Here is a 115,343-nt window from a genome sequence, read left to right on the forward strand (position 1 = left end):
AGATCGTCTTCGAGGTCTGTGACGCAGGCCCTGGCATTCCGGCCGCGTTGCGCGGCTCGTTGGGCGCGATGCCGGTCGAGAGTACTCAAGGCGGGCACGGCGTGGGTCTCTATCTGGCTTTTTCGGCGGCGGCGCGTCTGAAAGGATCGATCGAGCTGACCGATGTCAGCACGATCAAGCCGCGTGGTACGCGTGCGGTCCTGAAACTGCCGCTCGCCGCGCGCAAATTTTTTGGCTCGGGCCGTCAAGGCGCCGCACCATCCAACACGGAGAAACAAGTATGAGCGAAATGAATTTTCTGGTGATCGACGACGACGAGGTGTTCTCCGGCATCCTCGCGCGTGGTCTCACCCGGCGCGGCTACACGGTGAGCGAAGCGCACAACGCGGATGAGGCAATCAAGCTGGCGAATCAGCAGAAGTTCAGCCAGATCACGGTGGATCTGCATCTCGGCAATGACTCCGGCCTCACGCTCGTCGCGCCATTGCGCGATCTGCAGCCCGACGCGCGCATGCTGGTGCTGACCGGTTACGCGAGTATCGCCACGGCGGTGCAGGCGGTGAAAGACGGCGCGGATAACTACCTGGCCAAGCCTGCCAATGTGGAGACGATCTTGTCGGCACTGCAAAGTGAAGCAAGCGCGTTGCAAGCGGAAGAGGCGATCGAGCATCCCACGCCGTTGTCGGTGGCGCGTCTGGAGTGGGAGCATATTCAACGCGTGCTGGCCGAACACGGCGGCAATATCTCGGCTACCGCGCGTGCGTTGAATATGCATCGGCGAACGCTGCAACGCAAACTGGCAAAGCGGCCGGTCAAGCAGTAGAAACGGCAGACTCCGCACCGCTTTTGCCGTAAGCAAATGAAAACGGGCTGCCTTATCAAAGGCAACCCGTTTTTTTATGCGCTCACATGTGATCTGATCTGTCTCAAGCGGCGAACATCACAGCTTGGGGCAGTCTCAGCATCGACATCACAGCACGTAACGCGACAGATCTTCGTCTTCCGCCACTTCGTTCAGCGCGCGATCGACATAAGCCGCGTCGATCTGCACCGTGCGGCCCGAGTGGTTGCCGGCCGCGAACGAGACTTCCTCGAGCAGTTTTTCGATCACCGTGTACAGGCGGCGCGCGCCGATGTTCTCGGTTTTCTCGTTCACCGAGTACGCGATTTCGGCCAGGCGGCGAATGCCGTCGTCGGCGAATTCGAGGTGCACATCTTCGGTGGCGAGCAGTGCCTGGTATTGCTTGACGAGGCTCGCGTCCGTGGACACCAGAATCGACTCGAAGTCGTTGACCGACAGCGAATCCAGTTCGACGCGAATCGGGAAGCGGCCTTGCAGTTCCGGAATCAGATCGCTTGGCTTGGCGAGGTGAAATGCACCGCTGGCAATGAACAGAATGTGATCGGTTTTCACCATGCCGTACTTGGTGTTGATCGTGGTGCCTTCGACCAGCGGCAACAGATCGCGCTGCACACCTTGACGCGAGACTTCACCGCCGCCGGCTTCGTTGCGCGACGCGATCTTGTCGATTTCGTCGAGGAACACAATGCCGTTCTGCTCGACGTTCTGCACCGCTTTGGCTTTCACCTCTTCGTCGTTCAGCATCTTGGCGGCTTCTTCGTCGGTGAGCGCCTTCAGCGCTTCCTTCACCTTCATCTTGCGACGCGTTTTCTTGCCGCCGCCGATGTTCGCGAACATCGAACGGATCTGCTCGGTCATGTCTTCCATGCCCGGCGGCCCCATGATGTCCATGCCGACTTGCGGCTGTTCCACGTCGAGTTCGACTTCCTTGTCGTCGAGCAGGCCCTCGCGCAGACGCTTGCGGAATGTCTGACGCGTGGTGCTGCCTTCGTCCACGGTATCAGCGGCGCTCGAGCTTGCGCCGAAGCCGACCGGGCGCGCGCTCGGCAGCAGAATGTCGAGGATGCGGTCTTCGGCCTGATCTTCGGCCTTGGTCCGCACTTTGCGCATTTCGGTTTCGCGGGTCTGCTTGACCGAGATTTCGATCAGGTCGCGCACGATGCTGTCCACATCGCGGCCTACGTAGCCGACCTCGGTGAACTTGGTCGCTTCGATCTTGATGAACGGCGCGTCGGCCAGTTTCGCCAGACGCCGCGCGATTTCGGTCTTGCCGACGCCGGTCGGTCCGATCATCAGAATGTTCTTCGGCGTGATTTCCTGGCGCAGCGGTTCTTCAACCTGCTGACGGCGCCAGCGATTGCGCAGCGCCACGGCCACCGCTTTTTTCGCGCGGCCTTGGCCAATGATATGTTTGTCGAGTTCCGAGACGATCTCGGCAGGGGTCATGGTGCTCATCGTGGGTCCTTACTCGATCGTCTCGATGACGCGGTTATGGTTCGTGTAGATGCACATGTCGCCGGCAATCTCCAGCGACTTTTCCACGATTTCGCGGGGCGACATCTCGGTGTTGTCGGCGAGCGCTTTCGCCGCGGCTTGCGCATAGGCGCCGCCCGAACCGATTGCGCAAATGCCACCTTCCGGATCGAGCACGTCGCCGTTGCCGGTAATGACGAGCGTGGTGGTGGCGTCCGCGGCGATCAGCATGGCTTCGAGACGGCGCAGCATGCGGTCGGTGCGCCAGTCTTTGGCGAGTTCGACGGCGGCGCGCGTGAGATTGCCCTGATGTTTTTCCAGCTTGGCTTCGAAACGGTCGAGTAGCGAGAAAGCGTCGGCCGTGCCGCCGGCGAAGCCGACCAGCACCTTGCCGTTATAGATGCGCCGGACTTTCTTCGCACCGCCTTTCATGACGATATTGCCCAGCGTCACCTGGCCGTCGCCGCCGAGCGCGACCTTGTCGCCGCGCCGCACGGAGACGATCGTCGTGCCGTGAAATTGCTCCATATGCGTTCCTCTTTGCAAAACGGGTAGGACGCGGCAGCGCGATGCGCCACCGCATGAATCCTGAAAGCGGACGACGCGCGACGCTAAAACCGATCCGGCGGGCGCGCGCTCGTGCAGCGCATGTCCGGTTTATTTTAGGGCGTGCGCGGTCATATCAAGAGCCGGCAAATGGCATAGGACAAAAAACACGCGATTCGGTGCGGGGAACGCGCCCGCGCGGCATCGGACGGCGCGGGGCTGGGATGACGAGAATCCTGGTCCCTAGCCGGCAAATGGCATAGGGCAAATACAGACGGTTCGGAAGCGAACGCGGCGGTTACGCCGACAAGAGGGGCGAGGCGAGGTTGGTAGCAGCCTGCACCACGGCAATGCCTCAAATAGGCGCCACGCAAAAGAAAAAAGGCGCACGGACCACCGTGCGCCTCTCGACGAAGCAGCGTTTTCGGGCGCGGAGCCGAAGCCGCGCCGCAAGCGTTCAGTCGCCGAACAGCTTCTGGCGCAGTTCGCGGCGTTCCTGCGCTTCGAGCGACAGGGTGGCCGTGGGCCGTGCGAGCAGACGCGGAATGCCGATCGGCTCACCGGTTTCTTCGCACCAGCCGTAGTCGCCCGAGTCGATACGCGCGATCGACTGCTGAACCTTCTTCAGCAGCTTGCGCTCGCGGTCGCGCGTGCGCAGTTCGAGCGCATGCTCTTCCTCGATCGTTGCGCGGTCGGCCGGATCCGGCACGATTACGGTCTCGCGCAGGTTCTCGGTCGTCTGGCCGGCATTGCGGAGAATATCCGCCTGCAGCTGTTCGAGCTTGTTCTTGAAGAAGGCGAGCTGATCCTCATTCATGTAATCCTTGTCGCTCATCTTCAGGATTTCGGCTTCGGTCAAGAGTCGTTTCGTCGTCATCTGGCTAACTTCTTCAATGTGAGGCAAAACTCTTACGTCGTGCCCGCACTTTCGTATTGCCCGCAAAGGCACCTCGAGGACGCGGAGCGCCAAGGCGGGCACGGACGGTGGACTGTCGTGACGCCGAAGCGCCTGGCGCCCACACGCCGGGCGTCGCAACGCCAATGCGGGGCCGAACTCCTCTGGAAACCGATTCTCAAATGCTCCTGAGGCATTGCTTGCCGGCAGCGCGTCTTTTCAGACCGTGCCGGCCGGCATTGTCGGCGTATTGTCCGGATTAGATTTTCCGGCGCCGTTTCAGGCCCGGCGCGGATACGCGCTGACCGGGCAATTCGTTCTCATTCTCCAGTGGGCACGTATTGTAACTGAATCACAATCTAGCACCGCAACTGGTGAAAATCCCCCTGCGGTACGCCGATATCCCGAAAATATAACGCGCGCACGGCTAAAAAGCGATGGTCGTGCACGCTTTAATACAGCAGGGTTTTCACGCGCTTTTCATACGCGTGTCTTTTCAACCCGCTTACGGCGGCCGCCGGTAATATTCAGCAGATGTTTATCTCGGGGCGCGTCGCCGAATCGCGCACTGAGGCGCAACAGCACGACGCTTCCAGCAAAACCGGTGCCTGCCGGAAAGACAGGCAGCCCCGGCGAGGCCGGGGCGTGCCGTGCTTAGACGAGGCAGGCGTCCAGACCGTCGGTGATCAGGTCTTGCGGCAGTTCGATGCCGATAAACACCATCTTGTTGGTCTTTTTCTCGATCGGCTGCCATTTCGCGGCCAGATCGCTGCCCATCATCTGATGCACGCCCTGGAACACGACTTTGCGGTCGACGCCCTTCATATACAGCACGCCCTTGTAGCGCAGCAGGCGTTCGCCGTAAATCTGCAAAATGCCGCCGAGGAAGTCTTCGAGCTTGTTCGGATCGAACGGACGGTCGTTGCGGTAGACGAACGACTTGATCTTGTCGTCGTGGTGCGCGTGGTGGTGATGACCATGATCGTGGCCTTCGTGATCGCACTGGCCGTGGTCGTGATCGCAGTTGGCGTGATCGTCATGCGTATGGCCGTGCTCGTCATGCGCGTGAGCGTGGCTGTGCGCATGCTCGTCTTCCACGAGAAAATCCGGATCGATTTCGAGCTTCGAATTCAGGTTGAAGCCGCGCAGGTCGAAGATTTCCTTGATGTCCGCTTCGCCGAAATTGACGACCTTGATCGCCGCCCGCGGGTTCATGTGCAGCAGGCGGTGGCGCAGATCGGCGAGGTGCTTCTCATCGACCAGGTCGGACTTGGTGATGAACAGGCGGTCGGCGAACCCGACCTGGCGCTGCACGACTTCGTGCTCGTCCAGCTGGTGGTTCGCGTGCTTCGCGTCGACCAGGGTGATGATCGCGTCCAGCAGGAATTCGCTGGCGATCTGGTCGTCCATGAAGAACGTCTGCGCGACGGGGCCCGGATTGGCCAGGCCCGTGGTTTCGATCACGACGCGGTCGAAGTCCAGCTTGCCGGACTGCTTCTGCGCCGCCAGATCGCCCAGCACGCGCGAGAGGTCGCCGCGGATCGTGCAGCAGATGCAGCCGTTGCTCATCTGGATGATCTGCTCGCCGGTGTCCTGCACGAGAATTTCGTTGTCGATGTTTTCTTCGCCGAACTCGTTCTCGATCACGGCGATCTTCATGCCGTGCTTTTCATTCAGGATGCGCTTGAGCAGGGTGGTTTTGCCGCTGCCGAGAAAGCCGGTCAGGATGGTGACTGGAATCATAGGGGTCGCCTGTATTGTCGTGAAACGGTGCGTAATCGAAGCCTGAAATGGGCGCGGCAGCCTCCTGGCGCGCTGCCCGGTCCAGCCGGTTATTGAAACATATTCGCCAGGCCGGCGCTGGCGCACGGGTTCGAGCCCGCTTTCGCCCGTGCCGGCGGCGCCGGGAAATAATCCCCAAATTATGGGCGATCAGGCGATTTGCAACAGCAGGCCCTTCAGATACTCGCCTTCCGGGAACGCCGTCAGCAACGGATGATCCACCCCGGCGCCAAGCCGCTTGAGAATCCGGGCGTCCACGCGCGCGTCGGCGGCCGCGCCGGAGACGATCTTCTGGAACAGTTCAGAGTCGATCGCGCCGGAGCACGAGTAGGTGAAGAGCAGGCCGCCTGGGCGCAGCAATTTCAGCCCGGTCAGGTTGATGTCCTTGTAAGCACGCGACGCGCGGTCCACATGTTCACGCGACGGCGCGAATTTCGGCGGATCGAGCACGACCAGGTCGAAGCGCTCGCCCTCGTCGTAGAGACGGCGCAGCGTTTTGAAGGCGTCGGCGTCGAGCCAGGTCGCGCGTTCGGCGTCGAACCCGTTGGCCGCCACGTTCTGCTGGGCGATCGCGAGCGCGTCGCCCGACGAATCGATCGACACGACACGCTTGGCGCCGCCTTTCAAGGCTGCCAGCGAGAAACCGCCGGTGTAGCAGAAGCAGTTCAGCACGTCGCGATCCTGCGCGAGTTGCTGCACGAGCAGGCGGTTGTCGCGCTGGTCGACGTAGAAGCCGGTCTTGTGGCCGTTGCGCACGTCGACGTGATAGCGCACGCCGTTTTCGCTCGCAATCAGTGCCTCCGACGGCGCTTCGCCCGCCAGCACGCCGGTGATCTGTTCGAGTCCTTCCTTCTGACGAATCGACACGTCCGAGCGTTCGTAGACATTCGGGCAGCCGGTCGCGCCGGTCAGCGCCGCGACGATCGCTTCCTTCCATGCCTCGACGCCCGCTGCCATGAACTGGCAGACCAGCTGGCTGTGCTGGCCTTCATCCTCGGCGACGTAGTGATCGACGATCAAGCCAGGTAGACCGTCCGCCTCGCCGAAGATCAGCCGCACCGCGCCGGTGTCGTGAACCATCGTTTGACGATGCGCGATCGCGCGCTGCACGCGGCGCTTGAAGAACGCGTGATCGATCGGCTCAGTTTCGTCGAAGCTCCACACGCGGGCGCGGATCTGCGAATGCGGGCTGTACGCCGCACGCGCGAGGAAACGGCCGTCGTGCGCGCGCACCAGCACGGTGGCGCCGGGTGCGGGATTGCCGTCGATCCGGTCGATCGCGTTGGCATAGACCCACGGATGGCGGCGCAGCAGCGATTTTTCTTTCGACGGTTTGAGCGTAACGGTATTCATCAGGTGTCAGAGAGAGCAATGGGCCGCGCGGCACAACGCACGCGGCGGGTAAAGCGAAGGCGGAGACTGTCTGCCGCGGGTCGCGGCGTCAGTCGCGTTTTTTAGCGCGTGGATGCGCCTGATCGTAGACGTGCGCGAGATGCTGGAAATCGAGCGCGGTGTAGACCTGCGTGGCGGTGATGCTGGCGTGGCCGAGCAGTTCCTGCACCGCGCGCAGATCGCCGCTCGACTGCAGCACGTGTGTGGCGAACGAATGCCGCAGCACGTGTGGATGCACGTTGGCGGGAATGCCGGCGACCAGCGCCGAGCGCTTCACGCGCTCACGCACCACGTTCGGCGACAGGCGATTGCCGCGCGCCGACAGAAAGAGCGGATGCGGATCGTGCTTCACCATCTGGTCGCGCACGGCGAGCCAGGCGTTCAAGGCCTCCAGCGCCTTGCTGCCGACCGGTACGACGCGGCGCCGGTTGCCTTTGCCGAGCACTTCGACTTCGGCCGAGTCGAGCTTGAGCCAGCCGGCCGAGCGGTAGCCGTCGGCATCGGCGAAACGGGCGTCGAGGCCGACCAGCTCGGCGAGGCGCAGCCCCGACGAGTAGAACAGTTCGAGCATGGCGTGATCGCGCAAACCTTCGGGCGATGCGGCGGGCGGACTTTCCATCAGCCGCGTGGCGTCGTCGACGGAAAGCGCTTTGGGCAGCGTTTTGGCCTGCTTCGGCGCGCGCACGGTCGCGACCGGATTGGCCGGCAAATCGACACGGCCGGCGAGCCAGCGGTAAAACGCACGCCATGCCGAGAGCCGGTGGCTGATCGAACGCGCCGTCAGGCCGCCCGCGTGCGCTCGCGAAACAGCGCCGCGAATGTCCACGGCGGTGAGGCTTTCGAGCGGCCGGCCTTTGGCCAACTGCTTGAGTTCTTCCAGTTCGTGGGTGTAGCCGCGCAGCGTATGTGCCGACAGCCGCCGCTCGTGTTCGAGATTCGACAGATAGGCGGCGATCGGGTCGGTGGCGGTCACGGTGGATTTTCTGGCGGCTTTGGCAGCGCTCAGCGCGGCAGCAGACGGCTCAGCGCGGCGCTTGCGAGCGCGCCGATCTGCGTGAGGAAGTCGGTTGCCATGCCGTCGTGGAAGCGGCGCGCGTCGGGCGAACCCATCACGAGGAGGCCGAAGGTCGGCGCTTCTTCGTTGCCTTCCGGGTCGCGCAGCGCGAGCAAGGCGATCGATTCGGTGGCGTGCGCCGACTCGGACGCCGCGTGCCCCGCGCTGTCGTCGCTGACAGCCGCGACGGACGGCGCCAGCCACTGCGCGGCTTCGAAGCCGGTGTTCGCGCCGCAATACGGCGTGGTCAGGCTATTGGCGAAGATGCGCACTTCCTCGCCGACATGGCGCGCGAAGTCGGCCTGCGCATAAGGCTCGGCAATATCCCACACGCGCAGCGCCGCCTGCGGCACGTCGAAAATATCGCGCAGACCGGTGGCAATCGTGCGCGGCAGCGCATAGGGATCGCGTTCGGCCATCACGCGGATGGTCCAGCGGTTGAATTTCGACGCGATGCTGTCGTTCTCATGGCCGTAGCGCAGGAGTTCGGCGAGGCGGCGTTCGAGGTGTTTGTTCTTGTCGCGCAGCATTTCCATCTGCCGTTCCTGCAGCGACACCGCGGCTTTGCCGTGCGGATTCGCGAGCCGGATCGTCGCGAGCATTTCCGCGTGTTCGGCGAAGAATTCAGGGTTGGCGAGCAGGTATTCGGCGACTTCGCGATCGTTCATGGTTTCGGCTAATGGACTACGGGGCGACGCCTTGAGGCGGCGCATCGGTCAATGAGTTTATGCGGCCTGTGAATCCGCCAGGGCGTCGGCCAGTTCGATTTCGCCTTCGAAGACGGTCGCGGCAGGTCCGGCCATCAGCAGCGGCTCGTCGGCTTGCGTGCTGTTCCATGTGATGGTCAGTTTGCCGCCGTGCGTGTGCACCAGCACCGGCGCGTCGAGCAACCCGCGCCGGATGCCGGCCGCGACCGCCGCGCATGCGCCCGTGCCGCACGCGAGCGTTTCGCCCGCGCCGCGCTCGTACACGCGCAGCTTGATCTCGCTGCGACCGACGATCTGCATGAAGCCTGCGTTCACCCGCTGCGGAAAACGCGCATGGCGCTCGATCACCGGGCCTTCGACCAGCACCGGGAACGCTTCGACGTCGTCGACCACCTGGACGGCGTGCGGATTGCCCATCGACACCACGGAAATCCAGCGCGTCGTGCCGTTCACGTCGAGCGGCCAAAGCGTATCCGCGCCTTCGCGGCGGCCTTCAAGGCCTTTGGTGGCGAACGGCACGCGCTCTGGGTCGAACACGGGCGTGCCCATGTCGACCAGCACTTCGCCGTTTTCCTGCATGGTCAGCGTGATGGTGCCCTTTTGCACCTGCACGCGCACGCTGCGTTGATCCGTGAGGCCGCTATCGCGCACGAACTTGACGAAGCAGCGCGCGCCGTTGCCGCAATGCTCGACTTCGCCGCCGTCGCAATTGAAGATGCGATATCTGAAATCGACGCCGTCGACGGTGGGCTTTTCGACCAGCAGCAACTGATCCGCGCCGACGCCGAAATGCCGGTCCGCGAGCGCGCGCACCTGCGCCGGTGTCAGGTTGACCGGCTGGGTGTAGCCGTCGAGCACGACGAAGTCGTTGCCCGCGCCGTGCATTTTGGTGAATTTCAGTTTCATCACGCTATTGTAAGTGACGCGCCCGCAGGTGAGCCGAACCCCGCGTCATTTCCACATTCGGGCGCTTTTTTGCGGACCGCGTGGGCGGCGGTTCAATACACGCTCGGATCGCCCGGCGGCCGGGTCTTGAAACGCTTGTGCACCCAGTAGTACTGCTCCGGCATCAACGGAATCTGTTCTTCGAGGAACGCGTTCATGCGGCGGGCGTCTGCGTCGTCGTCGCCGGTCGGGTAGTTCTCCCACGGCTTGAATACCTTGAGCCGGTAGCCCTTATAGTTCGGCAGCACCTCGCCGATGAACGGCACCACTTGCGCGTGGCCGACCTTGGCGAGACGCCCCACCGCGGTCAGCGTACAGGTCGGCACGCCGAAAAACGGTACGAAGGTCGAATTGCGCGCGCCGTAGTCCATGTCGGCGCCGAGCATGACCGGTTTGCGCTCGCGCAGCCAGCGCAGCACGATGCGCGCACTGTCGGCGCGGCTCGCCATGTCCGCGCCGAAACGCGCGCGTGCCGCTTTGGCGACCTCTTCCAGCTCCGGGTTCGACATTGGCTGATAGAGCGAGCCGCAGCGGCGCTTGAGCGAATAGTTCAGGAAGATCGAGCCCGCCTCGATGCCGACGAAGTGAAAGCCGAGAAACAGCGTGGGCGGGAGGTTCGGGTCCGTCAGATCGATCGCGCTGTCGAGCTGGATCAATTTTTCGAGTTTCTTCGCCGAGCCGAACCATTGCACGCTGCGCTCCAGGTAGCTCCGGATCGCGTGGCGGAAATGCTTCTGCGCGACGTCTTCGCGGCGTTCGTCGCTCCATTCGGGGAAGCACAGCTTCAGGTTGATATGGACGATGCGCTTGCGACGGCTCGGGATCTGATACAGCAACCAGCCCAGCCCGTCGCCGAGACGGGCGATCAGGCCATACGGCAACAGTGCAAACAGTTTCAGCAGCCCGATCGCGAGTTTGGCGCCATAGCGGCTCAGCATGCCGCCTCCTGAAAAGAGGCGCTGCACGGGACGGGCTTCAGGAAAGCGGAAGAATTGACGTAATACCGCACTCGTAGACACTCTGTGACAATCAAAGGAAGTCGCTATAATAAGGGCTTCGCCGAGTTAATAGACAACTTGCGGGGCGAAGCCGGTGGCTGCAAACCATGTGATTTGCGCCTGTCGGTAAGGTAATCCGCTAAAGCGTCGCCGCTTCAAGGCTCCCGAAGCTGGCTACGTGAAACTCAACCGTAACCACAAAACAGGAGTCTGCAACGTGGCAAACGACTATCTCTTCACTTCCGAATCCGTCTCCGAAGGCCATCCCGACAAGGTCGCGGATCAGATTTCGGACGCCATTCTCGACGCCATTCTGGCTCAGGACAAATACTCGCGTGTCGCCGCGGAAACGCTGTGCAACACGGGTCTCGTCGTGCTCGCCGGTGAAATCACCACCACGGCGAACGTCGATTACATTCAGGTTGCGCGCAACACGATCAAGCGTATCGGCTACGACAATACCGACTACGGTATCGACTATCGCGGCTGCGCGGTGCTCGTCGCTTACGACAAACAATCGCCGGACATCGCGCAAGGTGTGGACCGCGCGCACGACAATAACCTCGATCAAGGCGCCGGCGACCAGGGCCTGATGTTCGGTTACGCGTGCGAAGAAACGCCGGAACTGATGCCGCTGCCGATTCACCTGTCGCACCGTCTGGTGGAGCGTCAGGCAAATCTGCGCCGTGACGGCCGTCTGCCGTGGCTGCGTCCGGACGCGAAGTCGCAAGTCACCGTGCGTTATGTCGATGGCAAGCCGCATTCCATCGACACCGTGGTGCTGTCCACGCAGCATTCGCCGGACATCGATCTGGGCACGCTGCGCGAAGCGGTGATCGAAGAAGTCATCAAGCCGACGCTGCCGGCCGAACTGATCAAGGGCGACATCAAGTTCCTCGTGAACCCGACCGGCCGTTTCGTGATCGGCGGTCCGCAAGGCGATTGCGGTTTGACCGGCCGCAAGATCATCGTCGATACGTACGGCGGTGCTGCACCGCACGGCGGTGGCGCGTTCTCGGGCAAGGACCCGTCGAAGGTTGACCGTTCGGCGGCTTACGCCGGCCGTTACGTCGCGAAGAATATCGTGGCCGCGGGTCTCGCTTCGCGCTGCCTGATTCAGGTTTCGTACGCGATTGGCGTTGCTCAGCCGACTTCGGTGATGGTCAACACATTCGGCACGGGCCGCGTGTCGGATGCGACCATCACGCGTCTCGTGCAGGAGCATTTCGACCTGCGTCCGAAGGGCATCATCCAGATGCTCGACCTGCTGCGCCCGATCTACGAGAAGAGCGCGGCCTACGGTCACTTCGGCCGCGAAGAGCCGGAATTCACGTGGGAATCCACGGACAAGGCTCTGGCGCTCGCCGAAGCCGCCGGCACGGAGCCGGTTGCCGCGCTCGCCGAATAAGCGCGAGCCGTCCGTATCAGCAAAAAACCCCGCCGGCGCGAGCCTGCGGGGTTTTTTATTGCCTCTGCCAATCGATAAACCGCGTTGCCACGCGATCGGCCGAAGGCTTCACCGGCGACGAAGCCTTCGTGTCGTCAATGCGGCGCATGAGTCCCGCCGGTTCAGCAAAGCGTTCTGAATCGCCTCAACGGCTCGCAAACGCGAACGCGAACCAGGCGGTGCTGCCGTTCGTCGACATGCGCCGCGGACGGCGGCTCGTGTTCTGCGGCACGGCGACCGCTGCGCGCGGCGCGGCGAGGCGCAGCGGCGTCGGTTTGCGCAGCAGCGTACGCAGCGAGAAGCGGCGCGAGCTGCCTTGCAGGCGCAGCGCGGAGAAGAACGTATTGAACCAGGTGCGAATGCCGTCGACGGCTTTGGCATCGCGCCATTGTTCGCCCAGCGCGCGAGTGCGCGTGGCATGGTGACGCAGCGCGCGCACGACATGGCGACGCGCCGGACGTGCCGCCTTGAGTGCGGCGCGAGTAAGACGGGTGCTCAGGAGAGTATGCATGGCTTCACTGGTAGGCAACGTGTCGCGCGACGGAATGTGCGCCATGAGGAGCACCAAATGTGCCAATGGCGGCGTCGCAATGAACGGCGCGAAAGCCTGAAATTCGACGGAAAAGTGCACGGAATACAGCGGAGTCGGCCTTGGCGGCCTCGACGCGGCGCAATAGTGCGGGAATGACGATCAACATGCAGCGCAGGTTACACGCGATTCATGACGTCAGAAAGTCGGTTTTTACCCTGCGAATAGGGGTTTTTACGGAGCAAATCCCGATTTGCCGCGGCAGCGGTCGCGCCCTTTGAGGGCGATTATCGTGCGTGCTTGCCCATTCAATGTGCCGCGCCGTTGCGCACCCGCATGAAAGTAGTGCGTAAGACTGCCGCTTCCGGATAGTGAAACAGCACACTGCGCGATCGCGCCCGTTTTACAATCGAGCATCAGCTAGTCGACAGTAACGGAACACCATGTCATTCCATTCCAAGAAAGAGCAGATTCAAACGTTGCGGGAGCAGGGTTTTGTCGTGGTGCCCGGATTGGTGTCGCCCGAGCGCTGCGAAGAACTGAAACAGATCGCGCAGCGTCAGTTGGATGAAGCGGCTGCTCCGATCGAGTTCGAAGCGGATCTGCAGTATCCCGGCGCGCCCACGTCCAAGCAGGCACCTGGCGGCCATACGGTGCGGCGGCTGCTGGATGCGTACGGACGCCATCCTGGCTTTGCGCAGTGGGCGACTGCGCCGGAAATTCGCGGCTGGATGGAATTGTATTTCGGCGAGGAGCCGCGCCTGTCGCGCGCGCACCATAACTGCATGATGACCAAGCATCCTGCGTACGGCAGTTTGACCGGCTGGCATCGCGACGTGCGGTATTGGTCGTTCGAGCGAGACGATCTGGTTTCGGTGTGGCTCGCGGTCGGTTCGGAGACGGTGGATAACGGCGCGCTGTGGATGGTGCCGAAGTCGCACAGCGCCGCATTCACATCCGACCGGTTCGATCAGGCCAAATTCTTCCGCTCCGATCTGGAAGAGAATCAGGAATGGATTCGCACTGCGGTCTCACCTGAACTCAAAGCCGGCGACGTGGTGTTCTTCCACTGCAATACGCTTCATTCGGCCGGCAAGAACATCACCGATCAGGTGAAGTTCTCGCTGGTGTACACCTATCACGGTGCGAGCAATGTACCGTTGCCGGGAACCCGTTCGGCAGCGAAGCCCGAGGTAGCGTTCTAGTTTTTTGGGTTCCTGACGGCGCCTTGGGTTTTCGTTCGCGAAGCCCGAGCGCCGCGTGGCCGCACCGGCCGTTATCGCTTGCGGCCCGACAAAGCCATGCCGGTCAATCCGGCGATCGTGGCGATAACGCCGCCCACGATCAGCATGATCGCCTTGTTGCTCGGCGAACCGGTAAAGACGCGCGAGACGTCGCTGCTCACCGAATTGAACGCCTGCCCGCCGAAATACAGCAGCACGATACCGCCGACAATCAACGCGATGGAAATCGCCTTTGTCATCTACCTCTCCCATGAGCCTGAATCGGGCAAAGTGTAGGGGAGCCGCAAGCAATCGTCCATCCCGCATACTGGGCGTCTGCATGCTTCACTTCGATTCGCTACCATAGCAGTCTGGCCGCATCCCCACTTACAAAAACAGAGCGGCACGCCTCCCGCAGCATGCAATTGCCCATGCCCGCACTGGTCGGGCGCCTTCAACATCAAGGACACTAGCAATGGCTTACGAAGCAGCTTCAGAACGCTATTCGGACATGCAGTACCGCGTCTGCGGCAAGTCGGGTCTTAAACTGCCGGCGCTGTCGCTCGGTTTGTGGCACAACTTCGGCGACACTACGCCGATCTCCACGCAACGCGACATCCTGCGCACGGCTTTCGACCTGGGTATCACGCACTTTGACCTCGCCAACAACTACGGGCCGCCGTACGGTAGCGCCGAGACCAATTTCGGCCGCCTCTTCAAGGACGACTTCAAGCCGTATCGCGATGAACTGCTGATTTCGTCGAAGGCCGGTTGGGACATGTGGCCGGGTCCGTATGGGCAAGGCGGCGGTTCGCGCAAGTACGTGCTCGCGAGTCTCGATCAGAGCCTGCAACGCATGGGCCTCGATTACGTCGATATTTTCTACTCGCATCGTTTCGATGCCGATACGCCGCTCGAAGAAACCGCGGGTGCGTTGGCGAGCGCCGTGCAGCAGGGCAAGGCGCTGTACATCGGTATCTCGTCGTACTCGGCCAGCAAGACGCTTGAAATGACGAAGCTGCTCGCCGAATACAAGGTGCCGCTGCTGATTCATCAGCCCGCGTACAACATGCTCAACCGCTGGATCGAACACGAGCTGCTGGATACGCTGGAGAAGGTCGGCGCGGGCTCGATCGCGTTCACGCCGTTGGCTCAGGGTCTGCTCACCGGTAAATACCTGAACGGCGTGCCGGAAGACGCGCGCGTCAACAAGCCGGGCGGCGGCTCATTGAAGCAGGAGCATTTGAGCGCGCAGAACATCGAGCACGTGCGCAAGCTCAACGACATCGCGCAACGTCGCGGTCAGAGCCTCGCTCAGATGGCGCTCGCGTGGGCATTGCGCGATCCGCGCGTGACTTCCGTGCTGATCGGCGCGAGCCGCGCGGAGCAGGTGCGTGAGAACGTAGGCGCATTGAAGAACCTCGCGTTCTCGAAGGACGAGCTCGCTGAGATCGACCGCTACGCGACCGAAGGTGGCATCAACTTGTGGGAAAAGCCGTCCACGGATCAGGCGATCTGATCCCCGCGCCTTTGTCGTTCACGCCATAGAAACAGTCAAGCCGCCCACGGGCGGCTTTCTTCATCTAGACGAGCGCCGGCAAACCTTCGACCAGCACGACCGCGAACACCACGCCGAGCAGCGCGCCAAGCACGCGCAGCGCGTTGTGCCGGAATTCCGTCTTGCAGGGAAGCGCACCGACAAACAAAGCCCCGGCCAACGCCATCGGAATGACCAGGATGAAATCGCCGATCGTGAAGTAGGTCGTCATTCTCGTCTCCTTATAATTACCGGCGAAGACGGCGGCTCGATTTATGGAGTCATGCACCGCCCACGCTCGATTTGAGTATAGGAGACAGTCAGGTCGCCGTAGCGATGCTTTGCGGCGCTGCAGCGGCTATTCGCAAGCCGCTGAACCCTGTGCCGCTTAGGCCGCGACGATTGCCGCGTCGCAGCAAATACGCTGAAAAAAATGAAGTGTTTGCTTACGACGGCCTTACTTTTCGGCGTCTTTCAATGCGAGTCGGGTCACCAAGCGGTCATGCGCGAGCTTGTTCGTGTGCGCGCAAACGTGCCGCTGCAACGAGGCCGATGACGAGCAGAGCGCCGACCAATCCGACGACGCCGTTCCATCCGTAATTTGCCCACACGTGGCCGCCATACGAGCCGACCACGCTCGAACCGATGTAATACGCGAGCAGATACAGCGCGGCGGCCTGGCCTTTGGCCTCTTTGGCAAGACGTCCGACCCACCCGCTCGCCACCGAGTGTCCGGCGAAAAAGCCGAACGTCACACACGCGATGCCGGCCGCAATCGCCGTCAGCGGATGCAGCATGGTGAGCACGACACCGAGCGCCATCAACAGCAAGCTGCCGGTGAGCACGCGCGCGCGGCCGAAGGCGTCGGCCATGCGACCCGACCACGGCGAGGCGACCACGCCCGTCAGATACACGATGAAGATCGCGCCGATCTCCGTCTGATCCAGCCGGTAGGGCGGCGCCAGCAATCGGTAACCAAGGTAGTTGTAGAGCGTGACGAAACTGCCCATCAGCACGAAGCCGAGCAGGAACAGCAAAGGCAAGCCGGGTCGCCCGAATTGCTTGAAGAGAGCGGTTCGGTGATGCGTGAAGCCGAGTCCGCGCCGCGGCACGAAATGACGCGACGGCGGCAACAGCGCGCGAAACGCGAGCATCGACAGAAGGCCGAGTACGCCGATCGTGCCGATCGCGACGCGCCACGAAAACAGATCCGCGACGACGCCGGTAATCACACGCCCGGCCATCCCGCCGATCGCCGTGCCGCCGACGTAGAGCCCCATCGCGAGGCCGAGACCGTCGGGGTGCACTTCTTCCGCGAGATAGGCCATCGCGACGGCGGGCACACCGCCGAGCGCGAGACCTTCGAGCGTGCGCAGCACGAGCAATTGATGCCAATGCGGCGCGATCGACACGCCGATAGTCGCGAGCGCGGAGAGGGTGAGCGACAGCGTCATCAACTTGTGACGGCTCCAGCCTTCCGAAATGAAGCCGGCCGCGAACACGGCGACCGCGAGCGCAGCCGTGGTCAGCGAAAGCGACAGGCTGCTCTGTGCCGGCGTCACGTTGAACGCCGTCGAAAACGAAGGCAGCAGGGGCTGCACGCAATAAAGGAGCGAGAAGGTCGCATAGCCGGCGAACAGCAGCGCGATGCTGGCGCGCCAGTACGCGCGCGTGCCGCGTTCGAGGTAGGGGATGTCGGACAAAGCGGAAGCGGTTGAGGAAATGGACGAAGCGGAAGCCGCCGAAGCAGAGGTGTGGGGAGAGTCCGGAAGCGGAGTCACGAAACAATCTCCTCAGGCATGCAGCTGACACAAAAGAGTTAAGGATACGCTGAAAAATCCGTGCGCGTCGCGTCGCCGTGTTCGAGCAACTGCTCGCGCGCGAAGCTGATGACGAGAATCGAGTTGGCGGTCGTGATGCCGATACACGGTCTGCACCTGACCACGCACTTCGATGGTCGAGCTCTTCGGCAGATTGGCCTTGACGTCGTCGATGATCTTGCTCATGTCGTTGGACACGCCGCCGAGATCGCGGCCGTCGGCGGTGCCGAAAATATCGATGGTGGTCTGCGCGTTGTAGCGCGTGAGCGTCGCGTTGCCCGCTTCGCGCTTCATGGTGGCAAGCGAACCGAGACCATTGCTGCGTCCGTTCGCGGTCAGTGGAATGTTCGCGAGCGATTGCAGTGAATCGATCGTGTATTGCGGCGCTTCGATGATCACGTTATCGCTCCCGCCGTTGCGCGGATTGAGCCAGAACGTCGGCGTGCTTTGCTGGCTGCCGGACAACGTGATCAGCAGATTGCTCGCGACGTCGCGTTGCGAGAAGCCGGCTTGCTGTGCACGCGTGCGGTCTTGATGCCTGAAACCAGCAAGCCGATGCTGTCGATGATCGACTGCAACTCGCCGGCCGCTATCAACCGACGGATGCGCGTATCGACACGCGAGGAACACCAGAATGCGCACCGAGCGCAAGGCCGCCGAGCGTCGTGATGTTGATGGTTTCGCCGAGCATGGAGAGCGCGATGATCGACGTGATCATCGACAGCGGAATCGACACGGTGATGATCGGCGTGGCGCGCCAATTGCCGAGAAGCAGCAGAATCATCAGACCTGTCAGGCATGCTGCAATTAGCGCCTCGCGCAGCACGCCTTGCACCGAAGCGCGCACGAATACCTATCGACCATGATCGGCCGCTACCTGCCGCCATATGGAGCGGCGCGTGGCGGGCGTGACGTGTGCCGCCGTGGCCCGAGCCGGCTGGCTCGGCGGGCCGATCGAACAAATGGTCCAGTTGGTGCACGATTTTGATATCTCACCCCAGCAGGGTTTATGATGGTCTCGTTGCGACGCGTTACGCTCCGAATCATCGGTCGGTCGCGCCGTAATGGGAATAGGGCGAAACGACGGCTAAAGACCCTCGAGTTCGCGCTTTCCCCGGCCCCGCAAAACGGGAACAATGACTCGAACCTCTCACGCGTATCACGCGCAGCAGATTGGGTGCGTACGCAACGTTATCGGCGGAGCGACGCTTTTATCATCACCTTGACCGGCATGGAAACCATAAAGCCGGCTATGGGAGAAACGGGGAAACATCATGCAAATCGGTTCCATTGTCCGATCGGTGCATATCGCCGTGCCGCAAGGCGCGCGCGGGATCGTCATGCGCATTCTCGGCGACATGGCCATGGTGGCGTGGTATGCCGGCGAGCCCGGCGCTTCGCTGCAACTGAACACTGAACCCTTTTTCCTTGAAGACCTGATCGATACGGGCGAGTTGGTGCGACCGTCGAGCGCGCAGATGCATTGAAGGCAGTTTGAGTGCACGCCGTGTGCAAGTTGTAAGCCGCGGGTGGTTCCGCGTTGTGTGCTGTCGCTCTCGTCTTTGACGGCGGCGCGGCGCACAATGCGGGCATGAACGACGACATCCTCGATCCACAGGACAGCGCTAGCAGCGCTGTACCTTTCGCCCGGCTCAAGCCGGAAATCGTGCTCGACGCGCTCGACAGCGTGCTCAGCACGGTCGGTGTGCGCACCGACGGTCGCATGCTGCCGCTCAACAGCTACGAGAACCGCGTGTACCAGGTCGGCGTGGAAGACGGCCCGCCCGTGGTCGCGAAGTTCTACCGCCCCGAGCGCTGGAGCGACGCCGCCATTCTCGAAGAACATGCCTTTGTTGCCGATCTCGCCGCGCGCGAGATTCCGGCCGTGCCCGCGCGCGCTTTCGAGGGCCGCACACTGCATACCTTCGACGGTTTTCGCTTCTCCATCTTCGAGCGTCGCGGCGGCCGCGCGCCGGATCTCGACCGGCCCGACACGCTCGAATGGCTCGGGCGGTTCATCGGCCGCATTCATGCGGTCGGCCAGACGCAGAACTATATCGAGCGACCTACGCTCGATATCAACACGTTCGGTTACGAGCCGCGCGACTTCCTGCTCGCCCACCGTTTCGTGCCGGACGACGTGCGCACTGCGTGGGAAACCGTGGTGAATCTCGCGCTCGAAGGTGTCGAGCGTGCGTTCGAACGAGCGGGCGACATCCGCATGTTGCGAATGCATGGCGACTGCCATCCGAGCAATGTGCTGTGGACCGACGCGGGGCCGCATTTCGTCGACTTCGACGACAGTCGCATGGGACCGGCGGTGCAGGATTTGTGGCTGTTGCTGCCGGGTGAGCGCGCCGAAGCGTCGCGCGCGCTGGCGGATCTGCTCGCCGGCTATGAAGACTTCTGTGACTTCGAGCCGCGCGAACTCTATCTGGTCGAAGCGTTGCGCACGCTGCGGCTGATTCACTATCAGGCCTGGCTCGCGCGACGCTGGGACGACCCGGCATTCCCCGCGGCGTTTCCGTGGTTCAACACGCAGCGTTACTGGGAAGAGCGCATCCTCGAGTTGCGCGAGCAACTCGGCGCGATGCAGGAAGGGCCGCTCTGGCCCGTTTGAACGCAGCGCCGCTTCATGGCATGCGCTATCTGTCGCGGGCGCTCAGGGCGCCTGCGACGCAACGCTCGACGACTCCACCAGCGTCGATCTGACAATCACTTCCGCCCGCACGTCGCGCCCGATTGCTTCGATCGCGGGGCGCATCTGCGCGAAGTCGTCGGGCGTGCAGACGTCGCTATCGAAATGCGTGGCGCCGTCGCGCGTCATCGTGATGACGTTGCTGGACTGATCGAACGTGTACTGCGACTGGAAATCGACAAAGCGGCCCTCGGTGCGTTTCGCTTCCGGCATGTCGAGCACGCGAAAATTGGCGGGTAACTCGATGCGCGCGCGTTCATGCAACGCCAGGTTATGGCAAACGAACGGCTGCGTGCGCAGGCGCTCGCCGAGCCAGTAACGCGTATCCGCCGCGAAGCCGCCTGCGAGACTCGTCAGCGCCGGAATCGATGCCGCCGCGCCAGGCACCACGAGATTTTCCAGCGTGCCTTTCATCGTGATGATGAGCGGGCCGTCGGCGACGGTGAGGTCGTTCGTGGTGAGCGTGGCGGCGCCGCGCAGATTGGCGCCGCGCAATTCGGCCTGGATCGACTCCTCGCGTTGCGCGGGCGTCTGCGTGCGCAACATGGCGCGCGTCTGTTCGGTGGAAGCGCCGGCCGCTTCCAGCCGATAGGTGAAGCTCGCCGAGCCATCCGGTTCGACCTTGATCGACAGATCGGTGCTGCGCGTCATGGTCGCGGTGGCGGGCGTGCGCGAGAGCACGCCCTCGCCGACGAGCACGGTCGGCCGGTTCATATCGGACGACGGCAGGAAACCGAACTCGACATTCGACGCGGTCGAGTCCGCGTATTGCTGCAAATCCGGCAGCCACGTGATGACGTGATTGATGACGCCATAGCCCGGCACGCTTGGCAGCGTGTAGATCGTGCCGCTGCTGATCAAGGCCGGTTCGTTGCGCACGCCGGCCGCGTCGAGCAGCGCGCCGTAGAGCGCCACGTGATCCTTGCAATCGCCGTAGCGGTTCGCGAGCACCGCGCTCGCGCTGTGCGGCACCACCGCGCCGCGCCCGACGTTGATCGCCACGTAGCGCACATTGCGGCGTACCCAGTCATACAGCGTCTTGGCCTTGTCGCGCGGCGCGCGGTCGTGCGCGGTGAGCTGCTGCGCGAGACGCACGACGGCGGCGTCTCGCGCGCCCGCGTCCGTCGCCGATTCGCGGTAGGTTGCGGCGAACGCGGCATAGTCCGGGAAGGTCGAGACCATCAGCCGGTCGCCATACGACACGTAGGCAACCGAGCCGCGTTCCAGTCGGCTGAAATGGGCTCTGTCGTAGCGATATTCGTAGCGCGTGCGGCCGTCGCGCGTCACGGGTTGCACAACGGTGAAGCCGCGCGCGTCCGCGTAAAGCGGCTTGCCGGCCGGGAGATCGTAGATCAGGCGGAAGTTGAGAGTTGGCGCGAGATCGGGCGGTGTGAAGTCGCTGAATTCGCCGGGCACGATCGGCTGCTTCTGCGTCTTGCGATAGGTGAGATGCACGCGCGCGCCTGGCTCCACCGCGGGAAACACGATCACTTTTTCCTGGATGTCCTGAAACATCGGCGCGTCGAACGAGCGGGCTTCTTGCACGTCGCGGATCTGCTCAGGCTGCACGTCGTGACGTACGCCGTCGACGGTGGTCGTGTAGGCCTCGAGGATCTGTACGTCCGCCATGTTGCGGTTGAACCAGACATATTGCTGCGCCACCCGCGCGACGCCCGCTTCGGTATTCACGTGCAGCGTCATCGAATCGAGCTTCGAGTAGGAGCCGTCGGCGTTCACGGTGAAGGTCTGCGTCTCGCCTTCGTTGGTATAGGGATCGTCCAGCCTCGCCTGGACGCTCGCGCTCGCGCCGGGGATGCCGACGAGCCAGCCGACAGAGACAAGAAAGACAAGAGAAGAGAGGCGCATGGCAGGCAGGTATCCGAACGAGGCGTTGACGGGATCGCCAGTTAGAGTCGGTTTGCGCCGCGCCAATGTCAAGCGGATGTCGCGCGTCGGGATTGAGCAAATACCCTGTTTATGTAATGATATCCATTCTCAATTAAAAGGCGTCGCCAGCTTCCTGTCACATTTCTCCTCTGTGACTGCCAGCCAGCCTCTCGGCCGGAGCACCTGGCCCGCAAGCCGGGTCGTCCGGTCCTTCCTTTTCGACACCTCTTTGACCGCTGCCGGTGAGCGGGCGCTTTGTCGCCGCGTGCCCGCGACGGATCATCTTGCTGCGCCTGGAGCCTGGATTTGAACGCGCCTGAATCAATCGATATGCAACCCGCCGCTGGTCACGGCACGCAATACACCGCTCACACGCCGCAACGCGGCCATCATCTGATGGACGACGCCGAGCAGGCCGCGCGGCGCCAGCGTTCGCGCCGCGCGAATTTCATCAAGTGGCTGCGCAAGGTGCATGGCTGGGTCGGTCTGTGGGGCGCGGTGCTGGGTCTGCTGTTCGGCGCGACCGGGTTCCTCCTGAACCACCGAGGTGGCCCGTTGAAGGTGTCGTCGGGTGAGCCGCAGGTGGAAGAAATGCAGATTCCCGTGCCGCACGAACCGCTGCGTTCGCCGATGGAGATGGCGAAGTGGCTCAAAGCCGAACTGAAGATCGACGGCAAGCCGGGCAGAACCAGGCGCGAGCCGGCGCATCCGGTGGCGTGGGGCGATCGCAGCACGATCCAGCCGGAATTCTGGCAAGTCGGCATCATGGGACCGTCGCAGAGCGTGCAGGCCGAATACTGGGTGGGCAACGGCTTCGTCGCGGTGAAACGCACGCACAACTCGTTTCTCTCGACGATGAACAACCTGCACAAAGGCGTGGGGCTAAGCGTCGGCTGGGTGCTGCTGATCGACACGATCGCCGGCAGCATGATTCTGCTTTCGCTGACCGGTGTCCTGCTGTGGACCGAGTTGAACAAGCGCCGCGTGGTGGGCGTCGTGCTGGTGGGCGGGTCGGTGATCGCCGCAGTGGTGTGCGGCTTGATGTAAGCGGGTTGTTGCGCCGCGCGGCGTCGCGGTGCGCGGATAGGCGCAGCGGCGGCTGAAGGCAGCGCCGCGCGCAGACAGTATTCCCGTTAAACGCTACAGGCCGTTCCGCCGGAAGCCGCAATCTCACGCGCAGCCTTGGCGCCTTCGACCTGAAGCAAGGTGGGCAGAGAAACACCGTTCTTGGCCGCCGTCACTTCGGCAAGAATCGAAACCGCGATCTCAGGCGGCGTTCTGCTGCCGATATAAATCCCCACCGGTCCATGCAAGCGGGCCAACTCGGTATCGTTCAGATCGAACTCCTTGAGGCGTTCGCGCCGCGCCTGGTTGTTCCTGCGCGAACCCAACGCGCCGACGTAAAACGCCGGCGTCTTCAACGCTTCCATCAGCGCGAGATCGTCGAGCTTCGGGTCGTGCGTCAGCGCGATCACCGCGCAGCGCTCGTCGAGCTTCATCTCGATCACCGTATCGTCGGGCATGGTCCGCACGATCTTCGTGCCGGGGGTGTCCCACTCCTCGGTGTATTCCTCACGCGGGTCGCACACGGTGACCTGATAATCGAGCCCGACTGCGATATGGCACAGATAGCGCGACAACTGCCCCGCGCCGATCACCAGCATGCGGTAACGCGGGCCGTGAATCGTCAGCAGACGTTCGCCGTCGAAATGCACGCCGTCCGTTGCCTGCGCGTTTTCCAGCCGCACCGCGCCGCTCGCCATGGTCACTTCGCGGGCGACGAGGCGGCCGTTCTCCACGGCGCTGCACAGTTCGGCAATGCCGCTTTGCGCCGTTAACGGTTCGAGCACCAACTGGATCGTGCCGCCGCACGGCAGGCCGAAGCGGTGCGCCTCCTCCGCGGTGATGCCGTACTTGACCGCTTCGGGTAGCACCTGCTCGATACCGCGTTGCCGCACGCGGTCGATCAGATCGTCTTCGATGCAACCGCCCGACACCGAGCCCACCACGAGCCCATCGTCGCGCACTGCAAGCATCGCGCCCTCGGGACGCGGCGACGAGCCCCATGTCTTCACCACCGTGACCAGTAGCGCGCGATGTCCTTCTTCCAGCCAACGTGCGCTGGACTTCAGGACTTCGAGATCCACGCTGTCCATGATTTCTTCCTTTTCGTTGCGTCGCCGCCGGACTCGCCGTCCGCGGCTTCATTCGATGCTGTATTGTGCGGCGCCGTTTGATCGGCTGCATTTTCATCGCCGTCCGGGGGCGCCGTGCCTTCGCCGTCGGCGCCTAGCCGCGCGCCGAAGCGCTTGAAGAATTCACCCGCGATTTTACGCGCGGCGCCGTCGACGAGCCGCGAGCCGATCTGCGCGAGCTTGCCCCCGACCTGTGCGCTCGCCGTATAGGTGAGCTTCGTGACGGCCTCGCCGTCGGCTTGGAGCGAAACGTGCGCGTTGCCCTTGGCAAACCCCGCTGCGCCGCCCTGGCCTTCGAACACGATGCTGTACGAATTGGGCGCCTCGATGTCGGTGAGTTGCATGCGTCCCTTGAAACGCGCCTTGACCGGGCCGACCGCGGCGCTCAGCGCCACCAGGTAGGCGTTCTCACCGTCCGGATCGATGCTCTCGCAGCCGGGAATGCAGCCGCGCAGAATCTCCGTGTCGTTCAGCGCTTCCCATGCGCGTTGCTGCGAAACGGGAAGCGTATGGGTTTCGGTCAATTCCATGGTGTCGCTCCTGCGGCAGCCCTGACGCCGGCGCTGCGACGAGGCGCGCGCGTGAGTTGCGCGAGGTCGCGGCCGAACGCCGTCAGGCTGTCTAGATTATGAACCGGACGATGCGCGTCGACATACGGCAGGATTGCCTGTACGCCGCGCGCCTTCGGAGAAAAGCCGCTGAAACGCAGCAGCGGATTGAGCCACACGATACGGTGTGCGAAGCGGTGCAGGCGGGCCATCTCGGTGTCGAGCACATCGATCGCTTCGTGATCGAGGCCGTCGGTGACGAGCAGCACCGTGGCACGACCGGTCAGCACGCGCCGTGCCCAGCGGCGGTTGAATTCGGCGAGCGCCGCGCCGATCCGCGTGCCGCCTGACCAGTCGACCACCTGCTCGGTGAGCGTCGCGATCGCCACATCGAGGTCGCGCTCGCGCAGCGCGCGCGTGGCGTTGGTGAGGCGCGTGCCGAACAGAAACACCTGCAGCCGTTCGCGCGACTGCAGGAGCGCATGGCAGAAATACAGCACCGCGCGCGAATAGCTGCTCATGGAGCCGGAGATGTCGAGCAGCAACACGAGCGGCGGTTTGCGCTCGACCACCGCGCGATACTTCCACACCGTCCAGTCGCCGCCCGCGCGCACGGCGTGCCGGGCGCTCGCGCGCAAGTCCGCATGCGTGCCGTGCGAAGAGGCTTTCAGGCGGCGCGTCGGCTCGGTTGCGAGCGGCAGACGCTGGCCGCGGATCAGATGACGCAAAGTGCGCCATTCGTCGGCGGAAAGCGTGTCGAAATCGCGATGACGCAGGCGCTCTTCCGCGCTGAAGGTGACGTGCGCACGCAGTTCGTGTTGTTCGGTTTCCTGTGGCGCCTTGCTGTGCGGTGACGGCGGCGCGCGCACGGCCAGCGCGTCGGCGAGACGGTTGTTGCGTTTGGGCGGCGGCAGACCGTCCCGCACTTTCGGCAGTAGCAGCGCGCGCAGCTTGCCTTCCCAATCGGGATCGCGCCAGAACAGGTCGAACGCGGCGTTGAACAGATCGCGTTCGTCCGGCGCCGAGACCAGTGACGCGGCCAGCGCGGCGCGCACGTCGTCGCGGCGGCCCAGATCGATCCAGTGCAGCGCGGCGAGCGCGTCGACGGCTTGGGCGGGCGACATCGGCAAGCCCGCACCGCGTAGCAGCCGTACAAAATGGACCACGTTGCGCGCGAGCGTGGGTGTGTCGTCGAGCGGTGTGCTATGGCCCGAGGCGCCGCTGTTACCTGCGTCGAATGAGTTCGTCATGCTGGCTATCCAGGCGCGGCGAGACACTGCGCGATTTGCGCGGCATCGACGCGCGCCAGATCGTCCTGATACTTGAGCAGCACGCCGAGCGTGTTGTGCACGGATTGCGGATCGAGTTCGGTGACCGATAGCGCCTCCAACGCGCGGCACCAGTCGATCGTTTCGGCAATGCCGGGCGCCTTGAACAGATCCATGCCGCGCAGCTGATGAACGAAATCGACCGCACGCCGCTGCAATTCCGCCGAGGTCTGCGGCGCGCGAGCGGCGACGATCTCCAGTTCGCGATCGCGCTCCGGATAGCCGATCCATTGATACAGGCAACGGCGCTTCAACGCGTCGTGCACTTCGCGCGTGCGGTTCGAGGTCATCACGACGAGCGGCGGCTGCTCCGCGCGGATCGTGCCGTATTCGGGAATCGATACCTGGAAGTCCGAAAGCAATTCCAGCAGAAAGGCTTCGAACGGTTCGTCGGCGCGGTCGATCTCGTCGATCAGCAATACACGCCGTGCGCCGGGATGATTTTCATCGGGCATCAGCGCTTGCAGCAACGGGCGTTTCAGCAGGAATTCGCCGCGATACAGGGTGTCGTTGTCGGGACGCTCGCCGGCGGCTTCGGCAAGACGCAGCGCCATGATCTGCCGCGGATAGTCCCATTCGTAGAGTGCGCTCGCCGTGTCGAGACCTTCGTAACATTGCAGCCGCAACATCGAGGTGCCGAGCATGCCCGCCGCCGCCTTGGCGAGTTCGGTCTTTCCAACGCCCGGCTCGCCTTCGACGAACAACGGCCGTTCCATGCGCAGCGCGAGATACAGCGCGGTCGCCAGCTCACGGCTGGCGAAATAGCTCTGGGCGGCGAGTTGGGCGAGGGTGTCGTCGATTGAAGCGGGCTGCATGGAGTTCCTGAGTCTGCGCAAGGAAGGGTGGCTGGAGAAACGTGGCCGATGAAGCGAAGCCAACGAAACGAAGCCGCCGAAGCGAAGCCGATCAAGCGAAGTAACGAAGCGACGTGCCGCGCCGTCAGCGCACCTGAGCGAATGCGGCTGACGTGCCCGTGCGAGCGCAGGCACGTCAGCCGCGAGCAGCGAAGAACAGCTAAGCGTTCGCCTTCGTCACCGCGCGCGCGGCCAGCACCGGAATCAGATGCGCACGGTATTCGGCGCTCGCGTGCATGTCGGTGTTCAGGTCGGCGGCCGACACAGTCACCGCGCGTGCAGCCTCGGGCGTGAAGTTGGCCGACAGCGCGCTTTCCAGTTCAGGCACACGAAACACCGAAGACGCCGCGCCCGTCACCGCGACGCGCACACCGCTCGCAAACTTCGCGACGAATACGCCGACCAACGCGAAGTGCGAAGCGGGATTGCGGAATTTCTCGTACGCCGCGCGCTCCGGCACTGGAAACTCCACGGCGACGATCAGCTCGTCGGGCGCCAACGCTGTCTCATACATGCCGACGAAGAAATCGCTCGACGCAATGCGCCGCCGGTCCGTCACAATCGTCGCGTCCAACGCCATGGCAGCGGCCGGATAACAGGCGGCCGGGTCGTTGTTGGCGAGCGAGCCGCCTATCGTGCCGAGCGCGCGCACCTGGCGATCGCCGATATGCGCGGCGAGATCCGCGAGCGCCGGTGATACGCGCCGCAGTTCCGCGTGATCCGCGACGTCCGCATGACATACGGCGGCGCCGATCGTCACCGTCTTTCCGTCGACGGTGATCGACTTGAGCGCGGGAATGCGTGTCACGTCGATCAATTGTGACGGCTGCGCGAGACGCAGACGCATGGTGGGCAGCAGGCTTTGGCCGCCGGCCAGAAACTTCGCGTCGCTGTCGGCGGTGAGGAGGGCGGCGGCCGCTTTGGGATCCGTCGCGCGTTGATACTCGAATGAATACATGTCGAATGCTCCGCTCAGGATCTCAATGGGGTTGCTTGGCCGCGTGAATCGCGGACCACACGCGATGCGGCGTCGCCGGCATTTGCAGGTCGGTCACGCCGAGCGGCGCGAGCGCGTCCAGGATCGCGTTGATCACCGCCGGCGGTGAGCCGATCGCGCCCGCTTCGCCGCAGCCTTTCACGCCGAGCGGATTGTGCGTGCACGGTGTGCCCTTGGCGGTTTCGACGGTAAAGTTCGGCAGATCGGACGCATGCGGCATTGCGTAGTCCATGTATGAGCCGGACAGCAACTGGCCGCTCTCGTTGTCGTATACGCAGCGCTCCAGCATCGCCTGGCCGATGCCCTGAGCGAGCCCGCCATGCACCTGGCCTTCGACGATCATCGGATTGATCACGTTGCCGAAGTCGTCCACTGCGGTGAACTGCTGGATGCGGCACACGCCTGTCTCCGGATCGACTTCGATCTCGCAGATGTACGCGCCCGACGGATAGGTGAAGTTGGTCGGATCGTAGAACGCGCTTTCTTCAAGGCCTGGTTCGAGCACGTCGAGCGGATAGTTGTGCGGCACGTACGCGGCGAGCGAAATCTCGGCAAACGCCTTGGTGCGATCCGTGCCCGCGACGCGGAATACGCCGTCCTTGAACTCGATGTCTTCCGCCGCGGCTTCGAGCAGGTGTGCGGCGATCTTCTTCGCTTTGGTCTCGATCTTGTCGAGCGCCTTCATGATCGCCGAGCCGCCGACCGCGATCGAGCGCGAGCCGTATGTGCCCATGCCGAACGGAATGCGGCCGGTGTCGCCGTGGACGATCTCGACACTTTCCAGCGCAATGCCGAGCCGGTCGGCCACCACTTGCGCGAAGGTCGTTTCGTGTCCCTGGCCGTGGCTATGCGAACCCGTGAACACGGTGACCGAACCGGTGGGATGGACGCGAATCTGACCGACTTCGAACAGGCCGGCTCGCGCGCCCAATGCGCCCGCGATATTCGACGGTGCGAGACCGCAGGCTTCGATGTAGCACGAATAGCCGAGGCCACGCAGCTTGCCGTTCTTTTCGGATTCCTGTTTGCGCGCGGCGAAGCCTTTGACGTCAGCGAGTTCGAGCGAACGCGCGAGAATCGTCTCGTAGTCGCCGGTGTCGTAGGTGAGGCCGACGGGCGTCGCGTACGGAAACTCGCGGATGAAATTGCGGCGGCGAATCTCCGCCGGATCGAGCTTCATTTCACGCGCGGCGGTTTCGACGAGGCGCTCCACGACATATGTCGCTTCGGGGCGGCCCGCGCCGCGATAGGCATCCACGGGAACGGTGTTGGTAAACACCGCTTTCACTTCCGCGTAGATCGCGGGCGTGGCGTACTGACCCGCGAGCAGCGTCGCATACAGAATGGTCGGCACGCTCGACGCGAACGTGGACAGATACGCGCCCATGTTGGCGGTCGTATGGATGCGCATGCCGAGGAACCTGCCGTCCGCGTCCAGCGCCAGTTCGGCTTTGGTCACGTGATCGCGGCCGTGCGCGTCGGAGACGAACGCTTCCGAGCGCTCGGCCGTCCACTTGACCGGACGGCGGATTTTCTTCGACGCCCAGGTGAGCGCGACGTCTTCGGCATACAGGAAGATCTTCGATCCGAAGCCGCCGCCCACGTCCGGCGCGATCACACGCAATTTCGATTCCGGTAGCGAGAGCACGAATGCGGCCATCAGCAGGCGTTCCACGTGCGGATTCTGATTTGCGACGTAGAGCGTGTAGCTGTCGTCCTGCACCGAATAGCTCGCGTTGACCGCGCGCGGTTCGATTGCGTTCGGAATGAGCCGGTTGTTGACGATGTCGAGCGTGGTGACGTGCGCGGCTTTGGCGAAGGCGGCGTCGGTTGCGGCTTTGTCGCCGTGGCCCCAGTTGTAGCAGACGTTGTCCGGGACTTCGTCGTGAACCGCGGGCTGGCCGGCGTCCGCTGCATGCGCGGTGTCCACCACGGCGGGCAGCACGTCGTAGTCGACTTCGATCAATTCGGCGGCGTCTTTCGCGGCCTTGATCGAATCGGCGATCACGAGTGCGACCTGGTCGCCGACGTGACGCACTTTCGTATGCGCGATGATCGGATGTGGTGGCTCGTTCATCGGTTTGCCGTCGGTGCTGTGAATCAGCCAGCCGCACGGCAGCCCGCCGACGTTGTCGGCCGCCATGTCAGCGCCGGTGAAGATCGCGACCACGCCGGGCGACTGTTTGGCCGCGGCGGTATCGATGCTGTTGATCTTCGCGTGCGCGTAGGGCGAGCGCAGGAACACGGCGTAGGTTTGCTGGGGCAGGACGATGTCGTCGGTGTACTGGCCGTTGCCGGTCAGGAACCGATAGTCTTCCTTACGTTCGACGGAAGCGCCGATCAGATGGGTTTCGGGTGCGTTCATCGTCGGCTCCTCAGGCAGTGGCCGGTGCGTTGGCTTGCGCGTTGGCGTTCGCGGCGGCGTTGGCCGTGCCGGCGGACTTCATGCCCTCGGCGCCTTCGAGCACTGCCTTGACGATGTTGTGATACCCCGTACAGCGGCACAGATTGCCGTCGAGTTGGGCGCGCACGTCGTCGCCGGTGAGATTCGGCTGGCGCTGCACGAGCGAAACCGCGCTCATCACCATGCCGGGGGTGCAGAAGCCGCATTGCAGTCCGTGGCAATGTTTGAAGGCTGCCTGCATGGGATGCAGCGCGCCGTCTTTGGCGAGTCCTTCGATGGTGGTGATCTCTGCGCCTTCGGCTTGCACTGCGAGGATGTTGCAGGCTTTGATCGCGCGTCCGTTCAGATGGACAGTGCATGCGCCGCACTGGGCCGTATCACAGCCGACGTGCGTGCCGGTGAGCCGGAGTTGATCGCGAAGGAACTGGACTAGCAGGGTGCCAGGGTCGATTGAGGCGCTGATGGGCGCGCCATTCACCGTCAGACTGATGCTGATCGCCATGAAGTTGTCTCCTTATGGGGTGAGACCGGACCTTCCGTTTTGTTGTTCGCCTTCAGCTGCCTGTTCGTGGGTCCGATGAGGGTGCTGCGGTTTTTTTATGGGGCTGCCGAAAAGTAAAGCACAAATTGGGCTGGGGCGCTATGAGGGGTTTTTTGTTTGCTCGGCGGGTTGTGGCTTTGTTCTTTCGGGTTTTGGCCTTTCCTTGAATTCCTGGTGGTCTATTGGCGTTGCCCCTGTGCGGGGCGGCACTTACTTTCTTTGCATGCCGCAAAGAAAGTAAGCAAAGAAAGCGGCTTCACACCGCCAGCCCATAAGCGGGTCCCCTGGCTTGGAGGAGGTAGTGGTGCATCTGGAATCCGTGCTCTCGCACATTAGGTGTCAGTGACAAGGCCGTCATACTTCCCGCCTCGCGCTCCGCGCGCGACGGAACGGTTCGCTTCAGGAGGCTGCGTTTGTGCATTGCGGGAGCCGTCGGCTTCGCCTCGGCGAGACGCCTTAATGGGCCGTGGTCTTAGAGACGCTACTGACCCAAATAATGGCCAGCAGTTTGAGGAGTGCCACCGGCGCAAAAGACGCTGAACGTTTCGAGACGTGCCGCCGATGCAACGGACGCTCAACGTTTCGAGAAGTGCCACCGACGCAAAAAGACGCTCAGCGGCTTGGCAAGTGCCGCTGACGCCACAGCGGCAACCGCTGAGAAATGCCGCGGGCGCGCGCCCCGTCCGGCGGTTGCTGAAGTACCGCGACGGCGCGCGGAGCGCCGCCGGAAGGATGACTGCCTTGTCACCGGGGCGGAATGTGCGAGGGCACTGATTCCAGATGCACCACTACCTCCTCCAAGCCAGGGGACCCGCTTATGGGCTGGCGGTGTAAAGCCGCTTTCTTTGCTTACTTTCTTTGCGGCAAGCAAAGAAAGTGAGTGCCGCCCCGCACAGGGGCAACGCTAATAAACCACAAGCAAAACAAGGAAAGGCCAAAACCCGAAAGAACCCACCCACAACCCACCAAACAGGCAAGAACCCCAATCACTTGCTCAACTTCGAATGCCTCCGCGAATACCCAAAATAAATAACCAACCCGATGAGCAACCAAACAACAAAAGCCACCCAAGTAACAGCCTGAAGATTAACCATCAAAAACAGACAGGACGCAACAGCCAGCACCGGCACAACCGGCACCCCAGGACACCGAAACGCCCTCGGCAATTCAGGATGCGTTTTCCGCAAAACAAGAACCGCAATCGACACCATCGAAAACGCGGCCAACGTGCCGATATTGATCAGCTCAGCCAACACATTCAACGGCACCAGCGCCCCGATCAGCCCAAAGAAAATCCCGACGAGCCACGTAGTAAAAAACGGCGTAGCAAACCGCGGATGCACGCGCGAAAGCCGCGCAGGCAACAAACCATCGCGCGACATGGCGAAAATGACCCGAGTCTGGCCATAAGCCATCACGAGAATCACGGTCAACATACCCAGCACGGCGCCGAGATCGATAAACCCCGCGACCCACTTTTGACCCGCCACCTGCAACGCATACGACACCGGGTGCGAAATATTCGCAAACTGCGCCGACGGCACAATGCCGGTGACGACAGCCGCCACCGCCACGTACAACACCGCGCAAACGCCCAGCGACGCGATGATCCCGATCGGCAGATCGCGCTTCGGATCCTTCACCTCTTCCGCCGCGGACGACACCGAGTCGAATCCGATGAACGCGAAGAACATCACCGCCGCCGCGCCGAACACGCCGTTCCAGCCGTTCGGCATGAACGGATGCCAGTTGGCCGGCGTCACGTGAAATACGCCCACGCCGATCACCAGCAACACCACGACCACCTTGATCGCGACCATGACGTTGTTGATCCGCGCCGACTCGCGCACACCTACCGACAACAGCGCGGTGATCGCCATCATCACGAGGAACGCGGGCAGGTTGAAGAGCGTATCGTGGCCGGGCAATGCACCCGGCGCCGCCGTCAGCGCAACCGGCAACGAGACGCCGAAGCCCGACAGCAAAGATTGCAGATAACCCGACCAGCCCACCGATACCGCGGAGGTGGCGAGCCCGTATTCGAGCATCAAGTCCCAGCCGATGATCCACGCGGCCAGTTCGCCGAGCGTCGCATATGAGTAGGTGTAGATGGACCCCGCCACCGGAATCGTCGAGGCGAATTCGGCGTAGGCGAGCGCGGCGAAACCGCAGGCGATCGCCGCGATCAGGAACGAGATCATCAGTGCCGGGCCGGCCTGCACGGCGCCCGTGCCGGTCAGCACGAAAATGCCGGTGCCGATAATGGCGCCGACCCCGAGGAAGGTCAGATCGAGCGCGCCGAGCGCTTTCTTCAGGCCGGCGTTCTGAGCACTTGCGGCGATCATGTGCTCGACGCTCTTCTTGCGAAACAGGGACATTGGCGGGGGTCTCCAGTAGTGCACGCGTGTTGCGCGCCGAATGTCGGGAAACCCACGATTTTAACGGATACGTTCCGCGCCCCATTGCGGCACGGGCATTTTGCGTCATAGGCGCGGGGCTGAAAATTCCCGGCAGGCTAGGCTCGGGCGGCATGTTCGTCGGCTGCGCGGCCATTGGCCGCAAAGCTTTCGCTCGATGCTCTGCCAATCGGGAGGAATCGCTCTCTCGCAATCTCATCATGCGGGCGTGCGAGCTATTCAGCGCGCACTGAGCAATGCAGGCGGCAATAGGCCGTCAGCCCGCCATAGCGGGATTCAGATCGATGAGCCGGTTGCTCATCACGTAGAAGGTCAATTCGGCGTTATTGCGCAGCTTCATCTTCTCGAGCAGGCGGGTGCGGTACACGCTGACCGTTTTCACCGACAGTGAGAGCGCCACGGCGATATCCGTCAGGCGCTTGCCCGAGGCGAGCATGCATAGCGTCTGATATTCGCGGTCGGAGAGCTTTTCGTGCGGCAACTGTTCGCCGTCGAAGGACACGTAGTCGGCGAGCGCCTCGGCCATCGCCGGGCTCACGTATTTGCGGCCTGCCGCGACCTGCTGGATCGCGCCGATCATCTGCGCGGCGTCGACGGTTTTCGACAGGTAGCCGGCGGCGCCTGCTTTCAGGGCGCGCACGGCGTATTGGTCCTCGCGATACATCGAGAACATCAGCACGGCCACGCGCGGCGCTTTGCGCTTCATACGCTTGAGCACTTCGACGCCGTTCATGTCGGGCAGCGAAATGTCGAGCAGCACCACGTCGTAGCTGAATCGCGCGACGGCGTCGAGCGCTTCGGCGCCGCTTTGCGCTTCGGTCACGTCGCGCGCCACGCCGCGGTCGAGCAGCAGCTGACGGACGCCCTGGCGCACCACGGCGTGGTCGTCGACGAGCAGAATGCGCAAGCTCATGACGGCGTACTCACGATTGCAGCGCCTGCCGCCGGGCGCGCGGCGCATCCGCCAGCATGGCGTCCCAGGTGAAACGCGCCCGAACGAGGGTGCCGCGCGACGGCATACCGTTGCCGCTGTCGCCGCGCTCCGTAGCGGCACGGCGTGCGCTTACGCGCAGCGTGCCGTCGAAGGCCGCGCAACGCGCCTGCATGCTGCTCAGGCCGAAATGGCCGCGGCGGCTGCGGGCGTTATGCGTGATGCCGCTGCCGTCATCGACGACGATCAGCGTGAGGTGACGGCGGCTGGTTTCGATCCGCACGTCCGCGGATTCGGCGCGCGCGTGCTTGGCAATGTTGTTCAGTGCTTCCTGCGCGACGCGGAATACGGCCAGCGCGGCGTCGGCGGGCAGGCGGGTGAGGCGCACGTCGGCGGCGCAGACGAAGCTCGTGCGCAGTTGCGTGCGCGCGGCGAAATCGCCTGTCCAGTGAGCTAACGCGCCGACAATGCCCGCTTCGAGCGATGGTGCATGCAGTTCCGCGACAGCCTGGCGGCTGGCTTCACACACGGCGTCGAGCGAGCGGTTGGCCACGGCGAGCGCGGCGGAACATTGCGGCGGTGCATCGGCGGGCAGCCAGGTTTCGACGCCGGCAAGCGCAAAACGCGTCGCCGTCAGTTCGGCGCCTACGCCGTCGTGCAGCTCGCGCGCCACGTGGCGGCAAGCGGCTTCCTGTGCCTGCACGAGTTCGGCCGAGAGTTCTCTGACCCGGGCGCGCAACCGTGCGATTTCCTGTTCGACCGAGGTAGACGGCGTAGCGGACGCGTCGAACCCTTCACGTTCCGGTGACGCAGGAAGATGGGCGGCGAACGGGACGACAGTCGACGTATCCATGACCTTCGTTCTCAGAAAGCCGTGCGGACGGCGGAGCGGGTGCGCGTCGGCGGCGCGAAGACGAAAGAACGCATACGGGTCTCAGGCCTCCAGGTGCAAGACGTCGCGCTCAGGACGCAACGGGCGAATCGCTAACAGTATGACGTAACGAAATTTACATTCAGTAACATGGCGCTTAGGCCATGGCAGGCGCGTCAATTCGACTGATGATGCGCCGCGATGATATCTCATAAAAAGAAAAAAAGCAGTTGCAGCAAGGCTTAGCGGTCCGATTTCAAGTATGGGTTGATCATTCGCAACACTGCTTTTGTAGGAAGAATACTGACAACGAATGTTAGATCGTCGGCGCCGATTTGTAACGTGAAAATAAAAAAGGAGCCCGAAGGCTCCTTTTCGCTGATTTTGCGGGGCGAGCCGCAAAAATCGTAACGCAGTGGAAGGTAACTTAGCCGACGAAGGCCTTTTCAACCACGTAATGACCCGGCGCGTTGTTGCTGCCTTCCTGGAAGCCCAGGTCGTCCAGCAGCTTGCGCGTGTCGCGCAGCATGTGCGGGCTGCCGCACAGCATGATCCGGTCGTTTTCGAGCGAGAAACCCGGCACGCCGAGGTCGGCGAACAGCTTTTCGGTTTCGATCAGCTCGGTGATCCGGCCGCGGTTCTGGAACGCTTCACGCGTGACGGTCGGGTAGTACAGCAGCTTTTCCTGAACCAGCTCGCCCAGGTGCTCGTGCGCTGGCAGGTGGTCCGTGATGTATTCCTTGTACGCCAGTTCGTCGACGAAACGGCAGGTGTGGGTGAGCACCACGCGCTCGTAGCGGTCGTAAATGTCCGGATCCTTGATGATCGACATGAACGGCGCGAGGCCCGTGCCGGTGGACAGCAGCCACAGCGTCTTGCCCGGCAGCAGGTTGTCGGCCACCAGCGTGCCGACCGGCTTCTTGCCGATCAGAACCTCGTCACCGACCTTCAGATGCTGCAAACGGGACGTAAGCGGGCCGTCCTGCACCTTGATGCTCAGGAATTCGAGGTGCTCTTCGTAGTTCGCACTCGCAAGGCTGTAGGCGCGGATCAGCGGCTTGCCGTCGACTTCGAGGCCCACCATCGTGAACTGACCGTTTTCGAAACGGAACGACGGATCGCGCGTGCAGGTGAAGCTGAAAAGCGTATCGGTCCAGTGATGGACGCTCAGGACGGTTTGTGGATTCAGGTTGCTCATGGCTTCTTGGATAGTGCGAAAACAAAGGCGGCCAGTCGTTTTGAGCCGGCCGGCACGGCAAGGGCGATGCTGCGCTAACCCATATGGGAATCACGCGCAATCCGCTATTTTACCGCGCCCGCTGCCGGAAGGCTGCGGCGCGGCGGTTGAGCGTGGTCAAGCGGATGACCGGACCCGGAAGCGTCGGCGCCGGTTGTCGGTAAAACCGGGCGCCGCGAAGTACGTTGGCAGGGCTGCGGCCGCGCTTCGGCAAGGTACGGCGATGGGCGAAAAAACCGCGCATGGCGGCGCCATCGGCTGTCCGGCATGCGCCGGATAGGCGCGCCGCGCGGGCAACATTTTCAGGATGATACCGAAACCCGCCATGCGCTGCAGCATTGACCCTGCTGATAAAACTGGCAAGAGCGGGGCGAACGGTGCGCGGATGGCTGGCGGCGAGACGTACGGTGTGCGCGCGGCGGTGTTTTCATCCGATCCGCGCCGACCTTGTCAGGGTTGGTACACAAAGAGGGGTAAATCGTCGATAGATACGTCTGAATCCAAATTGGAATAAGGCTTTCTGCATGTGCCGATTTGATTACTTCGAAACGCTCAAAGTAGGCGCGAGCGGCAGCAAACCTGAAACGCCGCCCTTCGCTCCGTATCGATCAGCGCGACCGCGTGAATGCGCCGCTCACGCCGGCGCCGCGACCCGTTTTTTCCCGCGTTGCTTCAGCACACGAGCCTGCAACACGATCACGAGCAGGAGGAACACGCCCCGAATCACGGACTGCCAGTACGCGGACAAGCTGATGAATCCCAGCCCGTTTTCGAAGTTCAGCAGGTTGAACACCAGGCCGAGCAGCAATACGCCGGCAATCGTCATCGCAATCGAGCCTTCGCCGCCCGTGAGCAACGTGCCGCCGAGCACGACCGCCGAGATCGCGAACAGCTCCCAGCCGACGCCTTCGTTGGGTTGTCCCGCGCCGAATTGGGCGGCGAGGATCACGCCCGCCATGCCGGCGAGCAGGCCGCTCACCGCATAGGCCATCACCAGCGTGCGGTCGACGTTCAGGCCCATGAGCCGCGCGGCTTCCTCGCTGCCGCCGATCGCCAGCGAATGCCGCCCGAAGCGCGTGCTGCGCAGCGCGAGCCAGCCGGCCAGCGCGGCCACCACGGCGACGATGCCCGGAATCGGCAGCCCGAACAGATCGCCCTGACCGAAGTTGCCGAAGTTCGAGTCGGCGGAAATCGACACCGCATCGTTCTTGCCGAGCAGCAGAGCGACGCCGTGCGCACCGAGGCTCGTCGCGAGCGTGACGATGAACGGCAGGATTTTCAGGCGCGTGATGATCAGTCCGTTCAGCACGCCGACCGTGAGTCCCGCGGCGCAGCCCGCCAGCACGGCGACCCAGCCGCCGTACACGCTGGTCAGCGCGGCAACGACGCTTGCCAGCGCGGCCACCGTCCCCACCGACAGATCAATGCCGCCGGTGATGATCACGAACGCCATGCCCACCGAGATCAGCGCGAACATCGAGTTGTAGCGCCAGAACGACGTGATGTTGTACGCCGAGCCGAAATGCTCGTAGCGCACGAGGCCGAAGATCACGAGGGCGGCCAGCGCGAGCAGGATAGGAAGATTCTTTTTCATCGTATCGAGTCCGGGAATGTCTCTGCCGCGTTAGCGCGAGCGCCGCTGCACATAAACGGCGGCGACGATAATGCCGGCCTTGACCACCAGCGCCGCCGCGTCGGGAATGCCGTGCGCGAGCAGCGTATAGCGCAGCAACTGGATGATCAGCGCGCCGATCAGCGTGCCGCCGATATAGGCCTTGCCGCCAGTCAACGCCGTGCCGCCGACGGCCACCGCCGCGATCGCGTCGAGCTCGACGCCGAGTCCGACCACGTTGGCATCGGAGGACGAATTCACGGAGATCGAGATCAGCCCCGCCAGCCCCGCGAGCGCCGCGCACAGCGTGTAGGCGATCAGCTTCACGGTCGCGGTCGGCACGCCGCACAGATAAGCGGCCTTTTCGTTGCCGCCGGTAATCAGCAGATACTGGCCGAACAGCGTCTTGCGCACGACCCACACGAACACGGCGACCAGCGCCAGCATCAGCAGCACCTGGAACGGCACGCCCGCGACCTTGCCGAGCGCGATCCACTGAAAGGCGGGCGTGCTGAACGCCTGCAGGCTGCCGTCGGTGACGACCTGCGCGATGCCGCGTCCGGCGATGAACAGCACCAGCGTCGCGACAATCGGCTGGACGGATAACCGCGTCACGAGGAAGCCATTGAAGACGCCGCACAACGCGGCGGCCAGCACCGGCAGCACGAACGCGAGCGCAATGCCAGCGGGGCCGGCAATGTTCAGGAACAGCATTGGCGCGAGCGCGCCGGAGATCGCCATCGACGCGCCGACCGACAGATCGATGCCGCCAGTCGCCACCACCAGCGTCATGCCGATGCCGACGATCACGATCGTCACCACCTGCGTCATGTTGACGTTGAAGGTTTGCAGCGACCAGAAGTGCGGCGTGAAGAACAGGTTGAACAGCACCATCGCGAGCAGGACGATGACTTCGCGCTGTATGGCGAGGTGGCGCCATTTACGCACGGTGGTGGCCGGTGTGGCGCGCGGCGCGGCCGTCATCTGCTGGGCGGTTTCGCCGAGCCGCGGCTCGGTATGCAACGTTTCGGTGTGCAACTTAAGCGCCATGACGGTCGCCCTCCAACGCGTCTTCGATATGTGCGGCGTTTGCCGTTTGCGCGGCTTCGGCCAGTTGCGAATGGCCGTCGCTGCCGTAGGCAATGGCGTCCATGATCGCGGTCTCGCTCATGTCGGCGCCGTTCAGTTCGGCGACCGTGCGGCCGTCGCGAATCACCACCGCGCGATCGGCCACGGCGGTCAGCTCTTCGAGCTCGGAGGCGGACAGCAGCACGGCGAGACCCGCGTCGCGCAATTCGCGCACGATCTTCGCCACGTCCGCTTTGGCGCCCACGTCGATACCGCGCGTCGGTTCGTCGAGCAGCAACAGCGACGGCTCGGCGGCCAGCCAGCGCGCCAGTAGCACCTTCTGCTGATTGCCGCCGGACAGTTCGCGTATCGGCTGATCCGGCGAACGCAGCTTGATACCGAGCGACGCGATGAAGCGATCGACGATCGCCTGCTGTTTCTTCACGTCGACCACGCCGTTTTTCGCCAGCGTGCGCAGACAGACGAGCGTGAGGTTGTCGCGCACGGAGAGTTCGGGGACGATGCCTTCGGCCTTGCGGTCTTCGGTGAGATAGGCGAGGCCACGCGAGATTGCGTCCTGCGGAGATTTCAGCGCCACGCTTTCACCGCCGATCGCGAGCGACCCTTGCTCCAGCGGATCGGCGCCGAACATCAGCCGCATGGTTTCCGTGCGGCCCGAGCCGAGCAGTCCCGCGAGACCCACTGCCTCGCCGGCGTGAACTTCGAGCGAGACGTCGCTCACCTTCGGATGCGCGCTCAACTGCGTTGCCGCGATCATCTGCTTGCCGCGCCGCGCGAGGTTCGCTTCGCGTGCCGCGGTGTCGTCCTGCACGACGGCGGCGAGCGTGCGGCCGAGCATCGTCGTGACGAGTTGCAGTTTGTCCATCTCGGCCATCGTGCTTTGCGCGACAGTCTGGCCGTCGCGCATGACGGTGACGCGGTCGCACAGCGCGTACAGTTCGTCGAGCCGGTGCGACACGAAAATCACCGCGCGGCCGTCGTCACGCAGCTTGCGCACCACCGTGAACAGCAACTCCACTTCGCGTTCGTCGAGCGACGAGGTGGACTCATCCATGATGACCATCTTCGCGTCCGACGACACCGCGCGTGCGAGCGCCACCATCTGCTGGATCGCGGTCGAATAGCGGCCGACCGGTTTCTTCACATCGATCTGCAGGCCGAACGATTCGAGCAGCGCGGCGGCGCGTTGCTGCACCGCGCGCCAGTCGATCAGGCCGAAACGGCGCGGCTCTCGGCCGAGAAAAATGTTCTCCGCCACCGAGCGGAACGGCACCAGATTGATCTCCTGATAGATCGTGCTGATGCCGGCTTCGCGCGCCTCTTTGGGCGTGCGGAAATCGACCTCGCGGCCTTCGAAGCGCACGCTGCCCGAGCCGCGCCGATAGGCGCCTGTCAGGATCTTGATCATGGTCGATTTGCCCGCGCCGTTCTGGCCGATCAGCGCATGCACTTCGCCGGCGGCGACGCTCAGGTTGGCGCCGCGCAATGCGGGCACGCCGCCGAAGCTGATGCCGATGTCCTGCATCTCGAGCAGCGGCGAACGGGTAAGGGGGGAGTGTGGCGTCTCTTTGCCGGATTCCGTCACGGGTGTCCTCCTGATGCGGGTGCTGCCTTGATTTGCCGCGTGCGCGCCATGCCGTGCACGTGCGGGCCGGTGCGGCCCTTCGTTCGGGCTCTTATGCGGGTCGTGGCGTCGAACCACGGTACGACGCATAAAAGCGAAGCGACGGCTCGTGCTGCCACGAGCGCGTCGCTCCGAACCCTTCCCGTCGCCCGCCCCCCGAGGAGACAGATTCGGGGCGGTGACGTCCTGCGAGGCAGTCCCTCGGTCCCGACTTCTCGCAGAGCAACGGCTTCGGGGCGGGGGACTTCCATCGGGGCGCTGTCGGAGCGTGCGGACGCCCTGCTACGGCAGCGCTCAAACTTCAAAACTGCGCGTACGGCAAGGCTTCGATCTCAATAGCCGTACTGCATGTTCTGCTGCACGTTGCTCTTGTCGTAGAACTTGTCGGACACCTTGACCCACGTCGGGATCTTTTCGCCCTTCGCGTAACGCTGTGCGACGTCGCAGGCGAGCGGGCCGAAGAACGGGCTCGACTGCACGCTGGCGCCGAGTTCGCCGGCCGCGATCGCGTCCATGCCGCCCTTGGTGCCGTCGATCGTCACGATCTGGATATCCTTGCCCGGCTGCTTGCCGGCGGCCTTGATCGCGGCGATCGCGCCGAGCGCCATTTCGTCGTTGTGCGCGTAGACGGCGGTCACGTCCGGATGCGCCTGCAACAGCGTTTCCATGACCTGGCGACCCTTGTCGCGCGCGAAGTCGCCGCTTTGCGACGCGATGATCGTCATGCCCGGATTCTTCGCGATGATTTCGTCGAAGCCCTTCTTGCGATCGTTCGCGGCGGATGCGCCGGTGGTGCCCTCGAGTTCGATGATCTTCGCCTTGCCGCCCGTCGCCTTGACGAGCCAGTCAGCGGCGCGATGCCCCTGATCGACGAAGTCCGACCCGATGAACGTGATGTAGTCGCGGCCCGCCTTGGCGACGGATTGATCGACGTCGCGGTCGACCAGAATCACCGGGATGCCGGCCTTTTTGGCTTGCAGCACGACCGGTGCAAGCGGCTTTTCTTCGCGCGGCGGGAACACCAGCAGATCGACGTGCTGCGCGATCATGTTCTGGATGTCGGACACCTGCTTGGAGTTCGAACTATTGGCGTCGGTCATGACCAACTGCCAGCCGCACTTCGCAGCGACTTCCTTGAAGCTCTTGGTTTCCGCGAGACGCCACGGATTGTTGCTTTCGGTCTGCGCGAAGCCGACCTTCAGGGGAGTCTTGTTGGACAGCTTGGGCAACGCGTCGTCGGCGTGCGCGGTGGCGACGCCGAAACCGATTGCCAGAGCCAGCAGCGAACCCGCCAGCGGACGAATCTGCTGCTTGCGCGCGTGAGCGCGCGACTGCGTGTTGAGCGACGCCATGTCTTCCTCCAGTACCTGGTGAGGTAGGTGTATTTGCTTTTAGTGTTTCTCATGCCGGCCGGCGATGTTCGCCTGACTCGACGTGCCGATTATTTCACCCGGAATTATTATCGGTCAATCACTAATAATATTAATTATTGGCTTTTTTTCCTCGGTAATTACCCTGACCGAGCCGCGTTCGACGAGTGGACCGTCGAGCTTGACCATGCGATGCCGAACCGGAGCACCGGCTGCACGATTGTGTTCTTCCTGCAGCAGGGTTTCGACCGCCCAGCGCCCCAGTTCGTAGTTCGGCAGCACTACGGTCGAGAGCGGCGGATGCGTATGGCGGGCGATTTCCTGGTCGTCGTAGCCGAGCACGGAGACGTCTTCGGGCACGCGCAGGCCGAGTTGTTTCAAGGCTTCGATGGCGCCGATCGCGGTGAGGTCGTTGGCGCAGAAAATCGCGGTTGGCGGATTGGATTCGCGCATCAGCGAGAGCGTCAGTTCGAAGCCAAGGCCCGAACTCCAGTCGCCGTCGCGTACCAGTTCCGGCGCGAAGGGTAGGTCGGCGGTGGCGAGCGCGGTGCGGTAGCCTTTCAGGCGATCTTTCGACGCATCCTGCCAGGGTTCGCCGTTGATATAGCCGATCCGCCGATGTCCGGCCTGCAACAGGTAGTCGGTCGCCAGATGGCCGCCGGCGACTTCGGCGGGCACCACCGACGAAAACCCGCCTTCTCCCGTATAGCAATTCAGCAGCACGGTCGGCACCTGCGAGAGCGCCGCCGGCGGCGTCACCTTGCGCGTATAGACGGTCGCGTAGATCACGCCGAACACGTGCGGATTCGACAGCGTGGCGTCGAGCACCTGCTTCTCGATGTCGGCGTTGCCGTGCGTCGAATAGACCGCCAGCATCTTGCCGCTCGCGTAGGCCGCGTCGCGCGCGCCATCGACGTTGACGACCGGATGCGGACTGGTGGAAATCTCGTCGGCGAGATAGACGATCAGATTGCGTTCGTCGCTCGAAGCCGAGACCGGTTCGCGCAGCGACAGCCGGTAGCCGAGGTCGTGCGCGGCTTTCAGCACCTTGTTGCGGGTGGCCTCGGAGAACTTCGCGCCGGTCGCGTTGTTCAGCACGAGCGAGACAGTCGATTGCGACACGCCAGTGAGCTTGGCGATGTCGGTCATGGTCGGACGGCGTTGAGTCGATTTTTTCATTGTGCGGGCCGCACTACCGCGGCGCTAAAGCTGGGGCATGCCATGGGCATCGTGGTGCTGACGGTACCACTAATAATATGCACGCGGCAACGCGCGCTAACCCGTCATTTGGGAGACCACGATCGCCGCTTGCACAAGATGGATTGGTCCAATTTATTACTAATAATATTGACGGGTTTGCTTTGGCGTGCGATTCTCGGTCGCGCGGACCTGGACGGGTCCGCCGGCCGCGCGCTGTGCGCGGCTCGCAATTGGAGACACCGAGGGAGACACCGATGCGCGTTCATGCCGCCATCCGCCCGAGCTCCCGTCTTTTCTGACCATGCACGATGTTTCCTTGAATTCGATCCCGCCACGCGTGACTGGACTCATGTGGCTCGACGATCCCGCAGTCGTCGCCACGGTCGTCACGCTATCGGCTGGCGCATTGCGCGCCGTGATCGCCCCCGACGTGGGCGGCGCGCTGGCGGCGTTCTACGAAACGACGCCCGACGGCCCGCTGCACTGGTTGCGGCCTGCCGCGCCCGTAGCCTTCGCTGAACGCGATCCGCTGCGCATGGCGAGCTTTCCGCTCTTTCCCTACTGCAACCGGATTCGCAACGCGCGTTTCGAATTCGACGGCGGCACGATCGACCTCGCCGGCAACGACACGCGTTTCGCCCACGCGCTGCACGGCAATGCGTGGCGGCGCGCATGGCAAGTGGGCGCGCGGACGGAAAGTTCGGTGCAGCTGCACTTTGAACACGAACCGGATTCGCGCATACCCGGCGACTGGCCGTTCCGTTACCGCGCGCAGCAGCGTATCGAGTTGAGCGATGGTGCGCTGCGCATCACGTTGTCCGCGCAAAACCTCGCCGACCGGCCGATGCCGTTCGGCATGGGGCATCACCCGTACTATCCGCGCACCGCGCAAACCCGCGTTTACGCCAAAGTGGAGGCCATGTGGCACGCCGACGCCGAGGTGCTGCCGACGCATCTTGGTCCGCATCCGGCGGTGGACGCGTTGCGCGAAGGCATGTCCGCCGACGCCTTCGACCTCGACAACAACTTTGCGAACTGGTCACGCGAGGCGACCATTGCATGGCCCGACGAACGCCGTCGATTGACGATGATCGCCGACGCGCCGTTCGATCACATGGTGGTGTTCGCGCCGGCCGACGACACGCAACTGTGTGTGGAGCCGGTGACGAACACCACCGATTGCTTCAACACGGTCGGCATGCGTGAGCAGGTGGGCGGCTGCGTGTTGCAGCCGGGCGAGGAGATCGCCGCGACGCTGCAATGGACGCCGCACAAAGACTAGCGTGCGGCGCCGGCGCTCAATCGATCCGCAAGCGCGCCATATACGGCAGGTGATCGGAGAGCCACGCGGTTTCCTGCGTCGGCTGGATCCATTCGACCGGCTTCATGCCGCGCACGAACATCTTGTCGAGCGCAAGCGCGGGCGAGAAAGCGGGAAAGGTGCGGCCCGACTCGCCGAGCAGCGTGGCCACTTCCTGCAAACCATGTTCGCCGAAGAGCGGCACCGAATCGTTGCGCCAGTCGTTGAAGTCGCCGGCCAGCACGAGCGGACCTTCCGGTGCTTCTTTCGCGATCCAGTGAGCGATCCAGTTCATCTGACGCAAGCGGGCCGAGCGCGTCAGCGCAAGATGCGCGCACAACAGCGTGACCGAGTGACCGCCGAAGGTGGCGCGCGCCACCAGCAGTCCGCGCTTTTCGAAGCGATGCGCGGAGATGTCCCAGCGTCCGCCGAGATCGAGCGGGTGCGGCGACAGGATCGCATTGCCATGCCGCCACGACGGTTTGAAGACGTTCGGTCCGAGTGCGATTTCGAGTTCCAGCGCGCGCGCGATTTCAGTGGCCTGGCAATGCCAGACATCGCTCAACGGATCGGCGAGCGGTTCGCCGAAACTGCTCGCCAGCACCGGCGACGGCATGCGCCGCGCCATCGCTTCCTGTAAAAAATACGCGTCCGCGTGGGTGGATTGCACCCAGCGCTGCATGGCCTGCCAGGCCTGGAAGCCGAGCGGCGTGCGGCCTTTGTGCAGGTTCCAGCTCACCGCAATGAAATCCTTGGGCGCTACGCTCTCGCGGATCAATTCTTCGGGGTTTCGCATGCCGCGTTGTCCACGTGTTCTGTTTGGGGGCGTCGGTTAGTCGCGCGCTGCTTGCGTGTTGTCTTACGTGTGCTTTGCATCGGTTTGATCAGTTTGCCGTGCTGGTGCTGTCCGCGAGACTCGCACGCACGCGGTAGACCAGGTTCGGATCCTTGTCGACGATCGTCCAGCTGGCCCATTGCCCCGGCGTCACCTTCAGACCGGGATGGCTCGCGCTCACCTGGCGCGGTTGCGGCGGCAGCTTGCAGCCGGTGTCCGTTTGTCGCGCGGCGTTTTCCTCGAACGTTTCCTGTGCTTCGATCGACAACGTGACGCCGTTCGCATCTGCCTGCAGCGGCGAGACGGTCAACGTACGCGCCAGATCGATACTACCGCCGGGCTGATCTTTACAGCCGACGTTGTGTTGCACCATCTTGTGATGCGTGTCCGTGCGCGCCTGGCCGACGGTGGTGGTGCCGTCGAACGTGTCGATCTGCTGGCCGTCGCGCATGACCTGTAATTGCCATTGCACGACCTGCTGCGCCGGCCGTTGCTGTGCGCTCTGTGGCGTGCCCGGTTGCGGGCTTTGTTGTGCGCTTTTTTGTTGTGCGGGTTGTTGTGCATTAGCAAGCAACGAAGTGCCGAGCAACACAGCCACGATACTGGTTTTCCACATAGAAAAAGTCTCCGGTCACCGGATCCGGCGGCATGGTCAGAGGGCCATCTTACGCCTGATGGGCGCAACGCCTTTCTGACACTTCAAACGGGGCCGGGTTCAGCAACAATCCATTTCAGATAGGGTTGGGAATCGCCAAAAACAACCCGCTGTTAGCAGCAGAGCGGCACGACTGCTGGCTTGCACGTGAATATGTCCTCGCTACACTGGACTTGAAACGGCGCCATACAAGGCGCCGCAGCAGCAGGACCAGCCAGACGGGGTGAGCGATGACAACAGCAATGGTCAAACAGGAAATCGCCGTGGCGTCTTTCAGTCGGGTGTACGACCTCGATCAGGTCGAGACCGCGCTGAACGATCTCGGTGACGGCGCGAACGAGGCATTGCGCGCGACATACGAAAAGATGCTGAAAACCGGCAATCTGCGTTTTTGCGTGAAGCCGAACCGCATGCCGTCGATCGACGATCTGATCGACGCGCTGCCCAACTTTTCAGCACCACTCGACGACATCCGCAAACAGGTCGCCTTGTGTCTGGAGACCGAAGACCGCCTCGAACTGATGCCGATTCTGCTGCTCGGCGATCCCGGCATCGGCAAGACTCACTTCGCGAAGCAGTTGGCGCGCCTGCTCGGCACCGCGTATCAATATGTGGCGATGAGTTCGTTGACGGCGGGCTGGATTCTGTCGGGCGCGTCTTCGCAATGGAAGAACGCGAAGCCGGGTAAGGTGTTCGATGCGCTCGTGAACGGCAGCTACGCGAACCCCGTGATCGCCGTTGACGAAATCGACAAGGCGACCGGCGATTCGCAATACGATCCACTCGGCGCGTTGTATGCGCTGCTCGAGCACGATACGGCGCAGACCTTCATCGACGAATTCGCCGAGATTCCGATCAATGCCGGGCATGTGATCTGGATTGCGACGGCGAACGACGAGCGCTCGATTCCCGAGCCGATCCTGAACCGGATGAACGTGTATGAAATCCCTCCGCCGGATCATGACGGTGCGCGCCGCATCGCCCAGGCGATCTACGACGAGATCCGCTCGGCGCACAACTGGGGCCTGCGCTTTCCCGACGTGCTCGGCGACGCCGCGCTCGATGCGCTGATGCGCGCGTCGCCGCGTGAAATGCGCCGGGCGATTCTCAACGGCTTCGGCGCGGCGCGCATTGACGGGCGCGACCGGATCGAGGCGGGCGACATTCGCCTGGACTACGGAAATCGACGAAAACCGATTGGTTTTTGAGTGTTTTTGCCGATTTCTTGTGGAAACCCGCCTCTTCAGGGTTTTTTTCCAGTCAAAACGGAAGTCCGTACCAAAAATGGAGTGAATGCCGTGGCAATTATTGCTGCGAATGACCTGGCAACAAGCGAGCGTTGTCACCTTCGACGGCGTACACTGATTTAGTCCGGCCGTTACGTGTGGGATCTGCGCAAGACCGAGTGCCCGCAGTGGTTGCCGACTGCGGGCATTTCTGTCTGTGCGGCGTCGTACACTCTGGCGTAGCGGTTGCGAATGGACAGGAGCGTTCGACAGCGCGCGGTGTTGCGCACGCGTCCGCCGCATCCTGTCTTCATCTTGATCGGGCGAGCGAGGCAGCGCGCGGCGAAGTTGGCCGCGTCAAGGGACATGGACCAAATCGAATGTGTAGTGATCGGCGCAGGCGTGGTCGGTCTTGCGGTGGCGCGCGCGCTGGCGGCGCGCGGGCGCGAGGTGATCGTGCTGGAAGCGGCGGAGGCGATCGGCGTGGGCACCAGCTCGCGCAATAGCGAGGTGATTCACGCGGGCATCTACTACCCGCGCGGCTCGCTCAAAGCCGCGCTTTGCGTGCGCGGCCGCGAGATGCTTTACGACTACTGCGTCGAGCGCAAGGTGCCGCATTCGCGCTGCGGCAAATTACTGGTCGCCACTTCGCGCAATCAGATTCCTCAGCTCGAAAGCATCATGGCCAAAGGCCGTGATAACGGCGTGCTCGACCTGATGCGAATCACCGGCGACCAGGCGCAAGCGCTCGAACCCGCGCTCGAATGTGTCGAAGCGGTGTTCTCGCCGCAAACGGGTATCGTCGACAGTCATCAGTTCATGTTGGCCCTGCAAGGCGACGCCGAACGCGATGGCGCAGTGTGCGCATTTCACGCGCCGGTGCAGGCAATCGAAGCGAACAATGGCCGCTTCATCATCAAAGTAGGCGGCGACGCGCCGGCCACGATCAGCGCCGCCTGCGTGATCAACAGTGCCGGTTTGCAGGCGAATGCGCTGGCTCGCAAGATCCGTGGACTCGATGCGCGGCATGTGCCGCCGCTCTATCTCGCGCGCGGTAACTACTTCAGCATCTCCGGGCGCGCGCCATTCAGCCGCCTGATTTACCCGATGCCGAACGAGGCCGGTCTTGGCGTGCATCTGACCATCGATCTGGGCGGCCAGGCGCGGTTCGGTCCCGACGTCGAATGGGTGGATACGATCAATTACGACGTCGATCCGCGTCGCGCGGAATCGTTTTACGCGGCGATTCGCGCCTATTGGCCCGCGCTTCCGGACAACGCATTGCAGCCCGCGTATGCGGGGATTCGTCCGAAGCTTTCGGGCCCCGGCGAACCCGCTGCTGACTTCGTGATCCAGGGGCCGGCCGCGCACGGCGTGCGTGGGCTGGTCAATCTGTTCGGCATCGAGTCGCCGGGATTGACGGCCTCGCTCGCCATCGCGCAGCGGGTGTGCGAGTTGAGCGGACGCGGGTAATTCGCACGGGGTTCGCGCATGTCGCGCATCCCTGCGAGTTCGCTGCGGACTAACCGTGCGCACACAGCCGGGGTTCGCCGCTGCGAACTAACCGCAAGCTCACGGCGGGCGCTCGACTCGCGCGCGAGCCGTTCCTTTCGCGCGCGACATTCAGGCGCGCAGTCGTACCAATTCGGTTATCTCTATCATTTGAGTCGTCACGCGCGGCGGCTTCATTGATATCCTTGGGGACCGCTGTCATCAGAACGGCGATCAGTTCAATATAAATGGAGTGAGTCCCCATGAAATCTTCCCGTCGTACGTTTTTGATCACCAGCATTGGTGTGGCATCCACCTTGGCGCTGTCGCGGCAGGCTTTCGCCGATGCACCGAAAGTCTCCGAAAGCGATCCGACTGCGCAAGCACTCGGCTACAAGGCAGACGCGAGTAAAGTCGACAAAGCGAAATTCGCCAAGTACGCACCCGGCCAGGATTGCGGCAACTGCAGCTTCTACCAGGCCAAGGCGACCGACGAGTACGGCCCGTGCCCGATGTTCGCCGGCAAGCAGGTCGCGAGCAAAGGTTGGTGCAGCGCATATAACAAGAAGGCCTGATTGCCCGTCAGCCGCGCACACAAAAGGTGTCGCGCAAAACGCGCCGCAACATGGCGGCGCGCCACTACGGTCGAATCACACAGGCGTCTGCCGTCCTGCGCGGCAGACGCCTTTTTGCTGCTTGAAAACGGCTTGCACGCTCTTTACACTCCAATGCGACCTCAGCGGCTCGCGGCCCCTTTCTTGCTCGCACTGTCATGCCATTGCACTGAAACGACGCACTACGGGATACTTTTCGCAGGCTGGAGATTCGAATGACACCAGCGTCAAGGAGTCTTCATACGCGGGCCGTCGTCGCGGCTGTGATCGGCAATGCGCTCGAGTGGTACGACTTCACCGTGTTCGGTTTTCTGACGGTGGTGATCGCCCCATTGTTCTTCCCGGACGGCAACGATTACGCGTCGTTGCTGCTCACCACCGCGACGTTCGGCGTCGCGTTCGTCATGCGGCCAATCGGCGGCATCGTGCTTGGACTCTACGCGGATCGCGCGGGACGCAAAGCGGCGTTATCGCTCGTCATCGCGCTGATGACGCTCGGCATTCTGCTGCTCGCGATCGCGCCACCGTATTCGGCAATCGGCATCGGCGCACCATTGATGATCGTAGCCGGACGCATGTTGCAAGGCTTCTCCGCCGGCGGTGAATTCGGCAGTTCGACGGCGTTGCTGATCGAAGCGGCACCGTTCTCGAAGCGCGGCTTTTACGGCAGCTGGCAAATGGCAAGTCAGGCGGCGGCGCTGCTGCTTGGCGCGCTGGTAGGCGCTCTGATCACGCGCGGCCTGTCGCCCGAGGCGTTGAAATCCTGGGGCTGGCGCGTGCCGTTCATCCTGGGTTTGATCATCGGGCCGATCGGTTTTTATATCCGCCGAAACCTCGCCGATTCGGAAGCGTTTCTGCTCGCGCAAAAAACCGCGCGGCGCGCAACGCTCGGCGAAGTCTTCAGAAGCCACAGCCGCGACGTGCTCTGCGGACTCGGCTCCGTGATCGCACTCACGGTGACGATCTACGTGTTGATCAGCTATCTGCCCACCTTCGCGGTCAATCAACTGAAACTGCCCTACGCACAGTCTTTTTCCGCGGTGATCGTCGGCAATCTGCTGTTGACGGTGCTCTCGCCGCTGACCGGCGCGTGGTCGGACCGCATTGGGCGCAAGGGCCTGTCGCTGTGGTCGCTGGTGATCACGCTTGTGATCATTTATCCGCTGTTCGCATGGCTTGCGGCGGAGCCGAGCGTATCGAAACTGATTCTCGTGCAGGCGCTGCTGTCGATTACGCTGTCCGGCTACTACGGGCCGTTCGGCGCGCTGATCGCGGAGCTGTTTCCGGCGAACGTGCGCTCGACCGGCTTATCGCTCGCCTACAACATCGCGGTGATGGTGTTCGGCGGCTTTGGGCCGTTCATCGTGACGTGGCTTATCAACACCACCGGCTCGCCGCTCGCACCGATTTACTACGTGATGGGCGGACTGGCGCTCTCGATCGTCGCGCTCGCCTGCATTCCGGGCAAGCGTCACGCCGATCTCGACGCGCAGCGCAAACCGGCCTGACCTGCGGCCCGGATTGGGTCTGCATCGGCCCCTGCTGCCTAACCTCAACGACACTTCGCGCCGACAGCTTCTCCGCCGGCGGCGCGTCTTTGTTCAACTGCGTGCGGGCATCAAAGGCGGCCGCCTGTCGAACCAAGGCCGCGCGATTTCCAGTTGTGCGGCCAGGCGCAGCAGCGTAGCCTCGCCGCCCTCGCGCGCGGCGAATTGCACACCGACGGGCAGCCCGCGTGCATTCCAGTAAAGCGGTACGGACATCGCCGGCTGGCCACTCAGATTGAACAGTTCCGTGCAACCCGCCCAGGTGAATGCCTTGTTCGATGCTTCCGTTAGCACCTTCTTCATTAGCGCTTCGAGCGGCATGGCGGTGACGGCGCGCATTTGCATGCGTTCGGCAGCGGTGGGCTGCATCTCGCCGATTTTGATCGGCGACGAGGCCAGCGTGGCGCACAGAATCACGTCATAGCGATTCATCAGGTCGGCGAGCCGCTCGGTGATGCGCCGCTGTTCTTCGAGCGCGGCGGGCAGGCCGCGTTCGCCGAGTTTGCGGCCCACGTGCGCCATCGCCCACGTCGAAATTTCGAATTCGGTGCGGAGCGGTTTGCGGCCGCTGATCCGCTCGGCATTCAGCACGAGATCTTCCGCGGTCACGGACCAGAGCGTGAGGAATGCATGCCGAACCGCCGCGAAGTCGATGCCGAGCGACACCGGTTCGATGTTATGGCCGAGCGAACTGGCGAGTTGCGCGGCGTCTTCGAGTGAGGCGCGCGCGTCGGCGGAAAGGGTGGGCGCCAGCATCGGGTCCGTGACGTAGGCAATGTTCAGCGGCTTGCACGGCTCGCGGCTCGCGCTCAGGAACGTGCCCGGCGCACCGAGCGGTCTGTCGGCATTGCCCGCAATCAGATCGAGCAGCAACGCACTGTCGCGCACGCTGCGCGACACCGCATGATCGACGCCGAGGTCGCCGGCCGCCGCCGCCGCAGTTGCGCGCGGTACGCGTCCGCGAGAAGGTTTGAGGCCGAAAAGTCCGCAGCATGACGCCGGAATGCGGATCGAGCCACCGCCGTCCGAAGCATGCGCGAGCGGCACGATGCCGGCGGCAACCGCAGCCGCCGCGCCACCGCTGGAGCCGCCCGGCGTATGGTCGAGATTCCATGGGTTGCGGCACGCGCCGAACAGTTCGGGCTCCGTATAAGGCATCTGGCCGAGCTCGGACGTGCTGGTCTTGGCGAAGATATTGAGGCCGGCGGCTTTCGCGAGCGCGACCACGGGCGCGTCTTGCGCAGGAATGAAATGGCGATAGTGGCGGCTGCCCATCGCCATGCGCAGACCGGCGACCGGCGCGCCGAGATCCTTGATCAGATAGGGCACGCCGGCCAGCGCTAATTGCGCGCTGACGCTGTCCGCGCTGTTTGCGCCGTTCGCCCGGTTTGCATCGTCGCGGGACGCACGCTGACGCGCTGCATCGTAGTCCTTCAGGACAATCGCATTGATCGCGGGATTGACGGCTTCAGTGCGCGAGATCGCAACGTCGAGCAACTCGCGCGCGCTCGCCTCGCGCTTGCGTATCAGTTCGGCGAGGCCGGTGGCGTCATGGGCGAGATAGTCTGAATGCACGACGGATGAGCCCTCGCTATCGAATGTCGGGCCGGCGGCTGGTCCATGCTCGCGATACGCCATTTTGCAGGAGATCACGTCGCCCGGATTGATCGCTGGACATGGAAGAAGACGGCATGCCGATGACAAGCCGTCTTTGAGAGAGTAACTGAGTTACGCGCGTGAGTTACTGACGCAGATAAAAAGCACCGGCAAAAAGGCGCAATTGCCGCGCGCGGATGGGCCGCGCGACGAGCGGCACAAACGGGCGCGGCAACGGGAAGTGCGAGTTACAGACGCTCGCCGAGGAAGGTCAGCGTGCGGCCATGCGCCAGCGCGGCGGCGCGCTGGTTGTACGAGGCGCGGTCCGAGCAGTTGAAGCCGTGATCGGCATTCGGATAGATGTTGAATTCGGCGTCCGTGCGGCCGGCGAAGCGCTCCTGGATCTGACCGACAGCAGAGAGTGGGATATGCGCGTCGAGTTCGCCGTAGTGGAATTGCATCGGCACCTTGATCTTCGCCGCTTCTTCCAGCTGATTCTGGATGCCGCCGCCGTAGTAGGCGACCGCTGCGTCGAGCGTGCCTTGCGCCGCGGCCAGATACGCGAGCCGGCCGCCGAAGCAATAGCCGATCGCCGCGACCTTGCCGGTCACTTCCGGCATGGCGCGCAACGCGGCGGCCGCCGCGCCGATATCGGCCACGGCCTGATCGACATTAGTCTTTTGCATCAACTCGATGCCCTTCTCGCGATCAGCGCCTTCATACGTCAATTCCACGCGCGGTTGCACGCGCCAGAACACGTCCGGCGCGAGCGCGACGTAGCCGTCTTGCGCATACTGATCCGCTACCGAACGGATATGGCTGTTCACGCCGAAGATTTCCTGAATGATGATGACGGCCGGTCCCTTGCCGCCTTTGGGCAGCGCCAGGTAGCCGCCAAAACTGTCGTTACCGGCGGGAATGTCGATCCATCGGGAAGTGGTGCTCATGTTGCTCTCCATTGACTCGCGCGGCTGTGCGAGGTCGGTCTGAATAAATGCCAGAGGCCTGAATACCTGAAGCGGGGGCGGTCAGTTTGCCATCAAAAGAAACGCGCTGCAGAGCGGGCCTGTGCGGCGGAAATCTCGTAAGGCGATTGAAACGTTCTCGATAATTCATTTCTCCGGCGCGGATCGCCTCGGTACAGTCGAGCGTATCGGCTCGCCCGTGTGGCGAGCGCATCGCCGGAAAAGGAATCCATCATGAGTGAAGTCAATTTTGTGACGCCGTTTGCAGAACGTTTCGGGTTGCGCGTGCCCGTCGTGCAGGCGCCGATGGCGGGCGGTGCGACGACGCCGGCCATGGTCGCCGCGGTGTCGAACGCGGGCGGTCTCGGCTTTCTGGCGGGCGCGGCGCTCTCGCCCGAAAAGATCGCGAGCGAAGTCGCGGCGATCCGCGCGCTGACGGATCGTCCGTTCGGCGTGAATCTGTTCGTGCTCGATCCGGCCACGCCGGACGATGCAACTGTGCGTACCGCGCTCGAAGCGATCGACCCGCTGCGTAAAGAACTCGGTTTGCCGCCGGGTGCGCCGCTCGCACGCTACGCGCCGGACTTCCGTGCACAACTGGAGATGCTGATCGAATTGCGCGTGCCGCTGGCGAGTTTCACGTTCGGACTGCTCTCTGCCGCCGACGTCGCCCGGCTGCATGCCAACGGTCTATATGTAATAGGCACCGCGACGCATGTCGCCGAAGCGCTGGCCTGGCGCGACGTGGGCGCTGATGCGATTGCCGCGCAAGGCGCGGAAGCGGGCGCGCATCGCGGCACGTTTATCGGTGCATTCGAAGACGCGTTGGTCGGCACGATGGCGCTCGTGCCGCAACTCGTCGACGCAACCGACCTGCCGGTGCTCGCCGCCGGCGGCATTATGGATGGACGCGGCATCGTCGCCGCCCTCGCGCTCGGCGCACAAGCCGCGGTAATGGGCACCGCGTTTCTCACCTGTCATGAAAGTGCGATACCGCAGGCATGGAAAACCCGCGTGCGGTCCATGTCCGACACATCGACCTCGGTCACGCGCGCGATCACCGGCCGCAATGCGCGCGGCATACGCAATCCGTTGATGCAGCGTTTGAGCGAGACACCGCAGAAGATCGCGCCGTATCCCGTGCAAAATGCGTTGACGCAGGAACTGCGGCAAACCGCGAGCCGCGCGGAAAACGGCGACTATCTTTCTCTGTGGTCGGGCCAGGGTGCGCCCTTGGGGCGTGCGCGCCGCGAAGGTCTCGGCGCGGCCGAACTGATGAGTCAGCTAGAACGCGAATGGCGCGAAGCAACGGCGCGTATCGCCGCCCTCGAACGCTGATTCAGCATGATTCAGACGTAATCCAGGCGCGCCAGGCATCACCGTCGGCGCGCCTTCTTTTTAGGCAAAAAGCCTATTCGCATGATTAACGGTTTAACGCGCTAAAACCTTTAGGCCATGCTGTTAGACGAAAGCCTCACATAGCGGAAACCCGCATGAGCTGGTGCTTTCGAGTCAGTCTTTCCAGCCGGAATCGGCCCCTGTTGGATAAACGCTATTAGTGTTCATCCCACTTCCTCAAAAAAGTCCCACAAATTAATTTGATGGCCTACACTTGCGCGCAAGTACGGTTTGCCGCCTGCCACAAACAGTCCGGTGAGCGTGCTGGCCAAGTGCATGAACGATGCAACCGGCGTGGTCGTCCACGGGACTGAGCGACACGTGTTGGGGAAGCGGGGGCACAGGGCGATTACGTTGTTTTTGGGACCGAAACTGGAGACTTACATGAACATCAAGATTCAAAAGCTGTTGCCGATCAGCGCTGCCGCGATGCTGTTCGCTACGTTGGCAACTTCGGCTGCAGCCGACACGGTCGTCAAGATCGGTCACGTTGCACCGCTGACTGGCGGTATCGCTCACCTGGGTAAAGACAACGAAAACGGCGCGCGCCTGGCAGTTGAAGAAATCAACGCCAAGGGCCTGACGATCGGTGGCCAGAAGGTCACGCTGCAACTGGACGCACAGGACGACGCAGCCGACCCGCGCACGGCAACTCAAGTCGCGCAGAAGCTGGTCGACGACAAGGTCGTCGCAGTGGTTGGCCACTTGAACTCGGGCACGTCGATTCCGGCTTCGAAGATCTATAGCGATGCTGGCATCGTGCAGATCTCGCCGTCGGCAACGAACCCGGCCTACACGCAACAAGGTTTCAAGACGACGTACCGCGTCGTCGCGACCGATGCGCAACAAGGTCCGGCACTGGCTAACTACGCAGCCAAGGGTCTGAAAGTGAAGAGCGTCGCGATCGTCGACGACTCGACCGCTTACGGCCAGGGTCTGGCAAACGAATTCGAAAAGACCGCCAAGTCGCTGGGCCTGAACGTGATGTCGCATGACGCGACGAACGACAAGGCTGTCGACTTCCGCGCGATTCTGACGAAGATCAAGGGCGAAAACCCGGACGCGATCATGTACGGCGGTATGGACGCAACCGGCGGCCCGTTCGCCAAGCAAGCCAAGCAGCTCGGCCTGCGCGCGAAGGTGCTGGCAGGCGACGGCGTGTGTACCGACAAGCTGTCGGACCTGGCTGGCGACGCAACCGACAACATCGTCTGCTCGGAAGCCGGTATGGCGCTCGAGAAGATGGCCGGCGGCTCGGCGTTCCTCGCCAAGTATCAGAAGCGTTTCGGTCAGCCGATCCAGATCTACGCACCGTTCACGTATGACGCTGTGTACATCATCGTCGACGCTATGAAGCGTGCTAACTCGACCGATCCGGCGAAGATCCTGGCAGCAATGCCGAGCACGGACTACAAGGGTGTGATCGGTGAAACCACGTTCGACTCGAAGGGTGACCTTCAGCACGGCGTGATCTCGCTGTACAACTACAAGGCAGGCAAGAAGACGCTGCTCGACGTAGTGAAGATGTAAAAATCGCGTGAGCGAAGGCGGCGTTGGTCTGTCTTCGGTCGCATGATTAAAAAGGCACGCGCGCCGCGAGGTACGCGTGCCTTTTCTTTTGCCGATTTCTTTTGCCGATTCTTTTTGCCGATATTTTTTGTGTAGCTGCACTGTTCGGAGACCATGCCGTGACTACCGTGACCCGCTCTTTCGACGACGCATGGCGCCGCTGGATTGCCGAGAATCTGCTGCTCGACGCACCGCCGTCCGCGCTGCATGGCGTGCTTGTCGGCCACGGTTTCGACGCGGCCGATGCCACTCGAGAAATCGAAGCGGCACTTGCGAGTCCTTATTTTCATGGCGCGACGCGCTTGCGCAATCGTTTGCGCAAGCGCGAATGGATATTGTCGGTGTACAGCGAGCTGAATCGCATGCGCACGGCAAGCGGATTGATCGAGCGGCGCGAACGTTTATCGCGCGACGCGTTCTTTGAGCAGTACTACTCTCAGAACCGGCCGGTCATCATCACCGGTGCATTCGATTTCTGGCCCGCACGTTCGCGGTGGAATTGGGACTACTTCCGTGAGCGCTGCGGCGATTGCGAAGTGGAAGTGCAGTTCGGCCGCGAATCGGATGCGAATTACGAAATCAATCAGCCCATGCTCAAGCGCATGATGCGCTTTGCCGATTATGTGGATCTCGTCGAGCAGAGCGGGCCGACCAACGATTTCTATATGACCGCCAATAACACCTCGCACAATCGCGCGGCGCTTGCGGCGTTATGGTCCGATGTGCCGCCAATCGACGAGTATCTCGACGCCGCTTCGCCCGATACCGGCTTCTTCTGGATGGGACCGGCAGGAACCAGGACACCGTTTCACCATGATCTGACCAACAACTTCATGGCGCAGGTGATTGGCCGTAAGCGGATCAAACTCGTGCCGCTATCCGACACGCCGCATATGGCGAACCATCTGCATTGCTATTCGCAAGTGGACGGCGGCGCGGTCGACTACGACAATTTCCCGTCGATGCGGCAAGCGCAGTTGCTCGAATGCACGCTCGCGCCGGGCGAATTGCTGTTTCTGCCGATTGGCTGGTGGCATTACGTGGAAGGACTCGACGCGTCGGTGACGATGACGTTCACCAACTTTCTCCGGAGTAACGACTTCTCGCGTCACTACGATACGTATCACGAACTGTGACTTGTGGGTAATAGCGGGCCGCTGTCTGAAACGGCGCGGTCGGCGGGTGATGCGGGTGGCGAGAAGCGCGGATAAAAAACAGCGAGCCGGTTACCCGGCTCGCCGCCCCCCTTCGACGCTTGTTTTTTTGCGCCGTTATTTGCTGTCGTTATCTTTGTTCGTCACTTCCTGGTCGTCGTCAGCGCGCCGAGGCCGCCGAGCAAACCGCCGCCCGTCGTGCCGCCGGCGGACGTCGTCGCGCCGCTCAAGGCACCGGTGACCGTGGTCAACAAACCGGTGATCGGTGCAAGCGGGTTGGCCGTGCCGCTGCTACCCGACCCCGTGGCCGAGCCTAGCGCGCCGGTCAGCGACGACACGGCCGAGGTCACCGGCGCGAGCGGATTGCTGCCGCTGTTCGTCGCGCCACTCAATGCCCCGGTGACCGAACTCACGACGCCGGTGAGCGGCGCAAGCGGACTGCCCGAGCCCGTGCCGCTGAGGCTGCCGGTCAAGGTGCTGACGACATTGGTCAACGGCGCGAGCGGGCCGCCGGTGCCGCTGCCGCCTGTCAGGCCGCCGCTCAAGGTGCCGGGCAGCGCGGTGAGGATGCTGGTCAGCGGTGCGAGCGGCGAGCCCGTGCCGCCGCCGCTGCCCGGATTCAGAATGCCGGTGATGCCGCCGAGCGGATTGCCGCTGCCGGTGGCACCAGCTGTGAGCAGGCCGCCGGCGGACGTAACCGTATCGCCGAGCTTGGTCACGACGTTGCCGAGGTTCTGGCCGATCGGATTGCCGGTCGCGCTGCTGAGCTTGCCGCCGGCGCTGTCGAGTCCATGACCGATCGTCGAGAGCAGGCCGTTCAGCGGTGAACCGAGGCCGGTCGTGTCGCCGACGGTTTGGGTCGTTTGCGCGAGCGTGCTCGTGATCGGCGTGATCGCGGTGGAGACCGTTTGAGTGACTTGCTGGATCGGGCCGTTCGTCAGTTGCGAGCCGAGTTGGGTGCCAAGGCCAGTGACCGCGTTGCCGAGCGTCGAGACCGTACTGCCGAGCGGCGTGGTCAATGGGCTCAGCGGTGCAGTGGGGCCGCTGCCGAGGCTGGTCACGAGCTGGCCGGCGCTGTTGACGGCCTGGCCTGCGTTTTGGACCAGATTGCTACTGCTGGCGAGCGTCGTGCCGAGTGGATCGGTAGAGTTGCCAAGCTGGCCGAGGCCGCTCGCCACGCCGGTGCCGACGGCCGTCACGCCGTTGCCGAGATTCGACACGACGTTGCCGAGCGCCGTGGTGGTCGCCGGATTCGCGCCTGGAATCGGCGTGAGGCCGATCTGGCTGCCGACAGCGGAGACGGTCTGGCCGGCGGCGGTGACCACGTTGCCGGTGTTTTGCACGACTACGCCGATGGGGTTGGCGCTGGTCGGCGTCGGCGTTGGTGTGGGCGTTGGCGTTGGCGTGGGTGTAGGTGTCGGCGTTGGTGTGGGCGTCGGCGTAGGCGTAGGCGTAGGCGTAGGTGTAGGTGTAGGTGTAGGTGTAGGTGTAGGTGTAGGTGTAGGTGTAGGTGTAGGTGTAGGCGTCCCACCACCCGAGCCAGAACCGCCACCCGATCCGCTTCCCGCGCCACCCGCCACGCTCGGCCTGTTCAACGTGCTTCCGCATCCCGTCAGGATGATCATCGACGTGACGCACATGGCGATCGCCGTCAGCTTGAATTTGCGATTCATGGTCTGCTCCCCCGTAGTTTTGGACACTGCCTGGGGAGCTAACTGCAAGGCCTATGCCATTTTTGTTCGCACGATGGATTCGCCAAGTAAACGTATATGAATCAACGTGTTGGCGGCGCGCGCGCCACGACGGGAGTACGTTCGTTCAATCGACGTGTCCCGGAACACAGCCGTGTTCGAGCCACGCGTAACGTAACGTAAGGACGCACTCGCTTCGTATGGCGTCGTACGCGCAGACGCGGCAACGGCGTGCCTTCGCGTCAGATCTTCAAACGGCGCAGCACCTTCGGGCCCGCGACTGCGATCGCGGCGGAACAGATGGCGACCACTGAGAGGCCGATCGGCAAACTGCTCACCTGCGTCACTGCGCCGATGATCACCGGACCGAGCAGCAGCCCGAAGTACGCGAGTCCGGCAACATGCGCCAGTCCCTCCGCCGCATGAATGCCTTTTACGCTGGCAGCCGCAGCGAACAACACAGGCATCATGTTCGCCAGGCCGAGACCCATCAGCGTGAAACCGATCAGCGCCGCCACCGCATTCGGCAGCAACAGCGCGCCGACCATCCCGACGCAGGCGAGCGTCGCGCTCGCCATCACCAGTTGCGGAGCGCCGAAGCGGGCGCGCACCGCGTCGCCGGCAAATCGCGCGGCCGCCATGCCGCCCGAAAACGCCGCGTAGGCAGCGCTCGCAAGCGCCGGCGTGGCCAGCACCACATCGCGCATATAGACGGTGGCCCAGTCGTACATCGCGCCTTCGGCGATCAGCGCGACCAACGCCATCGCGCCGAGCGCCCACAATGCCGGCGAGCGCCAGCGGTTGGCGCGCGGCGTGGCGGAATCGGGATGGTCGGCGTGCGGCACGTGCGGCAGCACGGAAGGACAGGCGGCAATCAGAACGAATGCGCTGACCGCGGCGGCTAGCGCCAGATGTACCGCGGGCGCCATGCCGCGCGACAGCAACGCGCCGCCGACCGCCGCACCGGCCATCCCGCCGACGCTGAACATGCCGTGCAACGACGACATGATTGGCTTGCCGAGCGCTTTTTCGACGGCGCTGGCTTCGGCGTTCATCGCGACATCGAGTGTGGCCATGCCCGCGCCGAAGGTGGCCAGCACGACCAGCAGCAGCCAGTAGGTCGGCACGACCAGAATCAGCGCCGCGCACACGGCCATCACGAGGCCGCCGGTGAGGCAGGCGCGGCGCGTGCCGACGCGCGCAATCCAGGAAGCATTGGCCGCCATCGCGCCGATCGAGCCGCCGGCGACGGCCAGCAGCGCGAACGAGAGCATCGCCGCGTTCAGATGGAAACGGTCGCGCACCGTCGGCACATGTACCCCCCAGGACGCGTACATCATGCCGGCGATGAAGAACACCGCCATCGTGGCGATACGGGCGCGCTGCCGTGCGGTATCGGACAGGTCGCGGTGAGCGGCGGGGAGGGCGGTGACTTCGGGAGAGCGGTCTGACACGGAAATCTCGAGGAGGGAACGCGGAAGAAAGCGCGTTGAAAGCGAAATTCCGATTCTAACGAAGCGGGCTGTTTTATGCTGGAAGGCGGAATCCGCATAGTTGCGATGGTTCGGCAGGGCTCGGCTCGAGTTTGGTTCGTGCTCAACTCGGCCCGGCGCGCTCCATTCGGTTCCGTTTGGGGCGTCGCGGCCTCGGCGCGACAAGCGCCGGATGTGCCGGATGTACCGAATGCGCCGCTCCCCGGTTTTTTGTGATTCGCCACTGTCCTATCCAGGAACGCACACTTGAACATTCCCGCTCACGCTCCGCTGCATCTGCTGCACACGGCCGCCGTCGGCACGCTCGCCACGCACGCGCGCCAGCCGGAAGGCTTCCCTTATCCGTCAATGCTGCCGTTCGCACCGGACCCGCACCATCGGCCGACGATCCTGGTGAGCCGACTCGCCGAGCACACCCATAACCTGCACGCCGACCCGCGCGCCGGCTTTCTCGCCGTCGACGCACCTGACGGCGACGTACTGAGCGGCCAACGCGTCACGTTGCTGGGCACCTTCGAACCGGTCGACTCGACGCCTGAGGTCGTGCAGCGCTATCTGCGCTACCACCCGGAGGCAGAGCGCTACCTCGTGCTCGGTGATTTTACGTTTTGGACAATGCGGCTCGAAAGGTTGCGTTATATCGGCGGTTTCGGCGCAATGGGGTGGCTGGACGGTGCCGAGCTCGATCCATTGCCGCCACTTGCTTTCGATGAAGAGAACACGCTCATCGAACAATTGGCCAGTTACTCTGGACGCGCAAGTGGATTTCAACTGCTCGGCGTCGACCGATATGGCGCGGACCTGAAAATGAACGGCGTGCGTAGCCGTTTTGCTTTCGACGACGCGAAACTCAATACCGGGAACTTGCGCGCGGCGCTCGAAGATTGCATGCAGCGCCACGCTAATTAGGTTTTTAGCACCGTTTGCGGGAAAACGATCGTGTGTAATAACCGCACGGAACGCGTGCGGCAATATGTTACGACGTTTCATGTGAAACCTATCATCGCATGAAATGTTGTCGGAAAATGACGATCTTAATTTTCATTTTGTGACAGTTAAATTGATAATTACCGATGCCGCCTGCAGTTTTCAGCAAAATCCGAAATCAGCTATTTGAAAGGGAGTGAGGACATCCGGTGGCGGATGGAAATTTTTTGAAACGAATTCGGATTAATTCAACGCTCGCGCTTTTGTAGTCTTTCTATTTTGTGTTAATCTCGCTATCAAATTCCGAGGCATGATCACCTTCAAAGGGCAAGCTGGCTTAAGACTGGCAGTCATTTATCCAAACCACAAGGGAACCTATGTCTTCCTACAAGGAACTACTCGCTCAGCGCGAGAAGCTCGAAAAGCAGATCGAAGAAGCGAAGTCGCGCGAGTACGCGGAAGTGTTGAATGAGATCAAGCAGAAAATGGCCGACTACGGCATTTCTCTGACCGAACTCGGCGGCGGTCGTGCTGCCAAGGGTGCTAAAGCCGCTCGTCCGCGTGCAGGTGTCGCACCGAAGTATCGCGACCCGGATAGCGGCAGCACGTGGTCCGGCCGCGGTAAGCCGCCGCGCTGGATCGCAGGTCTGGATCGCGAGAAGTTTCTCATCGAGAAGTAAATACTTTGGGCAGCGGGTAATGCTTCTGCCCGGTTTTTGCCCGGCTTCTGCCCATCAGTTAATACGAATAGCTTCAATCAGATGCACCCATCGCGTCTGACTTGCAAGAGAGAACCGCGTACCGTCGAGGGCGCGGTTTTTTTATTGCCGCGACAAAATGCCTTGTGGCTGTCGCATGTACTTCGCGAAACTTGAACGCGAATGCTTTTCGTTTAGATAAGCGGCTGATTTAAAAGGAATTTTTTTGGCGTCTGCCACGCGTCTCCTGATGCGCCGGGTAGAATGCAGGGATTGAACTTCTTCCAGTCCGCTTCTCAGATGCCTGCCGCCGCCGCTGCCCAGTCCGCCGAAAAACATCGCATTGCGCGCAAAAGTACATTTGTCAGTATTGCGCTTAATGCGGTATTGATGACGCTGCAAATCGTCATCGGCGTGTTCGCCCACTCTCAGGCATTGGTCGCCGATGGTGTCCATTCCCTCGCAGATCTGGTTTCCGATTTTGTGGTGTTGATCGCCAATCGGCACAGTGGGGCAAAACCCGACGCGGATCACAATTACGGGCATAGTCGCTATGAAACCGTCGCGTCGTTATTTCTGGGCGCGCTTCTGATCGCGGTGGGCGTCGGTATGTTGTGGCGGGCCGGAACGCGCCTCGCCGATCTGCAAAATATCCCCGCGGTTCATATGAGCGCGCTCGCGGTCGCGGTGCTGGTTCTGATTTCCAAAGAGAGTCTGTTTCGCTACATGCTGCGCGAAGCGCAGCGTGCGCGTTCGGCCATGTTGATCGCCAATGCCTGGCATGCGCGTTCCGATGCGGCGTCGTCGCTGGTGGTCGCGATCGGTATTGTCGGCAGCCTCGCTGGCGTGCGCCTGCTCGACCCGATTGCCGCGGCGATCGTCGGCTTCATGGTGGCGCGCATGGGGTGGATGTTCGGCCGGGACGCGTTGCAGGACCTCTCCGACCGCGCGCTCGACGACGCCGCTACCGCGGACATGCGTACGTTGCTGCTCTCGACACCCGGCGTGCGCGACGTGCACGAACTGCGCACGCGCAAGATGGGCGACTTCGCGCTCGTCGACGCGCACATTCTGGTCGACCCGCTGATCTCCGTGTCAGAGGGACACTACATCGCCGAGTCGGCGCGTCTGCGCGTGTTGACGGACAGCCGCGTGCTCGACGCATTGATTCACGTCGATCCCGAAAACGATGCGGTCGCGCACCCGCCAGTCGATTTGCCTACCCGCGAGCGAGTCACCGCGGAAGTGAGCGCGGCGCTGGTGCCTCTCGGCATGAAGGCGGCGGCGGTGAACATCCACTATCTGAGCACGGGCCTCGATGTCGAAGTGGTGTTGTCAGATGTGCCGCGCACGCTGGGCAGCGAATCGCAACGACTGGGGCGGCTTGACCTGGCCGCGCTCAAGGCGCGCCTGGGCGCTCGCAAACTGGACGTATTGCAGGAACTGGGCGCCTGGCCGGCCGACACCGCGCCGACAATCCAGGCAAACATTGGCTTGGCCACTGATCGTGCGAAAGCGACGGAGCCGCACAGCGCCACCTGATTTTTGCGCCGCGCCACCATGCTGCTTCACGGGCGTGCGTCGAATGGTCAACGGCTCACAACGGCAATTGCGTATCGAATTTGATTTCGCGTAGCACGACGCTCGTGCGAACCTGCGCGACGGCCGGAATCTTGAAGATGCGTTCGTGCAGGAAGGTGTCGTACGCCTTGATGTCCGGTGCGACGATCTTGAGAATGTAATCGGACTCGCCGGTCGTGCTGTAGCACTCGGTGACTTCCGGGCAGGTCGCGATTTCGCGCTCGAACTGTTCGACTCCGCCTTCGGTGTGGCGCGTGAGGTGAATATGCGCGAGGGCGCAGACGTGCAGCCCGAGCTTTTCCCGATCCAGCAGGGCGGTGTAGCGCTGGATCACGCCCGATTGTTCCATGTCCTTGATGCGCCGCCAGCATGGCGTACTCGACAGGCCGACCTGGTCGGAAATCTCTTGCACCGAGCGGCGTGCGTCGAGCTGCAGCAGGCGCAGGATTTTTTGAGAGAACGTATCGAGTGTCAACTGCGCCTCCGTTTGCGTCGCCGTATCAACGCATGGTAGAGGGGGCAAAAACGAAACGCAATGTAAAACGGCCACGACGAGGGAGATTACCTAATTTGCCGGTTCCTCAGTAGTATTTTGTCCTGAGTCGTCCCCATCTTTGCCGGCCGCAAGCGTGATCGCCTGACTTGCGCGCAGATCCTTCAACATGTTGCAGAAAAGCGCGCCTTGTTCGATCGCGTCATCCAGCGCGACGTGCGTATGCGGATGATCGTCGAACCAGTGCTTCGGAAAGCGCGGCTTGATGTTCTTGCGGTAGGGCAGGCCGGTCATCGCGAAAGCCAGGGTCTTGATGTCGAGCGCCGACCAGGAAAACGGACAGCGGCCGACAAACCGCATCATGTACCAGAACATATAAGTGAAGTCGAAACCAGCCGGCATCGCGACGAACACCGGCTTGCCCGGCAACGCTTCAACCCATTCGACATACGCCGTCAACGCGGCCAGAGGCGTTTGCAAATCCTTGCGGCAGGCTTCCCATGCTTCGGGTTGCGTCTTCCACCATGCTTCCTGAACGGGATGCGGCTTGGCCCCCTCGAGCAGTTCGAGATTCGCCGAGAAGGTGGCGATCAGGCGCTTGTCTTCGGTGTAGGCGGCGGAGGCGAAACTGAGCATGGAATGCGGACCGGGAATCGGGCCGTCCGCTTCGACGTCGGTGCTCACATAGATTTCGCTGCTCATGCCTCGACTCCATCGGCGACATACGGATTGGTGCGGCGTTCGGCGCCGAACGTCGAAGTAGGCCCGTGGCCCGGAACGAAAGTGACGTCGTCGCCGAGCGGCCAGAGTTTTTCGCGGATCGAGCGCACCAGATCCGCGTGGTTGCCGCGCGGAAAATCCGTGCGCCCAATCGAGCCGGCGAACAGCACGTCGCCCACCAGCGCGAGCCGATGCGCGCGGCTGAAGAACACCACATGGCCGGGCGTGTGGCCCGGACAGTGATAGACCTCGAGGATTTCGTCGCCGAACTGCACGGTTTCGCCGTTCTGCAACCAGCGGTCCGGTTCGAACGCCTGGGCGGCGGGAAAGCCGAAGCGTGTGCTTTGATCCGGCAGCTTGTCGAGCCAGAAGCGTTCGTCCGGATGCGGGCCTTCGATCGGTACACCGTAGTGCGTGGCCAGCGTTTTTGCGCCCGCGCAGTGATCGATGTGGCCGTGCGTCAGGAACACTTTTTCGACCGTCACGTTCTGCCGCGCGACTTCGCCCTGGATGATGTCGAGGTCGCCGCCTGGGTCGACGACCGCCGCGCGTCCGGTTGCCTCACAAACGAGCAGCGAGCTGTTTTGCTGGAACGGCGTGACGGGGATCAAGGTGACTTTCATGGATGACGGCGCCGCTGGAAAAACGTTGATTGTACCGGCGTCTAGCCCGCGCTCACCGAGGGGCTGAAGCCCCGTCCCAGCGGGCTTTCCTCTGCTCATTTTTGCAGCAGACGTGAAAATTCATCAAGGTTTTCAATCCCTTGTCATCCCGAAATTTTGTTTTAGGTATAATGCACCCCATGCACAGGGAACTGTGCATGCCACAAGGCGATGCGTCCCCATCAAAAATGGGCACGCGGATCGCCACTCAAGTATGGGCTGTCGCACTTCCGGGCGGCCATCAGGTATCGATGCATTCGATGCACACGTCTTGCCCAGCCAGGCGCCGCGCGCCTGCTACGGACTTAACTGCCGTGACGCTGGGTGGGGCCTACGCCGCCGTTCCTGCGCGCTGAGTTACGCGCGCAAGAACGTGTTTGCCACGTTCGATGGCGGCATGTGGGGTCTGGTCAGGCTGCCGGGGACAGGTTGCGCCAGACGTGAAAATTAACCGTGCGGTAGCGGCTGACTGAGCCGCATCCGGGCTTTGACGTACTGCGCTCAACTGCGCGGCGCGTTGTCGTCCATTGCCGCCGGAGTCGCAGGCAACACGCTCAACTTTTGCGTGATGCGGCTCGACAATGTGATTGCACGTCTTATGAAAACTCGGTTAACCCGTGGTCTGGGGACTCTTTTTGCCTTTTTTGTGCTGGCGGGTTGCGCCACGCCTCCGGGCGCAGGCAACACGTCGGATAGCGGCGTGCCGCAGAGCACAAAATTGACGCAGGCGGGCTCCTTCGGACCGCAAGCTTTTGGTAGCGCGCCCGCTTCAGACGCGACTGCACAAGGCTCGTCGCTGGCCGATGCAAAGCCTCTTACGGATGAAGGTTCGGGCATTTCGGACTTTCATCAGACCGGCCGCGCTTCGTGGTACGGCCGTGGCTTCCATGGCCGCCGTACCGCGAATGGCGAGCGCTACGACATGCACGCGCTGACCGCGGCGCATCGTACGTTGCCGCTCGGCTCCTATGTGCGCGTGACCAATCCGGCCACGTCGCGCTCGGTCGTCGTGCGTATCAATGACCGCGGCCCGTATGCGCGTGGCCGCGTGATCGATCTGTCCATGGCCGCCGCGTCCGTGCTCGACATGCGCCACGCCGGTACGGCGCGCGTGCAGATCGAGGGACTGACGCAGCAGGAAGCGCGTGCTGCGCGTGATGAAATGCTGGCGTCGAACTCGGATTCGACCGCCCAGAAGTGATGTAGCGGCGGCGGGCGCGTCTCAGGCGCGCTCTTCGTATCGCCGTGCGGCATGACGGCCGCTCGCATCGTATCCGCAGAGAAGAGGAAGGGCCGCATCGCGCGGCCCTTTTCGTTTGTCCGTCAGCTTTGTTCTTCGTCCTTCTTCAGCGCCAGCGCGCGCGTGTACAGCGTGTTGCGCGACGCTCCGGTGATAGCCGCGGCCACTTTGGCGGCGCTGCTCACCGTCAATTCTTCCAGCAGAATCTCTAATAGCGCGTCGTGATCGTGTTCGCCGGCCGTTTCCGGTTGCGCGCCTTCCACCACCAGCACGAATTCGCCGCGTTGCCGGTTCGGATCGGCAGCAAGCCACGTTGGCCCTTCGGCCAGGGTGCCGCGGTGCAGCGCTTCGTGTAACTTAGTCAATTCCCGTGCGATGAGCAGCTTGCGCTCGCCGCCGAATGCGTCGGCCAGTGCCTGCACGGTTTCGACGATCCGGTGCGGCGCCTCGTAGAACACCATCGCGTGAGGGTGGTTCGCGAGCGGCTGCAGCGTGGCGGCGCGCGCTTTCGCTTTCGGCGGCAGGAAGCCGAGGAACGAGAATGTCGCAACCCAGTCGCCGGCCGCGCTCAACGCGGTCGCGAGGGCGCTGGCGCCGGGTAACGGAATGACGGGAAAGCCGGCTTCACGGACCGCGTCGACGAGCTTTGCGCCGGGGTCCGAGATGCCCGGTGTTCCCGCATCGGACACGTAGGCCACGCGCTCGCCCGCTTGCAGGTGCTCGATCAGGCGCAGTGCAGCGGCACGTTCGTTGTGCTGATGCACCGCGACGAGCGGCTTCGAGATGCCGTAACGCGCGAGCAGTTGGCCGGTGTTGCGGGTATCTTCAGCCGCAACGCGGTCCACCAGTCCGAGCACATGCAACGCGCGCAGCGTGACGTCGGCAATGTTGCCGATCGGCGTGGCCACCACATACAGCGCGGCAGTCGGGTACTGCTGCCCTTGCGCGAGTTCGGAGAGAGGAGTCATGAGGCAGAAGACGCAAACAGACGGAACGAGGCCGCCATTGTGCCACGCAGTGCCGCGCGAGCCGGGTGGCAGGGAGACGGCGCACCCGGCGGCGCCGCTCGGCGCATCCATCTCGGCGCACAACTTTTCGAGACTCGTCGGGTCCAAACTCGTCGGCGCGGCTTTCGAGGCGCGTGCGCAGGAGTTTTTGCAACGGCAGCGTTTGCGGTTCGTCGAGCGCAATGTGTCGTGCCGCGGCGGCGAGATCGATCTCGTGATGCGCGAGCGTGAAGGCGCGCTCGTGTTCGTCGAAGTGCGTGCTCGCGCGCAGCGCCGGTACGGCGGCGCGGCGGCGAGTATCGGCTGGCAGAAGAAGCAGCGCATCGTGCGCGCCGCGCAGCACTATCTGGCGACCCGCGCTTCGCAATGGCGCGTTCAGCCCGCTTGCCGGTTCGACGTGATCGCGTTCGAAGCCGGCCGGCTCGTGTGGTTGCGCGATGCGTTTCGTGCCGACGAAGTCTGACGCCGTGCGCGGAGAACGCGTGCGAGTGCGATAAACTTGCGCTCGCGTGCAGGCCACGGGACAACGCCGGCAACACACGAAGCGGCGCAATGCGCGATGGTTTTGCATTCATGCACTGCGTTGCCGGCCGGGTTTATCGGAGCGGCACGACTTCGCCATACGACTTCACAACACGGCCGCGCACTGCGGTCCACTAGCGGTAGAAAATAGAGACTCGATGTCAGTCGAACGTATTCAACAACACTTCCGCGACAGCGCGGCAGTCAAACTCGAAGCCCTCGAAACCCTGTCGATGCCGATCGCCGTCGCGATCGACACGATGTTCGCCGCACTTGCCAACGGCAATCGCATTCTTGCGTGCGGCAACGGCGGATCGGCGGCCGACGCGCAACACTTCGCCGCCGAACTGATCGGCCGCTTCGAGCGCGAGCGGCCAGGCTTGCCGGCGATCGCGCTGAGCACCGACACGTCGGTGCTGACCGCTATCGCCAACGACTATTCGTTTGAACAGATTTTTTCGAAGCAGGTCTGGGCGCTCGGTCAGCCGGGCGACGTACTGCTGGCGATCACCACGTCGGGCAATTCCGCCAACGTGCTCGCCGCGATCGAGGCCGCGCACGAGCGCGAAATGATCGTCGTCGCGCTGACCGGCAAGGGCGGCGGACGCATGCAGGAAGTGTTGAGCGACACCGATATCCACGTGTGTGTGCCGTCCGATCGCACCGCGCGTATTCAGGAAGTGCATTTGCTGACCATCCATTGTCTGTGCGACGGCATCGATGCCATGTTGCTGGGCGAAGACTGAGACCGATTCCGAAGGAGAGCTAGTTGATGAGCGTATTCCGCGTCAAGAAGACACTGGTGAGAACCGTGCTGGTGGTTGGGTTCGCGGCGGGGCTGTCCGCAACATTGCAGGGTTGCTTTCTGGCCGTCGCCGGCGCGGCGGGCGGCAGCGCGCTGGTGGCGACCGACCGGCGCACGCTCGGCGCGCAGACCGAAGATCGCGAGTTGCAGGTGAAGGCGCTCTCGCAGATCAGCCAGAACCTGCCCGACAACGCGCACGTCAACGTAGCGGTGTTCAACCGCCGCGTGCTGCTGACGGGCGAAGTTGCCGGGGACGTGTCGAAGCAGCGCGCGGAGACGATTGTGCGTGGCTTGAACAACGTCAGTACGATCGTCAACGAACTGACGATCATGCCGGCGAGTTCGTTCTCGTCGCGCACGAATGACACTTATCTCGAAACGCGTGTGAAGACCGCGCTGATCGCCGAGAAGAACATTTCGGCGAACAACTTCAAGGTGGTGGCCGAGCGTGGCTCGGTGTATCTGATGGGTCTCGTCACCATGGACGAAGGCAATCGTGGGGCGGACGTTGCGAGTCGCGTGCCGGGCGTCGTGCAGGTCGTGAAGGTGTTCCAGTACATTCAGCCGCAGGAAGCGGCGGCGGCAGCCGCGGCGGCGGGGACGGCGCCTGTGGCGGCTTCGCAACCGGACGCGAGTGCGCCGACCGTGGGCGCTATTCCTGATTCGTCGGTGAGTTCGCGGCCGTTGGAGCAGCAGGCGCCCGCGCCGGTCAGCAATTCAAGCTCGGTGCATCCGGGTAATCCGAAGGCGACGACGCCATGATGCGCGGTGTTGCGATTGCAGTGAGCGCGCTGATGCTTGGCGCGCTGGCGGGCGTTGCAGCACCGGCTGCTCAAGCGGCGGATGCGCCAAATGGGCAACGGGTTGCCAACTCCAATGCTTGCATGGGATGTCATGCGGTGGACCGCAAACTGGTCGGTCCGTCGTTCCAGCAGATCGCCGCAAAGTACAGGGGCGATGCGCAAGCGCCGGCGAAGTTGTCGCGCAAGGTGAAGGAGGGCGGCTCCGGCGTGTGGGGCATGATTCCGATGCCCGCGCATCAATCGATGAGCGACGCGGACATCCGCGCGGTGGTCGATTGGGTGCTCGCGGGGGCGCCATCCAGGTGATGTTTTGCTGCCTCGTGCGGCTTGGCAAAACGGAAAATGCCTGTGCTAGAATTATTTGCACGTTGGGGGGGGTAGCTCAGCTGGGAGAGCGTCGCGTTCGCAATGCGAAGGTCGGGAGTTCGATCCTCCTCCTCTCCACCAAGTTTTTCTTTAGAAACAACGCACTACGTCTTGCGATGTAGTGCGTTGTTTTGCATTCTGAAGCAGAGTTTTGCAGTCTGTGTGTGGGGAATTTGTGGCAACGGCTTGGGTACGCGTGGTGCCGGCGAAGGTGTAAAAAATTTGCTCGGAAAAGACCGTGAGCAAAATGTCTCGACCGACGAATCTTGCGTGCATCAGCAAACCACTGCGGCCATGTGCATGAATTGAACGTGGCCCGAACCGGCCACTATTCATGCAAGCTTTGCTCACAGTCGACCAGCTTTCCCACTTTTTGCGCAAGTCTGTAGCGAGTATTCGCAGCGACGCCACGCGCAATCCGACCGCACTTCCTCCCATTTGCCGAATCCCCGGCACCAAACGCCTGTTGTGGCGGATCGAGGATGTCGAGAGTTGGCTAGCTAGTCACGTCGCGGGCAGCACGGCGTCGCAGGACGAATCGATGGCCGGTCAACGGCCTCGCCGGGGGAGGCCCACCAAAGCGGAACAGCTTGCAAAGCAAAAGCGGCTTTCTGAGAGAGAGCACTCTGATATGCGGTCGCGAACGAGGGCTTGAAGTTGCGCGCTCGTGACTATGCCGCCCCGGAGGAGGAGCTAACGGGCCGCCGCGCACGGCGAGACTTTTTCATCGCCGATCGTCTCGGTTGCGCACTAAAGGCCGATATCGCCAGCATGGAGGTGCCGATTTATTCACTCTCCACGCGACCCGACTTGTCGATAGGTCAATGGGAAAGCCAAGACGGCACTCGTCGCGTTACGGTAACTCCAAGCGTACTTGGCCGCGCAACGCAACATGACAAGGACGTGCTCATCTACCTGACTTCCCAGCTCGTTGCTGGTGCCGAGCGTCGGCAGGCGGACGTCTACACTCGTAAGATTCGCTTCACTGCATACGATTTCCTCAAGGCGACGGGCAGAGGGACCAGCGGTGCCGAATATAAGGCCCTTGCAACGTCGTTGGATCGACTGCATGGAACATCCATAAAGACGAACATCGCAACAGGCGGTGTACGAATCGAAGATACCTTTAATCTTATCGAGCGATGGACGACTGTATCGAGGTGCGACCGACCCGAGACGATGTCAGCCATTGAGGTGGTACTGTCGGATTGGCTGTTCAACGCCATTCGCTCATTTGAGGTGCTCACGTTGCATAAGGCATATTTTTCGCTCAGAAAGCCGCTAGAGCGACGACTATACGAGCTAGCTCGCAAGCACTGCGGTCATCAGCCTACCGCGCAAATCGGACTCGACCTGTTGCGAAGAAAGGCCGGGAGCAAGGCGAGCCTGAAGGAATTTCGCCGGATGCTGAGAGAGATCGTGTTGGCCGATTCGTTACCAGAATACCGGTTGTTTCTCAATGTGCGGGATACCGTGACCATTTACACGAGGGACAATCGCAAGCTCGCACGAGCTCTCATAGGCAAAGGCACCGACGTGGGAGCTATCGTGTTATCACCCACCGAGTAAGGGATTGATTTGCAAGAGACGCGTGTTATCGCCCACCAAAAGCTGTGGATAGATACGTGTTTTCGCACACCAGCGGATCGTAGTTTCACCCACCGGCCGAATAGCAACCCTCAGGCCGGACGTCGTTCTTGTACTCGGTGTCGACGGTGTAACGCGCGCGCGCGATTTTTTAACTTTTATATTCTTTAACGACTCGGCGCGGACAGAGTTGTGGATTATTTGGCTCGATGGCGGCGGTCAATATTGTTTGAGATCCAGCTGCGGTTTAGGAGTGGGTTAAAAACTTCAGCTGCGTGACAGATGACCTATGGGACGCGTGACAGATGGCCATTGAGAGTTGACGGTCTGTCGTTGAGCGTTTAGGCGGTCCCGGTGCCGGTTTGCAGGAACCGTGTGGCCACTAGTGCGAGTGGCTTGGCATCGCGCGCGGGATATTGGTCAGTGTGCCGCGGCACCGCGTTTCCATACCTACTATGGCGCGATGTGGAGAAGCTCCATTCTCTGCTCGCTGGAGCAAAGCGCACTAGGATTCCTGACGTACGCTTCGATGTCTTCCGCGCCGATCGACACGCGATACGATGGCTCATGTCTCAGCCGATCAAGCTCTGTCGAGGTCAGCTCGTCGTTGATGGCATCGTACAAGCTGAATTCTGCGAACACGCCGAGCGAGTGCAGATGCCAGCGAATTTCGGGTGCGTCCAGGCACATACGTACGCATCGATAAGCCCCGATCCCATCAGTTTTCGCTAGCCGATTGACGGTTTGGTGTAGTCGATACATCGCGATGGATTCAGCCAGGTCGTGCAGTTCTAGCAGAGCCCCGGAGACCAATTGTCGGCCTAGTAACGATGCCTCGAAGTTATACAGGGACTCGTCGTAAGGTAAGGCGTTGCCGGTGAAGCACCACGGTTCTTCATCAGGATCCGGAAACGGCGACTCATACACGTTCGCGCCGCAGATCATCCAGAGATCCTCTGGTGGTGCCCACAATGCCCGCCAAAGCTGATCCGGACCATTCCAGAAGGCGTTGTAGGTGTCTGGAAATAGTCTCGCGAGGTGGCCTAGAGCGGTTCTGGAAAGAGGGAATTCCCCCTTAGCAAGCCGATACCACTTTTTCTGTCCCAGAGTCGCCTTTACCTGTCCGCTCTTCGCGTTCGCATTGGCAGCGGCTTTCGGCGCGTAAGTCCAAGACGTTGTTTCCGCGTCGAACCACCGACCGAACTGATTCGGATTTGCCGAGCCCGACCGCCGTATCACTTCGCACATAAAAGTGACCGTCATCAAGCAGCGCCTACGCAATTCCTCGGATTTTGTGGGCTGATCTACGGGGCGCATTTGCGAGACCTCGGAGGTGTAAAAAAATTTAAAAGTTCTGACCGCGAAGTTTACCTCGTTCTTGCCAATAATAATCAAGGTTGAACATGGTTACCCCTTTTAGGCCAAGCATGGAAACAACACTCCAATTTCTGCAGGCACGGTACGGGGCGGTGATGACGTTGGAACAACTGGCAGAAACGTTAAGCAGGAAACCCGAAGGACTCCGCATGGCTCTCCTTAATTCGAACGAGCCATGGTTCATATCCTTAAACGCCAGCAAACGGTATATCGGACGACGTATGTACTTTTCGACTGAATTCGTTGCCGAACTTTTATCAGGTCCTAGCGCCACGGGAGAAGCGAAGTGAGCATCCAAACATTATCGGAGCGAATCGCTGCAAGGATGCTGGCTAATCCAGATAGCCCTCCCCAGCATGCGAACCGTGCGCGATTTCTCGTCTTGCGGGGGCAGATTCAATCCGCGCTGGATGATGGCTGGTCAATGCTGGCGATATACAAAACGTTGCATTGTGACGAAGCGGTTCAATGCAGTTATCAAGCCTTCCGCCGCTACGTCAAGGAACTTGGTCGCAGGGAGCATACAGGTCACGATGATGGCGTTGTGCCTCGAACTGTTACGCACATGTCGCAGAGGAAGGGATGAGGCGGGCAAATAGCATAGAGCATGGCAACGATGTAATACCGCGAAGGAATCAGGATGTCGGCGTTCAATATCTGTTGCAACAGTGCGTAGACTTGCACCCGCCTTTCAATTATCGCTACGTTGTTCGTGGTGCGCGGAGGTTTCGATTCCGTCTTGATAGCCGACGAAATATTTATCGTTGTGCACCCGGGCAAGACAGGTGATGTAGGCCTACGCACAAGCGCGTAGGCCTACATCACATCACCGACTCGCACTTCGCGCTCGCCGAGGATATTGCTTCTGCGAAGCAGGTCGGCTACCGCCGAAAACCAACAACGGTGAACGCCAAAATGGACAAAGTGCCGCGTAGAGAACACCAACCGATTCGCGTCTGGTGTCTGCCGGAAGAAAAGGCGCAGATAGAGGCAAACGCACGCGATGCTGGGTTGAGCGTTTCACGCTATCTGCGCAATGTCGGTATGGGCTACAAGATTCAGGGGGTCATTGACGCCCAGCTCGTTTTGCAGCTCGCGAAGATCAACGGGGATCAGGGGCGCCTCGGCGGACTGTTGAAGCTATGGCTGACGAACAGCGAGAAGCTCAAAAACGAGGACCCCGACCATATGCGCCGCGTAATTCATGGCGTCCTTGACCGGATCAATACAATGCAGAGCGCGATGCTCGAGCTTGCGCGAAAGGCTTGACGAAAAAATTAGCCGCTAAAGTCTTTGAAAACGGAGCGGCGTCGGGCACGAAGGGGAAAGCGAAGCAGCTTCTCGAATAGTGTCTCGCGAGTTCAAGGGAAAAAAACGCGTAGCACATTCAAGACAAACGCCCGATGGGCGCGAGCAAGAATCACTGAATCCCCGTGCCATCAGGATGAAGACGGCATTTCTGCGATCAATTTGAGCGTCTCGCGTCGTTTGACCCAGTCGTCTTTGCCGTTTCGTGGTGGCGTGATTAAATTCTTCTCGGTTCTTCTCGGGAAGAACCCGGGCAAGATAGGTGATGCAGGCCTACGCGCAAGCGCGCAGTCCTGCATCACTTTCGCTCGTTCGCGCTTCGCGCTCAACTATGGGTCTCGCTCTGCGATGCCAGTCGGCCACCGCCGATAACAGTCAACAATGGACGTCCACGATGGAGGACGTGCTGCGTAGAAACCACCAACTGATTTGCAGGGGGCCTCTGCTGGAGGGGAAGTCGCGGTTGGGGCGGCCGTTGACCGTGTTTCGGCATCTGCGCAGCGTCGGTACGGGCTATAAGATCGATGCCATGCTGGAACTCGTGAGGGAGTGGAGATCAGGAATTTAGCCGCTAAACGCGAGTGAGCCAGGACGAAATTTAGCCGCTAAATTTTTTCAACCGCGCAAGGTGTTCAGCACCGAAGAGGATGCAATGGAGAAGCAGCTTTTTGAGGAGCTGGTGGCAAGTTTGGGGCAAGCGGTAGATGTCGGCCGCGCAAACAATCGCAAGCGGCAAACCCGTCGACGACTAGCCGAGCGTATCCGTGAAGAACGACAGGCGTTGCAGATGATCGGTCCTCGGGTCTTCATAAGGAAACGGCCGCGGTCGAAGCACGTTAGCGGTCGTGTCCCGCCAAAGCGGGTCGTCATACGAAGAAAAGTGCTGAAGACGTAGCGCCTCTGTGATGGACGCGCGAACCAGGTGGTGAACACCAGAGCCATTTGTCGTCCTCCATCTGAGGTTTGCTAGGGAGTGGATCTCGCAGGTAATGGGGCCCACACCCCCTATATCAGCATGAAATCCACGCGCATGTTGTCGTGCGGAAACACGACGGTGCCGTCGGCTTGCCGCTCGAGTACCCCGACGTTTAGCAGCGCCTGAACGTCCTGACCGATCGCCCACACGTCGCGGTCTGTTCGGCGCGCAAGCTCATGACGGGATTGCGGCCGGGCGCCAGTCATCAACTTCAGGATCGCCCAGCGTCTGGGTGTGAGTGTCTCAAGCAGCAAATCGATTGACGCGAACGTGACGCGTGCGCCTTGCGGCTCGCCTTTAATCGCGGCGACGACCCGTTCTGAAAAAGCATCTCGGCAATCAACGCTCAACGTAACGGTGCGCACGACGATCCTCCGTGAATGGTTGGATATTGGAGTCAGTGTAGCGGGCCGCCACCGGAAAAAGGCTGACGCAAGCTACATCGAGGTTTATGTGCAGCATGGGCGCCTGTGGTGCGCCTCCGCGCGATGCCGTGTCATCATGCTCGATGTGTGCCTCGACGGTACCGCAATGTATGCCAATCCACCGGGCCTCTGTTCCGGACGATCGCACGTTGTACCGGGTAGCCGAGCGATACTTCCATGTCGCAGGCGACCGGCTACGCCAAGGTCTAGTGTCACGCAGCCGCGACTGGCATCGTGACGAAGATCGTCATACACACGTTCCGCGCGATCGCGCATCACGAGGACGTCAGCCTTTACGAGACGGAGCGTATTCACGTGTAGCTATGATGGTGTACTGTGACGGGATCGATTGGTTCATGATGGCTTTCGCGAGATGCATCACTCTGACTTCAGATGGATAAAGCGTCGTTCGCAACACCTAGTCAGGGTGCGATTCTCCATCGCGAGCCGCGCACAAAAGACCCATGATGAATCCCGACCTGGCCGCCGAATTGGCTGATGAGGCACAGCTGAAGACCGCGATACGCGAGTTGCGCAGGCTCCGAAAACAAAGCGAGCCCCTAAACCGTGCATGGTCCGATACACGGGTCGCGAGACAGAGGTACGAACGGGAATACGCGTTCGCGGTCAAGCAACTACAGGAACGGGAGGACCGTATCATGGATGAGCTATGGCCCCATCTCGCCAAGATCGAGGCGCTAGAGAAGCAGGTGAGGAAACTGGACCGCAAAATACGAAAAAAGCAGTCCTGCTAAGGTTGGACTCGAGCTACATCAGTCTTTATGTCAATCAGGCGCTCTGGGAAGGGCTAAAGACCGCGTAAGCACGAACGATATCGGGTGACCTAGGGCCAACATGACTGGGCGCTTATCGAGATTGCGGAGCAGGTTTGCTGCGTTGTAAGGATTGAAATGGTGGATCGCGTTATACTGTCGCGCGAGAGAGACCGATGTCTACAGTTCGACTGCGGACAAATCAGCGATTGGCGTGACCTAAAAAATGAATACAAATCAAAACGAGGGCATAGCGCAAGTTCAGGCTGCCCGCCCGGCGGCCTCGCCCGTTGCGGATCAAGCTTCCGAACCCGCCCCTTCAAACGACGTCAAAGTCGTACTCCGGTACGGGACGGAGATTAGGGAGGTGGACGGCTGTCCGCCTCAAGGTGTACAGGGGCTCGACATCGTTGGATTTCGGTTTGCATTCGGCGATATCAAACATGCGCATAATTGGTTGCCGGTTGCGAAGATTCAGCCGGAGCGAACCCACGCTGGGCAACCTATCACGCAGTGCTGCACTGGATATTCGCTCTCCGTGTTCGAATCACTCGACGCGCTAACAAGGAAGGCGAAAAAGGTGCTCGCGACGTCGCCCAAATTCCTCAAGAACGTCGGCGACCACTTCATCGCACTGAAAATCTCGAGTGCGGACGGGGTGTGCACGTTGCCTAACACAACCGGGCACTTTGACTTTTTCGAGTTTCAGAGTTTCTCGGGGACCGAGGCCGTTGCTGAGCATGCGAGGCTTCCGCTGTGAGAAAGATCAACGCTCCCCGTGAGTCAATCTCTGTCATCGACAGTCATAGTTATATCTGCGACCTTCTTTACCTCGAAGGTCCGGTGCTATCGCTTTTCCGCGATGCGCAGCGAAACTGGCTCTATTTGTGGTGCGACACCGACGGTCAGCAGGTCCAGCGGTGGTTGCTGTTTCCTGTAGCACGTCCGCTTTTGGTCGCCTATCTGACAAAGGCGTCGGCACTTCGCACGCTTGTGCTGCAAGCTCCCCGGCGGTTTATTGTTGATACTACCTTTCAGGATGTATTTACCGATGAAGGTGTCTTTAAGGGACGCTCGCATCATCGGAGCATCAAAGATGTCACAAGCACGTTAGCGGAGATTGAAGAGTACCTGCCTACGGATGAGTCGGTGTTCGACGAGGAGTTGGCCCCCGACATTTCCTTGACAAAGGAACTCAATCCGACATCGTTTGAGGTGCCGATTGACGGCCAATGGTTCTTCGCTGACCTGGACAGGTTCTCTAAGATCTATTCGCAGTTGTATGCGTTCTTTTACTGCACTAAGCCACGATTTGTCACGAATCTGGGTGGACGAGTAAGCAGATATCTCACATCCCCATGGACGGGGGGGTATAGCAGAATCAATTTGTTTGAGGCGTTAAAAGGGCTGGTGCCGTCCCTTCATGACTTGGAGATCAAGCAGATCCGATATGCGTCACCTGGGGAAATAAAGATCGAAGCTCTGGAGTCGGTTGGCGAGAGTATTGCTCGCACCGTTCGATGCTACCTGCAAGCTGAAGAGACGTTGGTATCGGCCGAAAGGATGCTTAACCAGCTTCTGAATTCGCAAAAATTGAAAAAAGCAGACTTATCGACGAAGCGCGATGATCAACTGCCTCTCTCGCCGGACAATGTCGGATTCTTGTATGGCAAAACAGAGGAAATCGGCATTGCATTAGGCATCGAAGCAGAGTTGCGTTTGTTGAACGAGTATTCACCAAACATCGTGGTTTCGACGAAGGTCATACTTGCAATGCTGACTCGGATTCGACGTTTGGCCGATTTTGAAAGCGGCGGCTTGCTGGATCTCGATCGCGCTGACAAGCAGGCCGCACACTCCGTGCACGCTTAAGACACCTAGATCAGCGGTTTTATGGCAGCTTCCCCCGGGAGTTGTTCAGCGCACTTGGGCGCTGTTGAGCGTAGCGGGAGTTCTTCAGCGCGCCGATAATCCTGCAGCATTGCTAGCTTTCGCGTCCGCGAAAAGTTTCGGCGCAAGCGATGCCTGCTGGCTGGAACCTGGTTCTCCTTGATGTTAGGGGCTGTCGTTGACGGCGCTCACGTTCTGTCCAGTATCTTCCCGTGCCGGCCCTTTATTGTCACGCACACAGCTGGACGTGCCACCCTAAAGGCGATGTACGCTTATATTTGATAATGTCCTTTATCAAATATATGAAGAGACCCTATGGCCACTCGAAAACCTGCCGCGCCGCGTGCCCCTGCGCCCAAGCTGGACCTTACACCGGCCCAGATCGAGCGCGGTATCCAGCGGTTGGACGAGCGCATTAAGGAATTGCGGGCATTTGACCTTGCCACTGTCCCCAAAGGTGATTCGCCGGAGCTACAAGCGCTGTCTGCTGCTATCAAAGACACGCTAGTACGTTGCTTTGGCGAAGATACCTCGACGTTTAGGCGATTTGTGGAGGCTACGTCGTTGTCGTGGTCGCCGATGGTCATTTCGATGACGGGATATGGCCCATTAACCCCGCCACGAGAATATCAAGAAGGGGTGAAGGGAAAGATCGAACATTCGGTCGCGCTGCTGCAGGAAGGTCAGCGTGTCTTGCGCGAAGATCTGTCCGATGTGCAGCACGACGTAACGCCCGCATCGGATGCTCTCGTCGCAGAGAAGCCGGCTCTTACTCGACGTGTGTTCGTCGTTCACGGCCACGACGGGGAGGCACGCGAGACGGTTGCCCGTTTTCTGAAAGCGATGGACTTCGAGCCCATCATCCTGCACGAGCAGGCGAACCAGGGTGGCACGGTCATCGAGAAGTTCGAAGCCAACAGCGATGTGGGTTTCGCCGTGGTGCTTCTGACCCCGGACGATCTGGGGCGCAGCCTCAAGGAGGAAGAGCTGAAGCCGCGTGCTCGACAGAACGTGCTGCTTGAGCTTGGATATTTCATCGGCCGTCTCGGCCGCAACAAGGTGTGTGCCCTCAAGCGCGGTGATGTCGAGCTCCCCAGCGATTATGTCGGTGTCGTCTGGGAAAAGATGGACGGCGGCGGGGGCTGGAAACTGGCCTTGGCTCGCGAGCTCAAGGCCGCAGGCCTCGAGGTGGATCTGAACAAGGCGTTTTCGCTGTGAATCCGCTTGTCGCGCTCGATGCCATTTCCATGCCGGTGCTGGTCACTGCCGCCGGCGAGCGTGCTGGCGTGTGCTTCTTGGAGTTTTTCGCCTCGGCGATCCGCAACCCGCACACGCGGCGTGCGTACGCGCGCGCGGCCGGGGATTTTCTCGCGTGGTCTGCCGGCGTTGGCGTGACGTCGATTACCGCGGTGCAGCCATTACACGTGGCCGCCTGGATCGAGCGGCAGACGCAGACGCTGTCGGCGCCGACCGTCAAGCAGCAGCTCGCGGCGCTCCGGCATCTCTTTGACTGGCTCGTCATGGGCCAGATCGTCCCGCACAACCCGGCGGCTTCCGTGCGGGGCCCCAGCCACACCACGAAAAAGGGCAAAACTCCGGTGCTCGATGCGACCGAGGCGCGGCAGCTGCTGGACAGCATCGATGTGACGACGCCAATCGGCCTGCGCGACCGCGCGCTGATTGCGCTGATGGTATTTTCGTTCGCGCGCATTGGCGCGGCGCTAACAATGCGGGTCGACGATGTCTACTCGCAGCAGCGGCGGGTGTGGGTGCGCCTGCATGAAAAGGGCGGCAAGTTCCACGCGATGCCCTGTCATCACACGCTGGAGGCATACCTGAACGCCTACTTTGAGGGCACCGGCATTGCGAACGAGCCGAAAGGGCCGCTGTTCCGCACAATCGCACGCGGTACCGGGCAACTGAGCGCGACACCGCTGCCGCAGGCGAACGCATACGCAATGGTGCGCCGGCGGGCCGCCGCAGCAGGCATTGACACGGCGATCGGCAACCACACGTTCCGCGCAACGGGCATCACCACTTACCTGAAAAACGGCGGCACGCTCGAGAACGCGGCGGCGATGGCCAACCACGCGTCGACGCGCACTACGCAGCTCTATGACCGGCGTCGCGACGACATGAGCCTGGACGAGGTAGAGCGTATCCATGTCTAGCTATGACGGTGTTCTGCGACTCAATCAATCGGTTGATGATAGCTTCGACAGATATGCCAATCGCGTCTGGGCATCGGGCGGCGCCAGAGCGGCCCGGCATGGACGGGTCCAGCCGTACGTACATCCCCCGCCCTTGGCTGAGCTTATGTCGGCATACAGACGGATCGAAGACGGCGTCGACAGCGATACCGCTTTAGTGCCCCAGCGATCCCTTAGCTGTATCCAATTTCCGTTAGTTGCTCCTCTGCCGCTGCGCCGAGGTACCACCTTATGCAGGTAAAGAATGCCTGCCACTGTTGATCTGGGTCGGCCGGAAACATGGCACATGCAACCTGTCTGGATGCATCCTCCACTGTTTCTCCTACTTCGAGCAACGCAGCAATTTGGTCTCTCAATGCTCCAATTACTGCTTGTCGCATGCGAGTCAACCGAGGAGCATTAAGATTCAATCGTTTAATCGTCTCATCTGCCTTTCCTGCCACAGGGCCTGGGCACAAATCCGAATCAACATCCATCGAGCCGTCGCCTTCCAGATATTTGAATAGTCTGGGGAATGCTGGCACATCCGTCAACGGATTTAAAATATCGGCTGTCCAGTCATTATTGCCCTTTGGAACGTCGCAGCAAAGATCCGGTGCGGTGTATCTCGTGGGATCTGCAACCATTGTTTGAGATCCACCATGGCACGTTCCGAGCAGGTTCGTCCACTCAAGAGCCCAATTCGGCGGCGGCGTATGCGGCGATTTTGGATGAAAATGCTCAACCCGAAAATCTGAAACCTTGTCTGATGAAATTGATTTTAGCAAATCAATTTCACAATACGCACATATGCCTCTCTGGTCAGCGCGAATTTGTGCTGTCGTCTCATTATAGCGAGCAGATTTTTTTTTAAATTCGTCCCAATCTGCATCTGGGCGTTTTGTAAAAAATCTGTCAAGCAGATTTGGCGCATCGGTGGCTTTTCGTACGCGCTTCACTTCTTCCCTCGCCGGAATTTACGCATCTTTATATCGATGTCAATTCGCTTCAATTCTGGTTCCTTATTTGCCGCCCACTCGTCTAGTTCCGCGCGGAGTTTAAGCGCCTCGGGGCTGTCCCATTGGTCGCTTTCGACAAGACTGCGATATCGTCTGAACGACTCGATAATCGGAATCTGCGGACGCGCGTCGACCTCCTGAATATCTTCGAGGAGTTGCACACTTTGAGCACCAAGTGAAAAATTTGGTACTTGAACCTCTGTCACGCTCCCTGCCGGAATTAACTTCCGGATTGATCGAGCTTCTACAGTGGTGAGCACTTGGGGACTATGCGTCGTCACAATGAATTGCGTGTTTGGAAACACCTTCAAAAGATCGGGAACAATCTTTTGTTGCCAACGCGGATGTAGGTGCAGATCCACTTCATCAATCAACACTATGGCCTCCGCCTCCAATGGATTTTTCATTACGCTAGGCGGATTGGCTTCGACCATTCTGCAAGCCAAATCTGCAACCATTGCAAGGGTTGTCCGATATCCATCGCTAAGTTGGTTTAGGTCAAAAGTTATAGTCTTTTTTGAAGACTCTTTCTTGTCAACAACAAATCTCAGCGGGCGCACAGTCGTACGCGGATTCGTGAAATCTTCAAAGAAGTTTTCTATTGCGTGACGCACGGCATTAAGTTCTGGATCACGATATGCAAATGATTGCATTTCTCTCTGAGTCAGCACCTCTTCCGTTTCTTTTGCATGAAACCACTCGAAAACGCGCTTGAAATTTGCGTTCGCATTCAAAGCGCCGTCGAAACAATCGAATCGCGCAAATTGAGTTCGAAAATTTCTACGCCGAAGCGGGGTCTCAAACACTGCGCGGTCGGTGCCGTAGTACGCGATCAACGGCATCCGATAGTCCAATTCATCTAATTCGGCAGCCACAATTGCGTCGGCGAATCGGTCGATCTCTTTGAAGGCTCCCCGGCCCGGAACAGGTATCGGTGCATCCTTGTGAAAGAGGAAGCGAGTTTTGGCGGACCCATCTCTGAGTCGGCTGCGGGAGGCGTACAGTGTTGGGGTAATTCTGTCGTCGACCCCGCTGAGATACTTTGCCTCTGCTTCGATATTGAGTTCAAGCCAAGCGCGAAATCCAGGGGCGCTTCGGTTGTTGGATACGATCCGGAGATCCGCTTCGCTTAGCGCAATACCCTTTATCCCGGGCAATTTCGACAGGAAACGGCCGAACACCTGACTAATTGCGTCAAGCACGCTCGTCTTTCCTTCTCCGTTGTCACCCACAAGCACCGTCACATTCGGCTCAAAAGTAAGGTCGAGGCGCTGATGCGATCTGAAGTTCTGGAGGATAAGGCGATCTAATTTCATATCGTGAGGGCGTGCCAATAGGCCGTCAGGTCGTAGCGCGCATTCTACCGACTGTTCGCATCCCAGCTGGGTACAACTGCAAGCAGTCCCAATTCACTCGCGCGCCCCCTGCTACGTCTGCATCTAGTCGATCGGGCAGTTGCCCAAGTGCGCTGCAGAAAAGCGCATACGGCTCCATCATGAGTGCAGTCGATCAATGACCGCACTCACATGGATTTCTGTCACTACTACGCTGGCGTCAGAGATAATCACTCGCCAAGCTCCCCGCAAATAAGCTTCGCGCCGTTACATCGCCACCGTTCAGCGTTTCAATGGCCGCTCGAACGTCGTCGCGCGTCAAGTCAAGCCGACGTAATTTGCCGCTTACCTCGGCCACAGCTTCGATACGACGGTAGGCCGTCCCATGGGTTTGCGCATACTGCGCAAGCCCACGCAATTTCGGGATCGCATCGCTAAACTGCGTGCCATGCGGATCCACGAGATCCGCGACCACAGTTCCGTCGTCGAGCGCAGCAAAGAAGATGAAGTCCGGGCGGACCATCCGATATTGCCCGTCAGACAGGTAGGCCACTCCCAACGACGATTGACCCGGCTGCTGCGGGTTGCGATACCAGAAGCGGAAGTCCTTGCGGCGGGATTCGGTCTCAAGCACCGTTGTCTCCCAAGCGTTCAGTTCGGCCGGATACCCACCGCCCTTAACGCAGAGCAAATGGTTCTTCCACATCGGTAGCTCCGACAGTGTGTCGCCATCACGAGCCTTCGTCGGCTCAAACCGCGCTTCCGGCTTGATCAACTCCACGTCCTGCGGATCCGCGCTCATCTCGACGATCTGACGGTACGATTCCTTGCGGTCGTCATTCAACGCCTTAATCTGTGCTCCGTATTGCGTCATCCACATCTTCACTAGGCGATCAGCCGCGCTGTCAAAGTAAGTTTGGAGTTCGGTCACAAGGCCTAGGCCGGCCACGGTGACGCGCGCTTCAACGATAGCTTCTAGGAACTCCTCGGGATCTTGATTCGGATCGGCCACTTTGTAGGCGAGATGATCAACGTAGGTACGTGCGATGTCAGGCATAAGGATATGCGTCGCGCGTCGATAAACATCGGCGATGGCCGCAGCATCAGCATCTTCTTCCCACAACTGGTTGAAGCTCTTGGCTTTGTCTCGCAGATCCGCCCGGACGGTCCGCCCGTCCACCGTCTGCACCGTCTCGCGCCTGGCCTCGATTGTCTCCCGATTGTCTCCCTGAAACTTGTCGAGTGCTTCGTGCAATGCTGCATGGGCCAACTTGCCCGCGTTCGGCAGAATCCCGTCCGATGCCAACTCGTGCGCCAGCGCAGTAAGGCGCTTGGCTGGCTTCGCGCCACGTTGCGGACGGGTCTGCGACGGCAGGGCCTCGAATGCTTGCCACACCGATGGAGGCGCGTCGGGATTTGGCTTGACCTCAACGTAATCGATCAGGATACGACCCGGGGTCGCTGCCTGCGTATCGTCGCCGCTGATCAACGCATCGACTACGCTCATTGCTGTTTTTCGGTCGAACTTCGGCAGCAAACAGTCGACCGTGTTCAATCTTTCGTTACCGGGGATGCGGCGAGCAAGAGGCGAACGCACCATGCGACCAAGCAATTGCGTAATGTGTGTGCGATCACTGGCTGCGCGGAACGACACCATCACTTCGGCACGCGGGCAATCCCAACCTGTGCTGATCGCGTCTTTGGCGACGAGGACTCGTACCCAGTCTGATTCCTGAACTCGCTGCGGCTCGATGTGGGGTACGTCACGGTTGCCGAAGCGCAGCGTGGTGTGGTCCCCGAACACATGTGCCACGCTGCCGGGCGGTAATTCCGGATAGCGTGCATAGATGGTGTCCAGCGCGCGTCCGATCTCGTTCGGATCCGGCGTGTTCGGCACCTGCAATACCATCAGCGGGAGGACTGTGTGTGATTCGTCCTGCTGCTTTGCGTACTCGCTCCACGCTTGCGTGGAATCCTTCAGCTTGTCGGTCGCACGACGGACCAATACTGTATCGAACTCGCCAGCCTCTTCCGGAATGTCGAGCAATATCGTGTCTTTGATCAGGCCGGATTCCTGTACCTTCGTCGTGTCCACGGTCACGTTATCCAGCTTCACGCGTTTCGCGGCGCCTTCCATTGCCTTGTTGAATCGATCGACTGTAGCGGATATGCCTAGGACGACCGGAATGCCGGGCACGCCACCGGCGCCGTTGATCAAACGAAGGACGATGGTGCTTTTGGCATTCTGGCTGGCCGTAGTGGAATTGCCCATGCCACGGTGCGCTTCGTCGAGCACCAAGTACAGAGTCAGGTCCGGATCTTCGATGGTGTTCTGGATGGTGTCCCAGATCGTATAGGCCCGCAGATCCGGACGGGTTTCGGGCAGCAGGTCGCCCGCTTTTGCTTGGAGTTCTTCCTGATCGAAGCCGCGCACTAACAAACTGTTTTTGGCCAACTTCTGTGTATTGAGGAAGTAAATCTTCCCCGCTTCAAACTTGAACCGATTGAATGTGTTTTCAACGACAACCATGTCGGTGTGGTTGATACGGTCGCTGGCTTCCATCAGTCGGAAGCGGGTCTGCTCGTTCAGAGACGGGTCATCGCTGAACCAGATTACGACGGCACCGGCATCAGGCTCGAAGCCGAATTCCTCGTCCCCGTGGAACAGCGCCTCGAACGCCGCAGCGGCCATGACAGTCTTACCTGCGCCCGTGACGGCGGTGAGCGAGAAGGCGGTCTTGTCCCTCTCACCGCGCCAGTACCTACGTGCCTTGCCGAGATTGGCCAAGGCTTCGCGAACGGCATCGCGCTGGTATTCCTTGAGAGTGAACTTCATCCGTCAGTCTCCGTGGGTAAAGCTGAAGTTGGTCAAATAGGATTCGTAGAGGCGCACCGGTTCGACACCGTACGGCAGACGGCGTGCTATCGCTTGATAGCGCCGGTCGTCGTCAGTGACGATGTAAGCTATGGTGATGCTGCTGGCCAGCTTGACCGCCTTGATGAAGGGAGTCGCTGCGTCCACGTCGGTCAACACACCGTAGGCATCCACGACGGCCCAACCATCGCCGGGCAACTTGTCGATGCGTTGACCGCGGGCTCCGGCCCGCAACCAGAGCAGCGGGGCAATTCGGCCAAAGGCTAAGCCGTGGCTGACGGCGACGGGGGTTTCGTAGGTCAAAGTGAAGAACTCGGCGTTCTCCTCGAAGCCATCGGCCATCGGGAATTCGTCGATGAACTTGTAGTCGCCCTTGATGGCTTGGCCATCCGGAGTCTGTCCGGTAATTGCAGCTTTGACGCGTGGCTTCGTGATGAAGTCGCAGATGCCGTAGTGCTCCCATTCTGGATCGCCGGGGCGCAAGCTCCTTTCTCTCAATGCCTTCTGCTCGTCCGCTGCCACCTCGTTGTTCGTCACCGAGATGCACTGGCGGCGTCCATCGTCTTGGCGGTTCAGGCGCATAACAGCGTGGGCCGTCGTGCCTGATCCCGAGAAGAAATCAAGTACGATCGCGTCTTTTTTCGATGCGATTACCGCGCGCAGAGCATCTTCAACCGCATACAATGCTTTGGGGAAGGGAAACGAGCGTCCTGGCAGCAATGCCCGCAGAAGCGCGCTCCCATGCATGCCTGCATTGTGAGCTGCCCTATTCCAAACAGTTTTAACGATGGCGCCGCCGTTGCTACCGCCCTTTGCCACAACTTGGCCCCGCTCCCCGGTACGCTCAACTTGTACTGTGCCGGCTTCGATGGCGTTCGTTGTTCCTGACATTAGATACTTGATGGACCAAGTGCCACGCTTTTCGTCCGGTGCGGTCGCGTAGGCAAAGCCTTTGTCGACAAGCCTCATCAAGCCTGGACCATCCTTTCTCCAGATACCAAGCCGACCGTCGGTTCTAACGGGCCACGCTGCATCTAAACCCCTAATCATCCTTGGACGCGTAGTTTCGTCGGCCCCGTCAAATGGTGCCCCGACACCTTTTATCTCGCCGGACTGCGGATCAATCAAGACCGGATAGCAGAGATTAGGTCGGAGTTGGCGGTACCACGTATTGCCTCGGCGCAGCAGGGATTCCCACGTCAAGCTTTCGGAATTTGCGGATGTTTCGGTAAGAAGATTGTCCGCCACACGGCAAGGCGATGCAGCACCGAAAAACGCAAAGAACGCATACTCCTCAACCCGAGAGAGGAGGCCTCGGGACGTACCGCTCGGATTGATAACGATGGTGCACATTTGAATTGCGGCTTCCGGGAACACTTGCTCAAGAAGCAGACCCAGTCGATGCACTTCCTTCTCATCTATGGTGATGATGAGCACGGAATTGTCCGGGTTCAGCAGTTCCTTCGCGGTCAGTAAGCGCCGCTCGATCATTGCCAACCACTTGCTATGGCGATATAGATCGTCGCCTTCGACGTAATCGTTGTTGTACTTCCAGTCCTTCGCCCCCGTGTTGTACGGCGGGTCTATATAGATCGCGTCGATTTTGCCCCGGTGTGTGTAGGTCAACGCATTGAGGACGTGATAATTCTCACCGTTGATGACGCTATGGAACGGCTTGTCACCGCCGCGCTGGACCTTACCGGTACTGACAAGGCCAGGGTGTATCGTGTCGCTGAACTCGGCCACCACCATTAAATCATCCAGCGCAACCGTCTGTGTCTCGATACTGCCGAGACCCTGCAGAACCAAATCGGCTTGCTTCGTGGTCTTGTGGATGGCCTTTACCTGCCACAAACGGTGATCGTCGACCTTGACGGTACCGCGCGGCGGCAAAACTCGGACCTTGTCTCCCTTACGGACAGGACGCTGGGGCAACTCAACGGCTTCGGGGCGGTGGCGTTCGAAGTTCAGTCCAAAGGGCAAGCGCGAGGACAGAGCCTTGATCTCTCGATCAAGATCGGCACCTAATTTTTGATCTTTGGCTTTGGCTTGGGCAATCAGGTCGGTCAACCGAGACACGGACAACTCCTTGACGAAGTCCGCAATGATGCCAGAGGGGCAGACCCGCTGGGGAATTTGCTGTTCGCCCGGCATGTTTCATACGCACGACACGATATGCGGGACACCCCCGAAAAAGCGAGGGTTCATTTGCGCGCCGTCGGCCTGCATCCTCTCTATACCCCTGAACGACTAAGCAATCGCCACATGCAATCCTTGGGGAGGATGGCAACTCTAGTTGTAGGAGCGGGCATTTGGCTTAGATTCGGCGCGAAAACGTACCATAAGTAGTACGCGAAGATGTCCGTCCTATAATCGCCTCGCGCACGTCAAAGTCTGCTCGGGGAAGTCGTTGCGGGGCCCACGCATGATGCGCGCTTAACGCCGGGCAGACACACCGAAAGAGCGTGTCTTGCCGGTGCCATCCCGATTCGCTCGAGCGTCGCGGATAGCAGTTTAAACAGCACTATGCTGTTGACTCATTCAAGACGCTTCGCAAGGTCTTCCGCTCGGGGATGGTAGTAGCGCATGAGCATGCGTGGGTCCTTGTGCCCAGTAATCTTCGTCAGTTCGTGCATTGGGAAGATGGAAGCCAAGCGTGAAGTGGCTTCGTGCCGCAAGTCATGAAATCGGAGGTCAGTCAGGAACTTACTATCCGGTCGTTCCTTGGTCGTCTTGCACTCCTCGACGTACAGATTGCGGGCGCGCGTTACGGCTCGTTCGAACGCCCTGGTGATGGCGTCACCGCGTATCTCGAATATCCGCCCAAAGTCTGCGTTCTCGTCGTCATTCGCTTTCTTTTTGACGTGAGCAGCGGCATCTTTCAGGGATTGTAACAAGGCCACGGCACGCGACGACAGGGGCACGTCGCGCGTGCTGCCGTTCTTTGTGGCCGGCAGATGAGCCACGCGACGCTTGAGATCAATGTGCTCCCATCGCATTGCCACAATCTCGCCTCGACGCATTGCAGTTTCGACCGCCAGCCAGATGATAGGTGGCAGGAGCGCGGAGCCGCTAGCCGCCACAACGCGCTCAAGTTCACCATCTTGTGCGCCACGATCCGTCTCGGCATCCTCCGTGCCCGACGCGTCGTGGGCAGGATCGCCAGCGGTAATCCGGCGCGTCCGCGCATTGTTTGGCTGGGGCTTTCGCACAAGCTCTACAGGATTCGAAAGGCTTTCCAAACCCCACTCTTTACGGGCGATGCTGAATACATGAGATAGAACTGCCAAGCGGCGCAGCACAGTGGCTGGCTTGTAGTCTTGTAGCCACCGATCCCGTAACCGAGCCACGTCAGCGCTGCGGATCGCTGCGAGTGGCCGCTTGGATATGTCCTCCATTCTGCAAGCACGCAACACAGATTCTTCCTGCGCAGCCCCTTTCTTGGTTGGCACCACCTCGGTCTCGTACCGAGTCAATGCTTCATGGAGCGTTGTCGTCTCAGCCTCGCCACGACTGACCCACACGCCCCGTGACATTTCCGACTCGATCATGTTGGCCCACGCTTCGGCCTCAGCTTTGGTCTCGAAGGTCTTGCTCTGCGCCGGATAGCCGCGCCTGCGTATCTGTGCTTCCCATTGATAGGGGCCGCGCTTGCGAAAAGTTGCCATCAGTCGCGCTAGTCGGTTGTCAGTGTGGCAATATTGTGGCGAATAAACTCAAAAATGGCTACAAAGCTTGTAAAATATGGTGGTGATTTGACATTCGCAATGCGAAGGTCGGGAGTTCGATCCTCCTCCTCCCACCAAACAGCCATATCAAAGCCCTGCAAGTCCAAAGACTTGCAGGGCTTTTTCTTTTCCACTCAAAGGCCTAAACCCTGAGCGATGCAATCCGGGAGCAAAGTCGCATCCGCAGCGCCAAAGCTTCGTTACGAGCCATCAACCCGCATCCAGCGGCCTCGAACGTGTGCGGGCAGCTTTCTGCCGCAGAGTGGATGGATCGCGCCCGAGCAGGTTGCCATTCGTTTACTCGCTGGCCGGCGGTTCTCGCCTAACGGCGAGAACGTGCGAGGCGTGCGGCTTGCCTACGGCAATCTCGACGAAACCGAAATGGCCGCTGCACTCGCGCGGCTCGGCGGCGCTGTTCGATATTCGCGCTGATGCAAGGAAGCCGAGAGGAAGCGATTGATCTTCCAACGCTCCCCGCATGCGCGTCTGCGACGCAACACGCCTCCGCATGCTTGCGCCGCCCACCCTGGCACCGCGCTTAGTCAGAGAAAAACGCTCAAAACCGATCCCACCCGTCATCCGCCCCGACCGCCACGGCTGCCGTCGCCATTGCGGCAAGCGGCGCGGCAACCGGCGCGGGCGTCGCGCGGACGGCGCGCCGGACAGGCGCAACAGCCGATTCGCGTCGCTGTATTTCCTTATGCACGGGAACAGCAGAACCAGAAGCCATTGCCGCATCGCTATTCAGAATCTGAAAGAATGCCACCGCCTCGTTCAACTGCTGGCCCTGATCTTCCATCGACCGCGAAGCTGCCGCCGCTTCTTCTACCAAAGCGGCATTCTGTTGCGTGACGTTGTCCATCTGCGTGATCGCGAGATTGACCTGCTCGATGCCACGGCTTTGTTCGCTCGATGCCGCCGCGATCTCCGACATGATATCCGTCACCCGAGCCACCGCCTGGGTGACTTCGGCCATCGTCTTGCCGGCTTCACCCGCGAGCGCCGAGCCGTCGCGGATCTTGTCCACGGAGCTCGCAATCAGGTCTTTGATCTCCTTGGCTGCGCTCGATGAACGCTGCGCCAGGCTTCTGACTTCGCTCGCGACCACCGCGAAACCGCGACCCTGTTCGCCCGCGCGTGCAGCTTCGACGGCCGCGTTGAGCGCAAGAATGTTCGTCTGGAACGCAATGCCTTCGATAATGCCGGTGATGTCGGCGATCTTGGTGGAGCTGTCGCTGATGTCGTGCATCGTGCTCACCACCTGGCCGACCACTTCGCTGCCTTTCTGCGCGACCGACGAAGCATTCGTGGCCAGCATGCTGCCCTGCTGCGCATTGTCGGCGTTCTGCTTGACGGTGGAAGTGAGCTCTTCCATGCTCGACGCCGTTTCCTGCAGCGACGCAGCCTGCTGTTCGGTACGCTGGCTCAGGTCCATATTGCCCGCGGCGATCTGGCGTGCCGCGCCGGCAATACTCGTGCTGCTGTCGCGCACGCGTGCGACGATCGTCGTCAGCCGTTCGTTCATCTCGCGCAGGGCGCTCAACAGCTTGCCGGTTTCGTCGCGGCCGTTCACGGTGATGCGCGTGCGCAAATCGCCTTCCGACACGGTGCGCGCAACGTCGATCGCCTGGCGCAACGGTCCGGTAACGGCGCGCGTGATCAGCACGCATGCGCCGATCGCGAGTGCCACCGCGATCAGGCTCATCGCGATCAGCAGGTTGCGCTGGTTCTCGTAGTGCGCCGCGTATTCGTTGATCATCTGTTCCTGGCGGCCGTGCGTGTAGTCGGCATACGCGTTGGTCGCGCGAATCAGCGCGGCGAGCAGCGGCCGGCATTGATCGTCCATCTTGACGATCGCTTCGTCGCGTTTGTTGTTCAGCGCGAGATTGACGATGTCGGTGGCGACCGGTCCGTACGCGGCCTCCACCCGATTGATCTCGGCGACGAGGCTGCGCGCTTTCTCCGAGGTGTCGGTCGCGGCGGCGATCAAGTCGTTGAGCTTCTTCAGATTGGTTTGCACATCTTCATGTGCGCGCAGCACGTCGGCTTTCTCGAGGTCCAGATCCTGAGGTTTCGTTACGAGCACGAGATTGCGCGCGGCGATGGCCCGGCGGTCGACGGCGGTTCGCACCTGCACCGCCATGTCGGCGCGCGCGTTGATGCCGTGCACGAAGCCGGAAAATCCATCGGTTGAGTCGCTCAGCGCCTTCAGGGAAAGCGTGGAAACCGCGACGACGATAAGAGACAGCATGCCGAAGCCGGCAATGAGTTTGGCTTTGATTGTGAGGTGCTTCAATGTCATGATTTTTCTCCAATAACGAAACGTGAATGCTTCGCAATGGACTCTCAGGTCCGGGCATGGGAGCGTCTGTGTGGCCGTCGTACATGGCGGCGGCCCCGCGCTGTTTACCGCTTCCGTGTCTCATGTCGAATGCATGACTTGCCGCATCGACGTAAGACGCAAAAGAGGCATCCCATTCACCGAATATCGGATCGCAACGTCAAATCCTGAAGGCTAATCGGGTATAACACTAGAAAGTTTGCGCACGATGACCGAAGAAACGCACAATTTCGTGCCGATTGAATAATTTGGTCATTGAGTGAAAGGCTCGGATTACACTTGCGTCTCTTGTCGGCGTTCTGAACGCGGACGGAGGACATGGCAAAAACCCGCCTTGCGGATCGTTCGGCGCGCCACAGCGTCTGGTACGCTACCGGTTCACGGTACGCGCCAGCCCGGACGCGGCCTTCCTGCTCACGCGCGCGGGTCCGCGCCTGCTCGAACGAAAAACCATGGTGACGAGCCGACCGAACATCGTGATTGCGATCAGCATCGTGCTAGCTAGCGCGATTCTCGCGATCGCCGTGTGGGTGCTGGCGCAAATGCGCGACGACGCATTGCGGCGCGCGCAGGATTCCGTGTTCAACGTGTCGTTGCTGGTAGAGCGCGACGTGTCGCGTAATCTCGAGATCTACGACCTTTCGCTGCGCGCGGTGATCGATGGGCTGAAACAGCCCGGCGTGCTCGACCTGAAGCCGGCACTCCGCCAGATGGTCCTGTTCGACGGCTCGGCAAGCGCGAAAGACATGGGTTCGATCCTCGTAACCGACGAGGCCGGCAACGTCAGGTTCGACTCACAGGCCTCGCCACCGCGCCAGATCAATCTCGCCGACCGTGATTACTTCAAGGTGCAGCGGGACTCTCCCAATGCCGGCCTGTTCATCAGCCACCCGTTCATGCCGAAAGTGAGCGGCAAAGACGTCAGCATCGCGCTGAGCCGGCGGATCACGCGGCCGGACGGCAGTTTCGGCGGCGTGGTGGTGGGCACCATGCGCCTCACGTATTTTCGCAGACTGTTCGCCGGCATGAATCTCGGCGCCGGCGGATCGATGGCGTTGATGCTGAACGACGGCACGATGCTGATGCGGCGTCCGTACGATCCGAAAATCATCGGCATCAATCTGACCGGCACTTCCAATTACTCACGCTTCACCCAGCAGCCGAGCGGTGACTTCTTCGGCACGGCGGCGATCGACGGCGTCGAGCGCTGGTACGCGTTCCGTCATATCGACATGTATCCGTTGATCCTCGACGTCGCGCTGTCCACGCACGACATTTACGTGGAATGGCGGCGCCGTGCGTGGATCATTGGCTCGCTGATCGGCGCGCTCGACGTGACGATTATCGCGCTGGCTATGCTGTTCTCCCAGCAACTGCGCCATCGCCGCGCGGCGGAAGAAGAGTTACGCGTGCTGGCCCGCACCGACGGGCTGACCGGCCTCTTCAATCGCCGCACCTTCGAGGAGCAGGCGGAAGAAGAGTGGCGCCGCGCGCAGCGCAACGCGTGGCCGTTGTCGATGCTGCTGATCGACGTCGACAGTTTCAAGGGTTTTAACGATCTGTACGGCCATTCGGCGGGCGATGAAGCGCTCATTAGCGTGGCCCGCTGTATTGCGCAGAGCGTGCGGCGCCCAGGCGACACGGCGGCGCGCTATGGTGGCGAAGAGTTTGCCGTGCTGCTGCCGGATACCGACGAAACCGGCGCAACCCATATCGCGGAGAAGATTCGCGCCGCGATTCAGGCGCTCCAGCTTCGCCACGTGGCGAGCTCGCACCATGTGCTCACCGTTAGCATTGGCGTCGCGACTGCGCTACGCGACACATTCGCCACGAGTCGCGCCCTCGTGAATGGTGCCGACGAAGCTCTCTACGAAGCCAAAGACGCAGGCCGCAATCGCGTGCTGCGCTACCACGCGACCACCCGTGCGATGCGTGTGATCCGTGCGACGCCCGGCTCTGCCTCTGCAGCGGAATCCGTCACCCAAGCAAAAAACTCCACCTGACGAATCTGGCGATGCTTCGATTGCGCGATGCAGATTGCTCGACGCGTCGTGCGCTGTCGGAGAGGACAAAGATCGCCAAGGACGTGCCGCGCAGGCGCCGCTTTCGCAACACACGCGTGAACGCCAACGCGTAAGCGCGCTTGCGCGAGCAACAAATCGTACTGACAAAAAAAACCGCTCACGCTGGGGGAGCGTGAGCGGAAAAGTCGGAGAGTTACAACATCGCATGCGCTTGCTCATGGGGATCAACGCAGCAGGCCAAGTCTAAGTGTCCGCCGCCGCCCCATAAATCAGACAAATCCCAATCGTGGCGTCAACTTGCCGATCGTCCGGTCTTTTGCGATCCGGCCCAGTCCCTTCGGCATCGCTTACAACATCCTGTCCCGGTTATTCCTGACATTTCGCGCATCAAGTCGCGGTGACGGCCGCCGTAAATGAGGTGGGAGCGTCGCTGCGCAGCCAGAAGGTCGCGAAATACTTCGCGATGGCGCGGCGACTCGAGCGTCCCGTCGTGACTCGTGAAGGATGGTGAAATGAAGTGGTTCGACCGCATGCCTGTGTTCAGGAAACTGCTGCTGGCGTTTTCCGTTGTGATTGGTTTTTGCGTCGTGATCGGCGTGACTTCGCTGAGTACGCTGTCGTCGATGCACGACATTACCGAGGCGATCGGCAATAAACACATGAACGGCCTCTATTGGATGGAAGAGGCGAACCGCCACAAGATCGACTCCGATCTGGCCGCCGCGAACCTCGGCTATGCGGCCGACGACGTCGGCCGTCAAAAGTTGAAGGACAGCATTGTCGGCTCGCTCAAGGAAATGCACGGCGGCTACGACCAGTACCGCGCGACGATCGGGACGAGCAAGGGTCAGGCCATGTTCGACGACGTGCTGCGCGCGTCGGCGGCGTGGGAAGGCATCGTGCATCAGCAGATCGGTCTCGAACCGGTTCCGGCCGGCGTCGACAACAACGAACTCGTGCGTCGCGCGATTGCGTCGAGTGAGGCGCTGCGCGATCGCATCATGGCGCTGATCGACTATCGCCGCGAGCAGGCCAACGCAGCGCAGCAGGAAGCCTCCGCCGGCTATCAGCACATGCGCATCGTCATGAGCGTGCTGGTGCTCGGCGCGATCGTCGCGGGGATGCTGCTCGCCATGGTGATCGCGCGCCGTCTGTCCGCGCAACTCGGCGGCGAACCGGATTACGCGATGCAGATCGCCAACCGCATCGCGGACGGCGACCTGAGCGTGCGCGTCGAGACCCGCACCGGCGACACCCACAGCCTGCTGTTCGCGTTGCGCAACATGCGTGAGCGGCTGGCCGGCATCGTGTCGGGCATCAGCGAATCGAGCGAGTCCATCCTGATGGCGTCGGGTGAAATTGCGCAGGGCAATACCGATCTGTCGCAGCGCACCGAGGAACAGGCCGCCGCGCTGCAGGAAACCGCGTCGAGCATGCAGGAGTTGACCTCGACAGTGAAGATGAACGCCGAGAACGCGCAGCAGGCGGGCGGCGTCGCGCACGGCGCTTCGGAAGTGGCGGCGCGCGGCAGCCACCTCGTCGGCGACGTGGTCGAAACCATGCGCGAACTGGCGGCCGGCTCGAAGCGCATGACGGACATCATCGCGGTGATCGAAGGCATTGCGTTCCAGACCAACATCCTCGCGCTCAACGCGGCGGTGGAAGCGGCGCGCGCCGGCGAACAGGGGCGCGGCTTCGCGGTGGTGGCGGGCGAAGTGCGCTCGCTCGCGCAGCGCAGCGCGGTGTCGGCCAAGGAGATCAAGGAGCTGATCGAAAGCTCGACGGCGCGCGTGGGCAGCGGCGCCGAACTGGCCGAGCGGGCCGGCCAGACCATGGCTGAAGTCACGCACGCGGTCAAACGGGTGACTGACATCATGGGCGAGATTTCGTCGGCGTCGCAGGAGCAGAGCACCGGCATCGAAGAGGTCAACCGCGCGGTCGCGCAGATGGACGACGTGACGCAACAGAACGCGGCGCTAGTCGAGCAGGCGGCTGCCGCAGCGGCGTCGATGGCGGATCAGGCGCGGCAGCTGCAGGCGGCCGTCACGGTATTTTCGCTGGAAGCCCGGCACGGCTGAACTTGCCAGGCCTGGTGGCACTCCGTACACTCGCGCGTAATTCCTGGGCGACGCCTTGTTCCGGCGCCGCGCCACCATAAATAGCGCCGAACAGAGGAGAACCCCCGCCATGGCCGATTCCTACTTCCCCCGTTGGCGTGCGCAGCCCGCACCGGCCGAGGGCCGCATCGTCGGCACCGACGAGCGGCTCGCGTGGCCGCAAATGTTCGCAATGGGCGTGCAACACGTCGTCGCGATGTTCGGCTCGACTGTGCTCGCGCCGTTGCTGATGGGCTTCGATCCGAACCTGTGCATCTTCATGTCGGGCATCGGCACGCTGTTGTTCTTTGTGCTGGTGGGCGGGCGCGTGCCGAGCTATCTCGGCTCGAGCTTCGCGTTCATCGGTCTCGTGATCGCGGTGACGGGGTACGGCGGCCACGGGCCGAACCTGAACATTCCGTTGGCGCTCGGCGGGATCATCGCGTGCGGCGTGGTGTATGCGGTGATCGGCCTGATCGTGTCGGCGGTCGGCACCCAATGGATCGAGAAGCTGATGCCGCCGGTGGTGACCGGGGCGATTGTCTGCGTGATCGGTTTGAATCTGGCGCCGATCGCCGTGCACGGCGTGAGCGGCAGCAACTTCGATTCGTGGATGGCGCTGGTCACCGTGCTGTGCGTGGGCGCGGTCGCGGTGTTCGCGCGCGGCATGCTGCAGCGTCTGCTGATTCTGGTCGGCCTGCTGATGGCGTATGTGATCTACGCGATCGTCACGAATGGCCTCGGCATGGGCAAGCCGATCGATTTCGCCATCGTCGCCAACGCCGCGTGGTTCGGTATGCCGCACTTCACGGCGCCCGTTTTCAACATGCAGGCCATGACCTTGCTCGCGCCGATCGCGGTGATCCTGGTGGCGGAGAACCTCGGGCACATCAAGGCGGTGAGCGCGATGACGGGCCAGAATCTCGACCGCTACGTCGGCCGCGCATTCCTCGGCGACGGACTCGCGACGATCGTGTCCGGCTTTGCCGGCGGCACCGGTGTCACGACGTATGCGGAGAACATCGGCGTGATGGCCGTCACCAAGATCTATTCGACGCTGGTCTTCGTGATCGCCGCTGTGATCGCGCTGGTGCTGGGCTTTTCGCCGAAGTTCGGCGCGGTGATCCAGACCATTCCCGGGCCGGTGCTGGGCGGTGTGTCGATCGTCGTGTTCGGGCTGATCGCCGTGACCGGCGCGCGCATCTGGGTCGTCAACAAGGTGGACTTTTCCGACAACCGTAATCTGATCGTGGCCGCGGTCACGCTCGTGCTCGGCGCCGGCGATTTCTCGTTGAAGCTCGGCGGTTTCGGTCTGGGCGGCATCGGCACCGCGACGTTCGGCGCGATCATTCTCTACGCTCTGCTGAGAAGGAAGCCGGCACAAGGTCCGGTGGCCTGAGCCTCCTCTCTCGTATCAAGCGGTTCGGCGGCGGCGCGGGCTTCTGTCTCCGTGATGTCTCATGCGGAGAAACGCGCCAGCCGCTGGAACCGCCATCACGCAGCGTCGCGCGTCAGCGCCTGCGCGCCGTCAGCGCAGTCTCTGACAGGTCCACTTCGCGCATCAGCTTGTTCAACGTCTCGTCATTGATCTCCTGAGTGCTGCGCAGCGCGAGCAGTGTCTTGCGCTCGGCTCGCATGGCCGCGAGCTTCATTCTGAACTCCAGCGCATCGGCGCGGCGCGCCAGCTCGCGGGGCTCCTGCTCTTCATCGAGCGTGGCGAGGCGGCGCCGATAGAGGTCCATGACTCGCGCGGTGACATCAGCCGCGTACGCCGAAGCCGATTCATCCAGATCAGCGCACTCGGTGTCGTGCACCTCGTCGACGGCCCGAATCGCCGCTTGCGCGGCCATCGTGCGCGCGAGCAATTCCTCGGCGGCATGCGGATCCTTGCCACGGCGCCAGCCGTTCAGCAACAGCGGCAGCGCCACGACGGCCACCAGCAGCGAAAGCAGAATCACGCCGGATGCGATGAAGATCGCCAGATCGCGGCCCGGCAGCGGGACGCCACCTGGCAACACCTCCGGCAACGACAGCACGCCCGCGAGCGTCACTGCCCCGCGTACGCCGGCCACCGTCGTGATCGTGACCGTGCGCAAACCCGGCACCGCATTCGCCACGCCCTGCTTCGCGGCGCCGCGGCTCGCGAACCAGCGCAGCAGCCACACCCACACGAAGCGCATCGCATAGAGCGCCACTCCCACCGCGGCGATATAGCCGATCAGCAGCCAGACCTGCGCGTTGCTGGTCTCGTGCGCGTCGAGCAATGCGCGTCCGAGAATGTGTGGAAACTGCAGCCCCAGCAGAATGAACACCATGCCGTTGAAGACGAACTCGATCATCGTCCACGTGCTGGTGGCGCGCACCCGTGACGACACCGGTCCGGCGTTCGCAATCGTCGCGTAGTTCATCATCATGCCGGCGGCGACCGCGGCCAGAATGCCGGACAACTCGAGGCGTTCGGCGATCAGATACGCGGCGAACGGAATCAGCAGCGTCATCACGACGCCGGGCGCCGGGTCGCCTTCTTCGGTGAGATTCAGGAAGCGCGCCGACACGAAGCTGAACAGCCAGCTCACTGCCGCGCCGATCGCAAGGCCGCCCGCGGCGATGATCACGAAACTGATCGACGCTTCGCGCAACGAAAACACGCCGGTCAGCGCGGCGGCAATGGCGAACTTCAACGCGACCAGTCCCGACGCGTCATTCATCAGCGCCTCGCCTTCCAGGATGTGCATGAGCCGCCCAGGGATCTTGCCCTTGCCGACGATGCCGGACAGCGCCACCGCATCCGTCGGCGACAACACCGCGGCCAGCGCGAACGCAACCGGCAGCGAGATCGACGGCACCAGCGCATGCACGAAGTAGCCGACCACCAGCACCGTCATGAACACGAGGCCGAGCGCGAGCATCAGGATCGAGCGGCGCGCCATGAAGAATTCGCGCTTGGGAATGCGCCATCCGTCCGCGAAAAGCAAAGGCGGAATGAACAGCATCATGAAGATTTCCGGGTCGAACGTGACGTGCAGCCCGAGCTTCGGCCATGCGAGCAACGCGCCGATCGCGATCTGCACGAGCGGCAGGGGCAACGAGACCGGCAAGATGCGGGTGACGACGCCCGAGGCGGCGACGGCGAGCAAAAGAATCAATACGGTAAAGACAATGTCCATCGGTCTATTTCGGGGATATAACGGCGTTGCTTCGGTGATCTTCGCCTATCGGCCATGCGGCGCTTACGAAGTGCAAGGCCGAAGTTTAGCCCGACGACGCCTTGTGCCATCGCCGGCGCGGCACGAGGGCGGCATGAGGGCGTCACGAAGGCGCCACGAAGGCGCCACGAAGGCGCCAAGCCGCGGCGCATGAGCGCCTCGACGAGGTTGCGCACCGTAACGGTGCGCTCTACGCCCACGAGCGGCGCATGCTCCCGTCCGCGTGCGCAATCTTTCGTATAAATTTCATTGGAATGTGCGTCAGCGTGCGCATGGAGCTTGCTTAAGGTATATCGATGACGCACATTTGAGAAACGGCGCCGAGGTTGTTCGCCTCCGCGTTCGGACCGGCCCGGCTCTCGCGTGAGAGGACTGCATGACGATTGCGCAACAGGAAAGAACGGCCAGCGCGCCGCATGGCTTCGAGGTCGAGATGACGTCGGGGCTCGAACGTTTTACGGTGCAGCATGGCGAGCTCACGCTAAGCAGCGTGTTTCAGCCGATTTTCAGTCTGTCGCATATGCGGGCTGTCGGCTACGAAGGGCTACTGCGGGCGCATGACGGGCTCGACCGGCCCGTGTCGCCGCTCGACGTATTCGGCGAAGCCGCGCGCCTCGGCGACGTGCTTCAGGTGGACCGGCTGGCCCAGACGCTGCATCTGGAAAATTTCAAGGTGCTCGGCGCCGAGCGCGAATGGCTGTTCCTGAACGTGCATCCCGGCGCGCTCACCGATCCGTATCTCGCCGCCGCGTTGCTGGCCACGTTGAAGCGGCTCGATTTGCCGCCGCGGCGCATCGTGCTCGAAGTGCTCGAACATCGCGCGGAAGATCTGGAGCGTCTCGCCGACGCCGTGCGCCAGTTCCGCGAGCGCGGTTTCCTGATCGCACTCGACGACTTCGGCGCGGGACACTCGAACGTCGAACGGATCTGGCAATTGAATCCGGATATCGTGAAGCTCGATCGCGTCATGCTGTCGCACGCCGCGCATCGTGCCGACATGGCGACGATTCTGCCGGGGCTTGTCGCGCTGCTGCACGAGGCGGGCAAACTGGTGCTGATCGAAGGCGTGGAAACGGAGCATGAAGCGCAAATGGCGCTCGCCTGCAACGCGGACTTCGTGCAAGGCTTTTTCTTCGGCCGCCCGAACCCGGGCGCGGCCGACGCGCTGCACGCGACCACGTGCATCAGCGAGCTCACCGAGCGGTATCGCGACCAGACCGAAGCACGCGAGCGCCGCAACGCAAGCCGGCTTGCGCCATACTTGCGGGCTTTCGAGCGGGCGGCGGAACGGCTCGCGGCCGGCGAACCGCTCGAGGAAGTGTGCTGGAATTTTCTCGCCCTCGACCATGCGGCCCGCTGCTTCCTGCTCGACGCGAAGGGCAAGCAGGCGGGCCGCAACGTCGTGCTACGCGCCGATCGCGCGGCGCATGAAACACGCTTTCTGCCGCTCGCCGACGCGCAGGGCGCGAACTGGCTGCGTCGACCGTATTTTCGCGATGCGATCAATGCGCCGGAGCGCGTGCATGTGACGCGTCCCTATCTGTCGATCAACGAGGCGTTGCCGTGCGTGACGCTTTCGGTGGCGACGCGTGTCGGCGCGCAGACCTGCGTGTTGTGCGGCGACATTGACTGGGTGGACGAAGAGCATTTTTGAGTGTCCCTAACTGTCGTTGCGCGGCAGCCTCTGAAGGGAGCGCAAAAAAGTTGGGGCGGCCCGGGGCATTTTTGGAGATCATGTCGGTTTCAACGATCTTCAGCCGTGCTCATGTCCGTCCTTCTAGAAGTCATTGCCACGACCGTTGCCGACGCGCGCCTTGCCGCGCAAGCGGGCGCCGACCGTCTCGAACTTGTCACCGCAATGGGCGAGGGCGGCCTGACGCCGAGTCTCGGCTTGATCGAAGCGGTGGTGGCGGCGGTCGAGATTCCCGTGAACGTAATCGTGCGGCCGCATAGCCGCTCGTTCGTGTACGACGCCGACGATTACGCGGTGATGCTGCGCGACGTGCGGGCGGTCAAGGCGGCAGGCGCGAACGGGGTCGTGATCGGCATGCTGAATGGCGCGGGCGAGATCGATCGCGAAGGCCTTGCGCGTGCGATCGACGCGGCAGATGGACTGGCAATCACCTTCCACCGCGCGTTCGACGAAGCGCGTGATATGCGCCAGTCGCTCGACGTGCTGCTCGGTTTCGATGCCGTAACGAATGTGCTGACCTCGGGTGGACAACCTTCAGTTCTGCACGCTGAAGCGACGATCCGCGAGCTGGTGCGGCAAGCGTCCGGTTCGCATTTGACGGTGCTGGCCGGCGCCGGCTTGACGGTCGATGCCGTCGCCGGTTTTGTGAGCAGCACGCAAGTCGAAGCGGTGCATTTCGGTTCGGGCGTTCGCGTGGACGGCAAGGGTCTCGCGCCGGTCGATGCGGCCAGGGTCGCGAAAGTCAGAGCGCTGCTGGACGCATCGCGTAGCTAAATCACCGGGCAAAGAAAATGCCGCTTCGAGATCGCTCCCGAAGCGGCATTGATTCAAGCATGTCCACGTGCAAGGAAAGCGAAGAAAACTACTTCGCCACGACCACCGGAATGCCGCGCAACTGCCCCGCGCCCTTTACCTCTTCGAGCGATTTCCGCACCGATTCACCGGTCGCCGCTTCGATCTGCAAGCGTGCGGCCAGATCGCGCTCGCCACGCTTCACACCCGCCAGATTCGCGAGCTTTACGTGACCATAACCGCGCACGCGGGCGTGCAGGTCGGCGAGCTTCGCCACGTCTTCCAGACTGCCGGCGTTGAGCTTGGCGAACGCGCGTTGCATCGTGGTTTCGTAGTCGCCGGCAAGTTCACGCTCCATCTTGCGCTCCAGCGTGCGGCCGAACGGATCGAGCATCGTGCCGCGCAGGCTGCTGAACTTCGCCAGCGTGCCGAGCACCGGCCACATCCATTGGCCGAAGGTTTTCTTGGCCGGATTCTTGCCGGGTTGCGGGCGCGTGAGCGTCGGCGGCGCGAGATTGAACTTGATGCCGAAGTCCTTGCCGGCCACGCCTTCGAATTGCGCTTCCAGCGCTTCACGGAACGCGGCATCGGTATGCAGGCGCGCCACTTCGTATTCGTCCTTCACCGCGAGCAGACGATAGAACGTGGTTGCCACCGCGCGCGTCACGCGCTCGCTCTTCGTGTCCACGGCGGTCTCCGCGCGGCGTGCCGCATCGACCAGCGCACGGTAGCGCTTCACATACGCCGCGCCGCCGTAAATCTGCAGACGCCCTTCGCGATGCGCGATCAGTTCGTCGAGCGTATCGACGCGCACAGCCTGCTTCGCCAGATGCCGTGCCTGCCACAGCGATTCGAGCGCGGCTGGATCTTGCGCAGCGAGGCGGCCGATCGAAAACGCGAGCTGGTTCATCTGCACCGCGACGTTGTTCAATTCGATCGCGCGCATCATCGCGCCGAACGATACGGGCACGAGTCCAAGTTGCCAGGCATAACCGAGCATCAGAATGTTCGCGCCGATGGTGTCGCCGAGAAAGCGCGTGGCGAGTGCCTGTGCGTCGCATGTCGACATGCGCTCCGCGCCTGCCGCGTGACGCATCTTGTCGATCAGCGCGTCGGCGTGCAGCGTCGCGTCAGGATTGGTCACGAACGTCGCATTCGGAATCGCATGCGTGTTCACGACAATGCGCGTGCGGCCATGACGCACCGTTTGCAGCGCATCGGCGCTTGCGCCGACCACCATATCGCAGGCGAGCAGCACGTCGGCTTGCTGCGTGTCGATACGCACCTGATTGAGCCACTCGTCACGCGCGGCGAAACGCACGAACGACAGCACCGAGCCGCCCTTTTGTGCGAAGCCCATGAAGTCGAGCACCGACGCGCTCTTGCCTTCCAGATGCGCAGCCATGCTGATCAATGCGCCGACCGTCACGACGCCCGTGCCGCCGACGCCCGTCACCAGAATGTCGTACGGCGCGGCGTCGAGATGCGTTGCGGGAATCGGCAAAGCGTCGACGCGTGCGGCCAATGCTTGCGGATCGAATGCGGCGCCCGCGGCTTTCTTCAGCTTGCCGCCTTCCACCGTGACGAAGCTCGGGCAGAAGCCATTCACGCACGAATAGTCTTTGTTGCACGACGATTGGTCGATGCGGCGCTTGCGGCCCAATGCCGTTTCAACCGGTTCGACTGACAGGCAATTGGACTGCACGCCGCAATCGCCGCAGCCTTCGCAGACTTCTTCGTTGATGAAAAGACGCTTGTCCGGATCGGGGAATTCGCCTTTTTTCCGGCGCCGGCGTTTTTCCGCCGCACAGGTCTGGTCGTAGATCAGTACGGTCACACCGTCGGTGTCGCGCAATTCGCGCTGCACGGTGTCCATTTCTCTGCGATGGTGGAACGTGGTGCCCTTCGGAAAAAGGTCGTGATGGCCGTCGTATTTCTCCGGCTCGTCGCTGACCACGACGAAGCGCGATACGCCCTCGGCTTCCACCTGACGCGCGATCTGCGGCACCGAGATGCTGCCGTCCACCGGCTGGCCGCCCGTCATCGCGACGGCGTCGTTATAGAGAATCTTGTACGTGATGGTGGCTTTCGCGGCCACCGCCTGGCGGATCGCCAGAATGCCGGAGTGGAAGTAGGTGCCGTCGCCGAGATTCTGGAATACGTGGCGCGTTTTCGTGAACATGGAGTGCGACGCCCAGTCCACGCCTTCGCCGCCCATCTGGATCAGGCCGGTCGTGTCGCGCTCCATCCATGAAGCCATGAAGTGACAGCCGATGCCCGCATGCGCGATCGACCCTTCCGGTACTTTGGTCGAGGTATTGTGCGGACAACCCGAGCAGAAGTACGGCGTGCGCTTCACGCTGTCCGCCGCGTTCGAGAGAATTTGCGGCGCGACCAGATCGACCACGCGTTCGCGGCGATCGAGCGCGGGCTTGTGCTTCGCGAGCCAGTTGGCGAACACCGGCAGAATGCGCGACGGCCGCAATTCCCCGAGCGAGGACAGCAGCAGCGTGCCGTCTTCGGCGTTCTTGCCGATCACGATCGGCCGCGTGCCTTGCGAGCGGTTGTACAGATAGTCCTTGATCTGCTGTTCAATGACCGGGCCTTTCTCCTCGATCACCAGCACTTCGGACAAGCCGGAGACGAACGCGTCGATCCGCGTCATTTCCAGCGGAAACGACAGGCCGACCTTGTAGATCCGCACGCCGGCCGCTTCCAGATCGGCGACGGTCAGATCGAGACGGCGCAGCGTTTCCATCAGATCCAGGTGTGCCTTGCCGCAGGTCACGATCCCCACGTTCGCATGCGGGCTCGGCGCGATCCATTTGTCGATGCTGTTCACGCGCGCGAAGTGGCGTACCGCGTCGAGCTTGGCGTGCATGCGCGATTCGATCGTCAGGCTCGGCAGATCGGGCCAGCGATTGTGCAGGCCACCCGCCGGTGCTGCGAAATCCTGCGGTGCGGCCCAGTCGGTGCGCAGCGCGTCGAGATCGACCGTCGAGCCCGATTCGACCGTTTCGGAGATCGCCTTGTAGCCGACCCACGCGCCCGAGAAGCGCGACAGCGCCCAGCCGTACAAACCGAACTCGAGCATGTCGGCGATGTTGGACGGATTCACGACCGGCATATGCCAGGCCATCAACGCGAAATCGCTCTGATGCGGCATGGACGACGACACGCAGCCATGATCGTCGCCCGCCACCACCAGCACGCCGCCATGCGGCGACGAGCCGTAAGCGTTGCCGTGCTTGAGCGCGTCGCCGGCGCGGTCCACGCCCGGGCCCTTGCCGTACCACATCGCGAATACGCCCTCGACGGTGCGCTCCGGATCGGACTCCACTCGCTGCGTGCCGAGCACGGCGGTGCCGCCGAGTTCTTCGTTGATGGCGGGCAAGAAGCGAATATCACTCGCCGTGAGCAGTTTGTTCGCTTTCCACAACTGCTGGTCGACCATGCCGAGCGGCGAGCCGCGATAACCGCTAATGAAGCCGGCGGTGTTCAGGCCGCGAGCCTTGTCGGCGGCGCGCTGCATGAGCGCGAGGCGCACCAGCGCCTGCGTGCCGGTCAGGAAGATGCGGCCGCGCGTCGCGGTGAGGTTATCGGATAGCTTGTAATCGGCCAGTGCGGGCGTGCCGTCGATGGGCAGGCGAGCGGTCATGGGGGAGTCTCCGTTGTCGATCGGAGTTGGCGCTTTAGCGCTTACTCCGATCCCATGCAACATAGTTGCGGTTTGCATCCGCGCGCGGTGGTGGGGACCACGAGGTTGGCGCAGCGAAAGAGACTCTATTTTTTAGCGCCGATTAGAGTGAATTATTTCTACTTTGGTCAGCAACCCGCGAAGAGGCGAGAAGAGCCAAGCGTTTTAACGGAGTTTTGAGATAGATCTGCCACGCGGCGGCGGCATTCGGGTATGCCCTGGTGCGTTTCGACCCGCTTACTGCGCCGGCGCCGGCGCTCTCGGGGCCGCAATGGGCGCGTCGTCGAGCGGCACGATTTCGTCGAAATGCGCGTAATCGATATGGCTCACGCCGTCCTGCTCGCTCATGATGTCGGCGAAACGGTGATGCCAGTAGATCTGATCGCACGACCACATGTGGCGCGCCTGCATGGTTTGCGAGGTCGACTCGTCGACGCCTTCCAGCGTGAGAATCAGCGACGTGTCGCGGCCTTCGAGCGTCTCGGCGGTTTCGCCGAACAGCGGACTGCTTTCGTCGATGATGTGCATTAGCGTCCAGCCCAGTTTGAACACGGGGTGTTGATCGCGCAACAGCGTCAGGTCATAGAGCTTGCGCAACGTATAACCTTCGGCGCTGGTCTCCTGGCGCAGAATGCGCAGTTTCGCGCGGGCCTCCGCGATCACGTTCTGACGCGCGTTGGCCGAGCGCACCATCAGCGTCATGCGGCCGTCGATCGGCCGGATCACCGCGTAGCGGGTGAACATGATCTTGGCGTGCGGGCGCGAAAAGCGCGCGAAGATCAGCCCCGTCGCCAACGCGATGCTGGACATGCCGACGAAAATTTCCAGCGTGGCGATCCAGTGCGCGTAAACGGTTTGCGGATGCATGTCGCCGTAGCCTACCGTGGCGAGCGTTTCCACGCTAAAGAAGAATGCACCGCTGAAACCCGCCGGAAACTGATTGGCGATCGGCGCGTCGCCCAGCAGGTAGAGCGTGGCGAACGCGGTGTTGAGCAGCAGGAACAGGACCGCGAGCGACACGAAAAAGGTCGGCCAGCGAACCACGAGAGCGCGGTGATAGAGATCCTGCCAGAGCGGTGTCGGCATGCCGTGCGCGATGACCACGCGATCGTCCAGACGCAATTCGCGGCTGCCGCGCGGGCGGCGTGCCGGCGCGCGTGCTTCGCCATTGCCGAAGCTTGAAGGACGGTCTGTCGGTTCTGTCGCCATTGCAGGGTCGTGGAAATGAAAACGGCCAAAGCGTAGCACGCCGTTTTGGCCACGGAGCGTGGTTTTGGGCGGGTGCGCGGGCGCTTGAAAGGCGAGCCGCGCGGCGGGCTGCCGCGTGCGACTCTTACGTCAAGGCACGGCGTACTGCCGGGCACTGAAATGATCGCGCAACCTTGTCATTAACGCGAAAGCCTGCGCGGTTCGCACTCACGGAAACGCGCGCGGTTTGGGAATGCCCGCACCGTGTTCGATATCGTCGACAGCTTGCTGATGCGCGGCCGCGACAGCTTCGGTCGCGGCGCCGTAACCGTTGTCGCCGCCGACCGTCGTCCACGGTTTGACGGCTTTCTCGCGATGGCGGATTTCGTATTCCGCATCCCAGCGAGCACCGCTGAGTTCGAGCGGGCGGACGTGAATCGAATACACGCCGTAGAGAAAGAGCTGTTCAGCCATGACCGCCTCCGGCCAGTTAGTCCAGGGTGGCGCAACGCGAACGCAAAGAGCAAACGCAAGAAGCAAACGCGAAAAGCGCGGCGCCGGTCTGCCTAGAGTTCGATTTCCCCGAGAATGCGATGAGCAAGCGCCTTGGCTTCCTCGAGGGCTTCCTCAGGCGTGGACGAAGTGGCGTCGACTTCGTAGACCGTGGTTTCCTGGTCGGCGGTTGCGTCGCCTTCGTCGCGCGAGAGGGTGACCACGCCCTGCCAGGTATCGCTATCTATTTCGCGTATCGAGGCAATGGCCGTGTAGATGCCTTTGGTGTAGGTGATGTCGTCCATGGCGTCGCTCCATCTTCCAAAGGTTTCGGTTTTTTCATCCTAGCACGATGTCGGCGCCGGGGTTCTCCACCCTGCCGGCGCGCGCTGCCAGTGACAATGCGCGCCGCACAAGGCAAGCGGATTACAGGAGCGCCACGACTTCATCGAGCGACGGCGCGTGCGCGCCGGCGTGGCGGCACGCAGCCGCGCCGGCGGCCAGCGCGAACGCGAGGTGCTCCGGCCACGCGCGCTGCGGCGCGGTCATCAGGCTGAACAGCAGGCCGCCGATCGACGCATCGCCCGCGCCGACCGTGTCGACCACCTCGACGCGCGGCGGCCGCGCCTCGGTCACCATCGCGCCGTCGATCAACATGGCGCTCTCCGGCCCGCGTGTGACCAGCACGGTGGCGGCGGGATTCATGGCCTGCAGCTGCGCAAGTGCGCTGGCTTCGTCGTCGGTTTTGAACAGCAGGCGCAAGTCTTCGTCCGACACCTTGATCAGATCGGCGAGCGCGGCCATTTTGCGCAGCGTGGGTTCATAGCCGTGCTCCATCAGATTCCGGTAGTTCGGATCGAAGCTGATCTTCACGCCTTGCGAACGCAACTCGGCGGCAAGCGTGGCGAGCGTGTCGCCGATCGGCTGCCGCACGAGGCTGATGCAGCCGAAGTGCGCCCACTTCACATGGCTCGCCCAGCCCGCCGGCAGTTTCGCCGGATCGAAGGCCAGATCGGCGCTGTTCTCGCCCATGAAGAAGTACGCGGGCGGATGCGTCTGATGCACGATCGCGAGCAACGGCGGGCGTTCCACGCGCTGCATGAAACGCATGTCGAGCCCCGCGGCCACGCTCGCGTTCCACAGCTCATCGGAGAAATTGTCGACGCCTAACGATCCGGCGCACGCAGTGGGCAGGCCGAGCCGCGCCACGCAGCGCGCCACGTTCCAGCCGGCGCCGCCGGGGCGCGACAGCCATTGCGAAGGGCCGGTGCGCACGAGATCGGTGAGAATGTCGCCGGCCGAGACGAAGAGGGGGAATTCGCTATTCGCGTTGGGGTTGCTCATGTTGTCTGCTCCGCGGATTCGGACGCCGTGGCCGCGCCATCGGGCAGCGCGTGGGCCAGTACTTCGTAGCACGCGCCCATGGTGTGATAGTCGGTCTTGCCGGCGGGACTTTTTTCGTCGCTGTACTTGCGGTTGTCGCACGTGAGGATGCGATACCACGCGCCATACTTGTGATCGACGAAATGCGCCCAGCTATAGCGCCAGATCTCGTCGTACCAGTCCCAGAAGCGTTCGTTGCCGGTGCGCTTGCCGAGCAGCGCGGCGGTCGCGAAGGTCTCCGCCTGCACCCAGAAATATTTGTCGTGGTCGCACACGGTGCCGTCGGGACCGAAGCCGTAATAGAGGCCGCCGTGGTCTTCATCCCAGGCGTGCGTCATGGCGGTGTCGAACAGTTCGATGGCGCGTGGCAGCAGCCATGGCAACGGACGGAAGCGCTCGAGAATCAGCAGCAGCTTGGCCCATTCGGTTTGATGCCCCGGCTGGAAACCCCACGGCCGGAAAATGTTCGAGCTGTCTTCCTCGTTGTAGTGCCAGTCGACCGACCAGTCCGCGTGAAAGTGCTCCCACACCAGCCCTTGCGACAACTTTGCCTGACGCAGCGTGATATTCGACGCCACCCGTTCGGCGCGATCCAGGTAGACGAGATGGCCGGTCGCTTCGTGCGCGGCGAGCAGCGCCTCGGTGGTGTGCATGTTCGCGTTCTGCCCGCGGTACGAACTGACCCGCCATTCGGGCGATGCTTCGTCCGCATAGAGGCCCGCGGCGGCGTCCCAGAAGCGGTGTTCCATCAACTCGAAGGTCGCGCCGATCATCGGCTTCGCTTCCTCGATGCCGGCCATCGCCGCATGCGAATAGGCGAGCAGGACGAACGCGAGGCCGTAGCAGTGGCGCGTCGCGTCGAGCGTGCGCTTCTTGCCGTCGTGCCATTCGAGTTCCCAGTCGTAGCCTTCGTGCTGGGCGTCCCAATGTGCCTCGCGCAGGAACTGCAAACCGTGGCGCGCGTATTCGAGATGCTGCGGGTCGCCGAATTGGCGATACGCCATCGCGTAATTGAAGACGTAGCGGCAACTGCTCACCAGATGCCGTGTGGTTTTGTCGTAGACCGAACCGTCGTCGCGGAAGAAATGGAAAAAGCCGCCGCTCGGATCGAACACGTTCGGCGCGTAAAAGCGCAACGTGTCCTGCACATGCGAGAGCAGAAAGTCGCGCTTGCGAAAGCTCTCGACGGGCGGCACCGCAACGGCGCCGTTAGCGGGGTGAAGCGGATCGGATTGCGTCATGGCGTTTTCACCAAAGTACTGGCACGGGCAATGAGATGAACGGGCAGGCGGACTTCCAGTTCGGCAGGTGCGTCTTCAAGCAGAAGCTCGACGCCGCGCCGGCCGAGCGCTTCCTTGTCGACCGAGATGGTGGACAGCGGCGGCGTGGCATGCGCGGCGGCGGGAATGTCGTCGAAACCGATGATGGCGATGTCCTCGGGCACGCGCAGGCCGCGCGCGAGACAGGCGCGCAGCGCGGCGAGCGCGGCGGCGTCGTTGTAGGCGAACACGGCGTCGGGGCGCGGGCCCGGCGCGTCGAGCAGCTGATGCATCGCGCGCGCCGCGCCGCTGTCGGGGTCGAGGCCGGCGTCGATAGTCACTTCCAGCGACGGGTCGAACAGCAAGCCCGCTTCGAAAAACGCGCGCCGGTAGCCGAGCGCCCGCTGCGCGATGCTGAAGTGCGCGAGCGAACCGCCGATAAACGCGACGCGCTTGCGCTGCTGTTCAAACAGGTGCCGCATGGCGAGCGTGGCGCCCGCGGCGTTGTCGAGATTCACCGAGCGCATGCCGGGCGCCCACAGGTCGATCAGTACGAGCGGGCGTTGCATCGCCACCAGCGTGGCCAGCGTTTCCGGTTCGACGAAACCGGCAATTGCCACCGCATCCGGGGCGTGCAGGCGCATCTGCTGGATCACGTCTTCGGTGGGACCGGCGGTCAGTACGGAGGGCACGATGCCGCGTTCGCGGCAGGCGTCTTCCACGCCGTGCAGCACATGCGAAAAGAACGGGCTGACGGCGAAATTGTTGTGCTGACGGTGCAGCAGGAACGTGAGGCGGCGAATGCGCGGACGCAGCTGGGCGGCGTCATAGCCGAGCTTGCGCGCCGCTTCGACGACGCGCTCGCGGGTGGCCTCGGACAGGCCCGGCTGGTTCTTCAGTGCGCGTGAGACGGTGCCGATCGACACGCTGGCCGCGCGGGCGACGTCGCGGATGGTTGTGGCCATCGAATCAGGCGGCCGCTGGTGGCGGCCACACGGTGTTTGGGTTCGGGCGATTGTATAGTAAAACTGCCCTAGATCAGCCCGGAAAACCTTCGATCCACACCCGGAAATACCCGTAGATAATGGTGTTGGCCTGAAATATGTTGTTTAGTAAAACAAGCTAAACAATACTCGGGTAATGTTGTTTGGGCTACCTGTTCACTCAGGCAGCACAGGCGTGACTTCGCCCTGTCCGCGCAGCAGCGACACGCTTTCGTCGGCGTCGATCAGCACGAAACCGCTGGCTTCGTGCTTCGCGCGCCGCTTGGCGAGTGCCGCCACGGAGGCAATTTCCTCGCTGCTATAGAGCGACGGTCCGTCGCCTGGCTCGACGCGCACGCAGCCGATCGCCATCGTCACAAAACCGAAGAAGGTGGTATTGCCGCGCCGGTCCTCGCCGTGTATGCCGCCCGCTAGCCGGTCAGCCGGCGCATAAAAGCGCTGCGCTCCTTCGTTGAACACGTGGATCGCGCGCAGCACGCGTTCGCGCCAGTCTTCGCTTTGGAACAGGATCAGGAAGTCGTCGCCGCCCACGTGCCCGAGGAAATCGCGGGTCGGGTCGCATACGTCGGCAAGCACGACGGCGGCGAATTTCAGCACTTCGTCGCCTTGCCAGTAGCCGTACTGATCGTTGAACGGCTTGAAGTGGTTCAGATCGACGTAGCAGGCGTAGAAACCGGCGTCGTTGCCGAGCAGGCGGGCAATGTGCGAACTGATCGGGATGTTGCCCGGCAGGAAGGTCAACGGGTTCGCATAGCGGGCGGCTTCGATACGCACCTCGGTCACCGCGCGCACGAGATTTTCGCCGGTGCCGAGGCCGGCGTACTTGCCGTTGTCGGTGATGACGAAGCCGTCGGCGAGATAGCGCTGATCGTCGCTCGCGAGAAGCTGGGCCATCTGCTCGACCGTCATCGATTTCTCGATGATCACCGGCGATGCATTGGCGAACAGCAGGCAAGGGCGCTTGCCGAACAGCTCGCGGTGATACGGCAGCGCGTAGCGACCCATGAAGCTGCGGCGGTTGATCAGCGCGACCGGCTCGTCGTGCTCGACCACCGCGACCGCGTGCAGGTCGGGCAGGCGGTTGAACAGTTCGAGCACGTCGTTGTTGGTCGCCTGGCGCGGCAGCGCGGGCGCGTGCACCAGCATCTTCGCCGACGCCATGCCACCCGAAGGCGAAGCGCTGCTCAGCGTGCGCGTGGTCTCGGGAAATACGGCGATGTGGCCGGCGCGCAGCGCGTCACGAGCGTCGTCGGTCACCTTGCGGGCCGGTTGCGCGTGCGGACGGCCGAAGAAAAAGCCCTGCCCGCAGCCAATCCCCATGTCGCGCACCACGATCAGATCCGCTTCGTTTTCGATGCCCTCGGCCACGAGCCGCGCGCCGCTTGCACTGGCGAAGTGTTGCATCGCGCGTACGGCTTCGAACTTGAGCGGATCGCAGGCAATGTCGTGAATGAAGAAGCGATCGATCTTCACGACGTCCGGTTGCAGCCGCACCCAGAGGTTCATGCTGGCGTTCGCGGTGCCGTAATCGTCGAGCGCGAATTGCGCGCCGGTTGTGCGCAGGCTCGTGATCACTGGCAGGAAACTGCCCACGTCCAGAATCGTGCTTTGCTCGGTCAACTCGACCACAATCCGTTGCGGATCCACGCCGCGATGACGCAGCAGCGCGAGCGTGTCGTCGCGCGCCTCGGCCAGCTGACGCATTGCGCCCGCGCTGAAATTCAGAAACAGCTTGCCGTCGAAATCGAGCCGCGCGAACGCTTCGATGCAGGTGCGCGCGGCGGCGCGCTCGAGCTCGATCGTGCAGCCTTCGGCGAGCGCTTGCGCAAACAGGGCGAACGGCGCTTCGAGCGGCGTGCCGGCCGGGCCGCGGATCAGCCCTTCATAGCCGAGGATCGCGCCGTCTTCGAAATCGATGATGGGCTGGAAAACGGCGGACAGGTCGCGCCGGGCGATCAACTCCTCGATGCGCGGCGCGGCGGATCGGGAGGGCGAGCGAGGTTGCATGGCAGGTAGGCGTAGCGATCGACCTTTGGCTTATCGGCTGGACCTGAGCGTAATTAAGTGAACTTTTAGTGAAGCGTTGCACCGGGGTGGTGCGGGTGCGGGTGCGGGTGCGGGTGCGTTTGGGTTGAGTCTGCGCGGGCGTGCGGGTTCGTCTTTCCATGCCTGCTGCCGCCTGCGTCGGCGCGATCCGCGTTGCCAGGAGTTCGCCTATGCCATCCGGTCGAGGCGACAGCCGCCGCGTTTGCGCGTGAAATAACAAAAAAGCCGCGCGAGGCGGCTTTCTTCAAATGACGCTCAGGGAGGGCGCTTATGAATGTCCTGTTTGCATTGCGCGCGTATTCACCGGCGCGCGACGGCGGCGGCGGTCCGCTCGCGCGAGGCGGCGTGGGTCTCGCCGCTGGTGTCGCGCGCGCCCCAGCGCTGCGCGAGCGCGGCGCACACCATCAGCTGGATCTGGTGGAACAGCATCAGCGGCAAGACCACGGCGCCCACCGCATGCGAGGCGAAAATCACCTTGGCCATCGGCACGCCGGCGGCCAGGCTTTTCTTCGAACCGCAGAAGATGATCGTGATCTGATCCGCACGGCTAAAGCCGAGCCGCTTGCTGACGAAAATCGTCACGCCAAGGGCGAGAGCAAGCAGTACGACACAAACCAGCAGCAGGCCGGCGAGTGCGGAGAGCGGAATCTGGTGCCACAGGCCTTCGGTAACGGCCTCGCTGAACGCGCCGTACACCACCAGCAGGATCGAGCCCTGGTCCACGAACTTCAGCACGCCGCGATTGCGCTCGATCCACTTGCCGATCAGCGGCCGCAGCAACTGCCCGGCCACGAACGGCACCAGAAGTTGCAGCACGATGTTGCCGACCGTGTGCCACGGCGAAGCGCCGCTCCCGGCCGCCTGATTGGCGATGACGAGGCTGACGAGCGCGGGCGTGATGAAGATGCCAAGCAGGCTCGAGGCCGACGCGCTGCATACGGCAGCCGGCACGTTGCCTTTGGCGATAGAGGTGAACGCGATCGACGACTGAACCGTAGACGGCAGCGTGCAGAGGAAGAGGATCCCCGCATAGAGCGACGGCGTGACAAGTGGCGAAAGGAGCGGCTTAAGCGCGAGGCCGAGCAGCGGAAAGAGCGCGAACGTGCTGAGCAGCACTACGGCGTGCAGGCGCCAATGCGTCGCGCCCGCAATGATCGCTTCGCGTGAAAGCTTGGCGCCGTGCAGGAAGAACAGCAGGCCGACCGCCACGTTCGTCACCCAGTTGAACCCGACGGCGGCCTGCCCGTGAACCGGCAGGAAGCTGGCAAGGATCACCGTGCCGACGAGGCATAAGGTGAAGTTGTCGGGAAGCAGTTTCGGGCGAGCCATGTCGGAATCTCGATTCGGTGACGCGGAAAAGCGCGGCTGGCCGCGCGCATGAAGGCGCCGTTCCAGCTTATGGAAAACGGCTATTGTTGTTGATTTTCGATTGAAAAAGCAAATTCATTTGCCGAATCGATTAATGAGTGTTGCGCATTGCAGTGCATGTTCCAGAAAATTCGGACGGTCCTGCAAGCTGTGTTTCAGTATTGGCGAGGACTTCTATTTGGTCCATCCACTTTTGACAATCGGGTCGAAAACTAGACTGTGATTCGTCATACGCAAAAGCTCCTCCGCTATCTCGCTAAGGTCTTGAAAGCAAGCGGTTTCAGGGCTTTCGCGCAAGCGCTCTGTCGCAAAAAAACGTCGCAGTAACAAGGTGTTACATCCGCGGCCGAGGCCTAACACTTTTTGGCTCGACACCCTTTGCCGGCACCCATAAATTACGGTTCAAAGGCCGTCGGGATGTCCCGCGCCGCGATGTCTGTCGCAGCGCCCGTGCCAGTCCCAAAACAAGTCCGTCGCAGCTCGAACGGTGGGCTTCAGGCAAGTCTTCGGGCATGAGAGTCACTGGGTGGACGGGTTGTCGAGAACGAGGCAATGGGCGTGGGGCGCGGTTATCGCTGCGCTGTGCTCGTTCGCCTATGCGAAAGCGCCAGGCATGCCGCATTTCGGCGGTGGCGGCTATTCGCGTGCCTCTGCCAATCATGGCGTACGCGGCGACCTGCATAACGGCGGCCGTTTTAATGGCGCCGCTGCAGCGTCGGCCCGCAATACGAATACGGACCGCAATGCGCATCTACCGCATGGTGGAGCAAGTTTCGCGGGCGGAAATTACGGCGACGGGTTTGGCGTCTACAGGCCGGACATGCGCCGGGTGGCCGGACCGGCCGGTTACGCCGGCGACGGCCGCGGCGGCATGCAATACGCCGGTGCCATCACGCCGGTGA

Annotated in this window: 97 protein-coding genes, 1 tRNA gene and 2 pseudogenes (2 of these 100 cut by a window edge); 39 read left to right on the top strand and 61 right to left on the bottom strand. The window is 62.0% G+C overall.

The genetic code is table 11. The features are described 5' to 3' along the window. Positions 1-284, top strand: partial view of an ATP-binding protein gene (locus P0D71_RS04585; RefSeq protein ID WP_091797227.1) — the end only. The gene continues 1,027 nt to the left of window position 1, outside the view; only the last 284 of its 1,311 coding nucleotides appear in the window; the start codon falls outside the window, past its left edge; its stop codon occupies positions 282-284. Then, positions 281-823: a response regulator transcription factor gene (locus tag P0D71_RS04590; protein ID WP_007179684.1), complete on the top strand. Its 543-nt coding sequence runs from the start codon at positions 281-283 to the stop codon at positions 821-823. The genes P0D71_RS04585 and P0D71_RS04590 overlap by 4 nt, the downstream gene beginning before the upstream one ends. Positions 824-970: 147 nt before the next feature. Here P0D71_RS04590 and hslU read toward each other — a convergent pair whose 3' ends face one another. From hslU to P0D71_RS04635, 9 genes are all read right to left on the bottom strand, one after another. Continuing rightward, positions 971-2,317, bottom strand: coding sequence for an ATP-dependent protease ATPase subunit HslU (gene hslU / locus P0D71_RS04595; protein ID WP_091797224.1), 1,347 nt, complete (start codon positions 2,315-2,317; stop codon positions 971-973). A 9-nt stretch (positions 2,318-2,326) separates the two neighbouring features. After that, positions 2,327-2,863, bottom strand: a complete 537-nt coding sequence (gene hslV, locus P0D71_RS04600) for an ATP-dependent protease subunit HslV (protein ID WP_091797221.1) — start codon at positions 2,861-2,863, stop codon at positions 2,327-2,329. 475 nt (positions 2,864-3,338) lie between these two features. After that, entirely contained in the window at positions 3,339-3,758 is a 420-nt protein-coding gene (dksA, locus tag P0D71_RS04605; protein ID WP_012431412.1) for an RNA polymerase-binding protein DksA, read from the bottom strand. Positions 3,759-4,430: 672 nt separating this feature from the next. Further along, positions 4,431-5,519: a CobW family GTP-binding protein gene (locus P0D71_RS04610; protein WP_091797218.1), complete on the bottom strand. Its 1,089-nt coding sequence runs from the start codon at positions 5,517-5,519 to the stop codon at positions 4,431-4,433. Positions 5,520-5,708: 189 nt separating this feature from the next. Further along, positions 5,709-6,911 (bottom strand): class I SAM-dependent rRNA methyltransferase, encoded by a 1,203-nt coding sequence (locus P0D71_RS04615; RefSeq protein ID WP_408479357.1) that lies wholly within the window; start codon positions 6,909-6,911, stop codon positions 5,709-5,711. A gap of 88 nt (positions 6,912-6,999) precedes the next feature. Further along, positions 7,000-7,923 carry a tyrosine recombinase XerC gene (gene xerC, locus P0D71_RS04620; RefSeq protein ID WP_408479358.1) on the bottom strand — a complete coding sequence of 308 codons (924 nt, stop codon included), beginning with the start codon at positions 7,921-7,923 and terminating at the stop codon, positions 7,000-7,002. Positions 7,924-7,952: 29 nt separating this feature from the next. Beyond that, a complete protein-coding gene (locus P0D71_RS04625) occupies positions 7,953-8,672 on the bottom strand; it encodes a DUF484 family protein (RefSeq protein ID WP_408183981.1) in 720 nt (239 codons plus the stop codon). A 57-nt stretch (positions 8,673-8,729) separates the two neighbouring features. Then, positions 8,730-9,617 carry a diaminopimelate epimerase gene (dapF, locus tag P0D71_RS04630; protein WP_091797210.1) on the bottom strand — a complete coding sequence of 296 codons (888 nt, stop codon included), beginning with the start codon at positions 9,615-9,617 and terminating at the stop codon, positions 8,730-8,732. Positions 9,618-9,709: 92 nt separating this feature from the next. Beyond that, the gene (locus P0D71_RS04635) at positions 9,710-10,594 is read right to left on the bottom strand and encodes a lipid A biosynthesis lauroyl acyltransferase (protein WP_091797208.1); all 885 of its coding nucleotides are present in this window, start codon (positions 10,592-10,594) and stop codon (positions 9,710-9,712) included. Between the two features lie 277 nt (positions 10,595-10,871). On the opposite strand from P0D71_RS04635, the gene metK reads away from it, so the two are divergent. Then, on the top strand, positions 10,872-12,062 hold the full coding sequence (gene metK, locus P0D71_RS04640; RefSeq protein WP_132376386.1) for a methionine adenosyltransferase: 1,191 nt from the start codon (positions 10,872-10,874) through the stop codon (positions 12,060-12,062). A gap of 184 nt (positions 12,063-12,246) precedes the next feature. Here the strand turns inward: metK and P0D71_RS04645 are convergent, their stop codons facing one another. Further along, entirely contained in the window at positions 12,247-12,612 is a 366-nt protein-coding gene (locus P0D71_RS04645) for a hypothetical protein (RefSeq protein ID WP_408184059.1), read from the bottom strand. A 461-nt stretch (positions 12,613-13,073) separates the two neighbouring features. On the opposite strand from P0D71_RS04645, the gene P0D71_RS04650 reads away from it, so the two are divergent. After that, positions 13,074-13,835 (top strand): phytanoyl-CoA dioxygenase family protein, encoded by a 762-nt coding sequence (locus P0D71_RS04650; RefSeq protein WP_091797204.1) that lies wholly within the window; start codon positions 13,074-13,076, stop codon positions 13,833-13,835. A 71-nt stretch (positions 13,836-13,906) separates the two neighbouring features. On the opposite strand, the gene P0D71_RS04655 is transcribed toward P0D71_RS04650, so the two are convergent. Continuing rightward, positions 13,907-14,113 carry a DUF3185 family protein gene (locus tag P0D71_RS04655; RefSeq protein ID WP_091797202.1) on the bottom strand — a complete coding sequence of 69 codons (207 nt, stop codon included), beginning with the start codon at positions 14,111-14,113 and terminating at the stop codon, positions 13,907-13,909. Between the two features lie 215 nt (positions 14,114-14,328). Between P0D71_RS04655 and mgrA the strand changes: the two genes are divergently transcribed. Continuing rightward, entirely contained in the window at positions 14,329-15,372 is a 1,044-nt protein-coding gene (gene mgrA, locus P0D71_RS04660) for an L-glyceraldehyde 3-phosphate reductase (protein WP_091797200.1), read from the top strand. A gap of 64 nt (positions 15,373-15,436) precedes the next feature. On the opposite strand, the gene P0D71_RS04665 is transcribed toward mgrA, so the two are convergent. The 4 genes and pseudogenes from P0D71_RS04665 to P0D71_RS04680 form a co-directional block, all read right to left on the bottom strand. Next, a complete protein-coding gene (locus P0D71_RS04665; protein ID WP_091797197.1) occupies positions 15,437-15,622 on the bottom strand; it encodes a hypothetical protein in 186 nt (61 codons plus the stop codon). A gap of 268 nt (positions 15,623-15,890) precedes the next feature. Continuing rightward, entirely contained in the window at positions 15,891-17,114 is a 1,224-nt protein-coding gene (locus tag P0D71_RS04670) for an MFS transporter (protein WP_408479450.1), read from the bottom strand. Positions 17,115-17,218: 104 nt separating this feature from the next. Beyond that, a pseudogene (locus P0D71_RS04675) lies at positions 17,219-17,741 on the bottom strand (efflux RND transporter permease subunit); the annotation flags it as partial. A gap of 112 nt (positions 17,742-17,853) precedes the next feature. After that, positions 17,854-18,063 (bottom strand): annotated as a pseudogene (locus P0D71_RS04680) (efflux RND transporter permease subunit); the annotation flags it as partial. 421 nt (positions 18,064-18,484) lie between these two features. On the opposite strand from P0D71_RS04680, the gene P0D71_RS04685 reads away from it, so the two are divergent. Continuing rightward, entirely contained in the window at positions 18,485-18,697 is a 213-nt protein-coding gene (locus P0D71_RS04685; protein WP_007179664.1) for a hypothetical protein, read from the top strand. Between the two features lie 104 nt (positions 18,698-18,801). Then, a complete protein-coding gene (locus P0D71_RS04690) occupies positions 18,802-19,830 on the top strand; it encodes a serine/threonine protein kinase (RefSeq protein WP_091800889.1) in 1,029 nt (342 codons plus the stop codon). A gap of 42 nt (positions 19,831-19,872) precedes the next feature. On the opposite strand, the gene P0D71_RS04695 is transcribed toward P0D71_RS04690, so the two are convergent. Next, the gene (locus P0D71_RS04695; RefSeq protein ID WP_408479360.1) at positions 19,873-21,774 is read right to left on the bottom strand and encodes a DUF3857 domain-containing transglutaminase family protein; all 1,902 of its coding nucleotides are present in this window, start codon (positions 21,772-21,774) and stop codon (positions 19,873-19,875) included. Between the two features lie 327 nt (positions 21,775-22,101). On the opposite strand from P0D71_RS04695, the gene P0D71_RS04700 reads away from it, so the two are divergent. After that, positions 22,102-22,842, top strand: coding sequence for a PepSY-associated TM helix domain-containing protein (locus P0D71_RS04700; protein ID WP_408479361.1), 741 nt, complete (start codon positions 22,102-22,104; stop codon positions 22,840-22,842). An 86-nt stretch (positions 22,843-22,928) separates the two neighbouring features. Here P0D71_RS04700 and P0D71_RS04705 read toward each other — a convergent pair whose 3' ends face one another. From P0D71_RS04705 to P0D71_RS04780, 16 genes are all read right to left on the bottom strand, one after another. Beyond that, on the bottom strand, positions 22,929-23,951 hold the full coding sequence (locus P0D71_RS04705) for an XdhC family protein (RefSeq protein ID WP_408479362.1): 1,023 nt from the start codon (positions 23,949-23,951) through the stop codon (positions 22,929-22,931). Next, entirely contained in the window at positions 23,924-24,520 is a 597-nt protein-coding gene (locus tag P0D71_RS04710; protein ID WP_408183975.1) for an SRPBCC family protein, read from the bottom strand. The genes P0D71_RS04705 and P0D71_RS04710 overlap by 28 nt, the downstream gene beginning before the upstream one ends. Continuing rightward, a complete protein-coding gene (locus tag P0D71_RS04715) occupies positions 24,511-25,788 on the bottom strand; it encodes a vWA domain-containing protein (protein WP_408479363.1) in 1,278 nt (425 codons plus the stop codon). The genes P0D71_RS04710 and P0D71_RS04715 overlap by 10 nt, the downstream gene beginning before the upstream one ends. A 5-nt stretch (positions 25,789-25,793) precedes the next feature. Next, positions 25,794-26,681 carry an AAA family ATPase gene (locus P0D71_RS04720; RefSeq protein WP_408479364.1) on the bottom strand — a complete coding sequence of 296 codons (888 nt, stop codon included), beginning with the start codon at positions 26,679-26,681 and terminating at the stop codon, positions 25,794-25,796. Positions 26,682-26,880: 199 nt separating this feature from the next. After that, complete coding sequence (locus P0D71_RS04725; RefSeq protein ID WP_091797181.1) at positions 26,881-27,678, bottom strand: FAD binding domain-containing protein; 798 nt, start codon at positions 27,676-27,678, stop codon at positions 26,881-26,883. A 22-nt stretch (positions 27,679-27,700) separates the two neighbouring features. After that, complete coding sequence (locus tag P0D71_RS04730; RefSeq protein ID WP_408479365.1) at positions 27,701-30,082, bottom strand: xanthine dehydrogenase family protein molybdopterin-binding subunit; 2,382 nt, start codon at positions 30,080-30,082, stop codon at positions 27,701-27,703. Positions 30,083-30,092: 10 nt separating this feature from the next. After that, the gene (locus P0D71_RS04735) at positions 30,093-30,623 is read right to left on the bottom strand and encodes a (2Fe-2S)-binding protein (protein ID WP_408479366.1); all 531 of its coding nucleotides are present in this window, start codon (positions 30,621-30,623) and stop codon (positions 30,093-30,095) included. A 1,025-nt stretch (positions 30,624-31,648) separates the two neighbouring features. Continuing rightward, positions 31,649-33,040, bottom strand: coding sequence for a branched-chain amino acid transporter BcaP (gene bcaP, locus P0D71_RS04740; protein WP_091797174.1), 1,392 nt, complete (start codon positions 33,038-33,040; stop codon positions 31,649-31,651). A gap of 295 nt (positions 33,041-33,335) precedes the next feature. Then, complete coding sequence (gene rqpR / locus P0D71_RS04745) at positions 33,336-33,992, bottom strand: response regulator transcription factor RqpR (protein ID WP_091800886.1); 657 nt, start codon at positions 33,990-33,992, stop codon at positions 33,336-33,338. Positions 33,993-34,002: 10 nt separating this feature from the next. Next, entirely contained in the window at positions 34,003-34,863 is an 861-nt protein-coding gene (locus tag P0D71_RS04750) for a sensor histidine kinase (protein WP_408479367.1), read from the bottom strand. Positions 34,864-35,308: 445 nt separating this feature from the next. After that, the gene (locus P0D71_RS04755) at positions 35,309-36,079 is read right to left on the bottom strand and encodes a ferredoxin--NADP reductase (protein ID WP_091797169.1); all 771 of its coding nucleotides are present in this window, start codon (positions 36,077-36,079) and stop codon (positions 35,309-35,311) included. 673 nt (positions 36,080-36,752) lie between these two features. Next, a complete protein-coding gene (locus P0D71_RS04760) occupies positions 36,753-37,712 on the bottom strand; it encodes an ABC transporter permease (protein ID WP_408479368.1) in 960 nt (319 codons plus the stop codon). A gap of 30 nt (positions 37,713-37,742) precedes the next feature. Next, complete coding sequence (locus tag P0D71_RS04765; protein WP_408187058.1) at positions 37,743-38,714, bottom strand: ABC transporter permease; 972 nt, start codon at positions 38,712-38,714, stop codon at positions 37,743-37,745. Positions 38,715-38,769: 55 nt separating this feature from the next. Next, entirely contained in the window at positions 38,770-40,344 is a 1,575-nt protein-coding gene (locus tag P0D71_RS04770; protein ID WP_408298610.1) for a sugar ABC transporter ATP-binding protein, read from the bottom strand. Between the two features lie 431 nt (positions 40,345-40,775). After that, positions 40,776-41,795, bottom strand: coding sequence for an ABC transporter substrate-binding protein (locus P0D71_RS04775; protein WP_408479369.1), 1,020 nt, complete (start codon positions 41,793-41,795; stop codon positions 40,776-40,778). Positions 41,796-41,909: 114 nt separating this feature from the next. Next, entirely contained in the window at positions 41,910-42,962 is a 1,053-nt protein-coding gene (locus P0D71_RS04780; RefSeq protein ID WP_408479451.1) for a LacI family DNA-binding transcriptional regulator, read from the bottom strand. 400 nt (positions 42,963-43,362) lie between these two features. Between P0D71_RS04780 and P0D71_RS04785 the strand changes: the two genes are divergently transcribed. Further along, positions 43,363-44,295: an aldose 1-epimerase gene (locus P0D71_RS04785; RefSeq protein WP_091797158.1), complete on the top strand. Its 933-nt coding sequence runs from the start codon at positions 43,363-43,365 to the stop codon at positions 44,293-44,295. A 16-nt stretch (positions 44,296-44,311) separates the two neighbouring features. Here P0D71_RS04785 and P0D71_RS04790 read toward each other — a convergent pair whose 3' ends face one another. Continuing rightward, entirely contained in the window at positions 44,312-45,109 is a 798-nt protein-coding gene (locus P0D71_RS04790; protein ID WP_091797156.1) for an endonuclease/exonuclease/phosphatase family protein, read from the bottom strand. A gap of 88 nt (positions 45,110-45,197) precedes the next feature. Further along, entirely contained in the window at positions 45,198-45,764 is a 567-nt protein-coding gene (locus P0D71_RS04795) for a hypothetical protein (RefSeq protein ID WP_408187048.1), read from the bottom strand. A 269-nt stretch (positions 45,765-46,033) separates the two neighbouring features. Between P0D71_RS04795 and P0D71_RS04800 the strand changes: the two genes are divergently transcribed. The 4 genes from P0D71_RS04800 to P0D71_RS04815 all read left to right on the top strand — a co-directional run bounded on the left by P0D71_RS04800 (position 46,034) and on the right by P0D71_RS04815 (position 50,642). Continuing rightward, positions 46,034-47,011, top strand: a complete 978-nt coding sequence (locus tag P0D71_RS04800; RefSeq protein WP_091797152.1) for an AAA family ATPase — start codon at positions 46,034-46,036, stop codon at positions 47,009-47,011. A gap of 384 nt (positions 47,012-47,395) precedes the next feature. After that, positions 47,396-48,502, top strand: a complete 1,107-nt coding sequence (locus tag P0D71_RS04805; protein WP_408343764.1) for an NAD(P)/FAD-dependent oxidoreductase — start codon at positions 47,396-47,398, stop codon at positions 48,500-48,502. A 281-nt stretch (positions 48,503-48,783) separates the two neighbouring features. After that, on the top strand, positions 48,784-49,095 hold the full coding sequence (locus tag P0D71_RS04810; RefSeq protein ID WP_091797150.1) for a high-potential iron-sulfur protein: 312 nt from the start codon (positions 48,784-48,786) through the stop codon (positions 49,093-49,095). A gap of 254 nt (positions 49,096-49,349) precedes the next feature. Beyond that, complete coding sequence (locus tag P0D71_RS04815) at positions 49,350-50,642, top strand: MFS transporter (RefSeq protein ID WP_408187047.1); 1,293 nt, start codon at positions 49,350-49,352, stop codon at positions 50,640-50,642. Positions 50,643-50,735: 93 nt separating this feature from the next. On the opposite strand, the gene P0D71_RS04820 is transcribed toward P0D71_RS04815, so the two are convergent. Next, positions 50,736-52,256, bottom strand: a complete 1,521-nt coding sequence (locus tag P0D71_RS04820; protein WP_408479370.1) for an amidase — start codon at positions 52,254-52,256, stop codon at positions 50,736-50,738. Between the two features lie 269 nt (positions 52,257-52,525). Beyond that, a complete protein-coding gene (locus P0D71_RS04825) occupies positions 52,526-53,224 on the bottom strand; it encodes a dienelactone hydrolase family protein (RefSeq protein ID WP_408187046.1) in 699 nt (232 codons plus the stop codon). Positions 53,225-53,476: 252 nt separating this feature from the next. Between P0D71_RS04825 and P0D71_RS04830 the strand changes: the two genes are divergently transcribed. The 3 genes from P0D71_RS04830 to P0D71_RS04840 all read left to right on the top strand — a co-directional run bounded on the left by P0D71_RS04830 (position 53,477) and on the right by P0D71_RS04840 (position 57,345). Beyond that, complete coding sequence (locus P0D71_RS04830; RefSeq protein ID WP_408479371.1) at positions 53,477-54,580, top strand: NAD(P)H-dependent flavin oxidoreductase; 1,104 nt, start codon at positions 53,477-53,479, stop codon at positions 54,578-54,580. 444 nt (positions 54,581-55,024) lie between these two features. After that, on the top strand, positions 55,025-56,170 hold the full coding sequence (locus P0D71_RS04835; RefSeq protein ID WP_091797140.1) for a branched-chain amino acid ABC transporter substrate-binding protein: 1,146 nt from the start codon (positions 55,025-55,027) through the stop codon (positions 56,168-56,170). Between the two features lie 158 nt (positions 56,171-56,328). Further along, complete coding sequence (locus tag P0D71_RS04840) at positions 56,329-57,345, top strand: cupin-like domain-containing protein (protein WP_408298432.1); 1,017 nt, start codon at positions 56,329-56,331, stop codon at positions 57,343-57,345. A 161-nt stretch (positions 57,346-57,506) separates the two neighbouring features. Here the strand turns inward: P0D71_RS04840 and P0D71_RS04845 are convergent, their stop codons facing one another. Both P0D71_RS04845 and P0D71_RS04850 read right to left on the bottom strand, forming a co-directional pair. Next, complete coding sequence (locus P0D71_RS04845; protein ID WP_408479372.1) at positions 57,507-59,036, bottom strand: collagen-like triple helix repeat-containing protein; 1,530 nt, start codon at positions 59,034-59,036, stop codon at positions 57,507-57,509. A gap of 260 nt (positions 59,037-59,296) precedes the next feature. Continuing rightward, positions 59,297-60,508: an MFS transporter gene (locus tag P0D71_RS04850; RefSeq protein ID WP_091797135.1), complete on the bottom strand. Its 1,212-nt coding sequence runs from the start codon at positions 60,506-60,508 to the stop codon at positions 59,297-59,299. 285 nt (positions 60,509-60,793) lie between these two features. Here P0D71_RS04850 and P0D71_RS04855 point away from each other — a divergent pair, with 285 nt between their 5' ends. After that, positions 60,794-61,456: a HugZ family pyridoxamine 5'-phosphate oxidase gene (locus P0D71_RS04855; protein ID WP_408479373.1), complete on the top strand. Its 663-nt coding sequence runs from the start codon at positions 60,794-60,796 to the stop codon at positions 61,454-61,456. Between the two features lie 395 nt (positions 61,457-61,851). Further along, entirely contained in the window at positions 61,852-62,154 is a 303-nt protein-coding gene (locus P0D71_RS04860) for an H-NS histone family protein (RefSeq protein WP_091797130.1), read from the top strand. A gap of 141 nt (positions 62,155-62,295) precedes the next feature. Here the strand turns inward: P0D71_RS04860 and P0D71_RS04865 are convergent, their stop codons facing one another. Then, the gene (locus tag P0D71_RS04865) at positions 62,296-62,628 is read right to left on the bottom strand and encodes a hypothetical protein (protein WP_286162066.1); all 333 of its coding nucleotides are present in this window, start codon (positions 62,626-62,628) and stop codon (positions 62,296-62,298) included. Between P0D71_RS04865 and P0D71_RS04870 the strand changes: the two genes are divergently transcribed. Next, positions 62,515-63,714, top strand: a complete 1,200-nt coding sequence (locus tag P0D71_RS04870; protein ID WP_408479452.1) for a cation diffusion facilitator family transporter — start codon at positions 62,515-62,517, stop codon at positions 63,712-63,714. The genes P0D71_RS04865 and P0D71_RS04870 overlap by 114 nt on opposite strands. A gap of 55 nt (positions 63,715-63,769) precedes the next feature. Here the strand turns inward: P0D71_RS04870 and P0D71_RS04875 are convergent, their stop codons facing one another. The 3 genes from P0D71_RS04875 to P0D71_RS04885 form a co-directional block, all read right to left on the bottom strand. Next, positions 63,770-64,228 carry an Lrp/AsnC family transcriptional regulator gene (locus P0D71_RS04875; protein ID WP_006050474.1) on the bottom strand — a complete coding sequence of 153 codons (459 nt, stop codon included), beginning with the start codon at positions 64,226-64,228 and terminating at the stop codon, positions 63,770-63,772. A gap of 90 nt (positions 64,229-64,318) precedes the next feature. Further along, positions 64,319-64,948, bottom strand: a complete 630-nt coding sequence (locus P0D71_RS04880; RefSeq protein WP_408479374.1) for a 3'-5' exonuclease family protein — start codon at positions 64,946-64,948, stop codon at positions 64,319-64,321. Then, positions 64,945-65,589, bottom strand: coding sequence for an MBL fold metallo-hydrolase (locus tag P0D71_RS04885; protein ID WP_408187039.1), 645 nt, complete (start codon positions 65,587-65,589; stop codon positions 64,945-64,947). Before P0D71_RS04885 ends, P0D71_RS04880 begins: the two co-directional genes overlap by 4 nt. Positions 65,590-66,226: 637 nt before the next feature. On the opposite strand from P0D71_RS04885, the gene P0D71_RS04890 reads away from it, so the two are divergent. Continuing rightward, on the top strand, positions 66,227-66,829 hold the full coding sequence (locus P0D71_RS04890; RefSeq protein ID WP_408343748.1) for a septal ring lytic transglycosylase RlpA family protein: 603 nt from the start codon (positions 66,227-66,229) through the stop codon (positions 66,827-66,829). Between the two features lie 122 nt (positions 66,830-66,951). On the opposite strand, the gene rsmI is transcribed toward P0D71_RS04890, so the two are convergent. After that, the gene (rsmI, locus tag P0D71_RS04895; RefSeq protein WP_408479375.1) at positions 66,952-67,836 is read right to left on the bottom strand and encodes a 16S rRNA (cytidine(1402)-2'-O)-methyltransferase; all 885 of its coding nucleotides are present in this window, start codon (positions 67,834-67,836) and stop codon (positions 66,952-66,954) included. On the opposite strand from rsmI, the gene P0D71_RS04900 reads away from it, so the two are divergent. The 6 genes from P0D71_RS04900 to P0D71_RS04925 all read left to right on the top strand — a co-directional run bounded on the left by P0D71_RS04900 (position 67,835) and on the right by P0D71_RS04925 (position 71,940). Further along, the gene (locus tag P0D71_RS04900; RefSeq protein WP_408479376.1) at positions 67,835-68,338 is read left to right on the top strand and encodes a YraN family protein; all 504 of its coding nucleotides are present in this window, start codon (positions 67,835-67,837) and stop codon (positions 68,336-68,338) included. The two genes, rsmI and P0D71_RS04900, sit on opposite strands and share 2 nt — an antisense overlap. A 217-nt stretch (positions 68,339-68,555) precedes the next feature. Further along, positions 68,556-69,143, top strand: coding sequence for a phosphoheptose isomerase (locus P0D71_RS04905; RefSeq protein WP_091797115.1), 588 nt, complete (start codon positions 68,556-68,558; stop codon positions 69,141-69,143). A gap of 26 nt (positions 69,144-69,169) precedes the next feature. Continuing rightward, positions 69,170-69,964, top strand: a complete 795-nt coding sequence (locus tag P0D71_RS04910) for a BON domain-containing protein (RefSeq protein WP_091797113.1) — start codon at positions 69,170-69,172, stop codon at positions 69,962-69,964. Then, on the top strand, positions 69,964-70,311 hold the full coding sequence (locus P0D71_RS04915) for a c-type cytochrome (RefSeq protein ID WP_408298619.1): 348 nt from the start codon (positions 69,964-69,966) through the stop codon (positions 70,309-70,311). Before P0D71_RS04910 ends, P0D71_RS04915 begins: the two co-directional genes overlap by 1 nt. Positions 70,312-70,376: 65 nt before the next feature. Continuing rightward, positions 70,377-70,452 (top strand) — tRNA-Ala (locus tag P0D71_RS04920). Between the two features lie 570 nt (positions 70,453-71,022). After that, positions 71,023-71,940, top strand: a complete 918-nt coding sequence (locus P0D71_RS04925) for a replication initiator protein A (protein WP_408479377.1) — start codon at positions 71,023-71,025, stop codon at positions 71,938-71,940. Positions 71,941-72,411: 471 nt separating this feature from the next. Here P0D71_RS04925 and P0D71_RS04930 read toward each other — a convergent pair whose 3' ends face one another. Further along, positions 72,412-73,221 carry a hypothetical protein gene (locus P0D71_RS04930; RefSeq protein ID WP_408479378.1) on the bottom strand — a complete coding sequence of 270 codons (810 nt, stop codon included), beginning with the start codon at positions 73,219-73,221 and terminating at the stop codon, positions 72,412-72,414. A 400-nt stretch (positions 73,222-73,621) separates the two neighbouring features. Here P0D71_RS04930 and P0D71_RS04935 point away from each other — a divergent pair, with 400 nt between their 5' ends. Together P0D71_RS04935 and traJ are read left to right on the top strand one after the other, a co-directional pair. Next, entirely contained in the window at positions 73,622-73,921 is a 300-nt protein-coding gene (locus P0D71_RS04935) for a TraK family protein (protein ID WP_408479379.1), read from the top strand. 329 nt (positions 73,922-74,250) lie between these two features. Beyond that, positions 74,251-74,604 carry a conjugal transfer transcriptional regulator TraJ gene (gene traJ, locus P0D71_RS04940; RefSeq protein ID WP_408479380.1) on the top strand — a complete coding sequence of 118 codons (354 nt, stop codon included), beginning with the start codon at positions 74,251-74,253 and terminating at the stop codon, positions 74,602-74,604. Between the two features lie 1,044 nt (positions 74,605-75,648). Here traJ and P0D71_RS04945 read toward each other — a convergent pair. Further along, positions 75,649-75,984 (bottom strand): HVO_A0114 family putative DNA-binding protein, encoded by a 336-nt coding sequence (locus tag P0D71_RS04945; protein ID WP_408479381.1) that lies wholly within the window; start codon positions 75,982-75,984, stop codon positions 75,649-75,651. A gap of 524 nt (positions 75,985-76,508) precedes the next feature. Between P0D71_RS04945 and P0D71_RS04950 the strand changes: the two genes are divergently transcribed. The 5 genes from P0D71_RS04950 to P0D71_RS04970 all read left to right on the top strand — a co-directional run bounded on the left by P0D71_RS04950 (position 76,509) and on the right by P0D71_RS04970 (position 80,878). Next, positions 76,509-76,799 carry a hypothetical protein gene (locus P0D71_RS04950; RefSeq protein ID WP_408479382.1) on the top strand — a complete coding sequence of 97 codons (291 nt, stop codon included), beginning with the start codon at positions 76,509-76,511 and terminating at the stop codon, positions 76,797-76,799. Between the two features lie 244 nt (positions 76,800-77,043). Then, the gene (locus tag P0D71_RS04955; protein WP_408479383.1) at positions 77,044-77,577 is read left to right on the top strand and encodes a hypothetical protein; all 534 of its coding nucleotides are present in this window, start codon (positions 77,044-77,046) and stop codon (positions 77,575-77,577) included. Further along, positions 77,574-78,689: a hypothetical protein gene (locus tag P0D71_RS04960; protein WP_408479384.1), complete on the top strand. Its 1,116-nt coding sequence runs from the start codon at positions 77,574-77,576 to the stop codon at positions 78,687-78,689. Before P0D71_RS04955 ends, P0D71_RS04960 begins: the two co-directional genes overlap by 4 nt. A gap of 333 nt (positions 78,690-79,022) precedes the next feature. Then, a complete protein-coding gene (locus P0D71_RS04965; RefSeq protein ID WP_408479385.1) occupies positions 79,023-79,925 on the top strand; it encodes a TIR domain-containing protein in 903 nt (300 codons plus the stop codon). A gap of 29 nt (positions 79,926-79,954) precedes the next feature. Next, positions 79,955-80,878 (top strand): tyrosine-type recombinase/integrase, encoded by a 924-nt coding sequence (locus P0D71_RS04970; RefSeq protein WP_459252299.1) that lies wholly within the window; start codon positions 79,955-79,957, stop codon positions 80,876-80,878. Positions 80,879-81,090: 212 nt separating this feature from the next. Here P0D71_RS04970 and P0D71_RS04975 read toward each other — a convergent pair whose 3' ends face one another. From P0D71_RS04975 to P0D71_RS05000, 6 genes are all read right to left on the bottom strand, one after another. Continuing rightward, a complete protein-coding gene (locus P0D71_RS04975; RefSeq protein ID WP_408479387.1) occupies positions 81,091-81,855 on the bottom strand; it encodes a retron system putative HNH endonuclease in 765 nt (254 codons plus the stop codon). Next, positions 81,852-83,231: an AAA family ATPase gene (locus P0D71_RS04980; protein WP_408479388.1), complete on the bottom strand. Its 1,380-nt coding sequence runs from the start codon at positions 83,229-83,231 to the stop codon at positions 81,852-81,854. The genes P0D71_RS04975 and P0D71_RS04980 overlap by 4 nt, the downstream gene beginning before the upstream one ends. 238 nt (positions 83,232-83,469) lie before the next feature. Further along, positions 83,470-86,085, bottom strand: coding sequence for a DEAD/DEAH box helicase (locus P0D71_RS04985; protein WP_408479389.1), 2,616 nt, complete (start codon positions 86,083-86,085; stop codon positions 83,470-83,472). Between the two features lie 3 nt (positions 86,086-86,088). Further along, on the bottom strand, positions 86,089-88,278 hold the full coding sequence (locus P0D71_RS04990) for a site-specific DNA-methyltransferase (RefSeq protein WP_408479390.1): 2,190 nt from the start codon (positions 88,276-88,278) through the stop codon (positions 86,089-86,091). Positions 88,279-88,661: 383 nt separating this feature from the next. Further along, the gene (locus P0D71_RS04995) at positions 88,662-89,792 is read right to left on the bottom strand and encodes an integrase (RefSeq protein ID WP_408479391.1); all 1,131 of its coding nucleotides are present in this window, start codon (positions 89,790-89,792) and stop codon (positions 88,662-88,664) included. A 616-nt stretch (positions 89,793-90,408) separates the two neighbouring features. Further along, the gene (locus P0D71_RS05000; protein WP_408479392.1) at positions 90,409-92,154 is read right to left on the bottom strand and encodes a methyl-accepting chemotaxis protein; all 1,746 of its coding nucleotides are present in this window, start codon (positions 92,152-92,154) and stop codon (positions 90,409-90,411) included. A gap of 491 nt (positions 92,155-92,645) precedes the next feature. Between P0D71_RS05000 and P0D71_RS05005 the strand changes: the two genes are divergently transcribed. The 3 genes from P0D71_RS05005 to P0D71_RS05015 all read left to right on the top strand — a co-directional run bounded on the left by P0D71_RS05005 (position 92,646) and on the right by P0D71_RS05015 (position 97,712). Beyond that, complete coding sequence (locus P0D71_RS05005) at positions 92,646-94,196, top strand: sensor domain-containing diguanylate cyclase (protein ID WP_408298447.1); 1,551 nt, start codon at positions 92,646-92,648, stop codon at positions 94,194-94,196. A gap of 533 nt (positions 94,197-94,729) precedes the next feature. Beyond that, a complete protein-coding gene (locus P0D71_RS05010; RefSeq protein WP_408479393.1) occupies positions 94,730-96,295 on the top strand; it encodes a methyl-accepting chemotaxis protein in 1,566 nt (521 codons plus the stop codon). Between the two features lie 109 nt (positions 96,296-96,404). Further along, positions 96,405-97,712: a solute carrier family 23 protein gene (locus P0D71_RS05015; RefSeq protein WP_408343734.1), complete on the top strand. Its 1,308-nt coding sequence runs from the start codon at positions 96,405-96,407 to the stop codon at positions 97,710-97,712. A gap of 112 nt (positions 97,713-97,824) precedes the next feature. On the opposite strand, the gene P0D71_RS05020 is transcribed toward P0D71_RS05015, so the two are convergent. After that, entirely contained in the window at positions 97,825-99,480 is a 1,656-nt protein-coding gene (locus P0D71_RS05020) for a Na+/H+ antiporter (protein WP_091797021.1), read from the bottom strand. 415 nt (positions 99,481-99,895) lie between these two features. On the opposite strand from P0D71_RS05020, the gene P0D71_RS05025 reads away from it, so the two are divergent. Both P0D71_RS05025 and P0D71_RS05030 read left to right on the top strand, forming a co-directional pair. After that, positions 99,896-101,173 (top strand): sensor domain-containing phosphodiesterase, encoded by a 1,278-nt coding sequence (locus P0D71_RS05025; protein WP_091797019.1) that lies wholly within the window; start codon positions 99,896-99,898, stop codon positions 101,171-101,173. A gap of 111 nt (positions 101,174-101,284) precedes the next feature. Further along, positions 101,285-101,986, top strand: a complete 702-nt coding sequence (locus P0D71_RS05030) for a copper homeostasis protein CutC (protein ID WP_408479394.1) — start codon at positions 101,285-101,287, stop codon at positions 101,984-101,986. 88 nt (positions 101,987-102,074) lie between these two features. On the opposite strand, the gene P0D71_RS05035 is transcribed toward P0D71_RS05030, so the two are convergent. The 9 genes from P0D71_RS05035 to P0D71_RS05075 all read right to left on the bottom strand — a co-directional run bounded on the left by P0D71_RS05035 (position 102,075) and on the right by P0D71_RS05075 (position 114,402). Continuing rightward, a complete protein-coding gene (locus P0D71_RS05035; protein WP_408479395.1) occupies positions 102,075-105,662 on the bottom strand; it encodes an indolepyruvate ferredoxin oxidoreductase family protein in 3,588 nt (1,195 codons plus the stop codon). 276 nt (positions 105,663-105,938) lie between these two features. Next, positions 105,939-106,910 carry an ion channel gene (locus P0D71_RS05040; protein ID WP_408479396.1) on the bottom strand — a complete coding sequence of 324 codons (972 nt, stop codon included), beginning with the start codon at positions 106,908-106,910 and terminating at the stop codon, positions 105,939-105,941. 207 nt (positions 106,911-107,117) lie between these two features. Continuing rightward, positions 107,118-107,363 carry a hypothetical protein gene (locus P0D71_RS05045; RefSeq protein WP_091797011.1) on the bottom strand — a complete coding sequence of 82 codons (246 nt, stop codon included), beginning with the start codon at positions 107,361-107,363 and terminating at the stop codon, positions 107,118-107,120. Between the two features lie 92 nt (positions 107,364-107,455). Then, positions 107,456-107,686: a hypothetical protein gene (locus P0D71_RS05050; RefSeq protein WP_408343726.1), complete on the bottom strand. Its 231-nt coding sequence runs from the start codon at positions 107,684-107,686 to the stop codon at positions 107,456-107,458. A gap of 121 nt (positions 107,687-107,807) precedes the next feature. Further along, a complete protein-coding gene (locus P0D71_RS05055; RefSeq protein WP_408479397.1) occupies positions 107,808-108,725 on the bottom strand; it encodes a carbohydrate kinase family protein in 918 nt (305 codons plus the stop codon). After that, entirely contained in the window at positions 108,722-110,005 is a 1,284-nt protein-coding gene (locus P0D71_RS05060; protein ID WP_408479398.1) for an AGE family epimerase/isomerase, read from the bottom strand. Before P0D71_RS05060 ends, P0D71_RS05055 begins: the two co-directional genes overlap by 4 nt. Continuing rightward, a complete protein-coding gene (locus tag P0D71_RS05065; RefSeq protein WP_408343722.1) occupies positions 110,002-110,988 on the bottom strand; it encodes a LacI family DNA-binding transcriptional regulator in 987 nt (328 codons plus the stop codon). The genes P0D71_RS05060 and P0D71_RS05065 overlap by 4 nt, the downstream gene beginning before the upstream one ends. Before the next feature lie 195 nt (positions 110,989-111,183). Next, positions 111,184-113,034, bottom strand: coding sequence for an EAL domain-containing protein (locus P0D71_RS05070; RefSeq protein ID WP_408479399.1), 1,851 nt, complete (start codon positions 113,032-113,034; stop codon positions 111,184-111,186). A gap of 339 nt (positions 113,035-113,373) precedes the next feature. Then, positions 113,374-114,402 carry a bile acid:sodium symporter family protein gene (locus P0D71_RS05075; RefSeq protein WP_091796997.1) on the bottom strand — a complete coding sequence of 343 codons (1,029 nt, stop codon included), beginning with the start codon at positions 114,400-114,402 and terminating at the stop codon, positions 113,374-113,376. A 565-nt stretch (positions 114,403-114,967) separates the two neighbouring features. Here P0D71_RS05075 and P0D71_RS05080 point away from each other — a divergent pair. Then, positions 114,968-115,343, top strand: the 5' portion of a protein-coding gene (locus P0D71_RS05080) for a hypothetical protein (protein ID WP_408479453.1). It continues 167 nt past the right edge of the window; 376 of the gene's 543 nt are visible here — the first part of the coding sequence; the start codon lies at positions 114,968-114,970; its stop codon lies beyond the right edge, outside the window.

This window comes from Paraburkholderia sp. RL17-383-BIF-A (genome assembly GCF_046028015.1).
Classification (GTDB): domain Bacteria; phylum Pseudomonadota; class Gammaproteobacteria; order Burkholderiales; family Burkholderiaceae; genus Paraburkholderia.

What these genes read in the sequence shown, in the direction of transcription:
- P0D71_RS04590 (WP_007179684.1), top strand. Translation starts at nt 281, where the DNA reads ATGAGCGAAATGAATTTTCTGGTGATCGACGACGACGAGGTGTTCTCC.
- hslU (WP_091797224.1), bottom strand. Translation starts at nt 2,317, where the DNA reads ATGAGCACCATGACCCCTGCCGAGATCGTCTCGGAACTCGACAAACAT.
- hslV (WP_091797221.1), bottom strand. Translation starts at nt 2,863, where the DNA reads ATGGAGCAATTTCACGGCACGACGATCGTCTCCGTGCGGCGCGGCGAC.
- dksA (WP_012431412.1), bottom strand. Translation starts at nt 3,758, where the DNA reads ATGACGACGAAACGACTCTTGACCGAAGCCGAAATCCTGAAGATGAGC.
- P0D71_RS04610 (WP_091797218.1), bottom strand. Translation starts at nt 5,519, where the DNA reads ATGATTCCAGTCACCATCCTGACCGGCTTTCTCGGCAGCGGCAAAACC.
- P0D71_RS04615 (WP_408479357.1), bottom strand. Translation starts at nt 6,911, where the DNA reads ATGAATACCGTTACGCTCAAACCGTCGAAAGAAAAATCGCTGCTGCGC.
- P0D71_RS04625 (WP_408183981.1), bottom strand. Translation starts at nt 8,672, where the DNA reads ATGAACGATCGCGAAGTCGCCGAATACCTGCTCGCCAACCCTGAATTC.
- dapF (WP_091797210.1), bottom strand. Translation starts at nt 9,617, where the DNA reads ATGAAACTGAAATTCACCAAAATGCACGGCGCGGGCAACGACTTCGTC.
- P0D71_RS04635 (WP_091797208.1), bottom strand. Translation starts at nt 10,594, where the DNA reads ATGCTGAGCCGCTATGGCGCCAAACTCGCGATCGGGCTGCTGAAACTG.
- P0D71_RS04645 (WP_408184059.1), bottom strand. Translation starts at nt 12,612, where the DNA reads ATGCATACTCTCCTGAGCACCCGTCTTACTCGCGCCGCACTCAAGGCG.
- P0D71_RS04650 (WP_091797204.1), top strand. Translation starts at nt 13,074, where the DNA reads ATGTCATTCCATTCCAAGAAAGAGCAGATTCAAACGTTGCGGGAGCAG.
- P0D71_RS04655 (WP_091797202.1), bottom strand. Translation starts at nt 14,113, where the DNA reads ATGACAAAGGCGATTTCCATCGCGTTGATTGTCGGCGGTATCGTGCTG.
- mgrA (WP_091797200.1), top strand. Translation starts at nt 14,329, where the DNA reads ATGGCTTACGAAGCAGCTTCAGAACGCTATTCGGACATGCAGTACCGC.
- P0D71_RS04665 (WP_091797197.1), bottom strand. Translation starts at nt 15,622, where the DNA reads ATGACGACCTACTTCACGATCGGCGATTTCATCCTGGTCATTCCGATG.
- P0D71_RS04685 (WP_007179664.1), top strand. Translation starts at nt 18,485, where the DNA reads ATGCAAATCGGTTCCATTGTCCGATCGGTGCATATCGCCGTGCCGCAA.
- P0D71_RS04690 (WP_091800889.1), top strand. Translation starts at nt 18,802, where the DNA reads ATGAACGACGACATCCTCGATCCACAGGACAGCGCTAGCAGCGCTGTA.
- P0D71_RS04695 (WP_408479360.1), bottom strand. Translation starts at nt 21,774, where the DNA reads ATGCGCCTCTCTTCTCTTGTCTTTCTTGTCTCTGTCGGCTGGCTCGTC.
- P0D71_RS04705 (WP_408479362.1), bottom strand. Translation starts at nt 23,951, where the DNA reads ATGGACAGCGTGGATCTCGAAGTCCTGAAGTCCAGCGCACGTTGGCTG.
- P0D71_RS04710 (WP_408183975.1), bottom strand. Translation starts at nt 24,520, where the DNA reads ATGGAATTGACCGAAACCCATACGCTTCCCGTTTCGCAGCAACGCGCA.
- P0D71_RS04715 (WP_408479363.1), bottom strand. Translation starts at nt 25,788, where the DNA reads ATGACGAACTCATTCGACGCAGGTAACAGCGGCGCCTCGGGCCATAGC.
- P0D71_RS04720 (WP_408479364.1), bottom strand. Translation starts at nt 26,681, where the DNA reads ATGCAGCCCGCTTCAATCGACGACACCCTCGCCCAACTCGCCGCCCAG.
- P0D71_RS04725 (WP_091797181.1), bottom strand. Translation starts at nt 27,678, where the DNA reads ATGTATTCATTCGAGTATCAACGCGCGACGGATCCCAAAGCGGCCGCC.
- P0D71_RS04730 (WP_408479365.1), bottom strand. Translation starts at nt 30,082, where the DNA reads ATGAACGCACCCGAAACCCATCTGATCGGCGCTTCCGTCGAACGTAAG.
- P0D71_RS04735 (WP_408479366.1), bottom strand. Translation starts at nt 30,623, where the DNA reads ATGGCGATCAGCATCAGTCTGACGGTGAATGGCGCGCCCATCAGCGCC.
- bcaP (WP_091797174.1), bottom strand. Translation starts at nt 33,040, where the DNA reads ATGTCCCTGTTTCGCAAGAAGAGCGTCGAGCACATGATCGCCGCAAGT.
- rqpR (WP_091800886.1), bottom strand. Translation starts at nt 33,992, where the DNA reads ATGAGCTTGCGCATTCTGCTCGTCGACGACCACGCCGTGGTGCGCCAG.
- P0D71_RS04750 (WP_408479367.1), bottom strand. Translation starts at nt 34,863, where the DNA reads ATGGATACGTCGACTGTCGTCCCGTTCGCCGCCCATCTTCCTGCGTCA.
- P0D71_RS04755 (WP_091797169.1), bottom strand. Translation starts at nt 36,079, where the DNA reads ATGAGCAACCTGAATCCACAAACCGTCCTGAGCGTCCATCACTGGACC.
- P0D71_RS04760 (WP_408479368.1), bottom strand. Translation starts at nt 37,712, where the DNA reads ATGAAAAAGAATCTTCCTATCCTGCTCGCGCTGGCCGCCCTCGTGATC.
- P0D71_RS04765 (WP_408187058.1), bottom strand. Translation starts at nt 38,714, where the DNA reads ATGACGGCCGCGCCGCGCGCCACACCGGCCACCACCGTGCGTAAATGG.
- P0D71_RS04770 (WP_408298610.1), bottom strand. Translation starts at nt 40,344, where the DNA reads ATGCAGGACATCGGCATCAGCTTCGGCGGCGTGCCCGCATTGCGCGGC.
- P0D71_RS04775 (WP_408479369.1), bottom strand. Translation starts at nt 41,795, where the DNA reads ATGGCGTCGCTCAACACGCAGTCGCGCGCTCACGCGCGCAAGCAGCAG.
- P0D71_RS04780 (WP_408479451.1), bottom strand. Translation starts at nt 42,962, where the DNA reads ATGACCGACATCGCCAAGCTCACTGGCGTGTCGCAATCGACTGTCTCG.
- P0D71_RS04785 (WP_091797158.1), top strand. Translation starts at nt 43,363, where the DNA reads ATGTGGCTCGACGATCCCGCAGTCGTCGCCACGGTCGTCACGCTATCG.
- P0D71_RS04790 (WP_091797156.1), bottom strand. Translation starts at nt 45,109, where the DNA reads ATGCGAAACCCCGAAGAATTGATCCGCGAGAGCGTAGCGCCCAAGGAT.
- P0D71_RS04795 (WP_408187048.1), bottom strand. Translation starts at nt 45,764, where the DNA reads ATGTGGAAAACCAGTATCGTGGCTGTGTTGCTCGGCACTTCGTTGCTT.
- P0D71_RS04800 (WP_091797152.1), top strand. Translation starts at nt 46,034, where the DNA reads ATGACAACAGCAATGGTCAAACAGGAAATCGCCGTGGCGTCTTTCAGT.
- P0D71_RS04805 (WP_408343764.1), top strand. Translation starts at nt 47,396, where the DNA reads ATGGACCAAATCGAATGTGTAGTGATCGGCGCAGGCGTGGTCGGTCTT.
- P0D71_RS04810 (WP_091797150.1), top strand. Translation starts at nt 48,784, where the DNA reads ATGAAATCTTCCCGTCGTACGTTTTTGATCACCAGCATTGGTGTGGCA.
- P0D71_RS04815 (WP_408187047.1), top strand. Translation starts at nt 49,350, where the DNA reads ATGACACCAGCGTCAAGGAGTCTTCATACGCGGGCCGTCGTCGCGGCT.
- P0D71_RS04825 (WP_408187046.1), bottom strand. Translation starts at nt 53,224, where the DNA reads ATGAGCACCACTTCCCGATGGATCGACATTCCCGCCGGTAACGACAGT.
- P0D71_RS04830 (WP_408479371.1), top strand. Translation starts at nt 53,477, where the DNA reads ATGAGTGAAGTCAATTTTGTGACGCCGTTTGCAGAACGTTTCGGGTTG.
- P0D71_RS04835 (WP_091797140.1), top strand. Translation starts at nt 55,025, where the DNA reads ATGAACATCAAGATTCAAAAGCTGTTGCCGATCAGCGCTGCCGCGATG.
- P0D71_RS04845 (WP_408479372.1), bottom strand. Translation starts at nt 59,036, where the DNA reads ATGAATCGCAAATTCAAGCTGACGGCGATCGCCATGTGCGTCACGTCG.
- P0D71_RS04860 (WP_091797130.1), top strand. Translation starts at nt 61,852, where the DNA reads ATGTCTTCCTACAAGGAACTACTCGCTCAGCGCGAGAAGCTCGAAAAG.
- P0D71_RS04865 (WP_286162066.1), bottom strand. Translation starts at nt 62,628, where the DNA reads ATGGACACCATCGGCGACCAATGCCTGAGAGTGGGCGAACACGCCGAT.
- P0D71_RS04880 (WP_408479374.1), bottom strand. Translation starts at nt 64,948, where the DNA reads ATGAGCAGCGAAATCTATGTGAGCACCGACGTCGAAGCGGACGGCCCG.
- P0D71_RS04885 (WP_408187039.1), bottom strand. Translation starts at nt 65,589, where the DNA reads ATGAAAGTCACCTTGATCCCCGTCACGCCGTTCCAGCAAAACAGCTCG.
- P0D71_RS04890 (WP_408343748.1), top strand. Translation starts at nt 66,227, where the DNA reads ATGAAAACTCGGTTAACCCGTGGTCTGGGGACTCTTTTTGCCTTTTTT.
- P0D71_RS04900 (WP_408479376.1), top strand. Translation starts at nt 67,835, where the DNA reads ATGAGGCAGAAGACGCAAACAGACGGAACGAGGCCGCCATTGTGCCAC.
- rsmI (WP_408479375.1), bottom strand. Translation starts at nt 67,836, where the DNA reads ATGACTCCTCTCTCCGAACTCGCGCAAGGGCAGCAGTACCCGACTGCC.
- P0D71_RS04905 (WP_091797115.1), top strand. Translation starts at nt 68,556, where the DNA reads ATGTCAGTCGAACGTATTCAACAACACTTCCGCGACAGCGCGGCAGTC.
- P0D71_RS04910 (WP_091797113.1), top strand. Translation starts at nt 69,170, where the DNA reads ATGAGCGTATTCCGCGTCAAGAAGACACTGGTGAGAACCGTGCTGGTG.
- P0D71_RS04915 (WP_408298619.1), top strand. Translation starts at nt 69,964, where the DNA reads ATGCGCGGTGTTGCGATTGCAGTGAGCGCGCTGATGCTTGGCGCGCTG.
- P0D71_RS04930 (WP_408479378.1), bottom strand. Translation starts at nt 73,221, where the DNA reads ATGACGGTCACTTTTATGTGCGAAGTGATACGGCGGTCGGGCTCGGCA.
- traJ (WP_408479380.1), top strand. Translation starts at nt 74,251, where the DNA reads ATGGACAAAGTGCCGCGTAGAGAACACCAACCGATTCGCGTCTGGTGT.
- P0D71_RS04950 (WP_408479382.1), top strand. Translation starts at nt 76,509, where the DNA reads ATGATGAATCCCGACCTGGCCGCCGAATTGGCTGATGAGGCACAGCTG.
- P0D71_RS04955 (WP_408479383.1), top strand. Translation starts at nt 77,044, where the DNA reads ATGAATACAAATCAAAACGAGGGCATAGCGCAAGTTCAGGCTGCCCGC.
- P0D71_RS04965 (WP_408479385.1), top strand. Translation starts at nt 79,023, where the DNA reads ATGGCCACTCGAAAACCTGCCGCGCCGCGTGCCCCTGCGCCCAAGCTG.
- P0D71_RS04970 (WP_459252299.1), top strand. Translation starts at nt 79,955, where the DNA reads ATGCCGGTGCTGGTCACTGCCGCCGGCGAGCGTGCTGGCGTGTGCTTC.
- P0D71_RS04980 (WP_408479388.1), bottom strand. Translation starts at nt 83,231, where the DNA reads ATGAAATTAGATCGCCTTATCCTCCAGAACTTCAGATCGCATCAGCGC.
- P0D71_RS04985 (WP_408479389.1), bottom strand. Translation starts at nt 86,085, where the DNA reads ATGAAGTTCACTCTCAAGGAATACCAGCGCGATGCCGTTCGCGAAGCC.
- P0D71_RS04990 (WP_408479390.1), bottom strand. Translation starts at nt 88,278, where the DNA reads ATGCCGGGCGAACAGCAAATTCCCCAGCGGGTCTGCCCCTCTGGCATC.
- P0D71_RS04995 (WP_408479391.1), bottom strand. Translation starts at nt 89,792, where the DNA reads ATGGCAACTTTTCGCAAGCGCGGCCCCTATCAATGGGAAGCACAGATA.
- P0D71_RS05000 (WP_408479392.1), bottom strand. Translation starts at nt 92,154, where the DNA reads ATGACATTGAAGCACCTCACAATCAAAGCCAAACTCATTGCCGGCTTC.
- P0D71_RS05005 (WP_408298447.1), top strand. Translation starts at nt 92,646, where the DNA reads ATGGTGACGAGCCGACCGAACATCGTGATTGCGATCAGCATCGTGCTA.
- P0D71_RS05010 (WP_408479393.1), top strand. Translation starts at nt 94,730, where the DNA reads ATGAAGTGGTTCGACCGCATGCCTGTGTTCAGGAAACTGCTGCTGGCG.
- P0D71_RS05015 (WP_408343734.1), top strand. Translation starts at nt 96,405, where the DNA reads ATGGCCGATTCCTACTTCCCCCGTTGGCGTGCGCAGCCCGCACCGGCC.
- P0D71_RS05020 (WP_091797021.1), bottom strand. Translation starts at nt 99,480, where the DNA reads ATGGACATTGTCTTTACCGTATTGATTCTTTTGCTCGCCGTCGCCGCC.
- P0D71_RS05025 (WP_091797019.1), top strand. Translation starts at nt 99,896, where the DNA reads ATGACGATTGCGCAACAGGAAAGAACGGCCAGCGCGCCGCATGGCTTC.
- P0D71_RS05030 (WP_408479394.1), top strand. Translation starts at nt 101,285, where the DNA reads ATGTCCGTCCTTCTAGAAGTCATTGCCACGACCGTTGCCGACGCGCGC.
- P0D71_RS05035 (WP_408479395.1), bottom strand. Translation starts at nt 105,662, where the DNA reads ATGACCGCTCGCCTGCCCATCGACGGCACGCCCGCACTGGCCGATTAC.
- P0D71_RS05040 (WP_408479396.1), bottom strand. Translation starts at nt 106,910, where the DNA reads ATGGCGACAGAACCGACAGACCGTCCTTCAAGCTTCGGCAATGGCGAA.
- P0D71_RS05045 (WP_091797011.1), bottom strand. Translation starts at nt 107,363, where the DNA reads ATGGCTGAACAGCTCTTTCTCTACGGCGTGTATTCGATTCACGTCCGC.
- P0D71_RS05050 (WP_408343726.1), bottom strand. Translation starts at nt 107,686, where the DNA reads ATGGACGACATCACCTACACCAAAGGCATCTACACGGCCATTGCCTCG.
- P0D71_RS05055 (WP_408479397.1), bottom strand. Translation starts at nt 108,725, where the DNA reads ATGAGCAACCCCAACGCGAATAGCGAATTCCCCCTCTTCGTCTCGGCC.
- P0D71_RS05060 (WP_408479398.1), bottom strand. Translation starts at nt 110,005, where the DNA reads ATGACGCAATCCGATCCGCTTCACCCCGCTAACGGCGCCGTTGCGGTG.
- P0D71_RS05065 (WP_408343722.1), bottom strand. Translation starts at nt 110,988, where the DNA reads ATGGCCACAACCATCCGCGACGTCGCCCGCGCGGCCAGCGTGTCGATC.
- P0D71_RS05070 (WP_408479399.1), bottom strand. Translation starts at nt 113,034, where the DNA reads ATGCAACCTCGCTCGCCCTCCCGATCCGCCGCGCCGCGCATCGAGGAG.
- P0D71_RS05075 (WP_091796997.1), bottom strand. Translation starts at nt 114,402, where the DNA reads ATGGCTCGCCCGAAACTGCTTCCCGACAACTTCACCTTATGCCTCGTC.